This window comes from Aequorivita lipolytica (assembly GCF_007997135.1).
Lineage (GTDB): Bacteria > Bacteroidota > Bacteroidia > Flavobacteriales > Flavobacteriaceae > Aequorivita > Aequorivita lipolytica.
The window spans coordinates 1-115,343 of the sequence record NZ_VORU01000007.1 but is presented as its reverse complement, the minus strand read 5'-3'; the positions used below and the strand labels follow the sequence as shown (position 1 = coordinate 115,343).

The following is a 115,343-nucleotide window of genomic DNA, read 5'->3' as shown; positions in this document are numbered from 1 at the left end:
AAGCGAAAGTAATTCGGAATAAATTGTACACCATTTGAAGTAGAAATTTATCTGCAACCTAAAAAGAATGCTGTATTTTAGCAACATGTACCAAGCCTTAAAAAAAGTAGCGCTTTTTGTGGTACCAAAAAGATTCCTTTTTGAAAATGAGGTTTTTTTTCGGTCAATTTTTGCTCTTCACCTTCGTGGGAAAAGCTTTGAATGCACAGTTTGTGGTTGTGGTTTAAAAAAATTTATAACAATTCCGGATGGAGATCTGCTGTGCCCGTTTTGCGGCAGCCGTTCGCGTACTCGCAGACTCTATTCTTTCTTAATAGAAAACGATTTTTTTCACGGAAAAGTTCTGCATTTTTCGCCTTCACGAAGTGTTTACAGGAATTTGAAGACAAATCCAAATATAAGCTATTTCAGTACCGATTATGAAGATGAGTTTATTGCTGAATACCGTTATAATATTACCCAAATTCCGTTGGAAAACGATTTTTTCGACCTTATTATTTGCTATCATATTTTGGAACATATTGAAAACGATAAAAAGGCAATGGAGGAATTGCACCGCGTTTTGAAACCTGGTGGAACTTGCATAATCCAAACTCCTTTTAAAGAGGGAAAAATTTACGAAGATTTTGCAAAAAAGACTCCCGAAGAAAGGCTTGATGCTTTTGGGCAGGAAGACCACGTGCGTATTTATTCAGTGGTAGGATTGCAGGCACGGCTCAAAGAAAATGGCTTTCAAAATGTTGAAATCGAAACTTTTTCGGCAAACGAGCGTTTCGGGTTTATGGAAGAAACTGTACTGATCGCTAAAAAATGATTTCCATCCTCATCCCAACATATAATTACAACGTTTTTTCATTAGTAAAAAACTTGCACGAACAATGCGAAAGTGCAACGATTGTTTATGAAATTTTGGTTTTGGACGATGCTTCCACCGATAAAAAAATTGTTGAAAAAAATTTAAAAATCAATTCGTTGGGGAATTGTAGTTTTCAGGTTTTGGACAAAAACATTGGCAGAAGTAAAATCCGTAATCTTTTAGCGGAAAAAGCAAAGTATGATTGGTTGCTTTTTTTGGATGCAGATACATTTCCTTCCAATACGGAATTTATAGCAAACTATGTAGCGTCATTTTCTGAAGAATCTTCCGTGATTTTTGGAGGAATTGAATATCCTAAAAACAACGCTGAAAATTTCAGTTTGAGGCATAAATACGGAACCGAGCGCGAAAGCCTTCCACTTTCTGTACGCCTTAAAAATCCGTACCGAAGTTTTATAACTATGGGTTTCGCCATTAAAAAGAAGGCATTTGAAAAAATAAAATTCAACGAAAACCTTGCGGGTTATGGCTATGAAGACTCCGTTTTTGGTTATGAACTTCAAAAAAACAACATTCCTCTTTTACATATTGACAATCCCGTGATCCATTTAAATTTGGAAACCAATGCCGAGTTTATAAAAAAGTCGCAGCTTGCACTTCAAAATTTGTTGAATTTTTATGAAACCGGCGCGATTGATGGTGAAACCGTTAAAATTCTAAAAACATATTTAAAACTTAAAAAACGTAACCTTCTTTTTGGTGTGCGTTGGTTTTTCAATATTTCGAAAAAAAAATTGCACAAAAATCTTAATTCTCCAAAACCCTCACTATTACTTTTTGATTTGTACCGCTTGGGTTACCTTAGTTCTTTAAAAGCAAAAGATGCCTAAGTTTTCGGTAGTCATATCAGTCTTTAACAAGGAAAATTATATTGCCGACACTTTAAAAAGTGTTTTGGCACAGACGTTTACTGATTTTGAAGTCGTGATTCTAAACGACGGTTCCACAGATAATAGCGAGGCCGAAATTTTAAAATTTAAGGATCCGCGTATTCGTTATTTTTCACAAGAAAACAGTGGCGCATCGGCTGCCCGAAATTTTACAATCCAGCAAGCTGAGGCAAATTATATTGCATTGATGGATGCTGATGATTATTGGTATCCTTTCTATTTGGAAGAACAAAATCGATTGGTAACTGAGTTCCCCAACGAATCCGTTTTTGCTACTGCTACCGAAATTAAGCGCAACAGAAAAACTTTTAAAAACAGTTATTCTATTAGAACCATTGGAAAAGATGTTGTTCTTGTGGATTATTTTGAAGCGAGTCAATTAGATTCAATCTTGTTGAGTATTTCCACAGTTTTAAAAAAAGATGTTTTTGAGAATATTGGATGGTATAATCCAAAAATTAAAAGTGGTGAGGATACTGATCTTTATGTGAGAATCGGCCTCAAATACAAAGTGGTTTTTAGTCCAAAAGTCTGTGCGACATATGTGGTTCGGAAAAACAGTTTATTTCAAAGTGTAAAAAAGTTTGAAGAAAAAGCAAATTTTGAAGCTTATGAAATTTATGAAAAAGAAAATTCCGCACTAAAAAAATTTCTGGATCTAAACAGATATTCGCTCTGCGTTTTGGCTAAAATAGAAGGAAACAAAACAGCTTTTCAGAAAAATTTTCAAAAAATAAATCAGGAAAACCTCAGTAAAAAACAACAATTTCTGCTCCGTCAAAACAAAACCATTTTGAAGTATCTCTCCAAAACAAAAGATAATTTGGAGAAGTTTGGCTTGCGCTTAGGCACCTTTAAATAATTTGAACTAATTTTTAAAAATCCTATTCCTTAATCAGAGTTTCATTATCTACAATATCTCCATCACAAATCAAAAATATTTCATATATACCGGTTTGATAATTTGAAACATCCACAGTGGTTTCTGATATAGAAGGATTAATTATATAATTGTTTGATACCCCAGTATTCTGATTAACAATCGAAATGTAAGCAGAAGTCACATTTAAAGTTTGATAATCAATTGTAAGAAGGTTTGAAACTGGATTTGGAGATATGCTTTCTATGTGATGTGGAGTGATAATAACTTCAATAGAATCATAATCCTTAAAACCATCAACATCTATTATTTCAAGCTTATAAGTTGTAGAGAAAGTAGGTGATACTGTAAAATCTTCGCCTGAATATATGAGATCTCCATTAGAATCGAACCAATTATATATTACTGACTCGCTGATATAATTTGCAGTTAATGTTACTGTTTCATTTTCCATAATTTCTTGGTCGTCACCAGCATCAGCATCAAAATTTTGTTTCTCAGATTTCCTTATAACAAAAGTCTCTCCGCCAATGATTTCATTAGTTATTGAATTTCTTTGTATTAAATGATATTTAAATTCATTTTTATTTGAAAGTTCATCTACTAAGAAATTAAAGGATAAATAAACTGTTCCGATTTCATTAGCATCAAGATTTATATTTTCAAGTTGAGCATTATTGTTTATAATAGCTTTTACTTTATCATCATGAGTATTATTAATATTACTTATAGCACTACCTCCTTGAACCCATCCATCATATATTATATCATCCATTTGTATTGAAACTTCAGCTTCTTGATAAACTGCATTTCCTGTTTCATTACTATCATTTACTAACTCTAAATTAAATGAACTTTCCGCATTATACGGATTACCAATTGCAACAGCAGCACCATAAGTGGAAATAGTATTAGGAATTATGTCTATAATTGTAGTGTTTTTCCAAGCAATATTATTATTATTTCTAACATTTTCAACAATTGAACTTCCTTCAACAGTTATCATAGGATCATCAGAAGATTCTATTCTTGCAAGTAAACAAAAATGCCAAGGGTTTGGATTAATAAAAATATAATCTTGAGGGTTAGGCACATTCCATTCTATCTGCAATGTTCTATCCTCACCTGGTCTTAAACGTGGTATTTGGACTTCTCCAATTATACCACCCATTACGACATCTTGATTATTCTGGTCGTCATGCATAAACAATGTCCCATCCCAATTTTGTGGCCAACTTAAAGAAGTGTTTGCTTTAGCCCAGTACAATTTTAAGGTGTCATTTCCTGAAGAAAAATCACAACTTTTATTATTAATTTTAATGTAAACATAATTTGGATTATTTGGGTCATATTCAGGATTTTGATGTTCTTCTATTCCATCTGGCTGATTTCGAACCCAAATATCATCACTATTCCATAAATATTCAGTATTATTATCTGGCTCCTCTCCAAAATCTTCTGTACTGTTTCTTATATGTAAATCTAAACCCGGCTTATCACAAAAGACAAAATCATCCCAAAATACATTTACAAATCCATTTTGGCTATTTACATAGTTGATTAATTCGGAAGATGTATATAATTTAAAAGGGCTTATAACAGAAATACCTTCTGGGTCTGGATCATAAGGATGTCGGGTCCAGTTATGGATATCAAATAAATTAATAGGTGAATCTCCATCTGGAGTTAAGATAATTTTAAAAATACCGGAATTTATATCTCCAACTTCGTAATATACTTGAAGGGTAAGCCATTTTCCAAGAGGAACCTCAAAATCATTATTTATATCATTCCACACCAACCACCATTGATTTGTATTAATATTAAGGCGTCTAGCTGTTACAGCAAATCTAAGTTTATCCGTATTAAGGTTCTTTTTAAGATTCATTGAAATACTAAATGGGTAAGGATCATTAGTTGGTACCCAAGAAGGATTATTCCAAAATTCCATTAAATTAAACCAACCAAAATCAAATGAATTATCTTTCAATGACTCAAGAGTATTAGGCAAAAATAGCCGTACAGAGTATGTGAATTTTTGAAAATAATTGGGATCCATTACTATATCCGACTGAACTCGTCCTTTTATTGCTCCGTCTTGAAGATAGGGTTCACTTATCCAAAACTGAATTGCATTGTTTGCAGGAAAGTTAAAATCAGGATCAGTCATAATCTCCGCTAGTCTCATATTATTATCTCCCCCGCCATAATTTAAATGAAACTCCTCAATTACAGAGGATTCTAAATCATCTTCCCAATTATTATTGAACAAATAACTCTCGTCTGTACCGATAAGATCGTCAAAGTAAGAAAACAAATGAGTTCTTTCAGTATTAGGCTCAAATCCTGATCGAAAAAACAGTTTCGGATTTTGAGCAAAGGAGAAACTAGTTATAAGTAGCAAAAAAATTAAATTTTTCATATTTGCATTAATTTAACATTTTGAATGTTAAATATAAATAAAATCTGATAAAAAAAATAATTTATGAAAACTCGGGCTTCGATTAGGCACCTTTAAATAGTTTAAAATCTTCATATTCCCTAATATAATCGCTTTCCAGAAATTTTCCCGAAGAAAGCACCAAACACACCGCCCCAGAGGAAAAATTCTCGAGCTCCCTCCATATTCCGGTAGGTATCAACAATCCTTTATTTGGTTTGTTGAGCGTTATTGCTTTTTTGTTCTCCCCATCATCCAGAATCACCTCAAAACTTCCGCTTAAGGCTATTAAAAATTCCTGCTGCTCCTTGTGCGAATGACCGCCGCGATAGGCGTCGCTTGGCACATCGTACAAATAATATACCCGCTGAACGGCATAGGGCAACAAATCGCCCTCAATTACCGAAAGATTACCTCTTGGATCGGTTATTTTTGGGATGTCCCTTAAATCTATGTCGTCTATTTTAGTGTAATCCATCTTGCAATAATGAGTTCCATTTTTCAGCTAGGTTTGCCATTGAAAACCGAGCCACGGAGGGTTTTGTATTGGGTTTAATTTCGCTATAAAACTTGTCTTCAAAACAAATTTTCCGCAAAGCATTGGCAAATAAAGATAGGTTTCTTTCGGGAATGAGCAAACCGTTTTTTTCGTGCTGCACAATTTCCGAAGGTCCAGAAACAATATCCAGAGAAACCACGGGCGTTCCCAAAGAAAGTGATTCTACGAGCACCATTGGGAAACCTTCATATTTGCTGGTGAGCGTCACACAACGTGCGTTTTTTATAATATTGAACGGATTTCTTTCAAAGGGAAGAAATAAAATTTGACGTGCACAATCTTTCGATGCAGCCAACTTTTGAAGTCTTTCTTTATCCGTTCCATCGCCCAAAATAACGAGTTGAAAACCCTTTTCCCAAACTTTTGATTGCGAAAAAGCTTCGATCAAAAACGAAAAATCCTTTATGGAATCGTCCAATCTTCCGTAAGAAAGTATGTACTTTTTATTTTGAAGTATTTCAGGAAGTGCTTCGTTTTCCTCTACCCAAGCAGGATCGAAGGCATTGTGGATTGTTATGGAATTGTTTACTCCTTCCTTTTTTAAAATTTCTTCTTCAATATATTTCGATACCGCGACGTTAAAAATGTTATTTTGACAGATTTTTGAAAATGCCGACGGATTTTCAGTAAGATATTCCGTCTTTTTGGAACTGTGCACCACATAAATCTTTTTCATTTCGCGGTAGATGTATTTCGAATAAAAAAGTTCGCGATCAAAGTTATTTTTGGGGCGGTGATCTATAATTACATCAAAGGCTTCCTTTTTTAGATAATTTCGAAATTTTCTGAAACGCAGCATTCGCTTCACCATAGAATCATTTCCACTTTTCAGTTTTCCCAGATTCAGCATTTTTCCACTGAAAGGGTAATCAATTTCATCGTTCAATATTACCAAATGCACTTCATGACTGTGCGCTTCAAGCATTTGTGAAAGCATAGCGCAAGACCGCTCCAAACCGCCTTTTGCAAGCGAAATGGAAACAAGGCATACTTTGAATTTCTTTTCAGCAGGCATCATTAATTATTGTGTATTTTTGGTTGCACAAGGCAAATATAGCTTTTATGAAAATACTTTTAGTGGGCGAATACAGCAGGTTGCACAACTCTTTAAAGGAAGGATTGCTGGCATTGGGTCACGAAGTAACGCTTGTTTCAACAGGTGACGGCTTTAAGAGTTTCCCTTCAGATGTTTTGCTGCAACCAAAATATGATTCTGGTTTTTCAAAAAAAGTGAAGGTTTTGTTTTTTAAACTTTTTGGAATTAATATTACTTCAAAAGCACTAAAAAATGAATTTTTTCAAAATAAAGAAAAATTTCAGGGTTTTGATGTTGTTCAATTAATCAATGAAAGTCCGCTGGGCATTTTGCCGAAACACGAAAAAGAAATCATTTCATTTTTAAAGAAAAGTAATAAAAAACTACTTCTACTTTCCTGTGGCACAGATTATCTAAGTGTGAAATATGCTTTTGAAAAGAAATTTCGCTATTCCATTTTCACTCCCTTTTTTGAAGGTAAAATTTCTGAAAAAGAATTTTTTCCGGTGCTGAAATATTTAAAACCTGAATACAAAGATTTGCACCAATTTGTTTTTGAAAAAGTTGACGGAATAATTGCTTCCGATCTGGATTATGACATTCCACTGCAGGGAAATGAAAAGTATTTAGGGTTGATTCCAAATCCTGTAAATACTGAAAAATTAAAATTTAAACCATTTGCTTCAGAAAAAAAAATAACCATCTTCCACGGTATCAATCGCGCTAATTATTTTAAGAAAGGAAACGATTATTTTGAAGCGGCACTTGAAAAACTTCAACAAAAATATCCATCAAAAGTTGAAGTTATTACTGTTGAAAACATTGCGTATTCTGAGTATATTGAAAAATACAATGCTGCGCATATTATTTTGGACCAAGTGTTTGCTTTTGACCAAGGTTATAATGCGCTGGAAGCAATGGCAAAAGGGAAGGTTGTTTTTACAGGTGCTGAAAAAGAGTTTTTGGATAATTACAATTTAAAGGAAGACGAAGTTTGCATAAACGCCATTCCGGATGTGGATTATTTATTCCGTAAAATGGAACTTTTAATTTTAAATCCTGAAAAAATATCTTTCATTTCAATCAATGCACGGAAATTTATTGAAAGGGAGCACAATTATATTTCTATCGCCAAAAAATATCTCGCTTTTTGGGAAACGTCTTAAAACGGCAAATCAATGGATTCCGGATTAATAAAATCCTTTGAATATGGATTTTCAAGAAAACTAAGCGGTGGTTTTTGGAATTTGAGAATATCTTCTCTTTCAATACCATAGACTTGCCAATAATTTGCAAGTAGTTGGGCAAATATATTCTCATCCCAAAACCCAAATAGGGGTTTGCTGCCAATAACTTTAGCCGGAAGCGCTTCTATTTTAATGCCATCATCTTGGTTTTCAATTTTGTATTCAGCCTTATATTGATATATATAATCTGAATAATGAAATCTAGCGTATAGCTCTTCAAACTGAATGGGATGTAGCGTGTGGCTTTTAATTTTATCGAGTATATCTTTTTGTTTCTCCCCAATTACACCATTGTCCTGCAAGCACGCTATGATTCCAAAACCATTTACGCCCATGGAGAACATTAAGTTTACGGTATCATCGCGATAGCTAAAAATATCTGATGAATATTTCAGCTGAAAAATGCTGATGCTCCAAGGTTTTTTTCCAACAAAAGAAACTGGTTCTATAAGTGATTGGAGCATTAAATGAAAATTACCAAAGCGTTCCTTTAGAACTGCAGAAAGCTGAAAATCCTCACCTTTTTTTAGAAGTCTGTCTCTTTCATAAACCATCTCGTAGTATAATAGGCCATAAACTATCCTACCGGTCCATTGGAAAATAAGCTCTTCGTCTAGAGATGCCATTCCTTCAAAACCTCCTTTGTAGGCCGCTTGAATTTTTAAATCCAACTCCTCGAAAGCCTCTTTTACTTCGAGAGAACAGGGCAATTCAAGATCGGAATAAGTGTAGGATTTGGTTTTGTCCATCATCTCAATCTTTTCTTCACCGAACTTAAAATGATCCATCAGCCATCCGGGGAAAACGCTCATAGTTTCCGTTGTCAATTTGCCCGAGAGGAAGCAAAAATGTTCGTCAAAAATTAAATCTTCAAATGGATTAAAAAGTGTTAGGGACATAAAACAATTTTGAAAAAATTTCCTGCAAAGGTAATGATAAAGCCTTGCTTGTTTTGCCCTATTCAGTAGAGACTATCTTAAGAGATGATTTTTTTTGCTTAATGTGGACAGGAAACACAAATCTATAAGAGATGTAATGTAATATTTAAAGATTTAGAAAAGCTAAAGATCCTTTAAGATTTTTGCCGGAACACCTCCAATAATCACATTTTCTGGAAAGCTCTTTGTAACAATAGATCCATTGGCAACGACCGTATTTGCGCCTATTACAACTCCTTTTAGAATTGTTACATTATTACCAATAAAGACATTTTCGCTAACAATTACTTCCTGCGGAAAAGGATCTGTTTGGAGCCTATTATTTTTATTTAAATCATGAAAGTCACTATCTGCTATTTGGCAATTATATCCGATCAAAACATTATTGGCAATGGTTATTTGCTTTTCAGATATTATTGAACAAGCGTTATTTATATGAACATTGTCACCAAAAGTTATAGTTGCATTTTGGGTTCTTGCCTCAATATAAGCATAGGAACTATAGAATTTAGGAGAGTTTATAACTCCAAAATTAACATTGGAGCCAAATACCAATCTGCCCAGACCATTGCTAAGTACAGGTTGATGGGCAGTATAATTTCCTTCTTTATTCCTATTATTTGAAAGGAAGGAATACTTGAATATTCTTAAAGAGCGATATATTTTTATTAAAAAATTCTTCACGTCTTTATTAATTGATCTTTAATTTATTTTCTTGTTTCCTAAAATAGCGTATTACCAAATATAATATTACACAGAAAGTAATTAAGCACCTAATAAAATGTGCTATTACCACACCTTCTACTTCATATTTCCCAACCAAAAAGTAAGCTAAGCCATAAAATACTGAAAGTGATAAAATTTCGGTGAATATAAAATTGAGAACCAACTTTTTAGCCAAAAACTGATGTGCCAACACCAGTGAAGCCAAGCGGACAAAATCGCCCATAAGCTGCCATTTAAAAAGAGAAGCCATTTCTATTTGGCCAGGATATATCAATTCTATGATTAGATTTCTGAATAGATATATTAGAACCATTCCCACTGCAAATAGCGGTAAAAGTGTTTTATAAATTGAAAATAATTCTGATTTAAATTTGTCAAAATCATAAATTCCAGCAAATTTAGGAATTACGTAAAGCGTAAATATGGAACTTGAAAAAACCATATAATTCTGAGAAATAAAGGTCATATTGGTCCAAATACCAGCATCTCTTCCAGATAATCGTTCATCGAGCATACTCCGAATATCTATCTCCACAATGGGCAGTAATATGGACGATACGAAGGACATTATTGTAAAGGCCAATAAACTTTTTGCAATTGGAGCGCGCAGTCTCAAGTTTTTGAAAGGTATATATTCGCGTAATACTTTATAAAAAAAGAAGAGCATAACCCCTACTTGAATAACCGGAGTTACGGCAATAGCCACCAAAACACCATCCAAGTTATATTGAAACAGAAAAATTACAGTGAGCGTTATACTTACAAGATAACCTATAAGATCAATCTTGGCGTATTTTTTATACTCAGATAAACCGTTGATAACTCCATTAAAAACCCTTTGAACCGCTATAAACGGAACAACAACGGCAGTTAATTTTATCAAATACTCAAATTCTGTAGTTGAGAATAAATAGCCACTTAACTCTTCAGAAAAAATAAAAAGTAGCAATCCAGTTGTAGAAGCGCCAATAATCACGAAAACAAAGATTGTGGAAAACAATTTGTGAAGTTGCCCACCATCATTTTTATATTCCGCAATATATTTTACAACCCCGTTGAAAGTTCCCAATGATGCCACAGACATTAAAAACTGTGATAAGCTTCTAAGCTGACCTATTTTGTATTGTCCAACGGGGCCAACATATTCCGTCAATAACCGCTGTACTAATGCTGAAATAAATAGCCGCACAATAATAACTCCCGCATTCAGCGATGTCATTTTCAAAAGTAAATTACCTCGTATAAAGGATGGTATTTTCACCTAATATTTGTTTAGTACTGAAATAATCGTATCAACCTCTGCCTCGGAAAGTATCGGACTTATAGGAATACTAATAACTTCCGCATGGATTTTTTCAGTAACCGGAAACTTCAAATGTGAATATTCTAAAAGTGCTTCTTGCTTATGTGGCGCAATTGGGTAATGAATTAAATGGCCAACTCCATTTCGGTCCAAATAATCTATAAAATCATTTCTCCTTTCCACCCGAACCACAAAAAGATGAAAAATATGATCTACATCTCCACTCCAAAAAGGCAGCTGTATCTTATCATTTTTTATTTCAGAAATATACTTTTTGGCAATTTTTCTTCGGTGTTCATTGTCGCTGTCCAAACTTGGTAATTTACAGTTCAAAAAAGCAGCTTGTATTTCATCAAGTCTTGAATTGAAACCCACCAACTCGTTTACATATTTTGTGGAAGCTCCATAATTTCGAAGTTTTTTTATTGTCTCTGCAAGTTCATCATCATTGGTCGTAACCGCTCCCCCATCACCCAAAGCACCTAAATTTTTGGTAGGGTAAAAACTGAACCCAGCCGCATCGCCAATATTACCGGCAAGTTTTCCTTCGCTATTTTTAGCACCGTGAGCCTGTGCCGCATCTTCAATTACTAGCAAATTATGCTCTTTTGAAATTTTCAAAATTTCGTTCATCGGTGCAAGTTCACCATAAAGATGTACTGGCATTATAGCTTTCGTTTCTTTTGAAATGGAATTTTTAAGTGACTTGATATAGAAATTATAAGTGCGTAATTCCGCCTCCACCAAAACAGGTATTAGGCCAGCTTGTTTTATTGCTAAAATTGTGGCAATATAAGTATTGGAAGCAACCAAAACCTCATCATTGTCTTTCAGTCTTCCGAGGATTTTGTAGCCCTCTAAAATCAACCGCAGTGCATCCAAGCCATTCCCAACGCCAATACAATGCGCCGTTCCGCAATAGTTTGCAAAATTCGCCTCGAAAAGTTTTACCTGAGATCCCAAAATATAATAGCCAGAATCAAGGAATTGCTTGAAACTATTTTGAAATTGCTCTTCAAAACGATGGTTTATGGCGTGTAAGTCTAGAAATGGAATCATATAAAAACGGATGCTAATTTTTTATAGTTTGCGGTTTTCACCTCGTAAAAAGGTAGTGCAATGCTTCTGGCTCCAAAACATTCTTTCCAGTATAACAAGCCTTCGTTCACATTTCTCCCCTGGTTTTCATTTGAAGTTCCAAAGTCAAAAAACCGCTTTTCATTAAAGCGTTTGGTTATCAAAAATTCAAAAAGAAAATCCAGTGTTCCCAACTGTTGTTTGTCTTCATTTGCCGAAATATATTGAACATGGGCTACCGTCTCAGTTTCAAAAATAGTTGCGCCTCCCACAATTTCATTTTCTTTATAAACGTTGAACTGGATTATATTTTTAGGGAAATTCTCTGCAAGCTTTACAATTTCGTTCAAAGAATGCAGGGGTTTCGCTTGGTGACGCAATGTTAAATTTGGAATCAATATATTTTCCCAGAAAACTTTAAATTCATTTTCTTCCACAATACGCAGTTTATTTTTTTCGGCCTTTTTTAAACCTTCCAATCGGTTAGCTGCTATTTTTAAAGGATTTTGGTTATCAATAACACTTAAAACATCGGTGCGAACTATTTTTGCGGAAGTTGTGAAAAGCAAATAGTCCATTTCATCTGAAGGGAGCAAATTATATATTTTCGGCAACATTTTTAAATGTAGTTTCTCGATTCCCGCTTCATTTAAAAATTGAAGAATACTACTAAAAATTAAAGCGGCTTCCTTCAATTTTGTTTTTTTGTGAAACACCACACCACCGTAAGTCAATCCTTGATGTGAAAAAACCGTCTTGCTAGAAATATTTGCGGGGAGCAGTGCAACAACTTTCTCTTTTTTCAAAACCAGCAAAGAATAATCCTCAAACCTATCAGAATGGTATTCCATAAATTCCCTTTGAAACAAAAAGGTGCCATTTTTGGAAACCTGCAGAAATGCCTGCCACAAAAATTTATCTTTCGGAGTATATTTTTTTACTGAAAATGTATTGCTTTCCAATTGATTTTCTTTTTTAAAAAAGGCTTTAGGTATAAGAATGTAAAGCTAAAATTTATTTTTAGTTTTACAGTCTCACAAATAATTAAATAAAACCATCAAATTGTTCAAATATTCTCCAAGAAAATTAAAATTTTCAGCTTTTGATGGCTTGCTTTTCGTAATCTATCTGGCCGTTTTCACCTATTTTGTAATTCAGCCAGCCATATATTCACCAGACACCAACACCTATTTTAGGGTGCATTTTTACAGGTTTCCAGGCTATGGTCTTTTTTTGAGAACTTTTGACCTACTCTTCGGAAACTTTTTTGATACGGCCGTGGTTGCATTTCAGTTACTTTTAGGTCTTATAGCAATTACAGTACTATCAAAAACCTGCCAACGCCTATTAAAATTAAACGTTTGGGGATATCTCATATTGCTGATTTTACTAATATTTCCCTACTTCCCACCACTTTTGGTAGGAAACAACTTAACCTCTGAAGGACTTTCCTATCCGCTTTACCTATTTGTGATAGCTTTCGCCATCGATTTTTTGTTTAACAATCAGTCAGTGAAATTGCTTCATCTTTCGGCGGCGTTCATCTTATTGTGCCTTACGCGCGGGCAGTTTATAATTGTGGCGCCAATACTGGCCGTTTTATATATTTTAAAAGAACGAAAAAACATACTTAGCAGGCCGAAACTGTTTTATTTAATCATCCTATTCCTACTACCCATTATTTCGCAAACACTAGACAGAGGCTATCATAAAGCAGTGCATGGTTTTTTTATAACCACGCCCTTTAGTTATGTAAACGCACTTACACTGCCCTTATTTGTTTCTGAAAAAAATGATGCAGAAATGTTTAAAAATGAAGATGAAAAAATACTTTTTCTAAGAACTTATAAAACAATCGATAGTCTAGGTCTTCTAAGTTCAAAAGTTTCTGGCGATGCTTCGGAAAAGTATATGGTATTTCACAATAATTTCCCAGTTATTTGTAACCGAACCTTCCACGGTCCGGGAATGGCTTATTTTGAAAATAAATCTGACAAACTGGGAGAAAAAGTAATTTTGATTGAAAAAGCAGCCAAGGAGATGCTCCCTGTTTTGGTGAAAAACAATTTTAAAGAGTACATATCCATTTACTTTGAAGGGATATTTCACGGTTTTAAAGGCATCTTGATTTCCGTTTTTATATTGCTACTACTTGTTTATAGCGCCATAATTACGTTCAAAAAATGGACACTTTATAATGGCCTGTTGTTGTTTGCAACATTGCTAATTGTTTCCAATGCAATGATTGTTGCTTTTGCTTCCCATTCCATTATGCGATATTTGTTTTATAATTACTTTTTTGCCGTTTTGATAGGCATTATTTTATTCAGAAAAATAACTTCAAAAACATGAATGTAGAACTATCTGTTGTAATGCCCTGCCTTAATGAAGCTGAAACGCTTGCTGTTTGCATTAAAAAGGCTCAAGGTTTTTTTGAACATGAAAATATTACTGGCGAAGTAATTATTGCCGACAACGGAAGTACAGATGGTTCACAACAAATCGCGAAAGATTTAAATGCCGCGGTCGTGAACGTTCCGCAGAAAGGCTACGGCAGCGCCCTACGCGGAGGAATAGAAGCCGCCAACGGAAAGTTCATAATTATGGGCGATGCTGATGACAGTTATGACTTTAATAATTTGATGCCGTATCTTTCAAAACTTCGCGAAGGAAACGATATGGTAATGGGCAACCGTTTTAAAGGCGGAATAAAAAAAGGAGCAATGCCTTTTCTGCATAAATATCTTGGAAATCCTGTACTTTCCTTTATTGGAAGATTGTTTTTTAAAAGTAAGATTGGCGATTTTCATTGCGGCTTGCGCGGTTTTAGTAAAGAAGCATATTTCAAAATGGAGCTAAAAACCACGGGAATGGAATTTGCCAGCGAAATGATAGTAAAGGCAAGCCTTAAAAACCTGAAAATAGCAGAAGTACCAACCGTTCTTTCTCCAGACGGTCGCTCCCGCCCACCCCATTTAAACACTTGGCGTGATGGCTGGAGGCATTTAAGGTTCTTGGTTCTCTACAGTCCCAACTGGCTTTTTTTAATTCCTGGGTTGCTATTGATGGTTTTCGGCCTAATAACCTCCACTTTTTTAGTTAGTGGTCCAGTTTCCATTGGTGCTGTAAATTTTGGCGTTCACACACTTCTCTATACTTGTGGTTTTGTGCTAATTGGATTTCAGTTTATTCTTTTTTATGGTCTTACAAAAGTCTTTACCGTAGAAAACGAATTGCTTCCAAAATCAAACAAATACGACCGTCTTTTCAAATTTATAAATTTGGAAAAAGGGCTGGTCGTAGGTTTATTACTTGTTATTGGGGGTATAGTTTTGAGTATTTTGGCCTATGCAGATTGGCAGGCCATAAGTTTTGGGAATATTGAAAACACTTCTGTTTTTAGAAGGGTTATTCCTGCAGTTACTCTAATGCTTTTGGGCGTTCAGGTTATATTGTTCAGTTTGTTTTTTAGCATTTTGGGGCTGAAGAAATAGTTGACTATTAATTCTGTCTTTCTACGCAAATAATGTTTGTGAAAGCATATTCCGGGGTTAACACTGTTGATTCTATACTATCCATTCTTTTCAATGTTTCCAATGTCCTGTTCTTAAACGAAGTTAAAATATAAACTTTTCCGCGTTCCTTCAGCTCTTCGGAAATATCGGTGATGGTATCAATTTCACGAAAAGGAATTTCGTATTTCCGAAGGTATAGATCTGTGGAAGGTTGATCCCGTTGATCATACTTCACAACAGGAAAATCATTGTAGATTTTGTCCAAATAATTCAAGGTACTGTCTTGTTTAAAAAAACTTCCCAAATAATAATTTCGGTATAAATCCTGTGATTCTATATTATTATCAACCATACTTTTTGAAATAACAGCATCATTTTTATCAATTTCATTTAAAAAAACAAAAACACAATAAACCGAAACCAAAGCTTGCAAAATCCGCGTTTGGTATAATGGCAGATTGTTATCTATAAATTTTATAATGGGAACGGTCAGCAACATACAAAATATGGGTGCCAAAGGAATAAAAACTCTTGGGAAAGGCGCTTTTTGGTGAAAGAATGAAAGCACAAAAGGCACAAAGAAGAGAGCCGCCAAGAATAAAAAATAGTATCGCTCTTTTGTCGAGCTCTTTTTATAAAAAATAAATAATCCTGGAAGCAGTAACAGCAATAGAAGGAATCTACTTGAAAAAAAATCAAAAACCGCAATTCTTAAAACATGAAAGGAATAAAGCAAACCAAACGGCCCGCGGTTGGAATATTTATTAAATATTACATCCTGCAAAACTGGCAAATACAATAGAAAAGCTACAACCGCTCCGATAAAAACGGCAACCATGGCATTAAAATAAAGCTTTGAAACCACGTCTTTTTTTCTGTAATAATGCAACCAACTAAAAAAGAGAAGAAGTCCAAAAGCCAACAAAGCATAAAGGTTGGAAGGTATAGTGTACAGAAGAAGCAAGCTTGAAATTAACACCACAAGAAGCGAAAAATTTCTTTTGGCTGCCATGTAACTCCACGAATAATATACCAACATTATAATAAAGAGTGCACTCATATTATAGCCTCTTAATTGTAACGAAAAATTCATATACGGAATGGTGGTAAAAAGAATGGCATACAGAAGAAAACTACTTTTATAACCAAAAAAATGCTTCAGAATACGAACCGAAAAAAAAACTGTAAACAGGGAAATAACTAACTGAAATCCTCGAAAAATATAAGTATGCGTCTCTACCGCAAAAATTTCGCGATAACCAAAAACCCTTGAAATTAGCTGAGTGGTGAAATTGTAAAAAATATGGTTGTTGGGTGCCGGATAATAAAAGAACGTAGTTGAAAAATCCTTCAAGGCAAATTCTTCCAGTGAGTAAACTTCGTCATACCAAAGGTCATAATCAATAAAATGATAGCACCAGATAGCTAGAGGAACAAAGCCCAATACCGTTAATAGATAAATTACAGTTTTCTTTTTCATCAGAATTTGTAGCCAAAAGTAGTTATTTTAATGCATTCGTTCCCTTTTTCTCAATAGGGTTCAATTATTAAAATTTAAAAGAATAGATGCATATATTTGCCGTCAAATCTTTTTCATGGAAAAAACGCTTTCTATAATTGTTCCAGCCTATAACGAAGAGAATACAATTCTTGAAATTTTAGGCATACTGTACAAACTTGAGCTACCTAACAACCTCAAAAAAGAAATTGTAGTTGTTGACGACTGTTCTAAAGACAATACCTTAAATCTTATAAAAAACTTTATTCAGGATCACACAGATCTTGACATACGCTTCTTCTCGTTTGAAAAAAACCAGGGTAAAGGTGCTGCATTAAATAAAGGCATACAAATGGCAAAAGGTGATTTTATAATTATCCAAGATGCAGATTTGGAATATGACCCGAATGAATATTCCCTTTTGCTGAAACCAATTCTGGAAAACAAGGCAGACGTGGTTTATGGCTCTCGTTTTATGGGTGGCAACCCACATAGAATTTTGTTTTTTTGGCATACTATAGGAAACAAATTTTTAACTTTTTTGAGCAACATGTTCACCAACCTGAACTTAACAGATATGGAAACCTGCTACAAGCTTTTTAGAGCAGATATTCTGAAAAGTTTGGATTTAAAAGAAAAAAGATTTGGCTTTGAGCCTGAGGTAACGGCAAAAATTTCGCGCGTAAAAAAAATACGCATCTACGAAGTTGGAATATCCTATTACGGCAGAACTTACGAAGAAGGAAAAAAAATAAACTGGAAAGACGGGCTGTGGGCGCTTTGGTGCATTCTTAAATACAATGTGTTTTCCAGATAAAGCTCCCAACCTTTAATTATCTTTCTTAGGTTCCATTTTTTCAAAAACATAATTCCCCGAACTGTCTATATATTTATAGACTCCAGGTTCTGTTCCTTCAGTTAAACAAATATAACTTTCATCCGCTTGCAGGTTTTTAAGATATTTTTTGTTTTCAGATAAATAAGAAAATAGTATTCTAAAAACATTCACTGGCGTTTTCAATTTAGTGTCATATTCAGGCACGTCATTATTGGGCCAGTGAATCGTAAGGTTGGTACTAAAAATAGAATTTATTATAGCTTTATCCTCTGTTTTGGCATCTCCTTCGCCCGTGTAATTAAGTCCAACGAAGCCACCATGGTCCGCCAGTATCATAATTAGAGCTTCTGGGTCTTTTTTTAATATTTCATCAATTAGTTTGCGCATCAGTTTGTTCGACTCCTTTAGTCTTTCAATCCACTGTCTGCGTTCTGCGGCAGCACCTTGTGAGCTTCCGGCAGTTGTATTTATGTGGGCGGGTTTTAATACTTGTATAAAAAAGAATTTGGGATTTCTTATGGTGTCCGAAAGATATTGCTTCAAAGGTTCTAAAACTGGCTCCTGTTCGCCCAAACCCTTATTTAGGAAAGGAATTATATTATAGGGAATACTGCTGTGATCATAGCCCAGTTTAGGTCTATTATTCAAAAAATAATAAGTTTCCGATAAAAAATAGGTTTCATATCCATTACTTTTGAAAGCATTGAGCACTGGGTTTTCAGATATTATCATTTTTCTGGCGTTCTCAACTTCCTGAACATCCAGATTAAAGTCATAATAATGGTGTTTCATCATAAAAGTACCACTGTTGGATGCTAAAGTGGACTTATAGTTAGTTCGAAAATCAGGATAGGTTTTAAAATTGTTCGCTTCTAAAAAACCTTCAAATTCACTATTTTCGACCTTGTAAAGTTCATCCTTCAAAGTAGAGAAACTTACATAACCATCGGGCTGTATAAAATACACATTGGGTTTCTTTTTAAACATAACATTTTCAATATCGTCTGGCTGCAGCTTCCAAGCATCGGAATATGTGAGTTTCTGAAATATTACTTGTGAAACAGCTAAAAAACCCATAACCGCCAAAAGTAATTCCAGCACAATTACCTTTTTTAAATGGCTGTGTAAAAACCTTGCGAATAAAAAGGAAATCACGAAAATCCCGACGATTATTTTTCGCTCGATAGGCACGAACAGAAAAGTTTTCAGAATAAATAAAAAGGTAAATAGGTTCAAAAAAGGCAAGACATATTTATTATACGGCCTTAATGCTGGTAATTTGAAAAGTCTGTGTAACATCAAAAAAACCAAAACGGGTAACATTATAAAAACACCTCCAAAATAAAGGAGGTGTTCCCAAGACCTTGCCATATCAAAATTTCTGGAATAATAAAATAATACGGGGTAGAGACCCGCGGCAACAGCTGCCAACGCTGGATACTCCTTATTGCTATTGAGAAATTTTTTCAACACCCTTTTTGGACCTTAATTTACTATTAACGCTTCTTAAAAACCACATTCCCTTCAGTATCCAAGTACTTATAAACACCTTGGGGTGCACCAGAGCTTATAACTATGTAACTCTCATCTGGCTGCAGATTTGCAAGATACAAATCATTCTCACTTAAATAAGAAGTCAAAATTCTGAACAAGTTTACCGATGTCTTCAGTTTATCATCAAATTCCGGCACCTCCCCATGGGGCCAATGAATGGAAAGAATTGTGCTGAAAATTGAGTTTACAAAGTCGCTGTCCGCATTTTTTGTGTAAGATTCGCCTGTGTTAGTCATTCCCACAAAGCCACCGTGATCTGCCATTATTATAATCAGCGCTTCCGGGTCGTTGGCAAGAATTGTTTTGGTGAGTTCAGTCAACTTTTTATTGGACTCTTGCAAGCTTTCAATATAGTGGTCTCGTTCACCTTCCACTCCTTTGGAATCGTCTATGGTATTAGTTATGTGTCCTGGATTGAAAATTTCCACAAAAAAGAAATTAGCGCCATCGGGATAAGTTGCCATATAATTTTTAACCGGCGCAATTACATCCCGTGGATCGTCTATTCCTGTTGTGATAAAACTGATTTCCTTGGTTGAAAAATTACAGAAATCATAGCCCAACTTCGGCTTGTTAGTCAAAAAATATGGCTGTTCAGTAATAAAAAATGTGCGATACCCGTTGTTTTTAAGAATGCGGAGCACACTGTTGTCTGAAACAACAACGTTACGAGCATCAATAGTTTCGGTAAAATCTGAACCATTGTTATAATAATGGTGCTTCATCATAAACAACGAACTGTTTGTGGGCAAAGTTGCCGCATAATTACTTCGGAAATTTGGATAACTTTTGAAGTCGTTTTCTGCCAAATATGTTTCAAATTCGGCATTTTCAATATTGTAGTTCCCTTTTTTCAGTTCCGAAAAATTCACATAACCATCTGGCTGGATATAATAGATATTCGGTTTCTTTTTGAAAACCGCTGTTTCAATATTATCGGGCTGGGTCATCCATTCCTTTGAATAGTTCAGTTGTTTAATAACCACGGGGGCTAAGGTGAAAACACCGATAACGGCCAATATAAACTGAAAGCCAATTATCATTTTAAAAAACTTACGAATCACCAAAGCGAGCAGCACAGCTATACCAAATATAATTAAAGTACGCAACCAACTAAAACCAGCATATAATGCTACATTAACGTAAGAAAAGAAGAAAAAAAAGTTTAAAAAAGGAAGTATGAAAGGTTGTAACTTTTTAGGAAATCTAATTTCAGAAATTCTATACGCAATAAAAAAAACAACTATTGGAACCAAAAGAAACAGCGTTACAAAATACCCCAGGTGGCCCCAAGAGTTTATCATTTTGTAGTTATTTGTAAAATAAAATAAAAGCGGATATAACCCTGCCGCAATCGCAGCAATTATTGGAAGCAAATTACCATTTTCAAAAAAAACCGAGAAAAATCCCTGCTTTTTTTTAGACCCCATAATTTTTGCTTTTCAAAAGATACAGCAAGCGTTTGGTGCCTTTTACGGTTTCCTTTTTTTCAAGGGTGAAATAATGTAGATATCCTTTTTCGAATTCCGTTTCATTATAAAAATCGAAATGATCTATAAATTCCCGCTTTCGGACCAACAATGATTGCGCCCAAGAATCTTCCCGAGTTGGGAATTCGATGATAAGATTTTTAGAAAATGAAGCGAAGAATTCAGCGGACTTTTCAAAAGGAACATTTCCAGAAAGTGTAATGTGATGGATCAATGCCAAAGCCATGGTTACATCCGGTGCATATTCCGCCAAACGTTCTATTAAGGAGTTGCGTTCCGTATTGTTGAAACCGATGCCCGGTGCGGGTTGCAGCACATCGCACACAAAAGGTAGCATATTGGTCTCTTTATTCTGCTGAAGTTGCTTGTAGTTATAATCTACAGCGTTACTATCAATATCAGTAACTATTATATGTGGCACACTGTCAATAACGGTACGCGCAAAAGTGCCGTCATTGCCACCTACGTCAATCAACTTTTGTGGAGACAATGGTTTTATCCATTGTTTTATTAGTTCTTTTTTCGCTTCAAAAGCGGCCTCGTCATAATTGGTTTTGCTGTAGTAATCGCCCCATTCGCTGGCTTCTTTTAACGTCAATCCTTTTATAAAGTCATAAAGACTTTCTATAATATTTTCTTGCGATTTTTTAGAAAGAGTTGCGATTTTGGTTTCGGCTTTATAATCTTCGCTATGCTTGCTCTCCATTTTTGCGAGCAAGTGAATGTTCGGGTAAATTACCGAGCTCAATTTGGTGCGCGAGGGCAGCAGGGAGGAAATCAATTTCACCGGAATTCCATCAATGTGCGTTTGCATCATTTTGAAAATTTCGGTTCCGTGATATTTTGCTAGCACCAAAGGCCCAAAAAAGTGCGTGATAAATTGTTTGTAAGCGCGCCACGGCGTTCCTTCTTCATAAAAGTCGAAAGAAAGCGTGTCTATAAAAATAGGTTTTCCCTTATGAAAAGTAATGTTGTAGGCAGATGCGTCCTTTAAAATAAACCCTTTTGAAAGTGCGTATTTCTGAATTTTTAGGGTGTGGAGCGCGGCGTGTTTATATTGCTCAAAACTCCATTCGTAAGGATTTGTAATAAACGGAATTTCTTCCGGAGTGATGATTATTTCTTCCGAAGAAACCGAAGTTTCCTCATGCGGAATCAGCAAACCATTCGAAATTAGGTTTTTGAAAAAACCGCTGTCCTTCAGTTTATTATATTGCGGAAAATAGATAGGCTTGATGGCTCTTCGTAGAATTTTTCCATCGTAAAACATATAACCCGAAGGGTCGCGAAATGAGGCTTGGTGTGCGTCAGTTTTTTTTGTCATCTGTATCGGTGTCTTGCTCTTCAACGTCAATTGAATCGTAAGTATCTTCCTCTTCTTTTACCAATCCGAAAAAAGATTTCACCTTATACATAATTGCTTTTGAGAAAAGCAAAACTGCTGCTACCCCCGCCACTAAGACCTGTGCCAACATTGCTCCAATCCCTGGATCGAAATAAAGAAAATTCATACCTATTATATTATACTGCGTTTGCTTTTAAGCGACAACAAATAAACTAAAAAACGCCGAGTTTATTGAATTGCTCGGCGATTTTCTTTTTCTACAATTTATTTCGTTTGCGATCAGTTTCTTTTAAATATATTTTTCGAAGTCGTAAATGGTGTGGTGTAACCTCAACATATTCGTCTTTTTGAATGTATTCCAAAGCTTCTTCCAAAGAAAATTTGACAGCCGGAATAATGCGCGCCTTATCGTCAGCGCCCGAAGAACGTACGTTTGAAAGTTTTTTGGTTTTAGTGATGTTCACAGCCATATCATCTTGGCGAGTGTTTTCACCTATAACTTGACCTTCATAAATTTCTTCATTAGGATTCACGAAGAAACGACCTCTATCTTGTAATTTATCGATTGAATATGGAATTGCGGAACCTAGTTCCATAGAAACCAAACTTCCGTTTTGTCTTTCAGGAATACCACCTTTTAATGGTTGGTACTCAAGAAAACGGTGAGTCATAATGGCTTCCCCAGCAGTTGCAGTAAGCAATTGGTTACGCATACCAATAATTCCACGAGATGGTATAAGGAATTTACAAATCATTCTGTCTCCTTTTCCTTCCATGCTAAGCATTTCACCTTTACGGATTGTAACCATATTGATGGCTGTTCCGCTCACGGTTTCTGGTAAGTCGATGGTCATTTCCTCAACTGGCTCACATTTAACGCCGTCAATTTCCTTGATGATTACTTGTGGCTGCCCAATCTGTAGTTCATAACCCTCGCGGCGCATCGTTTCAATTAAAACTGAAAGGTGCAAAACCCCACGGCCGAAAACCATAAATTTATCGGCACTATCAGTCGGCTCCATTCGCAAAGCAAGGTTTTTCTCTAATTCTTTTTCAAGTCTTTCTCTAATATGGCGAGAAGTAACAAACTTTCCGTCCTTTCCAAAGAAAGGTGAATCGTTGATTGTGAAAAGCATACTCATTGTAGGCTCATCAATTGCAATGGTTTTCAAGGCTTCTGGGTTTTCAGCATCGGCAACAGTATCACCAATTTCAAAACCTTCTAATCCTACCAATGCACAAATATCACCTGCCTTTACTTCAGTAACTTTTTTACGGCCCAAGCCTTCAAAAATGTGAAGTTCCTTTATTTTCGATTTTACTTTAGTGCCATCGCGCTTCACCAAAGCAATTTGCATTCCTTCTTTCAAAGTTCCTCTTTGCAAACGACCTATAGCGATACGCCCAGTAAAAGATGAAAAATCTAAAGAAGTAATCAACATTTGTACGGTTCCTTCTTCAATTTTTGGCGATGGAATGTGTTCCAAAACCATATCAAGCAAAGGCTCAATATTGTCAGTTTGGTTTTTCCAGTCATCGCTCATCCAGTTGTGTTTGGCAGATCCATACACAGTTGGAAAATCAAGCTGCCATTCTTCGGCACCCAATTCAAACATCAAATCAAAAACAGATTCGTGAACTTCCTCTGGGGTACAGTTTTCTTTATCTACTTTATTGATGACAACGCAAGGTTTCAAGCCGAGGTCGAGTGCTTTTTGCAGCACAAATCGTGTTTGTGGCATTGGGCCTTCAAATGCATCAACTAACAATAGAACACCATCAGCCATGTTTAATACACGTTCTACTTCTCCACCAAAATCGGCGTGACCAGGGGTATCTATAATATTTATTTTTGTGTCCTTATATATAACGGAAACATTTTTTGAGGTAATGGTAATACCGCGTTCGCGCTCCAAATCGTTATTATCCAGTATAAGATCTCCGGTATTCTCGTTTTCACGAAATATACTACAGTGGTGCATAATTTTATCAACCAGCGTGGTTTTACCGTGGTCAACGTGGGCAATAATGGCGATGTTTTTGACTTTCATAAACTTACTCCTTTTTTTAAGAGGGTGCAAAAGTAGTGTTTCTAAGTGGATTAGAAATAAAAGTTGTGATTTTATTTCGACAGAATAATATCAGACCATAAAACATAAATGAGGTATATTTATGTTAAATTTTTAAGATATGAAAACAAAGCTACTACTCACCTTATCAATATTCTGGGCTATTTCAGGGTTTGCCCAATTTGGCTCGCAGCAAATAATTTCTACAGCTACGTTGAAACCATATCTATCTATTCCTTTTGATATAGACAACGATGGGTTTATTGATGTTCTAACTGCTTCTGGCGAAACCTATAAAATGAGTTGGTATAAAAATCTGGATGGACAGGGTAATTTTGGACCTGAAATTATTATCAACGAAACTCCAGTTTATTATCTTTCAGTTAAAATTGTTGATATTGATAGTGATGGCGATAATGATATTTTATATCTCAGCAATAATGCAAGCTATATTGCTTGGTTGGAAAACCTTGATGGAGCGGGAAATTTTGGGCTTGAGCAAATTATAAATCAACAGGATTTCATGATGACAGTTACACCCACAGATATAGACAACGATGGGGATCAGGATTTGGTTGCGATAGTTAGCAATACCTTTACCAGCAAGATTGTTTGGTATGAAAATGAGGACGGACAAGGTACTTTCAGTGAAGAAAATTTATTGATTCAAAATACAAATGAATTTACAAAAATATTGCTGGAAGATATTGACAATGATGGCTTGCTGGATATTTTAGCAACCGATAACGTTCTACATAGCGGCTCAATTTTCTGGTACAAAAATTTGGGCAATGAAATCTTTGGCACACAGCAAATTATTTATCAATTCCTATATGTTCAATCCGGAGGAACAAATATTATTGAATTTCAATACGTAGATTTGAATACCGATGGGAAGATGGATATTGTTATGACCTCAGTAGATGAAAATTCATTTATAGATACATATTGGCTTGAAAACTTAGATAATCAAGGAAACTTTGGAGAGCTTCAATTCTTGATCGATACTGGCGACCAATACCTTTTTTATGATCTTGACAATGATAGCGACAATGACATGTTATTATGGAATAGATTTTCAGATAAGATATCTTGGAAAGAAAATGAAAACGGACAAGGAACATTCGGAGCGCCTAATATTATAAATGCAGCAGCTGATTTTGCAAGTGACGCGAAAGCGGCTGATTTTAACGGCGACGGTTGGCTCGATATTGCTTCGGCATCTGCAGGTAATAACAAATTATCTTGGTATAAAAACAACACTTTGGGCATTTCAGAATACGAATTTGGCAATCACCAGATTTATCCAAATCCAACAGATGGAATTCTTTATTTAGAATCAAAGCAACCCATTTGGCAAATTTCTCTTTTTAATATTTTGGGACAACGGATTGAAACAGATCAAAACACCAATCAAATTGACCTTTCAAAAGCAGAAGCGGGTGTTTATCTTTTAAAGATTGAAGGTGAAAATGGAAACTTCCAAACCCATAAAATATTAAAAGAATAATTTTTGGTAAACTTCCATTGATGTTTCAAAGTTGGGCGAAAGAAGCTTTTAACTACCTTTGTTTTAAAATAAGGACACAAAATGCAACTGAATAAAATCCCAAAAATAAAACATACAAACTCAAACAATTTTTTCCTGCTTGCAGGCCCCTGCGCCATTGAAAGCGAAGAAATGGCAATGCAGATTGCAGAAAAGATTGTGAAAATTACCGACACCCTTGAAATCCCTTTCATTTTCAAAGGAAGTTTCAAAAAAGCAAACCGAAGCCGGATTGATAGTTTTACAGGAATTGGTGATGAAAAAGCCTTAAAAATACTTCGAAAAGTTTCCGAAACTTTTGATGTTGCCACCGTTACCGATATTCACGAAGTGAGCGATGCCGCAACGGCTGCGGAATATGTAGATGTGTTACAAATACCAGCTTTTTTAGTGCGTCAAACCGATTTAGTAGTTGCCGCAGCAGAAACAGGGAAAGTGGTGAACTTGAAAAAGGGACAATTTATGAGTCCCGAAAGTATGAAACACGCTGTTACCAAAGTAACAGATTGCAACAACGAGCAAGTACTAATTACAGATCGCGGAACCATGTTTGGCTATCAGGATATGATAGTAGATTTTAGAGGAATTCCAACAATGAAACAATATGCTCCCGTGGTTTTAGACGTAACACACAGTTTGCAACAGCCCAACCAAAGCGCAGGAGTTACCGGCGGCAGACCAGAAATGATTTCTACAATTGCACGCGCAGGAATTGCCACAGGAGCGGACGGAATTTTTATAGAGACCCACTTCGATCCCGCAAATGCAAAAAGCGATGGCGCCAATATGCTGAATTTAAACCTGCTTGAAAAACTGCTGACCGATCTGGTAGCTATCCGAAAAACTATTAATCATTTATAAGCTAAAAATAGCATTTAAAAAAAGAGCCCTGCCAGCGTTTGCTGGCAGGGCTCTTCGGCTAAAAACAAGTCTTTATAAAAAAAAGAAATGTTGATTTTTAACTAAAAAAGGCTGTTGCTTTTTGAGGAACAGCCTTAGGAAACAAAACCTAAAAAACTCCCCAGTTAAATAAGTATTCAAATATCGGGTAAAAAATACATACCAATCAAGAGGGAAACCCCCCATTTTTGTACAGGGTTTTCCCTGTTTCAAATGTTAAATCTTGATACAAAAAAGCAAAAGCTGCTTCTAAAAAGAAACAGCTTTTATCCTCATAACTAAATTAACTCCCCAATTAATTTGATGTTGTAAAGATGCGAAGAACACCAATACCAGTCAAGAGGAAAAACCCTGAATTTGTAGGGGGATTTCCCCCTTTTTTCCTGTAAGTATTTTCTTATATATAAGAATTTAAATAAATAGCATTCAGAAAAATATTATGATTTAATTTGGCTGTGAAACATTTTTATATTTACTTTGTTTTTCAAAGTACTTTATTATGAGCGAAAATGATTATCTAAAAGACATCAGCGAGATTAAAAATTTAATGAACCGCTCTTCCCGTTTTATATCGCTTAGTGGGCTTTCGGGGATTTTTGCGGGAATCTATGCCATTATTGGTGCAGTGATTGCATATCTGTATCTTTTTCCGAAACCGGGCGAATTTCTAACCCTTCACAGTTTGAATTTCAAACTATTGTTGGCCCTATTGGCTTCAGTGGCAGTTCTAAGTGTAGTTACTGCCTATCTTTTGACTACCCAAAGAGCAAAAAGAAACAACGAAAAAATCTGGGACACCACTACCCGTCGTTTACTCATAAACTTTTTAGTGCCGCTGGTTACCGGTGGTATATACATCCTCATAAAACTGAACAGTCAGCATTATGGGCTAAGCGCTTCTTTAATGCTGATCTTTTATGGACTGGCGCTGGTGAATGCTTCTAAATATACCATTGGCAACGTAAAATATTTGGGCTATGCTGAAATTATTGTAGGACTTATCTGCGCTGCACTGCCCGGCTACGGCCTCTGGTTTTGGCTCTTGGGCTTTGGCCTTTTCCATATAATTTACGGAAGTATTATGTATTTAAAAGAGCGAAAAAGCTAAACGTGGGCATTATAGACAACATAAACAAACTTTTTGATCATCGTATTCGCCTGGGAATTATGAGCATTCTTGTGGTGAACGAGGATGCCGATTTCAACCGCCTTAAAGAACTGCTTGAAGTTACCGATGGCAATCTTGCCAGCCATATAAAAGCTTTGGAACAAGCTGAATATATTTTGGTAGCAAAAAGCTTTGTGGGAAGAAAACCAAACACTAATTACACAGCAACAAAACTTGGAAAAGCCGAATTCAAAAAGCACATTGACGCACTTGAAAAATTAATTCAAAAACCAAAATAGTAACAAATATATTTTTTTATTAATTCACTTTGAAAAACAAAGTACTTTATAATAACAATTAACTATAAACCTTTAACAACAAACAATAAACACACAAATTATGGAACAGAAAAAAAGTAAATTCAGCAACTGGATGCGTAACTCCATCACCGCAAGAATGCTTGTGGTCGGGTTTTTATTATTGGTATTGCTGATTCCTTTGGAATTTGTAAAATCATTAATAAACGAAAGAGCATACAGGCAAGAGGAAGTTGTTCGGGAAATTAACGAGAAATGGGGAAACGAGGTGCTTCTCTCCGGGCCAATTGTGAAAATTCCCTACAAAGTTATTTCCGAAGAAAAGATTTTCAACGAGAAAAGCAATTCCTATTACACAAAAGCAAAGGAAACTGTGGAAAACGCCTATTTCTTTCCAGACAAATTAAATATTACCTCCCAAGTTGACACAAAACCGTTGAACCGCAGCATCTACGAATCTGTTGTTTATTCCGCAGCCATCGATATAAAGGGAAATTTCCCGAAAATTGATTTTACAAATACCGATATTGCCGAGGAAAACATAATTTGGGAAAAGGCAACTGTTCTTTTAAAAACATCGAATTTAAAGGGAATAAAAACCACCCCTATTGTGAACTTAGCTTCGGAAGCACTTTCGATGACACCACAATATTCCAAGGAATATCTTAACACCATTCAAAGCAATTACATTGCAAATGCCAAGGAAATTTTTACTGAGTCACTTACCTTTTCTTTCAATCTAAAAATTAACGGCAGCGAAAGTCTGAAGTTTTTGCCCATAGGAAAAGAAACCGACGCCACGATGAAGTCAAACTGGCACTCCCCTAGTTTTGACGGCAACTTTTTACCGGAAGACACCAACAAAGAAATCAGCAAAGATGGTTTCACTGCCAATTGGCGCATACTGCAAATAAACCGACAGTTTGAGCAATCGTTTTTTGGGTATCTTCCGGATCTTTCGGCATCTGCTTTTGGAACCAAACTTATTATTCCCGTGGACGAATACCAAAAGAGCGAACGCACAGCCAAATATGGTTTTATGGTTATCGGGCTAACGCTGTTGGTTTTTTTGTTGATTCAATTGGTAAGCAAAATCTATATCCATCCGTTTCAATATGTAATGATCGGCCTGGCACTTGTAATGTTTTATACGCTGCTCATTTCAATTTCAGAGCACAGCAACTTCTTTAAGGCATACTCTATTGCCGCTTTTGCTGTACTCGCGCTAATAACGGTTTATTCCCGTGCAATTTTGAAAGGTTTCAAATTTCCATTGCTCATTTGCGCTTCACTGGCCTCGCTGTATGGTTTTATTTATGTAATTATCCAATTGGAAAATTATGCGCTTTTAGTGGGCAGTATTGGGCTGTTCGTGATTTTAGCGATTATTATGTTTGCTTCAAGACGAATTGATTGGAACAATGAATAGGTAATATTCCGATTGGGCGCAGTTAGAAAACTATGGCTACTAAGCACAAGTTCTCGACTGCGCTCGAACGGACATAAAAGCATTTTTAATTTTATCTAAAAAATGAATAACTATTTAATTTCATTTATAATCCTCTTTGTCATAGAATGTGCAATTGCATATTTCCATTTCAATCCCTTTATTAGAGGATTTTTAGGAGACGTCCTCGTAATATTGCTGCTGTATTCTTTCCTAAAAATTATTATAAAAAACAACGTTTTAAAAACTGCCGTTTCCGTCTTGGTATTTGCCTGTGTCGTTGAACTATTGCAGTTTTTTAACCTCGCGGAAAAAATCAATATCCAGTCAGAATTACTGTTGACCATTCTAGGTTCGGTATTCGACTTATGGGACTTGTTTGCATATTTTCTCGGCTTTCTACTTATTCTATTAATCGAAAAAATTCTCATAAAAAATGAAGACCTTAAAAACATTTCTCTTTAATCGTTTCCATATACTGTTTCCACTTTTTTCACTTACAGTTTTAAGCATTTTACTGCTTTCAGTTCGCTTAAAAATAACACATTCCTTTTTCTATCTTTTTTTGGTGTGGAATTTATTCTTGGCGATGATTCCCTTTTTCATTTCCACTTTAATGAAAACCATCAAACAGCTTAAGAAACCTATGCTTACTTTCTTATTGCTCGCTTGGTTGTTGTTTCTTCCCAACGCGCCCTATTTATTGACAGATTTTATACACCTGCGCTTAAGCCCTTTGGAATGGCTTGGCTTTGACAGTTTTATGATTGCAATTTTTGCAATTACAGGCCTTGCATTTTATGTGATTTCAGTTAAAGATGTGAAGCCAGTGCTTCTTAAGCATTTTAACCAAAGAATAGTTTTAAAATGCATGGCAATCCTTCCCTTTTTAGTGAGCTTTGGAATGTATCTTGGGCGTATTTTACGCTGGAACACGTGGGATATTCTTCATAAACCTTTCGGTCTTTTTACTGACGTTTTCGCAATAATTACAAATCCCATTGAAAACAGTGAAGCTTGGTTTTTTACGCTTTTTTTCGGACTGTTTTTAAAATTGGCATATTGGTGTTTTGAAAAATATCTTTTCGGCTATCTGAAAGCTTGATCATTTTGTAATTGCAATATTTATTCTATTTTGCGGCTATAATTAAGTTTCATCTCCAAAATATGCTTTTTAAAAAAATTGCGTTCCTACTTTTAGTCTCAACTTTCTATTTATCCTATTCTCAGTCGGAACGTATTGACGAATTTGGAAAACCCACCCAAAACGAGTTTGAACTTAAAAGTTACGAATCTGAACCGGACGCTACTGGTATAATACTCTATGAATCTGGAAATTATTATGCGGTTTCAATTGTTAAAAGAACGGCGGTAAGGCTTGTTAAGGAAATACATAGAAAAATAAAAGTTATTGATGCCAAAAAATTTGATTATACAACTGTAGAAATCCCCTATTATGAAGGATACGGATATTATGCAGAGGAAATATTGGACTACAAAGCCATAACCCACAACGGATCTGTGCAAAATTTTGTGCCGGAGAATGCGTTTTATAAAACCAAAAAATCCGGGGCAAGAAACGTACTAACTTTTACTTTCCCAAATGTACAGGACGGCAGTATTTTAGAATATAGATATACTATTGTGAGCCCTTATTTCTATGATTTGGAAGGTTGGGAGTTTCAGCATGAGCTTCCGACTATTTATAGCTTATTTCAAACCGTTCTGCCTCCAAACTTTAAGTATAACAGAATTCTATACGGCAACAAAAAATTGACCGCGCAAAAGACTGCGATTAAAAAAAATGACTTTTTAGTACCTTCAAATTCTGGGCGTATAGATACTGAAGTAAGTTTGTACGCAATGAAGAACGTTCCCTCTTTTACTGAAGAAAAATATATGCTTTCAAAGAAAAATTATATTTCTCGTATTGTCTATGAACCATTGGCTTTCAAAGCATTTTATGGCTTTGACCAAGTTTTTACTCGCTCTTGGGAAGATGTGGACAAACGTTTTGAAAATGATGAAGACTTTGGTGAACAATTGACCAAAAAAAATTATTTCAGAAGAAAACTTCCAAATGAAATCCTAAAAATTCCAGATGACTTGGAACGTGCAAAAGCAGTTTATGGATTTATCCAAGACCGCTACACCTGGAATGGTCGCTATTTTAATTATGAATTTAAGGTGAAAGATGCCTTTGACGAAAAACTAGGAAGCGTTTCTGCCATTAACCTTTCTTTGATCAATGCACTAAAAGCTGCTGGGTTGTACGCCAAACCAATGCTATTATCTACCCGTCAAAATGGTTTGCCCACAGAATTATATCCTGTACTTTCTAATTTTAATTATGTTCTGGCAGTGCTAATGATTAATAATGAAAGAATCATACTCGACGCCACCAACAAACAAGCCCCTTTCGGAGTAATCCCTTTTCCGGCGCTAAATATACAGGGCCGTGTCATGGATTTTAAAAATGGAAGTTATTGGATGCCTATTGAACCTTTTGACAAAAACATACGCTATGTAAATGCACAAATAGCTGCAGAAGCGGATGGTAATTTTTCAGGAAAACTTAGTCAAGCAAGTTATGGCTACATAGGTTTGGAAAAAAGAAATACTATTGCAGAAGAGACCCCTGAAGAATATATAAAAACCCAAGGAAACGATAAAGCGGGAATAGAAATTGACGACTATCAAATAGAAGCATTAAGCGACATCGAAAATCCGCTGAAAGAAAACTATAACATTTCCGTAGCGCCAGAAACGGTGGGCGATAAAGTTATTCTCTATCCGTTCTTCAATAAAACTTATATTTCTGAAAACCCTTTCAAGATGAAGGAGCGCAGCTACCCAATGAATTTCGGCTTTCCTTTTACAAATACCTATTTAATATCCATAGATTTGGGCGATGTATATGAAGTTGAACAACTGCCCAAAAGTAGAACAATCAAACTTCCGAATGATGATGGTGAATGTTTGGTAACCTATATTGCCGAGGGAAGCAAAATAAACATCCGTTTCAATATGAAACTTAATGCATACCGTTTTCCACCCGATGCCTATGAGTCTTTAAAGGAATTTTTCGGTACAATGGTTACGATGCTAAAAGACGAGCCCATTACTCTAAAAAAGATATAAAATGCAATTAAAAAACCTACTCCTCCCTAGCTGCCTTATTTTTGTTACTTCACTATTTTCCCAAATTAGTAATATCCAAACATTTGGCGAGCCACTTACAGAGGAAATTGCAATGACGAAATTTCCCGCAGATCCCGAAGCAAATGGAGTAGTGCTCTATAAGCGCGGAAATTATTCCGTAGATGAAGTGGGCGGCTACATTATGCTCATAAAGGAAATTCACGGAAAGATAAAAGTGATTGACGCTAAAAACTTTAAACATAGCACGATTGAAATTCCGTACTATCGTGAAAAAAATGTAAGGGAAAAAGTAACCAATTTAAAGGGTATTACCCACAATGGCGCTGTAAAAGAATACGTGGGTGAAAATGCAATCTTTGATACGGATGAAACTGTAAACTGGTCCAATATAAAATTCACTTTTCCCAATGTGCAAAATGGAAGTATTCTGGAATATACCTACCGAATAGAAACTCCTTATTTCTTCAATTTTGGAAGTTGGGAGTTTCAAGATGAACTGCCAGTGCTGTATTCAGAACTTCATACCGAAATACCTGGAAACTTCAGCTATAACCGAACGCTCTTTGGAAATTTCCCGCTAGCCGTAAATTATGCCGAAATTAAAAAGGCCTGCTTTGTATTAAATGGTTTTGACGTACCCGGAGACTGTGAATCTGCAACCTATGTAATGCAAAACCTTCCAGCTTTTAAAGAAGAAGAATACATGCTCTCCAAAAAAAACTACATCCCCAGAATGAAGTATGAAGTTATTGAAATTGTTGATCTAACCGGAAGCAAAAGCACCTATACCAATACTTGGGAAGATGTAGATAAAAAGTTTAGATATGATAAAGATTTGGGTCGCCAACTTAAATATTCCGATTTCTTCAAAGAGCAACTTCCCGCTGCTATCTTTACAATTCCAGATGCTTTGGAACGGGCAAAGGCCATTTACTATTATTTTCAAGAAACTATGTTCTGGAATAAGGAATATCGTATCCTTTCAGACATACGCGTAAAAGATGCTTTTGAAAGTAAAACGGGAAATAGTTCCGAAATAAATCTTGGTCTCATCAACGCATTGGAAGCGGCAGGTTTAGATGCAAAAATAATGCTCATAGCTTCCAGAAGTCAACCGCTGCCAACCAAACAATATCCTGTACTTACAGATTTCAACTATGCCCTTGTTTATCTAAATATCAATAACACAGAATATTTATTGGATGCTACAGATAAATACAATCCTTTTGGAGTATTGCCGTTGCGCGATTTAAATATGGAAGGACGCGTTATGGATTTTAAAAATGGGAGCTATTGGCTGCCAATAGAGCCTTTCAAAAAAAATATGCACTATGTAAATATGCAGCTCACGGCAGATGAGTCCGGCCAATTCTCAGGAAAGGTCAATGAAGTTTCTACCGGTTACATTTCTGTTGAAAAGCGCAAAAAATACAATCAATACAACCTAGAAGAAATCATTAAAACGAAGCAGGGGAAAAACGAAAGCCTAAACATAACAAATCTAGAAATCCAAAACGAAAAAGACCTAGAGCAGCCCTATACGGAAAACTTTGACATTTCACTGCATGAACAGCCTGTAGGCGACAACCTTTTTATATACCCATTTTTAATGCAGCCCTATTTTTCTGAAAATCCGTTTAAAAAAGAAACACGGCAATACCCAATCGATTTTGGATTTCCGGTTACGAATAACTATTTAATCTCCTTCAATCTGGGCAATCAGTACAAAATGGTACAAATGCCCTCCAGCCGCATTTTAAAACTTCCCCATAACGATGGCGAAGTATCAATAGTTTACAATCAAACAGCTAATAAAATAAATATTAGACTCAGTGTAAAACTATCTAATCACGTATTTGCTCCCGAAGCATATAAAAGCCTGCGCGAGTTTTTTACAGAGTTAATAAAAATACAATCGGAAGAGCCAATTCAGTTAAAGAAGATTTAAGGAAAAACGTGTCAAGCGTCCCTATTTTTCTCCTGTATTCTACGTATCACAGCAGTTGCCGTGCGTCTGGAAACAAACCGTGGAAGCTTGGAGAGTAGCTTATTTATATTTCCGGGAATAGCGACAATTTTTCCTTTTTGCATGGCTTCATAACCATATTTTGCAACTGCTTTGGGACAAGCAACGTTGAAATTAATTTTATTTTCAGAAGAAGTTTTTCCAACACCATTAGAAACCACTTCCTGAAAACAAGTTTTGGTTTGCCCAGGACAAAGAACAGTAACCGTAACTCCCGTGCCTTTAAGCTCATTCGCAATTGCTTCGGAAAAGGAAAGAATGTAAGCCTTTGAAGCATAATACAATGACATTAATGGTCCTGGCTGAAAAGCAGCAAGCGAAGACATATTGAGTATTCTTCCATGGCCGCGCGCTACCATTCCTTTCAATACGAGTTTGGTTAAGTGCGTAGTTGTAATAACATGTAGATTTAGCATTTCTGCCTCGCGTTTCCAGTCGGTATCGTTAAAGCTTCCAAAAACACCAAAACCTGCGTTATTGATAAGCACATCTATAGATCTACCTTCAACAGCTTCAAAAATCTCTCTGGCTACATTGCAAGTGCTTAGATCCTTATTAATTAATTGAATTTTGCAGCTCTTGTTTTTTAAAATCTCTTCTTTCGCCTTCGCTAGTTTTTCAGCATCAACATCTACCATGATTAGGTCGTGATCATCTTTCGCTAATAGCAACGCCAGCTCAAACCCGAGACCCGAAGCAGCTCCCGTAATTAGTGCTGTTTTACTTTTTTGTTCCTTTTTCACAAATTGCAAGCTTGTTAACAAAAAGTTAAATTGTTAATCGGCAATTAACACATAATCCTGTAGATATGCAAATCTGAGAGTTAGTTTTCCTGAGGCTGTAGTCATTTTGGCACGTTCTAAAACACCATCTCTGTCGCCATTAAAGAAGGCGGGAATTACATTTTCCAAAAACATGTCACCAAAACCTTCACTGGCATCCTTAGGCAACTCGCAAGGCAAATTGTCTACCGCCATTACTGTTATTGAATCTTTAGCGTCAAAGGCAGTTTCACTTTCCGTCTTTGGATTGTATCCGTAAAAAGGATCGGCAATAGTGGAGGCCCGCAGTGTACAGGCAATAGGTCCATCTACATCGCAGGAAACATCGGCCACTAAGTTTATTTTAAAGTCGGATCTTTTAGCATCCTCGCGAGTGAATAAATAAGGTGCGCCGTTTCCGAAGAAATGGCCTGTAATAAACATATCGCTCACTTTGGCATACTTCATAAAATCACTCTCGTAATTGGAAGGATCTGCGTAAAACTCTTGCTTATTAAATTCGCCTCCATCCTTGCGCGTGTTATATTCTGAAACATCTATAAGGCAGTAAACGGGTTGGTTATAATCTTTGGAAAGATAATCGGCGTCAGTGACTTCACGAATCTTTAAATGATCTAATATCTCCTTTGATCCTCTTGTAACTTTGCCCGTTCCAGATAGAATGATTTTTATATTTGGGATGGTTATTTTGTCGAGTGCTGCCTTTAAAGCTTGCAAATCATGGAGGTGTTCTACTTTCGGCAATTCAAACAACTTGTCGCGCAAGCCTAGGCCTCTAAAACCATTATAAGCTCCAACCAAGCCAGCGTAATACCCAAAACCAATTAATCTTTGGTTATCAGGATTCACGATAGTTTCGTGGTCAAACATTTCAATATTCTTATTGAGCATCGCCTTTAGCAGTTTGCGGTTGTAAGGTTGCTTTTTGATGGTGTGACTAAAGTAAAAGTATTTTTTATTCGGAATTAGTGCCGCTACAGGAACTTCTTTTACGCCCAGCAATACATCTGCCGCTGAAATATCATCCATCACTTCAAAACCTGCATTGCGATAAGCTTCATCAGGAAAGATGCGAACGTTAGACGTTTCTACGATTATCTTGGCATCGGGAAACTGTTTTATGACTTCTTGGCACTTTTCTGGCGATAGAACTACCCGACGGTCTGGCGGGTTTTTGCGTTCTTTGATGATGGCAAAGGTTATTGACATTTGGTATGTTTTTTGAATAAACTAAAGCGGTGGCAAAGATAGGGATTTTCATGTATCTTTGCGGACTTTAGACGTGAGACGTGAGACGTGAGACGTGAGACGTGAGACGTGAGACGTGAGACGTGAGACTGAATACTGATCACTGAATACTAAAAAAGAGGGGCCGACTGGTTTTGACAGCGGGTCTAATTGTATTGTAAGCATGCCGAGCGCTGGGATATAGCTCGTTAATATCATATTTCACACTTTTTAAACGGCGAGAATAACTACGCCCTAGCTGCATAATCCGAATTACAGTAGGATGTGCCTCGGCCCACAAGGTGGGCAAGCAGGAAGTCACTCAACGGCCTTGGTTTGCGGCGGTTGATTTAGTGGCTTCGTAAAAGTAAACCTAGCGATGCTAGTGCTTTGATGGCATCGTGAAGCTCAAGTAAAGATAAGGGGTGCGTTGGTAGTTTTCGACCGGCAATCCCACGAAAACCTAAATGAAAACTAAGCATGTAGAAGGCATTATAATTGCGCGTTTGGACGAGGGTTCGAATCCCTCCGGCTCCACCTTCGCCCTCCGAAGTTCCGTTTTTTCTACGGAGCGAAGGAGGGCTTTTTAATGCAGTTACTTTTTATTAAAATCAGGATAGGGCTATGGTGGATGCCGATCCACTTAGTATTGAGATAAATTAATATTGACCTTCGCCCTCCGAAGCTTGTTTTTTCTAAGGAGCGATGGAGGTCTTTTTAATGCAGTTTTTTTTGTAAAAAACAGGAGGGCTTCGGTGGATGCCGATCCAATTAGTATTGAAATAAATTAATATTGGGCCTTCGCCCTCCGAAGCTTCGAGTTTACGAGAAGCGAAGGAGGGCTTTTCCTTCGCTCTCCATAGCTTCAGCGTAGGAGAGTTTTATTTATCAATAATAATTTCTTAACTTTATACAGCTCCCCATAATTATAAAACCATTAATTATGGAATTACCTTACGCTGTGTATATTCTTAAATGCGCCAATGGTAAATATTATACAGGATATACCACCAATATAAATAATAGACTTATTGCACACAGTAAAGGAGAAGTTTCGTTTACAAAAGATAAACTTCCCGTAACTCTTGTACATCTCTCTCTTTTTAGCAACAAACTAAAGGCTTACGATTTTGAAAGGTATTTAAAATCTGGTTCTGGAATTGCTTTTAAAAATAAAAGATTGTTCTAAAACACACGCGTCCTCCTACCTAGTATCCCATAGCTTCAGCGAAGGGATAAGCTCCGAATTTATGAAGATAGAAGGAGGGCACATTTCAACAAAGCGAAAAAAAAATATTTCAAACCCACTCAATCTTCATTGCCTCAACCATCCACGGCAACTTTATAACCGATAGATTCCACGGAATGCTCTCCATCAATACATCCACCCCTCTCTTTTCTACAACTAGAAGGTTGTATTCTGGATGTACTGTTATCAATCCATCTCTCTGCAAAAACGTTTCTTGAATGGCTTCTGGAGAAGAATCTTGCACTTTTGACCAATTGTGGATAAGCCCTCCCAGAAGGCTCTTAGACAATTCTTCCTCGTACGGGGTGATTTCTTCAATTTCTTCCACAGAATGATCTATTGGCATTCCGACCAATATTTTATTAAACGGCAAATACTCTTCAGGAAAATTAATGGCGTTATACGCTAAGTAATGTAATAGATACAACGCTCTATTCCTGCTCTCATCATTTACAAACTGCCCGTCATTCACAAAACCCAAATGCTCAAAATATTTCGGCAAGAATGGCCATAGAATACTAATACCAGCATTGGAAATAAGTATTTGATTTTCTTCTTCCATATTATTTATTACGCTTAATTTCTTCTCAAAATAGATTTAAAAAAACCTACTCTGTATATAACTTTACAAAGGCTCTTTTTTAAAGCTGCTGTACTTTAGTACAAGGGCCTCAATAGCCAACTCGTTTGAAGCTCTATCTAATACTGCTAATTCCCACGATACGGGATATGCTCCTTTAATATTCCAAGAGGCAAGGGTTACTCCATCTGCTCCCATTAGTGATAAATGGATATCCTTTGGATCAAATACAAAGTTTTCAAAAGCATTTTTACACCACTTATTCAGATTTTGATTAGGCAGTAAAGAGCGTTTTAAAATTAAATCTGAAAAGGTTGGTGGTTTTGGTACATAGTGTATAAATTGATTATCGCCACCTTCACGACTCTCGGTGCCTAAGGCTACTTTTAGACCAGACACTTCTTGGAAACTGCTGTCCATATCTGGTGTATCCAGAAATTTGACAGCAAAATAAAAAGCGCTAGGTGGCAAAAAGTTAGGGTTAATAGAATTAGAATCTTGCATCTATTTTATGCGTTTGCTATTGTTAAACCTTCGTGAGAGATTTCAATACTTTCTATTGCTACTTCGCTTCCGTCTGCCCCCAAGTCTGTACTCGATATTTTTGTAGGCCACGCATTACTCAGTGTCCAAGTCATTGCAGGATTACCATCTTGGTCCATAAGTTTTATCACTACATTCTGCCGTTCAATGGTATTCATCTTTACCTTTGTATACCAGTCCCAAAAATTATTGTCTTTTGCAAAAACAGCTTTTTTCATTGTTACATTACTGTTTTTTGCTAATCCAGGCATACTGATTTCAGAAAACACAGGACTATTGCCGCGTCTATATTCTATGGGTTGGGCTTCAATATCCAGACCGCTTACTTCCTGAAAAGGAATATCTTTTGTTTCGCCCCAGTCTACCATAAAGTAAAATTTAGGCACTGGCCAGCTTTCATTGTTGTTTGCTTCTGTTTCCATAAGGGAAATTTAATGATAAAATAAAAACTAACTCCCAAATAGCTGATTTTTATACGATTATTCTATGTTTTTTTGCAATTCGAAGGCGTGCCAGAGGGTCTGCAATAAAGTGAGCCACGATGCCCACCATTCCAAAAGTGCCAAAGGCTATTGGCATGGGTGCACTGCAATTGTGTGAAGTTCGTTTATCAAGTTATCGTTTTCCATAATAAAAGTTATTGGCTATAAAGTTACATTGAGAGAATTTTGAAATGTGAGCAATAAAAAAAGCCCGTAGCCTCACATCTACGAGCTTTTTAAGCTGCATGAACCTAAAGAATTTTAGGGTTCCAGCGCGAACGCCACTGTCCTGCCATAATCTTTGGCAACGCGCGATATACCGTCTGTAGCCGTAGAAATTACGTGCAATGATTCAGCGAAGGCCGCTTTTCCAGTCCCGTTTTCATAGCATTCACCCAACAATTCGGAAGGATTAAAACTCTTGCTATATATACCGGTACTGGTGTTTAGGGTATAACCAGAAGCACTGTCTATAACCATTCCTCTTGCATTGGCTATAGGCACTCCCCCACAGGTTCCTTTAACCACACCAAAGCTAAACTCAGCAAAATTGGTGGGATGGACTGCTCTAAAGGTGAGTTCAAGTTCTGCTTCTTCTCCATCGGGTTTGTACTTCACAAAGCCACAGCAGTTGGAGGATGCAGGCTCGCCATTCACGTTTACGGTGTAAATATCGCCTTCGCACTGCCCGTTGTCTATTCGCATAATAATATTGAAAGCATCCGCATTGGAGAAATTTGGATTTTCCAATAGAATATCGGGTGCGTTTTCGCTAAAACTCGCGTTGTCGTGTGTCGGCGTTTTGAAGGTCGCCCTGGGAAGATTTTGTAGAAGACTGCCCGCTTTGTCGAACAGTTCCAACTTAAACTGGTATAAACCGTCTCCCTCAAGCTCCGTAGAATTAAACGTCATGGTATTCATATTATATGTTTGCTGATGCCAATGTGGGTGGGAATCCTCAGCTATATTAAATGGCTCCGTCTCGGGCAGTTCCGGTGGTATGATATATAAGTTGTCATTCGGGCCCTCGGTAAAAGGACCAAGTTTCACACTGTCTGCACCCCATTGTTCATCGCCGTTGGAATCCACATAGATATAGTCATATCCCTTACTAAACGAAGCACCCAAAGGCTCCAAAGGCTCATAGGAAGTTAGGGGAGACAAATCGGTAATTGCTATTTTCCTATAACTCCAACGGTAATAATACATATTGGAGTTTGGCAAATCATTACCGAAGCCCATTCTGAAAGTGGGGCTTCCGCCGAAGGGTCTCTTATAATCATTTACTGTGGTAAGTAAGAAACTATCTCCAGCTGCACCTGCATCCGTTAAGCCAACCCGATCATAAACTACAGATTGCCCTGGTGGTGGCAGCAATTGATGCGCCTGTTGAATATGGGAAACGCTGGCATAGCCAACAGATCTCAACCAAACATTTTGCCCCGGTAAATGGCAATCGCAGCAGCAATTGCCCGCAACCATTTCGTGGGTAAGGTGGATGTTAATATCTGTGCCACAGGCGTAGTTCCAATGGGTGTTACAAGGGATGGGTGGTTTGTAAACTGTGGTCCATACCCCATTGATCATATATTCCACCCAAATATAAATATCGGGCTTATCGCCAAAGCAATTATAGTAAACGCTCTTTTCAAACCTGCCGCTGGCATTGGTTTCTACCACTGCCAATTCCTTGCAACGGTAAAAATAAGGCCACCACCAAGGCCAAAAGCAGAACCACGGATGCAACAACATATAGTTTTTCGCTATGGCTTCCCGAATAACATTCAGGTTGCCAGAGGTAAATTGCTGTTTTATTTCAGAACCCAATTCGGGTAATTTGGAAATTGTTTCTCTATGAATTTCTTTAAGCGATTGGGTCTTGAAAATATTTTCTTGATTTCCCCCTGCCATCATAGGAAAGCGTTCAATCCGTTGAAAAGGTTCAGGGTCTGGAATCGGAATCGGGAATTTAAATACGGGTTTCAATATGGCATCCGGCACCTTGGCGATAATGTGGTCCGGTATTCTATTGATCCAATACAGAATAGGGTCAATCTCACAAATGTGGACGCGCGCTCTACAAACAGCGCGATCTTCCCAACTGTTGCCCGCGTGGAACCATTTTGAAACTTTTCCGCTTACGCGGCATTTGCACCAAAGCCAATAGCGGGATAGCACTTCAGGAATGGGCAAAATAGTTAAGCCTTGGTTGGCATCCATTGTTATTATAGGCTCGTACGCCTTATAGCTTTGCAACTGTTCGGTAGTGTTTATGCGGGTGATTTTTTTGTCGGAAGCAGGAGCGATAAATAGTCTGAGCTGCTCAGGGTCTATTTTCCGCTGCCTGTTTTCAGAAGGCATTTTGTCTAGATTGAATTCCAGGATATTGTCTTTCACATATTGCCACTGCAGCAATTTTCCCCTGCAATGAAAAAGAAAACCGATAAGCGGGAAATCTCTTTCTGGGGGTTGTTCAAAATCTACATTGACCTTGAAATTTCTGTTAAAGTCTTCAGGATTTTGTACCATGATTACTTGGTTTAGGTTAGTGCCTACTCTCTTTCAATTTGGATTTTGGGCATACTCCATTATTTAACGCTGCTATCAATACAGCTGATAAGCATCACATTCATTAAATGGGATGTCTTTTTAGGCTTATATACAACACTACAAACGAAGTAATCCGTTTAGAAGAGAGAGATTGTTGCTTTTCAAATACCTAAAAATGAGCAAATTAAATTACGAAGCTTTTCTTATTCACAATAGTACAAAAGCGACATCTTATTTTAGGAAATTTACAGGACGTAGATAAAACCGTTATTGAGATTTTATATTTAAGAAGCAATTTTCAATGCTTGCCAACCGGATAGTTTTAGTTAAATTCTCTTTTTATATTTTCAAGATGAAGGATGGGCAGAGCGCTATTTTCAAAGAGCTGGGTGGGGCTGCTGCCTGCAAATTTCTTAAAATCCCTTATCATGTGCATTTGGTCATAATAATCACACTCTAGCGCGATGCTGGTCCAGCATTTGTCTGGGATTGTTAGCTTGTTGTGTATTGCGCGGTTGAAGCGTAACAAACGACAGAATATTTTAGGGGAAGTACCTACCTGCTGCCTAAATTTTCGTTCAAAATTGCGTAGGCTCATATTTGCCAAAGATGCGTGTTGCTCTATTGGCACCGAGCCATTGGCATCCAGCATAGTATGGGAAGCTTTGGCTATTGCGTTATTGGCAGCAGTTGCTTTTTTTGGAATTAGATAAGTTGTTAAAAATTCATCGGTAAGGGCCGCCATATTAGCAATAGTCTGTGCTTGTTGCAAATCTTCGGCATAGCACGATATTTCATTGCCAAAAACGGTTTGTGCAGCTACTATCTTATTTGTGAACTCCCTTAATGAAAGCTGGAAGAGACTGTGGAAGCCAGTGGGGGTAAAATGTATTCTGAAGATAGTATATTCCCCCTTAAATTTCCAATTTCCGCAGAAGTCAGTAAAGAGCCCTTTCAGCCAGATGCGTTGTAATTTATGTTCGTAGAACGCAGCTTGAGGAAAGGGCATACCCGTAGGCAGCGCCTTGATAAAACAGAGCAAGCACATCTCCGGGCCCGAATAACAGGGCCAAGAGCGCTCTAATTGGTTTGTATTGAAACTTAAGATACTGTAGTTTAGCACAAACGGTTTTAGGGCATTACAGGGCGCTATGTTTGCGTAAATCGCTTTCAAATTACTATAAACCATCAAGTTACGAAAAATTTATAGTCAATCTATTTGCAGCCGTAGCTATTTATTCAAAAGAATGTAAATCGCATTGTTTCCTTTTAGTTGCAGCTAACTGAAAGCTCCTATATTCCTAAGAATACAACTTTGATATATTTTAATTCAAGAATAAAGACAATCTTTAATCTGCATTTTCCCTCGCCCATTGTTGGTACTGTTCAAATTGCTGATCATTTAGAAGATCCCTGAAAATTCTATCCTGTAGTTCGGTACGCTCAAAGGTGTTCATGGTTTTGTTGCGGTTGTTCCTTTTCCAAGTAATCTCAGAACTATTCCATTCGCTTTCAAAACGGTTTATTTGGTCGTCGTCCATATTCAGATCTGTGTACATTTTCTGCATCTTGGCTTTATTTGCAACCTCTGCATTTGCTGCTGCAGTAGCAGTTGCTGTATTTTGTCTTGTTGTTTGGCGGGCACCTGTTGTTGAGTTGGTGGTAGAATTAGTGGTGGCATTAATTTCAGTATTAGACCTGCCTCTATTATTGGTTGTCTGGGTGTCTGCAGTTGCAGTGGGTTTTGTGGTGCCACAAGCGGTTAGCAGTGTTAAAAAGCCTACTGCCAGTAATGTTTTTAGATTTTTCATAGTGTTTGTTTTTTGTTGTTAGCACTAATTTACACATCCATTTATTTATGGCTAGTGGCTTTAAGAAAAGATTGTATGTCTAGGGATTAGGCATGAGGAATTAGGAATTCGGGATTCGGGATTCGGGATTCGGGATTCGGGATTCGGGATTCGGGATTCGTAAATAATATTTCTCAATACTCAATTCACAATACTCAATACTCAATTCATTCAAATCCATTACATTTATAATTAAATTAATCCCTAAACCTTTCAGTATGAAAAAGAAACTACTCCTCATCACATCCCTTTTTTCAATAGGCCTGTGCTTTTCCCAAACCTATGGCAGCTATGAAATTGATACAAATGGCAAGATTTTCTATCAGCTTCCAAACGCTATTCCTTCGGTTCCGCAGGAAAATAATATAGGCCCAATGGCGCTTGCGCTGGACTGGAGCAATCCGGATTTTGATGTTTCAAACAACCCTACCAAAGATTCGTGGGATTCTCGCATGGCGGTTGGCAACACGGGCAATGTTTATGTTGTTTATAGCGATAACTATACTAACGGACTGCAAAAAATTATGTTTCGTAAAAAAGTGGTAGGCGAAAATTGGTCCACTCCTATTTTTGTGGATAAGGGCGGTGAGATTGGCGGAAAGAACAATCACTTCGGCGCCATTACAAGCTCCCCTAATGGCGATCTTCATGTAATCTACAACGTTTGGGCCAATGAAAACGTGCGTAACTATATAGGTTATTCCTATTACAATGCAGCCACTGATATTTGGAGCGATGGTCTAAAGATTTCCGATCTGGGCGGCACTGTTAACCATTCCATCAGCCACCACGACCTTTACAGTACTGAAGATAACCTGCCTGTAGTGGTGTGGGGTTACGACAATCGTGAAAATCAAGTGGACGAGGAAGTCTATATGAAATATTTTGACGGCACCAATTGGAGCAGCGATATTGCGGTTTCTGATCTTACCGATAATCTGGGAGCTGGTTTTCCCTATATAAAAAGCATAGGCAACAACAAGGCTATGCTGGTTTATGCCGAAGGCACGGGCGGAAGTATGGAAATACATTATAAAATTTACGATGAAACAACCCATACGCTTAGTGCGGCAAAGGTTGTTACTACAGCGAATGTTTTAAGCAGTAGCTATGTGCTAACCACCAGTCCCACTGGCGAGGTAATGGTGCTTACCATCCGAAAAGCTGTAGGCCCAAGCCGCGATGTGCTGAATGTTTATGATTACGACAGCGGTTCTGATTCTTTTAGCCTTTCTTCAAACGTTTTTGAGGTAGCCGCCAATGCAGGTGGCTTGTTGAAAAGGATTGATTGGGACTGTAATGCTGAAGGCGATTGTGCAGTAATCTACACCGATTTTCTGGCGCAGACCAATTCCTTTTTGGAATACAATCCAACAACCGGATTTGGCAGCCCGCTTGTAATAAATGAGGAAAACCCCGGGCTTGATGCGCCGAATGCAAGATTTGACCCCAATGGCAATTTACATGTAGTGTGGAGCGATTTCCGCTTTAACGACGGCCAAGGTTTTGACGAAAGAGAGATAATCTACGAAAAAGGCGTCAATACAAACCTTGGCATAAATGCGCCTTCCCCCACAAGCATTTCAGTGTTTCCTAACCCATCCAATGGCACTTTTACTATTGATACAAATGAAACTTTCACACTGGAAATATTTGATGTGTTGGGTAAAAAGCTGGACACAAAAATCATAACTAGCACCACGCAAATAAATAGCAACCTCGCATCAGGCACTTATTTTTTGCGGTTTACAAATGCACAGGCTACACAGGTTAGGAAATTATTGGTGGAGTAGTAATTAAAATCCTATTGATAAAACAAGAGGCTGAATAAAAAGCACCATGATGCCAGTTTGAGCGGAGTAAAGAACTATTGCGCGGTCAAGAACTATATTGTTCTTACTATAAAGCAGGTCTCCACTTCGCTCAACCGCACAAACCAATGTGTTGTGACTTTTTTAAACAGCCTCTTGATATTTAATATATAAAAATGGTAGATTTTATACTTTGCTATTGCAAATTGGTCCTCATTTCCAAAAACAATAGAGCGCAACCTGCCATTCTTTTAAGCCAACCATTTTTAGCTAGCTACTATTTAGACCAAATACCTTCGTAATTTGCCTTGTTGCCATCTTCATAGCCCACTACACAGCGGGTGAGGTAGCCTTTGGAAAGCATACTGGTATATTCAGTCTGGTATTGCGTACCTGAGAGATGGTGCTTTTCCCACCACGAATTATAATCGGGTGCATTTTTGTACCATATTCCACTCAATCTGGGCTTGCCACCTTTTAGATAGGCATCCAAGTAAACGAGTTTAAACTTTTTCTTATCAGTGTAATCCTTGAACGCATCTTTAAAAGCTTGCAGATCCATATCTGGGCGTAGGTAAAAACCGCCTGTATTTTTCTTTTCCCAAAGGGCGGCAACATAGGTTTTAGAACCCACATTTACACAAGAAACGTTGGTTGGCACCCATCCAGCCTTATGATGCTTTTCAAAATTAGCCTCGTGCCAAGCAAGGGTCTGGCCATGATAGGCCATCCACTTTACCGAACTGTCCTTTTTCCAAACCGCTGTGTAGCGCAACTTGCCACTTAAAAGATAGGAATTTATATTGATGAGCCTATAGCCAGCCTTGTGCCAAGTATCAAATTCAGCTTGATACTTTTTGCCGTCCATATTATGACGGGCTACCCAAGCCACATTTTTTGAGGGGCGGAAAATAACGTTGAAATAGGTCTTTCCATTTACATCAAAACCGTCCACCCAAACAGGGTAATAGCCACAGGTCCATATCTTGTTGAATTCGTCCTGATAGTTTGCCTGATCTATTCCGTGTCTTGCTATTTCCCCCCTATTGGTTGGATTTTCACAGTACGGGTGTTCCATAGCTACAAAGCAAGCTTTGTCTTTCTTCCCCGGAATGCCTTGGGCATGTAATGGGGACCAATTAATATTCGACTTAGGGGTTTTATAGTGCTCCTTCCCTATTACATAACCTGTATTGAACAGTAGCGGTCTAAAAACGCCTTTGTCGGGTTCGCTATCGTTCTCATATGTTTTTATGTGTATATGCAAGTGCGGCGCTGTTGAGTTGCCAGCGTTGCCTGCCTTCCCAAGAATGGTGCCTTTCTTAACGGTTGCTCCCTTTTTCATCAATGAATTAGTAAGTGAACCTTTCTGCAGATGTGCATAAAGGGCAACTACGTTCCCATGCCGAATATAGAAATGGTTTCCGGAACCCCCAAAATCGAATGAGCCCCAAAGTTCATCTTTTTGTTTCTTCATTCCCTCGTCAGAGCCATCTGGTTTCCAGTTGTTGGGAATGTTATTTTCAAAATGCAGCACGATCCCGTCTGCCATCGCCCTCACAGGTTTACCCCAAATGCGATAGTTTTCATTTTTGCTGTTGTCCTTGTTGGGTAACAAACCCCTCCATGCTTTGTCTTCATAAGCTTCCACTCCCAAATCGTAGGCAAACACCTGGCTTCCGCCACCGTGCATAGAGTAGCCGGACACATACTCATCCTTTTCAAAATCGGTCTTATCAAAAGGAAGGGCTAGCGCATGCGTATAGGGTTTGAGATTTTTTGTAACGGAAAGGGAACCCCCGTAATTCTTGAAGTGGAAACTCAGTTTTACCTTGGTAGGGTATGGCGTATCCAGAAAAATCACATCGCCGTTTTCGTGATAGTCTCGACTGTTCTGCCAGTTTGCGGAAAAGCCAGGTTTAATTACCAATTTATTTGATGGTAAAAACACATCTTTTTTTACGGTAGTATTACCATTTTTATATTCCAGCACCACCTCATCAAGATCCACCGCTTCGGTGCCCTTGTTATAAATAGTTGCCCTAATGGAAAGTTGTGCCAGTGAAGTCTCTTCACTCGTAAAGCCCGGGGTGGGGTGAAAAACCACATAGTCGCCATCGGTGGGCTGCATCACAAACTCAATGTTTGAAGGTGCATTCGCTCCCCTTTGGAACACTTCGGCGTCCACCTGTCTGGGGTCGAACTTAACTGGAGCAGTTTCCGCAAATTTAAAGTGCCGCACTTGGGCAATGGTTCCTACCTTTTTGAGAGTGGTGGCCGAAACTTTTCCAGGTTTCATTGCTGAGGTTCTTTTAATTCGTGTTCCCAAGCCAGAGACGGTCTTGGTTTTTGTAGCGACCTTTCTAGAGGCTACAGGCTTTGTAGTGGGCTCCTTTTTTATAGGGGCCTTGGGTCTAAGGATTTTTTTTGCAGTCATTTTACTTAAATTTTGAAGTTGGACAATCAGTAAGAAAACAATCAGAAAATTATTTGCTAGAAAACGCAAACTGCTTAAAAATGAGGAGAGTTTTTGGTTTATATACCACAATGGATATCAACCAATGTAAATGTAGTAAATTATTGAATGCCAGATACTTTTGAAGAAATATATTTTTTAAATGAAAGCATCCTTTTCTCAAATGCTTTTTAATATGGTTAAATTCTAAAACCTCTTTTTTTGAGTAGAAGGAAGTTTTATAAAGTTAATTGTCTTCAAAGTTTCTAAGGATCTGTAGGTGGTATTGATCGATTATTAGATATCAAGATAAATCGGTAATTAAAATCGGCTTTTGAATATTTCGGCATTACCTTCATTTAATGTTTGGTGAATAAAGACATCTACATTTCTTCATACAAATAGAAGACTATTTTTTTCTGAATCATTTAACACCAAGTTGTTAAATATAGTTATAACACTGTATAATGATCTTCTATAGATATAAATTTATGGGGTTCGATTATTGGATTATTGGATTATTGGATTGTTGGATTGTTGGATTGTTGGATTGTTGGATGATCAGATGATTAGATGATTAGATGATTAGATGATTGGACGATTGGACGATTAGGAGTAAGAACATAATTTAAAACACTATGAGCAAAGAAGATAACAACAAAGGGAAAAGCAGAACTATTCCAAATTCGAGTACTAAGACCGCACGCGGAAGTAGAAGCGTACATAGCGAAAAGGATCAGTCAAAAGAGGACGGGTTTAAACCAAACTATCCAGATAAAGAAAAAGAAGAGGAATAGATTTTATCTTTTTTAAGCTTTGGAAAACAGCGTATTTTTTCGGATAGAAACATTTCAAAAGAAAGATTAATATATAAAACATTTTATTATAAAAAAGAATCCAAATTACGAAAATACGTAGGTAAACACCCAATTCCAAGCGCAAAAGGAATCGCAAAAGACGAGGACAGGGATCTGGACAAGTCAAAGAGAGGTAATGCAACCAAAGCGAACAAAGAAGAAGAATAACTCACTTTCTACAAATGCAGTTGTACCCATTTCAATTTTATGGATTTTTAATTCCATATTATTGAGATGGGTTTTTTATTTGGGGGCTGTAGGCTTTAGGCTTTAGGCTGTAAGCTTTAGGCTGTAAGCTTTAGGGTTTTTGAGTTGTGAGATAATCCTTTTCAGATTACTTATGTTTTACGTGCTTAGAATATTAAAATAGGTATTTATATTTTCGTTATGTTTGTACATCAACACCTTATGTGTACCAACATTGCTGTTGTGCTCATTATTGCATTTGTAAGGAACTAACACAAATAGACAAGTTGCTAGCTGTCTTATACTAATAAACAGCAGCTTTTTAGTGATTGCTGATAGTGAATTATAAATAAAACAAATTAAAAACTAAAAACAGATGAAAAATCAATTCCCTTTTTTAATTCTTTTAGTGTGCACGATAACCTTGGTTTCTTGTAAAGAAGGTGCAGAAAAAAATACCGAGTCCGTTGAGGAAAAAGTTGAACAGTTTGAGGAAAAAGACAAAGACCTAGGCACTTGGCTTCAAGATTTGGCGGGTACAACCCCCAATACCGGTGAAGAACTAATAGCCAAATTGCCCAAGGAGCTGATTGGAATGTCTTTGAGAAGCACAGGCAACCCTAGTTCGCAAACCATAGCAGGCACATACAGTTTAGATGAAGACCCAAATAATAAAAGTACGTCAATATCAATAACCGTTGTAGATGGAGCCGGCACTAATGGTTTTCAGCATGTGAATGCGGTTTATAAATTAATTAATCAAAAAGTAGATTTCAAGAGCGAAGAAGGTTGGTCCAAAACCTATGAATATAAAGGAAACCAACTGCTCATTAAAGAACAAGTTAATAAGGATATACAGCGTTCTGAATTGGAATACATCAAAGATAATCGCTACCACATCACGCTTTCTGGGCTCAGATTAAAGAGCGATACATTACTTGAGGCTATGGATGATTTAGAGAAGACAAAGTTTTAATTAAAATAAAAATTAAACTGCAATGAAAGTTAATTTTTAAAAAGCATTCTTTCGGTTTCGGTTTTCGGTTAAAGCTCTATCAACGTCCAAGCACATTCAACTTCAGAAACCCACAAAATGTTCTAAAAATTCAAATTATTGATGACCTATTCTTTCCTGCTTTTCACCAGAGGAACGTAAATCTAACCAATGCTCAAGTCACTTTATTAGAACGCTCCACGTAAACGGTGAAAGACCTTTCTAATCTAATTGACACCTACAGCGATTTTTCTGAGAAAAGCTGATCAAAGAACTTTGTTTTTTCAAGTTCAATAGGACCTAAAAAGTCCTTTTTCTCCTTTTTTATAAAGCCCATAAAATAAAAGTAGCGATCGAAGGTGCGAGTTGCATAACACCTAAAATCCACATTATCTTCTGATTTAAGTTGAGGAAAGGCGTTGAAATATTTTTCTGCATAGAAATTTACGGATCTTTTATCGACCCCATATTTTTTGAGTAAGAAAAGGCTGAACGCAGGATTTATCTGCCCTATAGTTTCAGATTCGTAGCCGTCATAATACGCCCAATTGAATTTAGTGAACAACACGGTTAAGATTTCTTTCAAAATAACATTTCCGTCAGCCGCATACTTTTCTCCTTTTTTGGTCAGGCTTAATGTGCCATTTTTTTTCTTCGCCAAATTTGATATTTGCAGTAAGATGCGGGTTATACTTATCTCTTGGGCATCATCTTCTTTATACAGTTTACCAATCCCCTTTTCTATCATTTCGTTTTTTAGATACCCAAGATCATAAATTTCTTTAACCAATTTGGTAGGCAAAGCTCCGGTTTTTGTGAGTTTTAATTCCTTCCCTCCTTTCATCTTATCGATGAGGAAGCGCAACTGCATAAGCAACGGGCAGTCTTTAAGTTGCTCTTCCGAAAGTTTGTTTATAACTAGCGGACTTTCGCCTGTTGGGAAGTGATAGTGCAATTGCTGCATCTCCGTGGGCGAAAGACCTTCAAAATAATCCACCCCATTCTCATTATAAATGTTTGCTCTTCTTTGCAATTCCTTATTGAGGTCGTTCAAATTGTCAAAATTTTCTAAGTTGTCTAGATTAATCATTTATCGTTATTTTAATTAAGTTTATCAAAACTCATTTTTAATGATGAAATAAAACTTGCTTCCTAAAAAGCGGTTATAAGCTTCTCGCCTATTCTTTTATCTAAACCTCCGCCATCATCTAAAACATTCATATTTAAAATTCTACAAGATTGCATTTATGTTCCGGCTGCACAAGCGGGTTCGACTGCGCTCACCCTGACATTTGGACTTGCATTTATTAAGGGGTTCGACTTCAGTTTATCCTGAGCCTGCCGAAGGGCTCACCCTGACATTTTTGATTTCGGTTTCGATTTCGTTTTCAAAAGGGGTTCGACTTCAGTTTATCCTGTGCCTGTCGAAGGGTCCAAGCTGACATTTGGACTTGCGTTTATATTTCGGCTGCACAAGGGGTTCGACTGCGCTCACCCTGACATCCTGCTTTTCAAATTGACATCCTACTGTCACACTGAGCATTTCGACAGGCTCAATATGAACTCCGTCGAAGTGCTTTAACTAGCTGCTTTCAAAAGTGATTGACACACTCAAATTTAGCTTTTATTAATTGAAGTATGAAAGCTTGGTGGGTTTGGGTTTTTGTTTCTTTGGGTGTTAAATGAGCTAAGGGGCAGACAGATTGCCATAAAAAAAACCGCAAGCAATATTATAAATGCTTTACGGTTTTTATTTGTGGGAAACATATAACAATTAGTTTTTCCTCTTGGATTTGGTGAAAAGAAAAAGCCTGAACTGTTTTAGGATTGCGAGGAGCTTCTTTAATATAAGTGTCATCACAAAACTTACCGTAGCACCCACTAAGGCCAAAATGCAGGTGGTAATTAGATGCTCGGTGCCTATATTGGGCAATGTGGAGGCCAGCGTACCGCCAGCCGTACCTGCCAAGATGGGAGCTTCTTTAAAGTTCATTGTCTTCTTTTTTTAACGGTCCTTCTAAATGGCCTGTGTCCGCTACTACTGCCTGACTTATGGATGAAATTACCGTACCAATAACGGTAATGTAGGTGGCAATAGTAACCAGAATCCCTGGCATTACCACTGGCGCTGCCAGTATTGCCCCACCTGAAGCAACTAGGGCCAAGCCAATATTTCGCAAGATTCTAAAGAACTTAGGAGTGGGTTTCTTGTACCTGTCTAAGATATTCATACCGGTTTGAGTTAATAGTTAATACTAGTTTTTCATTTCTTTCCTTGGCTTGGTGAAAAATGGAAAGAAATTTTTCCATAGCCAATCTGGAATAGATCCCCTTCCCTATGCCCGTGAGTTGTTTTACTGGGGCTATACATCCGTGGAGTTCGGTAAGGGCATTATTTGCAGGATGGATAAGAATAAGATTCCTGCCATACACATCCGGTACTTCCAGATGATTTTGAAACTTTGGCGAGTAGCGTGCCTTTAGCTCGTATGTGCCTTCCGGGATACAGGAAATATTTCTTTGGTTTTCCTTCCACGGAAGCTCTATGGTAAAACAGACGAAGTGTCCGTTTAAGGTGAGGGTACCATTGGTACCCCCACTCTTATAAACCCTTGTTAATACAAGTTCCATTGCTAGACGCCGTCTACGTTTACGATACCCAAGGCATTGAAGGCACCATTCTTCAAGGAGTAGAACTGGCCATTCACCTCTTGGTAGAATTCGATCCCTAGCACGGTTAATACCGGATAAGGTGAATTGGGATTTACCGATGCGGTAAGGGTGGAAGCCAATACCTGCGTATTGTTATAAGGTAGGACACCCATATCCATTTCGCTGTAAACAAAGGTTTTGTTTACAAAGTCCAATTCAGTCGTTCCCATCGCCAATTTGTAATGGGTGGTTCCCGATGGGGCTGCAATACGCTCGGTGGCGCTAAAGGCATCAACCGCGATTGTAGCGTCGCCGCTCACACGGTCGAAGGCCGGGGTAAAAAGCCCAAAGAAGGTAGTACCCAACTTGCCATTGATGTTGAAATCAAAGCCTTCCAACAGGTCAATGTTACCCTCATCAATGGTACGCTTTCCTCGACTATTTACCGGGTCGGTTTTGATAATTGCCAGCAATAGGGTTGTTAGCCTACTTACTACCCGTCTGTCCTTTGCATTCTGCATTAGGGATCGCAACGCACTCCGGATGAGCTTCCCTCCCTGGCCGGCGCGGCCAAATTCGGAGTTGTTTTCACGCGTTCTTGCGAAGGCAGCACTGTGAAGGATCTTGTCTCGGTCTATCCCTCCTTTTGCGCGAGCAAGGTGACCGTCTGCGGTTTTGTAAAAGGAAATATCCTCGATAGTTCCCTTTAACTTGATAATTCCAGCTTGTTTAGCCATAATAAAAAGATTTAAAGTGAGCTGCAAAGATGGGATGTGGGAAAGACCATTGTTCACAAGTTGGGTGCATCTTGGGTACGATTATTTTATAGGAAATAATACAAAGGCAGTAAGGGCGAAGGATACCCAGTTTGATTTTCTAAAGGATTTAAAATGATATGAGGAGCTCTTTCAAATTTGGATGGTAAAAGCAGCGTTTTTGTAAAGGTAATTTTGAAGTTATTGGGTTTTGATAGGGATTGGGTTTTAGTACTAGCCCCGTAAAACAAGATGATGCAAGTATAATTATTGACTGAAAGTGTCGCCTTTTTTATACAAGATGGACACAAGTTGTGAAAGGGCTGAAATAATTTTGTAGGAAAAAAGGGGTGTTTTCTTACATTCTAATGACTTATCTATGGCTTATCCGTGGCTTATCTATGGAGTATCCGTGGATGGGTTTTTTAGGACAAGACAAGTTGATATGATAAAGGGGGTAATGGAAAAAAATTAAAACATTAGGCTTATAATCGTTCCTTCCCCCTCACGGCTTTTTATTTGTATTCTACCTTTGTGAAGTAGCATAATCTGTTTACTCAAACTCAACCCAATACCACTTCCGGTTTTTTTGGTGCTGAAAAATGGCACAAAAACGCTATCCTTAATTTCTTCAGGGATGCCTTTGCCATTGTCTGATACCCTTATAATAACATTGCCGTTCGTCTTTTTGTGGGCCGCTAATTGAATTTTTGCATTTTCAACTTGGTGGCAGGCCTCAATTGAATTAAGCAACAGATTGATTAAAACCTGTTCAATTAAATAACTGTCGATGTTTATCTGCAAATCCGGATTTTCAAGGAGAAACTCAATCTTAATATTGTTATTTTCTATGGAAGGCTGCATCAAGGTCTGGATGTTATTGAAGAGCTCCTCAATCCTAACATTAGCAAGATTCAGTTGGGTTACTTTATTAAGGCTTCTGTATGTTTTGGCAAATTTCAACAAGCCTTCACTTCGTCTTTTTATTGATTTAATACCCGAATTAAGGTCTTCAATATTCAGCAAATTCGCTTCGGGATCATTCAAGTTATTTTGGATTTCATTTTCCAAAGTTTCTGCGAGGGAAGAAATGGGCGCTATGCTGTTCATAATTTCGTGGGTCATCACGCTTAGCAGTTTTTTCCAGGCTTCCGATTCGTTTTGGCTCAGGGTTTCCTCAATGTTCTGAAGGACGATTAGTTTGAAGGAATTGGTTTCCATTTCAAATACTGTGTCAGAGATCAACACATTCAGTGTTTCCTGTTTCATTTCGAGGGGCACAGAGGCTGTTGTGGAATGGTAGGTTTCAAAAAGTTCGTCGTAAAGTTGTGGATGTCTTTTTTCTACAAAACTGATGTTTTTGAAGGAGGGGAAATCCAATGTTTTTAAAATTGAATCGTTCGCCCAAAGCACTTCCCCACTTTCCACATTATAAGCGATGATGCCGATATTGACCATTTCAAGTATTTTCTGAAGGTATAAAAACTGTGCTTCCCGTTCGTTATCGATGCTCTTAATGGTCCTGTTTACCAAATTAAATCCTTTGTGCAATTCCGTCATATCAGTAGGTCCGTGCTCTTCAGAAAACCATCTGGAAAAATCACGGTATTTTACCGATTCAAAAAAATCGTCCATCGCCACAAAACGTTTTATTGCAAAATTGTACAAGTGGTAAACCGCAAATATTGAAAGAAAAATGCCTGTAATTATCGCATAGGTATTAGGCAAAACTATTCCAAAGGCAAGAACGGTAAGGGAGATGAGCAATCCCAATACGCGAAGTGATAGCGAGAACCTGTAGCCTTTATAGTTCATATTTGTTGAGCCTGCGGTAGAGTGCGGCACGGGTGATGCCTAGTTCCTTCGCAGATTTAGAGATATTCCCTTTATTTTTTTCTATTACCGCAAGTATTGCGCTTTTCTCGATTGCATCAAGATTTGTTTCTTTCTGTACGGCAAGTATTTGCGGACTTTCGATAGCCGAAAAAATTAAATCAGCTGCCGTCAAAGTTTGATTTTCGGCCATAATTACGGTGCGTTCCAAAGTATATTGTAGTTCGCGTACGTTTCCAGAAAAGTGATGTTTCTTTAATTTCTGAATAAAATCAGGGTCTAAACTAAAGCTTCCTTTGCTATATTTTTCTGAATAAAAGTTTATGAAATAGTGCGCAAGCAATGTAATATCTGTACTTCTATCGCGTAAAGGCGGGATTGTTATATCAACTGTGTTAATACGATAGATAAGGTCTTTTCTGAATTTCTCCTCATCGGCTAGATCGCCGATGAATAAATTTGTGGCGCAAACTAAGCGGATGTCAATGGAGATTGGCTGGTTGGAACCTAATGGGGTTACCTGTCTATTTTGTAAAACCGTAAGCAATCTGGCTTGCTGGCGTAGGGAAATATTTCCTATTTCGTCTAAAAAAAGTGTCCCACCATTTGCGGCTTCAAAACGTCCTTTTCGGTCTTCCCTAGCATCAGTAAAAGCACCCTTTTTATAACCAAAAAGTTCACTTTCAAAAAGTGTTTCGGTGAGTGCACCCACATCTACTTTTACAAAAGGCATGTTTTTGCGAAGAGAATGCTCATGAATGGCTTTGGCAATCAAATCCTTCCCCGTTCCATTTTCACCCAAGACTAATATGTTGGCATCTGTGGGCGCTACTTTTTTGAGTTTTACAAACACATCTTGCATGGGTTCGCTCTCCCCTAATATCTTGGTTTCTGAATTTAAATTCAGTTTCTGAGTTTGAGGGTTTTTCTTTTTTTCTACCAGCTCACGAACGGTTTCAAGAATTTTTTCGTTTTTCCAGGGTTTTACAATAAAATCTGAAGCGCCTTGCTTTAAAGAACGAATCGCAAGATCGATATCGCCGTAGGCGGTTATCAAAATAACATCCACAGTTGGATTTTGCTTTTTAATTTTATTCAGCCAAAATATCCCTTCATTGCCCGTATTTACGAGGCCATTAAAATTCATATCCAATATTACCAAATCAAATTGATGGCTTTGCATCAGGTTTTGGATGGTATTGGGATTTTTATTGACCACTACTTGTTTCACTTTAGATTTAAGCAAAAGCCGAAGTGCAACGAGAACATCCTCATCGTCGTCTATAACCAAGATGTTGGCATTGTGGAGTAACATATCTACATATTAGTATTATCCAAAAAAAGAAACAAGACCGCTTTGTTCTTGGAATCAAGAGCCAAGAATCAAGAATCAAGACTTAACCTTAATGAAAAGTTAATTTTACAAGGGAACCTAATTTTTTAATTGGACAATTATCATTTACAATATTAACAAATTTGCTTCTTTTAATTCATAATTCTGAATTCATTATTCTGAATTAAGGAAAGTGTCTCGGCAGCGAACAGGGAATGTATCAAAAGCGGACACTCATTATTTTAAAAAATAGGTTAAAACTCTGTTATCCAATAGATTAATATTTTGGCATCATATTGACAGACTATACTATGAAAACTAATCACAATATGGATATTCCTTTAGAAAAGAAACGATTCACCACCAAAAAAATCCTGCTCCTTGCGGGCATAGGTCTTTTAATTACTTTAATCGTTTTTGTAATGATTTCTTCCATGGGCGGCTCTAAGCTGAACGTTGAAAAGGAACGCATCAGCATAAGCGTTGTGGAAAAAGGTGTATTTCAGGAAAATATTCCAGTAAATGGCATTGTGCTTCCCATCACCACAATTTATTTGGACGCCCTTGAAGGTGGCCGGGTGGAGGAAAAATTTGTGGAAGACGGATCTATTCTAAAAAAGGGCGATCCCATTTTAAGACTTTCGAATACCGATCTTGAATTGAGTCTTGTAAACCAGGAAACACAGGTTTATAATTTGTTGACCCAGATGCAAATTTCACAAAACGCGGCGCGACAAAATACCATCAATAAATTAAACCAATACACCGATGTGGAAAGCGGGTTGATAGAATCTAAACGGATGTATGACCTCAATAAAAAATTGTATGATAAAGACGCTATTGGCCGTCAGGATTTGGTAAAGGCAGAAAACGAATACAATTATCAAAAGGAGCGTATGAAATTATCCAAACAAATTCTAAAACAGGATTCCTCGGCTGTGAAACAGGAAAAGGGGCAAGTGCAAAGTAGCTATGCACGTACGCAAAACGCATTAGAACTTATGCGCAGAAAAGTTGCAGATCTTGTTGTAAAAGCTCCCGTTGATGGGCAGCTAACTTCCTTAGATGCGGAAATAGGACAATCCAAAAACAAAGGAGAGCGATTGGGACAGATTGATGTTTTGAGCGGGTTTAAAGTGCGGGCAGATATTGACGAACATTATATTTCCAGAATATACAATGGGCAAACGGGAAGTTTCAGTTTTAATGGCAAAAGCTATAAACTAACCATCAAAAAAGTATACACTCAAGTTGCAAACGGACGTTTTCAGGTTGATATGCAATTTGAGGAAGCAGTGCCGGAAGGAATTCGAAGGGGACAGACTTTACAAATACGGTTGGCTTTGAGTGATGAAAAACAAGCTGTAATGATTCCGAAAGGAGGTTTCTTTCAGCAAACCGGCGGCAACTGGATTTTTAAAGTTAGCGAGGATGGCAATACCGCCTATAAAACCGAAATAACCTTAGGCAGCCAGAATACTGAAAACTATGAAGTTTTGAGCGGCTTGGAACCTGGCGATAAAGTGATAACCAGCAGTTACGACAATTATGGCGATGTACAGGAATTGGTTTTGAAAAATTAAAATTAGCATGTCATCTTGGGCGTTTGGAAAATTAAAAAACCTTCCCATTGCTATCGGGAACGCCCATTGTGACATTTATAAAAGGATAGGATAGGATGTCCCCCTCAATCCCCAAAGGGGGACCATTTGCGGAGAGATTACTTCAATTCGATAGGAATAACAATAAACAATAGCAATAAATACTAACAGATGATAACAATTACAGACTTAGAAAAATACTACGCCACAGAAGAAGTGCGAACCATTGCATTAAATAAATTATCCTTTAAAGTAAACGAGGGCGAATTTGTAGCGATTATGGGACCCTCAGGTTGCGGTAAATCTACCTTATTAAATATTCTTGGACTTTTGGACGACCCAGATGGCGGCAGTTTTGTATTCAACGGGATAGAAGTGGCCGGTTTTAATGAACGCAAACGCGCCGATCTTCGAAAGCATAATATTGGGTTTGTATTCCAAAGCTTTAATCTTATTGACGAGCTTACCGTTCTTGAAAACGTGGAGCTGCCGTTGATATACACAGGAGTTAAACCTGCGGAGCGTAAAGCAAGGGTAGATGCAGTACTTGAAAAAATGCAGATTATGCACCGCAGGAAACACTTTCCACAACAATTGTCTGGAGGGCAGCAACAGCGTGTTGCAGTTGCTCGTGCTGTGGTAAACAATCCAAAACTTATACTAGCCGATGAGCCTACGGGAAATTTGGATAGTAGTAATGGAAACGAGGTTATGGATTTATTGACAGAATTGAATGAAGCTGGTACAACTATCATTATGGTAACACACAGCGAGCACGACGCCAAATATAGTCACCGAATTATACGGATGCTTGATGGGCAGAAGGTTACGGAGAATGTGCTTTCTGAGTATGTGAGTAGTAAGTAGTGTGTAGTGTGTAGTGTGTAGTGTGTAGTGTGTAGTGTGTAGTGTGTACAAATAACATTTAACTATTAACCTTTTCAAGATGTTTAGGAATTATTTTAAAATTGCTTGGCGGAATTTGCTTAAAAATAAATTCTATGCAACCATCAGCATTATTGGATTAACAATAGGTTTTACTGTGGGAGTTCTTATCCTGATTTGGATTCAGGATGAGTTGAGTTATGATAACTTTATTGAGGATTCCGGTCAGATCTACAGAGTGAATATTAACGGAAAAATGGGTGATAACACCTTTTACGCGGGATATACGCCACCACCTGCCGGAGCAGCTTTGGTAGATAATTTTCCAGAAGTGGAAAGCTACACCCGCATCTACCGTCCCAATGCTGGCGTAATTGAATCAAAAACGGCCGAAGGACAGCATCTTTTTAACGAAACCGATATTTACGCTGTTGACCCCAATTTTTTAGAACTTCTCACCTATCCCCTGGCAAAAGGCGATCCAAAAACCTGCTTGCAAAGCGCAAATAGTATTGTAATCACACCTCAAATTGCAAAAAAATATTTCGGCAATACGGATCCTATGGGGCAAATACTCTATTACGGAAAAGACAAACAACCGCTTAAAGTGACTGGTTTATTAAAAGACCTTACCAATCTGCCAGCCACAGTAAAATTCGATATGCTTATGCCGGTTCAAAACTTTGGTGATGTAACTTATTTTAACTGGAGTTGGGTGTGGCTTAATATGGCTACGTATGTAAAACTGACTTCTCAGACAACAGAAGACCCGAAGACACTTACCAATTTGGAATCCAAATTTCCAGATATGCTCAAAACTCAAGCCGCCAGTGCATTTGAGCGTATCGGACAACCTTATAAACAGTTTCTTAAAAATGGTAATTATTGGAATATCCATTTACAGCCGTTGACTGATATACATTTGCACTCTGGGGAAATTGTATCGGCAATTTCAGACCAGGGTGATATACAGAACATTTATATTTTTGGATTGATCGCCTTTTCCATAATTGTTTTGGCGTGTGTTAATTTTACCAATTTGGCCACAGCCCAAGCCAGTAGAAGGAGTAAAGAAATCGGAATCCGGAAAGTTTTGGGTTCACCTAGGAGCCAGCTTATCAAACAGTTTTTGACTGAAGCTTTTTTATACACCATCATTTCTGCTGTTTTTGCCGTTTTGTTGGTGGCTTTGATTCTTCCATTATTTAATTCCCTTTCTGGGAAAACAATCCCTTTCCATTCTATTTTCAGCAACGGAATTTGGTTAATCCTTCTCGGCCTAACACTACTTACCGCTTTCTTGGCCGGTATTTACCCTGCATTTTATCTTACCTCATTTAAGCCTGTTAATATTCTTAAAAATTCCATTACCTCTAAAAAAAATGGGTTGTTGCGAAATGGGCTAGTCGTCTTTCAATTTGTCATCGCTATTGTATTGGTCATTTCCACAATTATTGTATTTACCCAATTAAGGTACACCCAACAGCGAGATTTGGGTTATGACAAAGAAAACATTCTGGTTATAAATAATGGCGAAAAGTTGGATGCAGGAGTCGAAAGTTTCAGAGAAGAAATTGCAGCAATTCCTCAGGTAGAAGATGCCACCAGCTCTACGGGGATATTCACGAAGGGTTCTTTTGGTGATTTTTATGTGCCACAGACCACCGAAACAGATAATATGGTTGCCAAGGACATAAGTTTAGGCTCCTATTTGGTTGATGACCATTTTATTTCCACACTAAACTTGAAAATAGAACAAGGCCGTGAATTTGATGCTCGTTTTAACGATTCACTTTCGGTAATAATCAATGAAGCTGCGGCCAAACAGATAGGGTGGGAAAATCCTATTGGTCAAAAAATACGCTATCCAGGTGGAAATATGGAATATTACACAGTAATAGGTGTTGTAAAGGATTTTAATTTGGAATCCTTGCACAGTTCCATATTACCCTTTGCTTTATTTTCAAAAAGTTCGCAGAGCTATGATACTGGAGTTTCCTTTATCACGCTCAAGTATAAGACCGACAATCCGAAAGAACTTATCGCCACCATTGAAAAGGAATGGAAAAATTATCAACAAGACGTTCCTTTTGAATACTCCTTTCTGGACGACGACCTCAACGCCGCATATAAAACAGACCTACAACAGGCATCGTTATTTGGCATTTTCACAGCATTATCCATTTTTGTGGCGTGTCTTGGGCTTTTTGGTCTCGTGGCTTTTACCGCTCAACAGCGCACCAAGGAAATTGGTATTCGGAAAATACTGGGAGCAAGAGTGACCGAAATTATAAAACTGCTTTCCATGGATTTTCTACGCTTGGTCATCTTAGCCATGTTGGTTGCATCACCCATCGCTTGGCTTGCAATGAACCAGTGGTTACAAGATTTTGCATATAGAATTAATATCCCTTGGTGGGCCTTTTTGGTTGCCGGAATTGCTGCGTTAGGTATCGCATTGATAACAGTGAGCTTTCAGGCCATTAAAGCGGCAATCGCAAACCCAGTAAAAAGTTTACGAACGGAGTGAAAAAAATAAACTGTATTCAATTGGCAATTAGAACACATATAACAATTAACTCTTTATAAAATGATAAGGAACTACATCAAAATAGCCTGGAGAAGCCTTCAGAAGAATAAGTTGCAGACCGTTATAAATCTGTTGGGATTAACGGTGGGTACGGTTTGCTGTTTGAGCATCCTGATCCACGTGATTGCACAGTTTGGGTATGACAAACAGTTTGCAGACTCCTCTTCAATATACAGATTAAACACGATTATAAATGAGAACGAAGACGGCGCACCCTCTGCTGGAGTTTCACCACCAATTGCTTTTGCAATGAAGGAAGATTTTCCAGAAGTTAAGGAAGTCTGCCGTGTTGTTTATTTTGGGGAAGGAAATGACGGACTATTAAGAAATCCGGAGAGTGATGAAGCGTATTATGAAACCCGAGGATATTTAGCGGATTCCACCTTTTTCAAAATGTTCAATTATCCATTTGTCGAAGGAAATCCTGAAGGTTCTTTAAGCGCACCCAATTCTATCGTGCTTTCAGAAACACTGGCTAAGAAACTCTTCGGAAGTAAAAAAGCGCTAAACAAAACATTGGTGCTAGGCAGTGGGGCAGAGGAACAGACCCTTACTATTAAAGGTGTTTTTAAGGAAGATTTTGGGAAGTCGCACTTAAACCCAAATTATATTTTGACTATGGATTCGGGTGGATTCGGCCGCCGTGTGATGGAAATCCAGAATTTTGCCACACAGAATTTTACGATGAGCTACCTAAGATTAAAATCCGGCGCAAATACAAGCCATTTAGAAGCCAAGTTTCCAGAATTTTTACAAAGGCACGGTGCCAAGGATTTGGCAGCGGTAGGATTTAGTAAATCGCTATCATTGCAAAAAGTGACCGACATTCATCTCTTTTCAAAAGGCATCCGAAACCAGATAGGTACCGTTTCAGACATCAACTACCTTTATATGTTGCTTATTTTGGCACTTTTTATTCAATTGGTGGCTTGTATTAATTTTATAAACTTGAGTACGGCGAGAGCCAATAAACGTGCAAAGGAAATTGGTGTGCGTAAAGCAATAGGCGCAGAAAAGGGCGATTTGGTTCGTCAATTTTTAGGAGAATCTATTTTGCTTTCGCTATTCGCTTCTATTTTAAGCATTCCGTTTACTGCAATTGCATTACCCTTTGTCAATACTTTAACGCAAGGTGATATTGGGTATTCTAATCTATTGGACTGGCGAATTTTAGTTGCGCTTTTGATTTTAGGAATCTTAACCGGACTCATAGCAGGACTATATCCCGCGCTGATACTGTCATCTATCAAGCCCGTTAAAGTTTTGAAAAGTTCAGTAAACTTGAATTTAGGCAACGGCTATTTGCGAAAAGCCCTAGTAGTATTTCAGTTCGTGGTTTCCATTGGTTTGATTTCCGTAGTAATCATCATCACCCAACAGGTGAAATTTTCACAGAAAATGGATATGGGTTTTGATAAGGAAAACCTGATTGCGGTACGATTGGGAACACAAAACGTTTCAGAGAAATTCAGCACGATACAATCAAACTTCCGAACAATCAAAGGCATAAAACAAGTTGCGGGCACCAACTATTATCCCTCTGAAAAGATTCTGGGAGATATGGGAATGACGCTACCCGGGGGAAATCCGGCAGACCAAACCTTGGTAATTTACAATGGCGTTAGTCCTAATTACCTTGAAACGGTTGGTACTTCCCTTTTGGCAGGCCGCACGTTAAGAGATAATGATGAAAATCAAATTTTGGTAAATAAGGCAGCTTTGGATGCTTTTCAAATTCCGCTGGACAAAGCTGTTGGATTAAAAATTATACAAACCTATGAAGGTGAAGTTGATGAGTTTGAAATTGTAGGTGTAACCGCTGATTATAATTTTGCCTCTTTAAAAGAAGAAGTCAAACCTATTTTGCTTTACAATGAAAATACACCAGATTGGATAATCCTAAAGGCTGAAACACAAAATTATGAAGCCCTTCTCAATACTTTGGAAAGCTCTTGGAAAACTATAAATCCCAATACGCCTTTTGTTTTCAATTTTGTGGATAAGGAAGTGGAAAAGTTATATGCAGAAGAGAAGCGATTGGGTAAAATTTCCGTCTTATTTACATCCTTGGCAATTTTAATCAGCTGTTTAGGGCTTTTCGGCCTGGTTTCATTCGTGGCGGAACAAAAGAAAAAGGAAATAGGAATCCGTAAAGTTTTGGGTGCAAGCGTTCAAAATATGGTACGGCTTTTAACTAAGGATTTTGTACGATTGGTAGGCATTGCATTTATAATCGCGGCACCACTCGCCTATTTCATAATGCAAAATTGGTTGCAGGATTTCCCATATCGAATCAATATCGAGTGGTGGGTTTTTCTGATTGCTGGAGGAGCTGCGCTTATTATAACGCTTTTAACAGTGAGTTTTCAAGCGATTAAAGCGGCGATTGCTAATCCCGTTAAGAGTCTGAGGACGGAATAATCCCCCTAACCCCCAAAGGGGGGAATGGTTACTCAGAAATAGCTCCCTCCCCTTCGGGGAGGGTTGGGGAGGGAATAAAAAATATAAATGATGATTAGAAATTATTTTAAAATCGCGTGGCGGAATCTTTGGAAAAACAAAGGCTATTCATTCATCAATATTTTTGGTCTGGCTATTGGGATTACCTGTGCCAGCCTAATTCTTCTCTGGGTTGAAGATGAGGTGAATTTTGACCAAGCAATACCCGATAAGGAATTGGTTTTTGCAGTTCCTACAAATCAAAAATACGATGGCGAATGGCGCACTTTCTTTCAAGCTACTCCTGGACCTTTAGCTGCTGTTTTAAAAGCTGAAATACCTGAAATTACGAAATCGGCACGAAAGCGCGATATTGGCTATTTATTTAATGTTGGTGAAAAATCTGTAAATAGCGCTGGTAGCTTTGCAGATAAAGATTTAATAGACATTTTCGGACTCAATTTTATTGCGGGAAATCCTAAAGATGCTTTTAAGGAGAAAAAATCGGTTATCATAACGCAAAAAATAGCATCTATTTTTTTCGATAAAAGTGACGATGCAATTGGCAAAAATATTCAGTTTGATAAGAAAGAAACGTTTGTTATAACTGCAGTTGTTAAAGATTTTCCAGAAAATACAAGCTTTACTTTTGATTGGTTGGCACCCTTTGAAAACTTTACCGATGGTAAAGAATGGACACAGGGTTACGGCGCTAATTTTACAGATACCTTCGTTAAATTGGCCGCAGGTTCCGATGTTGAAAAAGTTAATGAGAAAGTAAAAGCAATTTTACCTGCAAAAACGGGTGATGCAGAAACCGAAGCAATTTTATTTTCGGCAAACGATTGGCACTTACGAAGCAAATTTGAGAATGGTAAAATTGATGGCGGTCGGATTGAATATGTTCGATTATTCAGCTTTATAGCACTGATTATTCTAATAATCGCTTGCATCAATTTTATGAATCTTTCTACCGCGCGAAGTGAAAAACGTGCCAATGAGGTTGGAATGCGCAAAGCGTTGGGTTCGGGCAGAAAACAGTTGATTTTTCAGTTTTTAACTGAAGCCGTACTTACAGCTTTCATCAGCGGAATTGTTAGTTTATTGCTTTTAATAGCCTTAATTCCGCAGTTTAATTTGCTAATAGACAAAAATCTAAGCTTGGCAATTACAGCCCCGATACATTTTCTACCGATAGTAATTATCACGCTGTTCTGTGGAATTATTTCTGGACTATATCCCGCATTTTATCTTTCATCCTTCAAACCAATTGAAGTATTAAAAGGAAGCCGGAGACAATCTGGAAGTGCCTCTTTTACCAGAAAGACATTGGTGGTAATCCAATTTTCGATATCTATAATTTTTATCATTAGCACCCTATTGGTGTATCAACAAGTGCAGCATATTAAAAACCGCAATTTGGGGATGGTAAAGGAAAACCTAATTGAAATGCCCGCCGCAAATGGCGATATTATTAAAAACTTTAAATCTATAGAACAAGAATTAACGTCTTCTGGCTTGGTTGAAAGTGTGGCTTTGATGAATTCACAGATTTTGTCTGGTGGAAATAATACCTCAGGCATTGATTGGCAAGGAAAAACAACCGATGCAGATATCTTGATTTCCATTAGAACGGTGACGCCTCAATTTTTCAATACTGCCGGAATGGTACTAAAGGAAGGCAAAGGTTTTACATCTTCCGAAGCTGTAGATAGTACGAAGGTTTTAATATCCGAATCTTTCGCAAAGCTTATGGCTACTGATAATGTTGTTGGAAATACGATAGATTATAACGGCCAACTATTAACAATTAACGGCGTTGTCAAAGATTTTTTATATGGCGATATGTATGGCACAAGCGATCCTGTTATGTTTTATCACCAAGCTGAAGAAGCAGATTATATGTATATAAAACCTGCAGTTGGAGTTGAAATAAATAAAACGCTTGCAGCAATAGAAAGTGTGCTAAAAACGCAGAATCCAGGATTTCCATTTGAATATAGATTTGTAGATGAAGCCTTTAACGAGCGTTTTAAAAGCGAACAACTGGTGGAGAATCTTTCTCAGATTTTTGCCGTGTTGGCAATCATAATCTCCTGTTTGGGACTTTTTGGATTATCGGCCTTTACAGCAGAACAGCGCCGCAAGGAAATTGGGGTACGGAAAGTTTTAGGTTCTAGCGTACTAGGGATTGTAAAACTTTTATCAAAGGACTTTTTGGTGTTGGTGTTATTGTCAATACTAATATCCGTTCCCATTTCGTGGTATGTTATGCAAAATTGGTTGCAGGGATTTGCTTACCGGATTGATATAAAACTATGGGTTTTTGCAATTGCCGGGTTCTCAGCGGTTTTGATTGCTTTAATAACCGTAAGCTTTCAAGCAATAAAAGCAGCCATTGCAAATCCTGTAAAAAGTTTACGAACGGAATGAAATAAAGTATAAACCAGCAGTATTGAATTGAGTCCTGAAATAAATTTTTTAAAACTAACACATTCTAATGATACAGAACCATATAAAAATATCTCTTCGCAATTTGTGGAAAAACAAACTGCTATCAACACTTAACCTTTTGGGGTTGAGTATCGGGATTGGGAGCGTATTGACTTTGGCTTTTTCAGTTTATGCCTATTACAATGCGGATTCCAATATTGAGGGTCAAGAAAACATCTTCTACTTAAAAACGGTAACCACTGGCGGCGACACCTATAAGTCAACCCCATATCCACTTCTAAATGAAATCGTTAAAGCATCACCAGAAGTTATTGCCGCAACACATATGCAAGGTTGGGGCCAACCGTGGCTAAAATATGGCGAAACTGAGTTTCAAGAAAGTTCAAATTATGTAGATCCCGATTTTTTTAAAATTTTCTCCCTACCGTTTAAGTATGGCAATCCTGAAACGGCATTGGAAAAAAAGTATTCCATTGTACTTTTTCACAAAATCAGCCAAAAAATATTTGGTGAAAAAAATCCTTTGGGAGAAACCATTAAGCTTAATGACAGTATAAATCTTACAGTAACAGGAGTTATAGGTGATTTAAGCCCCTATTCTGCATTTCGTTTAGGTGTTTTGATGCCCACCAAACTCTTAGAGGATTATCCCACTTTTATAGCCCGTGCCGATTGGAGTGATAGTTTTACCGTTAATTTTTTCAAATTAAAACCAACAACAGATATTGCACGGTTTGAAAGCCAGGTTACTGCATTGGCCAAAAAAAATTATTCAGATCCTTCAACACTTTCAGAAATAAAGCTAATGCCTTTTTCAGGTATGAGATCAGACAGTCTTCCAGTAATTGATACTATTATCAGTGGCTCTATTGCAGCATCGGTATTTGTATTGCTCATTGTGCTTATTAATTTACTCAATTTAAATACCTCCACAATGTATCGCCGCACGAAAGATATCGCAGTGCGAAAAATATTAGGGGGCAATAAAAAAAGTATCATTATTCAGTTTTGTATCGAGAATGGTATTTTGGTATTTGCGTCAATCTCAATTTCCGCACTACTTTTTCTTGGATTTTTATTGCCCAAATTAAATGGTATTTACGGTGCCGATTTTGGTAGTATCTCTTTTACGGTAACAAATGATTATCCCGTTATTTTATTTGCAATTGGTTTGGGATTATTTGTTACGCTGGTGGTTGGAATACTGCCTACACTTCGGTTTATCTCGGCACCCATTTCAACAGGAATAAAGGGAAGGATAGATACTATAAAAAGCAATTTCTTGGTTCGCAATTCATTTATCGTCCTACAGTTTACCATCGCGATTCTATTTATCTGTGTGGCAATTATTTTGAATAGCCAAATTGGTTATATGAAAAATGCCCCATTGGGTTTCAACAAAGAGAATGTTATAGTTGGGAATATCGATTTGGAGTATAAAAATAAAGAAACAGCAACCTTAAAATTTAACGATTTATTGAATAAACTCAATGCAGATCCATACGTAAAAGATTTTGCTGTTAGTGATGCGATTCCGTCTAATTATGATTTTAATTATAATCAGGTTTATGATCCTGAAACAGATAGGGAAGTTCGCACCCGCTTTGCAAATACGGATGAAGGCTACCTAAAAACACTTAGAATTCCATTGGTGATGGGAAGGGATTTTGATGAGAAGCTGGATTCAGCCGACGATCATCCAGTTATAATCAATAGAACAACTATGAAAGCGCTTGGATGGAATTCCATCGAGGGTAAACGATTAAAGGGGAAAGGGAGTGTTACTTCTGGAAATCCTGTGGTTGGCGTAATGGAAGATTTTCATTATCAAGATATGCAAAACGCTGTGGAACCTTTAGTCCACTTTTATAGTAACAAAAATTCCTTAGCATCTAATCGATTTCTTTCGGTTCGGTTCGCAGAGGGTCATCAAAAGAGTATAGAAAAACTTATTGCCAATGGATTTAGCAATATTGATTCCAGAAGAAAATATCGACAAGAAAATTTAACAGATAAAGTAAGTGCCCAATACAGGTTGATTGAAGGAATGCTAAAAACGGTAAATGTGGTAGCGCTATTGACTATTTTCATTTCGTGTTTGGGCATGTTTGGGCTAATATCTTTTATGGCCAAAAGACGGGTAAAGGAAATAGGCATCCGGAAAGTTTTGGGTGCTGGGGTTCTAAAATTGATCGTGATGCTTTCTAAAGATTATATCATCCTCGTGGGAATTGCTGCGCTTATAGCTTTCCCGATCGCTTGGTATATAATGGACGCTTGGTTGAGAGATTTTGCATATCGAATCTCCCTTCAATGGTGGATGTTTGTTCTTAGTGGATTTTTCGCATTACTCATAACGGCCTTCACGGTGGGAATTCAGGCCGTAAAATCTGCGAGGGCAAATCCAGTGAAGAGCTTAAAAACTGAGTAAAAAAAATTTTCAGTATTTGCCATAGGCATATCTTCGGGGCGGTTGCAGTTGGCAGAAAAAAAATGATAAATAACAATTAATGTTTTCAAGATGATTAGGAATTATTTTAAAATAGCATTGCGGAATCTTTCGAAGAACAAAGGTTTTAGCTTCATCAATATATTCGGTCTAGCCGTTGGAATTACTTGTGCAAGCATGATCTTTCTTTGGGTAGAGGATGAGATACGTTTTGATGATTATTTCGCCAATAAAGATAGTTTGTATAAGGTAAAAACATTCCTTCCCAATGATAGTGGCACAAAGACGTATGATGCAACACCTGGTCTTTTAGCTGCCAGTATGCAGACAGATATACCGGGTGTGGTAAATACTGCACGTTCTTCCGTGAGTAATCAAGAGCTTTTTTCGGTTAATGAAAAAAACTTTTATGTAAAGGGAAACTTTGTTGATCCCTCTTTTTTAGATATGTTTCAATTGAATTTTTTGGAAGGTTCGGCTTCTTCCGCTTTTAATCAATTGAACTCCGTAGTTCTTACTCAAAAATTAGCTTATAAAATTTTTGGATCTACAAAAAATATTATCGGCAAAACAATACAAGTAGATACTGATCGGCAATATGTTGTTCAAGGAATTATAGAAGATTTACCCGATAATACATCTTTCGACTTTGAATGGGTAGCGCCGTTTAAACTATATGAAAACGACAATGAATGGCTAAAATACTGGGCAAGTCTCGGAGTGAATACTTTTGTGCAAATTAAAGCCAACACCGATGTTTCTGTCATCAACAAAAAACTCTATGATTACATAAGCACAAAACAGGATGGTGCCATAGCAAAAATAGAGCTCTACCCTATGACCCGTTGGAGACTTTACGACACTTTTGAAAACGGCAAGGAAATTCCGGGCAGAATTAAATACGTAAAACTCTTCAGTCTTATTGCTTGGATTATTTTGATTATCGCCTGCATCAACTTTATGAACCTTAGCACTGCTCGTTCTCAAAAAAGGGCTGGAGAGGTTGGCGTTCGCAAGGTATTAGGTGCTGGTAAAAGTGGATTAATTTTTCAATTTATAGGAGAATCCCTAATTACCGCCTTGCTATCTGCGTTATTGGCTGTTGGGTTATTGTTTCTCTTGTTACCATTTTTTAACCTTCTAATTGAAAAAGAACTTTCCGTTAATATTTTTGATCCTCTCCATTTGGGCATATTACTGGGTATTACACTTCTCTGCGGACTTATCTCGGGAATATTTCCAGCCTTTTATCTTTCTTCATTTAAACCAGTCAAAGTTTTAAAAGGATTGAAAATAAAAGAGGGAAGTGCCGTATGGGTTAGAAAGGGATTAGTAGTTGCCCAATTTTCAATTTCGGTAATTTTGATTATCAGTACTATATTGATTTATCAACAGATACAGCATGTAAAGGACAGAAATCTGGGCTTTGACAAGCAGCATTTGGTTTATATAGATGTTAATGAAAATATTCAAAAAAATGTTGAACCTATAAAAAATAGTCTTTTACAGAGTGGTTTTGTGGAAAATGTTTCCTTAAGTACAAATACACCACTGTTCAAAGGCAGTACCACAAGTAATTTTAATTGGCAAGGTAAAGACCCTGAAAAACAAGTTTTGATAACCTTTGAAGGTGTTTCTCCAGATTACATAAAATCAATGGGAATCAAACTCAAAGAGGGTCGCGATTTTTATCCCAATATAGAAACCGACAGTAGCAGCATTCTCATTAATAAATCATTTGCAAAACTTACTGGCCTGAACGATGTTGTAGGTTCCACTATTCAATTTCAGGATCAGCCGCTTACCGTTATTGGGGTTGTCGACGACTTTGTTTACAATAATCTCTATGAGAAAAGTACGCCCTTAATGTTCTACGCAAGTGAGTATGGAAATTATCTCAACATACGCTTTAAAAGAAATGCCGACCTGTCAAAAGCTTTACCCGCACTAAAAAATATTATGGAGGAGAACAATCCCAGCTATCCATTTGAATACAAATTTGTGGACGAACAATTTGAAAAATCGTTTAAAACAGAAACGCTAATTGGAGAGCTGGCAGGTATTTTTGCCGCAATAGCCATTCTTATATCCTGTCTTGGACTATTTGGCCTTGCAGCCTATACAGCCGAGCAACGAAAAAAAGAGATTGGCGTACGAAAAGTGCTTGGAGCAAGTGTACGGAATCTTGTGGGCTTATTATCTAAGGATTTTCTAAAACTGGTAGTCATTTCCTGTATAATCTCGTTTCCATTGGCATGGTGGATAATGAAAGATTGGCTTCAGGATTATGAATATAGAATAGACATTGGGTGGTGGGTATTTGCTGTGGCTGGAATATTAGCCGTATTGATTGCCTTAATTACGGTTAGTTTTCAGGCAATAAAAGCTGCAATCGCAAATCCAGTTAAGAGTTTACGGACGGAGTGAAAAAAAAGTGTTCAGTGTTCAGTTATCAGTCTTGGCTCTTTAATCTTGAATCTTTATTCAACAATTAATCTTTTAAAATATGTTTAGAAACTATATAAAAATAGCATTGCGTAATCTTTGGAAGGATAGAACCTTCACAGCGCTAAATATTATTGGATTGACGGCTGCCTTTGGGGTCGCATTTTTATTGAGCATGTATGCTTTATTTGAATTGTCTGTTGATAAATTTCATGAAAACGTTGGTTCGATCTATCAAGTGTATACAACTTCACAAATACCTGAAGGTTCAGAATCCAGTGATGCAAATCCAATTCCCTTTGCTCCAACATTAAAATCAGAGATTCCAGGCGTTGAAAAAATAACACGTTATGCTACAGGAGGCCCGCTTATTACCTATAAAGAAAAAACCTTGAGCATTGGTTCAGCGTGGGCAGATCCTGATTTTTTTGACATTTTTACTTTTCCAGTTTTGGAAGGAAATAAAATCAATCCTATTGAACGATCTACCGTCGCACTTACCGAGGAAACCGCCAAGATTATATTTGGTTCTGAAAATGCTTTTGGAAAAACAATTACCCTTCAACGAAATAATGAAGCCGCACCTTATACAGTCTCTGCCATTTTAAAAGATTTTCCCGAGGCAAGCTCTTTGCGGTTTGGCGCAATTTTCAATTTTCAAGATTTGCCAGATTCGTTTTATAAAGATAACAAAGATCGTTGGGATGCTCATAATCATCCAGTTTACCTTAAACTGGCTGCCAACATAACTCCTGAAAAATTCGAAAAATCAACTCGTCCGTTTTCAAATCTGCACTTTGCCGATGATATTACAACTGCCAAACGCGACGGCGCCAAACCAAATGCCGATGGGCAATTTCAGCAAATTCATCTTTTGCCTTTTACAGATGTGAGTTTTGCAGACTTACAGGTTGCCAATGTAAAAGTTAGCAAAACGCTGCAATATCTTATACTATCTATTGCGCTGCTTATTTTGTTCATTGCAAGCGTTAATTTTATAAATATGAGTATCGCTAAAGGTGCACAACGCCTTCGCGAAATTGGGATGCGCAAAACGCTCGGAGCTAGCAAAAGTCAACTCTTTTTTCAGTTTTGGGGCGAAAGTATTCTTGTCTTCATTGTTTCAGTAATGTTCGCTACGCTACTTTCCTTTTTATTGCTTGATACTTTTCAAACTTTGTTCCGTACAAAAGCATCTTTTAATTTAATTGCAACTCCGACTATAATTTTTGGGTTTATTATTTCACTATTAATGATTACGCTTATTGCCGGTGGTTATCCTGCCTACTTAATGAGCAAGCTCGGCACACTTCAATCCTTAAAAGGCAAGTTGGAAGTTACTGGTAGAAATAGGGTGCGCAATGCACTAATTGTTGTGCAATTTGGTATCGCCATTTTGCTAATAAGTGGTACGCTAGTATTGCAAGAACAACTTGATTATATGCGGAACAAAGATCTGGGTTTTAATAAAGAACAGGTAATCGCATTTCCTTTAAAAACTAAAAAAGATCGTAAACAACTAATGCAATTAATTCGTGATGAACTTTCAGATAAGCCAAATATTGTAAGTGTAACTGCAGCAGACAATATTTTGGGGCTTGGTAAAGATGGAACTAATTCCACAAGTGCCATGGGATTTGAATATAAAGGGCGTGAGGTAGAAACCAACCTCCTTTTTGTGGATTATGATTATCCGCAGACGCTGGATATTCCGATTATAAAGGGACGTTCGTTTAATAGAGAATATGCTACAGACAGTCTTTCAGTGGTTATAAACGAATCTATGGTTAAAGAATTTGGCGAAAAAGATCCATTAAACATCAAGTTTGTATTAGACGATTCTATTCAATATTCCGTGATTGGGGTGGTTAAGGATTTCAATTTTCAGGGAATGGATAAATCTATACAGCCGCTAAGCTTTTTTATGAATTCAAAAAAGCCACTATATCAAGCTTATGTTAAGGTTGCGCCAGTCAATTTGGTAAAATCGTACGATGTAGTAAAAGCAGCTTGGAATAAGTTAGAACCCGACACCGAATTTTTAGGATCATTTCTAGATGCAAATATAGACCGCACATTACAAAAAGAACGAATGATGACAACTATGATTTCCAGTGCTTCCATACTTGCAATACTTTTAAGTTGTATCGGTCTTTTTGCTATTTCATTATTGGTGGTATCGCAACGTAAAAAGGAAATTGGTATCCGAAAAGTGGTTGGAGCTAGTGTATCTACAATCACCGTTTTGTTGACGAAAAATTTTTTGAAATTGGTAGGAATCGCTTTTTTAATTGCAACTCCCATTGCTTGGTATGCAACCTCGCAATGGCTTCAAAATTACGTGTATCGCATAGATTTGAATATTTGGATTTTTTTGGCTGCAGGCGCCATAGCCTTGGTAATTGCTGTATTGACCATAAGTTTCCGCACCATACAGGCGGCCTTGAAAAATCCGGTGGAGAGTTTGAAGACGGAATAAAAAAAGTGTTCGGATGATAGTTGATGGTTGATGGTTGATGGTTGATAGTTGATAGTTGATAGTTGATAGTTGATAGTTGATAGTTGATAGAAAAAAAATAACAATTGACAATTAACCTTTTCGAGATGATTGGGAGTTATTTAAAATCGCTTTGCGCAGCTTAAACATAATAGAAATAAAAATACTAATAGAAAATAAACAATATGTTACTAGAACTTAACAACATTTTTAAATGGGTAACCCAAGGGGGAAGTAGAATTTTTCTTCTGAAAGACATTAACCTACAAGTGGAAGAAGGCGAGTTTATTTCGATAATGGGCCCATCCGGTTCGGGGAAATCCACTTTGCTCAACGTAATAGGAATGCTTGACAACTTTCAGGAAGGCGAATATAAATTTCTGGATGAGTCCGTCCATTCCATGAAGGAAAAAAACCGTTCCAAGCTATACAAGGAATACATTGGTTTTGTATTTCAGGCTTATCATTTAATAGATGAGTTGACGGTTTATGAAAATATAGAAACGCCCTTACTTTACAAAAATGTAAAGTCCTCTGAACGCAAAGCTTTGGTTGCCGATATGCTTGACCGCTTTAATATTGTGGGCAAAAAAGATCTTTTCCCAAGCCAGTTGAGTGGTGGCCAACAGCAATTAGTGGGTGTTGCGCGTGCATTAATAGCAAAGCCAAAACTAATTCTTGCAGACGAGCCAACAGGCAACCTCAATTCCAAACAAAGTGAGGAAATTATGCAACTTTTTAAGGAACTTAACCAAGCAGGTGTAACCATAATTCAGGCAACTCATTCAGAAACAAACGCAGCTTATGGCTCACGCACTTTGCATCTTCTGGATGGCGGCCGCAATCATATTTAAGTCAATTCATCAAACAAAAATCATGAAATATAAAATCATTTGTTTTTTCCTATTAAGTCTTCCCCTAACAATTTTTGCGCAAACAGAAGAAAGAACTGTGCGAACCCTTGAGGAGTGTATTGATTTAGCGCTGAAAAATAACCTGGATTTAAAGCAATCACATTTAAACGAAAAAACGAGTGATATAAATTTTAGGCAAAACAAAAATGCGCTGTTACCCACAATAAATGGCAATTATAATTTGGGTATTTCAAATGGGCGGAGCATTGACCCTTTTACAAATTCTTTTGTAAACGAGCAGCTCACCTTCTCGAATGCTGGGTTGGGACTAGATGCCACGGTTTTTAATGGTTTTAGACTTATCAATAGTTGGAAGCAAGCGAAACTGAACCTGAAAGCCGCCGAGATGGAGACGGAAGCCGCCAAACAAGCATTGATACTAAACGTTACCTTAACTTATTTACAAGTACTCAATGCCCAGGATTTGGTTAAACTAGCCAAAGCCAGAGTAGGTACAATACAAGGACAGCTAGACCGGCTTAGAAGTTTGTATGAAGAAGAAACAGGAAATCCCGCTGAATATAGAGATCTTCAAGGTCAGATAGCAGCGGATGCTTCCAATTTAGTGGAAAGTGAGAACACTCTTGAAACTGAAATTATCAATCTCAACACATTGATAAATGCAAATGAAGAAATTACGGTAGCCGCTTTGGATCAAAAGTTAGAGATTGAAAAATATACATATACTCCTAACGAAGTCTATACGCAGGCTTTGGATGTATTTCCATCAGTTAAGGCAAGCGATTTAAGCTTAGAAGCGGCAAGCAAGGGAGTTGCTGTAGCAAGATCACAGTACACTCCTGAAATAAGTTTTTTCGCCAATTTGAATACAAACTATTCAAGTGCGGCGCGTCTTTTTACTGAATCTGGAACCAGTATCATTGAAAATGGCGATTTTGTGACTATAAACAACCAAAATTTTGCGGTGTTAACTGAGCAATCGAATTTTAAGAGTGAGGAAATTCCTTATAATGACCAGTTTGCCAATAATTTGAATTCCTCGGTAGGTTTTGCGGTTACAGTACCTTTATTCAACGGGTTTCGAGCCAAAAATAATGTAGCCCTTGAAAAAATTAAAAAAGAAGAAGCACAAACAACTCTAGAAATGACGAAGCTCAATCTTCAGCAATCCGTTAAGCAGTCCTACAATACAATGCAGGCTGCTTTTGAACGCTATAGTTTATTACAGGATCAAGTGGAAGCCTATAAAGAATCCTTTCGTATTAATGAGATTCGTTTTAATAATGGTGTATCCAATAGTGTGGACTATATTATTAGTAAAAATAATCTTGATAATGCGCAAATCAATTTGGCGAATGTTGGTTATGAATATTTGTTACGAGTTAGGGTTTTGGAATATTATAGAGTAGGATTGTGAGACAGGACGCGTGAGACTTGGGAGTTGTCGGGACTCAGTTGTCTGTTGTGGTGAGGCGGGTTAGTGTTTTAGGCGTCAATTTCGATTATTCTTTGGAGCAAGCTTCTTTTTAATAAGTCTAATAATTTTGATTGATTGCTTTTTCGATTCCTGATTTCGAGGAAGACTCTGTAGAAATCGGTCATATCTTTTTGAAAGAGGGTTTCAAAGGCTGTTGCCAAATCGGCTAGGTTGGCCTGTCCGTTGTTTATCATGCCGCTAGCCTGGAGGGCATACACCAATTCTACAAGGTCCACCTTGGTGCCGGTCCATTTTAATGGGGACTTTTTTTGCTTAATGACAAAGGGTTTCCTTTTCTTTCGGGATACTTTCTTTTTTAGGTAATTAATGGTTAGTGTATTGCCTATTATTTGGGCGAATATCATGTCCTTCGCAGTAGAGAATGTGATATCAATCATTGAAACCTACAGAGGCAGCAGAACCATAAAAACCACTATAATAATAGCTTGAATATAGAGCATTTGTTCGCTCCACATCTTCCCAATAATTAAGCTTAACAGTATTATCTATATAAGAAGATTTTCTCCAATCTATATAAATGGGCGTATCCAGCTTATTGTAAATTTCAAATTGCATTAAGCCTCTTTCTCTCCAAAGATTATAGGTTATTTTAAGAGAATCGTTTTCAAATAAATAGGTTTCATCAACAATTTTTACGTTGTTGGCTTTGGTTTCAAAAACCTGAACGTAAGTTGTGGTTTTGCATCCAAATAGAGAAAGTGTAAAGAAAAATAGAAGTAAGTTTTTTATCATAAGTTGTGGTTTATTAAATAATAAAAGTTGTTTTTTCAAATTTAAATCAAACACAATTCATCCCATTACGGAATCCCGCAATTGGAATAAATAAAAATACAGTTCCAAATATAGCATTTATATTAAGAGTATTTTAACAGAATAGCAATGCTGTGCGAACGAGAAGCTGGCTCTTTTAGAAAAATAAGGTGATAAAATCTTTTTAATCTTCGCTCAAATTTTTGTGTACTTCTTAAACAAACTGTTAAACAATGTTAGCGGGTGTTTACGCAATTTTAATTTTAAGTAATTTTCCTATTCAAATAAATAAAACAGTTATGAAAGACGCTAAAAAGAAAACCCCGATGCTGGACCCAAAAAAGAAGAACGAGCAAAAGATTGAAGAGCAAGATTATCCTGGAGAACCAAATTCAAAACCAGATATTACTGAAAAGCCTTCAAAGGAAGATCCAGAAAAAATACCAGAATCTAATGATCCGGCTGGCTATGGGGAGGTAGGGAATGTTAAGAAGTCGCCTTATGAGAAGAAGGATTGATTAGTGATTAGTGTTCAGTGAGCAGCTTTCAGTTCTCAGTTCTCAGTTCACAGTTCGCAGTTCGCAGTTCGCAGTTGAAAATAATTTTATGTTAAATACTGTTAGCGACTTTGCCATTGGAAATTATTTTTAATAGCTTGTTGAAAAATTGTAAACAAAGTATAATAAACTTAAAAAAAGAAAAATTATGAAAACACCAAACTTCGAGGACAAACAAGGAAAACATCCAATCCCCCACGCAAAGGGAATTGCAAAAGACGATAACCTAAATCCGAAATCTCAGACGGATGGGAAAAACATAAAAAAAGCAAAGAACGAAGAAGAGTAATATTCTTTTGAATTCATAAAAAGCTTTCAAATCGTAGCATTGGTTCTACGGGTTTGAAGGCTTTTTTTCTGTAAATTTTTTTGAGGATTTTAATCGGGAGCCTGCAGAGGGTAGCATTCAGCCAACAAAAAATCTTTTCAAACTTCGTAAATACAAAGGCAATAGCAGCAATTAAAATTATGAAAGACACCGCAGAACCAAAAGCTTTGGTATGGTTTAAGAATGATCTACGCCTTCACGATAATGAGGTGCTTTGCCACGCAATCGCTTCGGGCTTACCAGTAATCTATTTGTTTTGTGTGGACGAAAGATTATTTGAAACGTTGCCACTCGGGTTTAGAAAAGCTGATGCAAATCGTGTTATTTTCTTAAAGCAAACAGTTTTGGATCTTCAAAAACGACTGGAAAATATAGGAGGCCATCTACATATTGAATTAGGGCTGCCGGAAGAGATCGTTGATGCCTATGTAAACAAATATTCCATTTCTAAAATATACGCTGAAAAAGAATACGCTTGGGAGGAATTGCAAATGATGGCCGAAGTAAAAAAACGTATCGCAGAAAAAGCAGCATTAATTACTTTTTGGGGCAAGACCTTGTATCATATTGATGATATTCCTTTTACTATTTCGAAAATTCCACTCACCAGCAAAGCCTACCGAATTCCCACAGGAAAAGAAACTGAAGTCCGTGAACCATATAACGAACCTATCCAAGCGAATGCTGCAAGTGCTATTAAATCTACAGCCTTCCCGTCTTTCGAAAAACTTGGTTTTTCTGAAGAGGAGATTGCTGCAGTAGAACCTTTTATAGCTGGTGGCGAAACAGCTGCACTCAATAGATTGCATAACTACACCTTTGAAACCAAACTTTTAACTGGGTATCGCTGGTCCAGAAATAAATCGTTGGGGATGGACTACAGCTCTAAATTTTCGCCCTATTTGGCTTTGGGAAGTCTGAGTGTGCGCACTATTTATCAGAAAGTAAAACAATATGAGCAATTAGTCAAAAAAAATCAGAGTACTTGGTGGTTGATTTTTGAGCTAGTATGGCGTGATTACTTTACGTTTAAAGGAATGCGAATGGGCAATGCTATCTTTAAGACTGAGGGATTTAGAAATAAAAGAATCGATTTTGAAAATAACACAGCTCTTTTCAAAAGATGGTGCGATGGAAAAACAGGCTTACCCTTTGTTGATGCGCATATGCGACAGCTTAATAAAAGTGGATATATGAGCAATCGCGGTCGTGTTAATTGCTCTAGCTTTCTAGTTCACGATTATAGAATAGATTGGACTTGGGGCGCGGCTTATTTTGAAAGTAGGCTTATTGATTATGATGTAAGCGCCAACTGGATGAACTGGCATATGCAAGCCTATGAAATTTGGTATACCAACCCTATTCATCAAAGTTTAAAATATAAAGCCAAAGACTATATCCAACAATGGATTCCCGAGCTTGCCAAAATAAACGATGCGCATATTTACATTCCATGGCACGAAAAAAGCGCCCATCTTGGCATTCAAGATTATCCAAAACCAGTGGAGATTTTTTCGAAATGGGGACGGTCTATTCAGAAGATATTGACGGAGATTGGGGGTTGAGTTTTTAGTTTTCAGTTGTTGGTTTTCAGGTGTCGGTTGTCAGTTTTCAGTTGAAGTTGAATTGAAACCCCTTCCGTCCGCCTGATGTGGATGTTAACAATTAATGGAGATTTAGGCGGCGGCTTCTTCTTCGCTGTAAAGCTATGAAGGACAAAGCACCTTGCCCTTGATTGACAATCATTTATTTGATTTATGAGTATTTCAAGGGGAAGGAGCGTTTTTTAATATAAAGTTGAATTTTGAGATACTCTATTTCCGTTTGCTGAGTGGGAATATGAGTTAGACAATTGATAATTTGTTTCTATTTTTGAGGAATGATTAATGATAATATATTTTATTACCAACAACTAAACGACGTCTACTTTTTGACCGATAAAGCACTGGTTAAACCGTTATATTATTTGAACTAATAATCTTTATGAAAGTAAAATTTCTACTACTATTCTTTTTTATCCCTGCTGCGCTCTTTAGTCAAGATTACATCCGTCAAGGGAAAGGCGATTACAATGAGGTGCTATATACTTGGGATGGAAACTATTTAAGGCAAGGAAAAGGAAGTTACAATACGGTACTTTATACCATAGATGAAGAATACATCCGCTTGGGAAAGGGAGATTACAATACAGTTTTATATTCGTGGGATGGGCAATATCTTCGCCAGGGAAAAGGATCTTATAATACGGTTCTTCTTACTTGGGATGGAAAATATATTCGAGAAGGAAAAGGAGATTATAATACCGTTCTATACACTTGGGATGGCACTTATTTAAGACAGGGCAAGGGGGATTACAATACGGTTATATATACTATTACAGAATCGGTTCCTATTGTTGTTTTGATGTTGTTGGGTATTTAATTGAAGTTAGAATTAAATATATTGTGCAATGATTCCTACATTGATGGCTCTAAATATTCTTGCTATCTTTTTATGATAGTACAGCACTCAGGCAGCTACTCAAAAACCTCATCTCCAATGCCGTAAAATTTTTGGCACAAGAAAATAATCACATCGTCCAAATTGCAAACACTTGGGGAATGGGTCTTACTTTGTCCCAATTGGTTGCAGAGGTCGATGATGGCCGTATCAAGCTAAAAAGCAACGAGTAAACCGACATTATTTACCGAAACTTCCTTAAACATTTCAACAAACTGGGCAAAAGACATCCGAAACTGACTATTGCCAAAGTGAATAATGAAAACTAAATTACAGTATAGGAAAAAAAGCTGTAGAAAACCGTACACCACTAAAAAGTACTAATTTCGTTGTTTAAAAATTATATTTAATTTTATACACGATGCAACTATCAGAACAGGTTACCTATCTTTTTTTACTGGCATTGCCCATAGCTTGCATTGCCTGGACAGTAACGCATGAAGAATTATTTAAGGAACCCAGGGATTTCTGTTTGCAAAAATCTAAATCCTGTAAAACATTATTCCAACGCAAATTCTATTATGTGTTTACCTGCGAATATTGTTTCAGCCATTATGTTACCCTCGCCTTTTTAATTATTACTCGGTACCATTTGTTGTATGCAGACTGGCGCGGCTACCTAATTGGAGGTTTTGCGCTGGTATGGATCGCGAATGTTTATATGAGTATATTTGACTTTATAAGGGTTGGAAAAAAGAAAGAAAAAATAGAGGCAGATATTGAGGAATTGAAGTTGAAGAAAGTAAAGAAAAAGGTGGACTGAAAATTTAAGAAGACACCAACTTTGTAAACAGAGTAGCTCGGATGCAAAGCGCCTACCGGTGAAACACTTAGGAACCTTTTTGAAGTATGAATTACGAGCGACGAGCGAAGTGCGAAATACGAAATACAAACGACGAGCGACGAAATGTGAAATGTGAATTACGAGCGACGAGCGAAGTGCGAAGTGCGAAGAAAAATCTATTAGGGCATAAAATGAAGGTGTCCGAGTGAATTTTAGCAAGCGAAGCGCAGCTAAAATTTGTATCGAGGTCACCGGGTGGAGCAGCAGGAGCCGTTAAAGTGTGAATGCGTTAATTCGTTAATTCGTTAATTCGTTAATTCGTTAATTCGTTAATTCGGGAATATGAAAATTCTTAATTATTCAAAGTCAAACAAACAACAGACAACAGATAACTGATAACTGATAACAGACAACAGACACCGCAATCATAAACAAAAAAAGACACACCATAACTTCAAAAATTTGTTCCTATTTTTGAGTTATGAAAAAGCCCCAATTTTCACTCCTCATTTTTTATCGTTTTAGGAATTTTGCAAAAAAAAAATGATTGGCCAGTACCAAATTGATAGCACTAACTATCATTACAATCACATTTTGAATCCGCAGTACAGCTCAGATATTCCCTTGGCTATTAATTATTATACCCGTTCAAAGGAAAACCACCTTAAGGCCAAGAATACTTATGGGGCTATCAAAGATTTGCGCATGATTGCCATTGGGCAATTTGAGATTGGCAACAGCTTTGACAGTGAAACCGCTACGGTTGAAGCATTGCGATTAATAGACAATGCCTCGCATACCGATACGTTGGTAGAGGCCAGAAAAGGACTTTATAATCAACTGGGTAGAATTTATAGGGCTACCCAAAGATATGATGAGGCTATTAAGGCCTATGGCAATGCCCTGCAATTCTCCGCAAACCAAAACGACAGCCTCACTATACTAAACAATATTGGCAACCTGTATAAAGATATGGGACGTTATGAAAAAGCTTTGGAACGCTTTGAGCTTGCTTTGGCGAAAAAGGATGTTCAAAAAAACCCCATTTCCTACGCCAGGTTATTGGACAATAAGGGTGATATACAAGCTAAACTTGACCATCCCGAAGCATTGCCAAATCTGGAGCTTGCTTTGAAGTTAAGGGAGCGGGAAAACGATATGCCGGGCAAGTATTCCAGTTACCGCAGTTTGGCGCTATATTACTTTGATAAAAACGATACCACAATGGCCTTGGATTTTGCGAACCAAGCCTATGAAGTAGCCAAGACCATGAATAGCCTAACTTATTTAGAAAATGCCTTGTGGCTTTTTGTAAGTATGAGTCCCGACCCCAAAATTGTGCGCTTTGAAAAAATAAGCGATAGCATTGAAAAGGAGAAGCAACTTGCAGAAAATAAAAATGCATTTATGAAGTACAATGTGGAAAAAGAGCGCAAAAATACTGTCGCTGCACAATTGGAGAAGGAAAGGCAGAAAACCTGGACGATATTTATTTTGGCGATTGCTTTATTGGGGCTTGTATTAACAATACTTTTCTATTTCATTATAAGAGCCAAACACAAGCAAGAGAACATTACGCAAGTATATACTACCGAAAAACGAATTTCAAAAAAGGTACACGATGAAGTTGCCAATGACGTATATAAGTTGATGGCAAAACTACAAAGTAAACCCGCAGGGAAAGATGAGATTCTGGACGATCTGGAGTCTATTTACAATAAGAGCCGCGATATTTCTAAGGAGAACAGCGCCGTTGACGTTGAAAACTTTAATGAGGTTTTGTCTGATTTGCTGATGGGGTACCAAAATGAAGATGTATCTGTAATTCGCCGTAATGCCGCAACTATTGATTGGGATGTAGTGCCAGATATTAAAAAGACCAATATCTATAGGGTAATACAGGAATTGATGACGAATATGGCAAAGCACAGTAACGCCACTGCGGTAGTGTTAAACTTTGACCAAAAAGGCAAGGCTATTACTATTAAATATGCCGATAATGGCAAGGGATGTGTGTTAAAAAATAAAAATGGACTCCAAAATGCGGAATCCCGCATAGCAGCAATAAAAGGAACTATTACTTTTGAATCTGAACCAAATAAAGGTTTTAAAGCAACTATAATTATTTGAGTATGTTTAAAAAAGCTCTTATTTCAGATGATCTTGATTGTATTAACCAAGGGGTAGTATCCATACTGCAAGCTTTAGCAATTGAAGATATTACGGAAGTAGCCTATTGTGATGATGCTTTCCTAAAAGTAGAAAAAGCTTCTATGGACAACACGCCCTTTTGATTTGGTTATAACAGATCTTTCTTATGTTCCCGACCATAGGGAACAGAAATTTTCCTCTGGCGAGCAGCTTATAGCGGCGCTAAAAATTAAACATCCGCAGCTTCCCATAATTGCCTATTCTGTGGAAGACAGATTGCAACGGGTGCGCTCCCTCGTTCTTGACCACAATCTAAACGCTTATGTTTGCAAGGGCAGAAAGGGGCTTGATCAACTAAACACTGCCATTTTAAAAGTTTATGAGGGGGAAATCTATCTTTCACCTCAGGTTGAAAATGCCCTCTCCGGAAAGACTACACCTGTATTAGAAGATTACGATATTATTTTAATGGAGCAGCTGGCAAATGGGCTGTCGCAAAAAGAAATTAGCGATTATTTTCGGGATCATTCCATACAACCCTATAGCTTGAGTTCCATTGAAAAGAAAGTTGGTAAACTCTGCACCCACTTTAGAGCCAAGAATGCGATTCATTTGGTGGCATTGGCAAAAGATTTGGCATTAATTTAAACTGCTATCTCCCATAAAGTGATGAAGATAGCAATGCGAAATAAAAAATTAAAGTTGCTTTACGGAATCCCGCAAAGAAATGTTTGCTGCTAGTCTTTTCTTTGTAATGGGATTAAACAATTCATTCTGGGGAGAATTGTTTTGTATTTTCCTATTGCCGTCTTATCGTTAAGGTAGGACGGTTTTTTTGCTTAGTAAAAAGCACGATGGATCGTGATTAGTGATTAGTGATTAGCAATGTGCTATGTGCAATGAATAATTATTAATGAATAATGTGTAATAAGAATTTGGGTTGAGAGACTAGGTTCAGATAATTAAATTTTTATTAAAGACGGGTAAAAGGTGACCGAGTGAATTTGAAAGAACGACGAGGGACGAACTACGAGGGATTGGTGATTAGTGATTAGTGATTAGCAATGTGCAATGTGCAATGAATAATTATTAATGAATAATGTGTAATAAGGATTTGGGTTGAGAGATTAGTTGCCAATATCAAGTTTCCATAAAGACGGGTAAAAGGTGACCGAGTGAATTTGAAAAAGCGAATGCGACTTCAAATTTGTATCGAGGCCACCGTTCTATTAATGAATAACGAGCGACGAGTGATTAGTGATTAGTGATTAGCAATGTGCTATGTGCAATGAATAATTATTAATGAATAATGTGTAATAAGAATTTGGGTTGAGAGACTAGGTTCAGATAATTAAATTTTTATTAAAAACGGGTAAAAGGTGACCGAGTGAATTTGAAAGAGCGACAGCGAATTCAAATTTATATTTAGCCCACAGGAAAAACCCTGTACAAATTTGGGGGATTTAACCCTAACTTTTTCATTATTAATTATTTACATTTGTTATTTATAACTAAAAACTTAATTATGAAAAACCTAATTGTTCAAAAAATGAAACTGGCTGGTTTGGTTTTAGGAATGGGAATGGCATTCATTTCCTGCGAAAAAAATCCAATTACCTTAGTTTTGCACAGCCCAATTTATCCTTCGGGAAGCCAAGCTGTTACCTACACTGCCGAAAGGGTAACGGACGGCAGTATTAACACAGCAAAACTATATGAAACGGTGAATACTATAAACAGTAGTGGCACCATTACTTCCGCTGGAACGGAAACCTTATTACAGACTTGGAACAACCCCGGTGGCGATTTAAGTTTTGTCAAACCCAATGGTCACGGAGACAATAAATTGGTAACATACCGATGGGTTTTTACCACACCGGACCAAACCAAGTCTTTTAAAGTTACTTATGCTACTAGACCATATGCTGTTTCGGGTATGCCTGCACCTGTTTATGCCCAGGGAGACCCCGATGATGTTTTTGACCTAGTACTTATCCCAGATACCGATATAACAAACCTCAATACTTTTTACAATCATTGTAGCGGTGTTATTAGGGAATCTTTCTTTGATGAACCCCATACACGGTATTGGAGGCGCCAATATAACTTTTACATAAATACGGAACGGGGCCATGCCACAGATTATGACTCTAGGGATGTTGATGGACCACATCAACTGCCTTCAAATAATGCTAATTTAAGTTTTGCTGAGGGAAGGGCGCTGATGCACCAAAACGACTTGCGCGACTGGGCAAGCGGAGGTGTTTTTTCTAGCGAAATGCAAAATAGAGGGACCGTTATGCACGAAGCTGGCCACGCGCTTTATGACCTAGCAGATGAATATGGTTCCGGAAGCCATTGGCAAGAAGATGAAGTTCCAAACAATTGGTCTAGTCTAGCAAATGCCCAAGCAGCGGCCTCGGGTTACGGAAATTGCAAAGAAACTTCAGATGCCGTGGAAATGGGCAGCAGTGGTTGGTATCATTTATGTGTATCAAATTGCCAAATGGTAACCACAGGTCTCAACCATACGGAATATGATTGCCCCTGCAAAAGCAGAATAACCTATGTAGTTTTTGATAACGCTTCAAATTAAGAAAATCATGAAAACATTAAATAAAGTATTATTTATCGTGGCTTGCCTGTTGTTGACAATAACTGCAAATGCCCAAGAAGAAAATGACGAACAAAAGCGCGATCGTGTTGAAAAGAGCACCAAGCCTTTTAACCCAAGCTATTTTTCACTCTCTGAAAATTCCTTTTATGTTTTGGAAGCAATGGTAGTGGACAATAAAATAGTAATTGACAGTTCTGCTACCATTGCATTAGTGCCCGGAAAAATGCCCTATCCCAGTGGCAATTTTAAAGTATCGATTATGGACAAACAAGGAAAACAAATTTCGGAATACTTCATGCAGGATCCATTGATTGCCCGCTCCTGTGAAGGGGAAAATAACAATCTTACCCCCTTGGAAAAAGGACGTGTTTACATATCCCTTCCAAAAAATAACAACATTGGCACACTTATTTTTAGCCGAGGAAAAGAACGGGTGGGCACTGTAGATGTAGGCGATCTAATTATAAGAACGCAACGCGATCCCAATAAAGGAGGTCAGTAAATAACAATACTTCTTGCTTAATAATAAAGGAGGTGTGTATAAAAGGTTAGAAAGAAAATCGTTCACTTAATATAGGTTGACCACTTTAAAAAATTAAAACTACGAAAGCAATATCAAAGGTGACCCAGTGAATTTGAAAAAGCGACGAGGGACGAGCTACGAGGGACGAGCGATTTGTGATTTGTGATTTGTGATTTGTGATTTGTGATTTGTGATTTGTGATTTGTGATTTGTGATTTGTAATTAATGAAGAAAAAATAATATAAGTCCCTGATATAGGTTGACCACTTTAAAAAATTAAAACTACGAAAGCAATCTCAAAGGTGACCGAATGAATTCAAAAGCGTGCAGCGATTTGGAATTTGTATCGAGGCCACGGTCATCCCCGATGAAAAATAACCTTTCTTTAACGGCATAGCAAATAAGAACTTTTTAATTTTATGGGTAAAAGATAAATAATAGTTCAAAAGGCTTTAGCCTAAAACCTTAAATTCTAATACTGTAAAAACACTATCTAATTAATCTTTTATTTGCTGTGTAGCCAACAATATGATTTCTAGTTATTCTTTTGATAAATAGATAAAGAAGCACCATTATGAGTAGAGGGTTTGTAAAAGAAGGAGACCAAGAGGAAACACCTATAATCCCACCACGGGCAGCACTGCCTGCCGGAGCGACAAATTATGTTACCCCTACAGGAATGAAACTGCTGAGAAAAGAACGGGAGCAATTGGAAAACGAACGCGCTAATCTCGCCACTACCCACGAACAGCAGCGGCGCATAGAACTGGCCGTATTAAATGGTAAATTAGATTTGCTAAACGAACGCATAGTCTTAGCTAGAATATTAGATCCTACCACACAACCGAAAGACGAAGTGCGTTTTGGCGCTACAGTTACCTATAAAATTTCTACCGCCCCCACTCCCCAAAAATTTCAAATTGTAGGTGTTGATGAAGCCGATGTAGCCAAACGGAAAATTGCCTTTGTAGCTCCCATCGCCGTAGCACTCACAGGGCACAAAGTAGGCGATGTGGCGCCATTTAATATGGGTGGAAAAGCTACGGTACTGAAAGTTATAAGTATAGAATATTAATGATTGTCCCAAAGACTCTTGTAAGCTTTCAATATTCGAAAAATTCACTGTAAGGTATATGGTTGGTCACAGTTTCTTTAACGTTCCCTTATTAAACATCTTTTCTGCAAAACGGTATCTTCCCACAAAAAACAAAATGCGCTTCATCATTACCCTTCTGCTCAGCTTTCTCACAATTCTCCTATCAGGCTGCGCCGCAAAAAAATATAAGGATATTTCCTATATTGAAAAAGCCAATCCGAAAATAGCAGTAACTCCCAAACTAAATATTTTCACCCCAAGAAATGCTTCGGAAGAAAAACTGCCCGTTTTAATTTTTGTACACGGCGGTAATTGGAATAGTGGCAGTAAGAACACTTATGGTTTCTTCGGAAGAAATTTCGCTAAAAAAGGTGTTATAACCGTTATTCCAGGTTATACTCTAAGCCCAGAGGCGAGCTATGATGAAATGACCGAGCAAACCGCCCAAGCAATAAAATGGACCCAAGAGCACATTGCCGAATATAACGGAGATCCAGAGCTTATTTACTTAACGGGCCATTCCGCTGGTGGTCATTTGGTGGCCTTGGCAACAATGAATCCAACATACGGCATAGACCCCAATGATATTTCAGGTATTATTTTGAATGATGCCGCAGGCTTGGATATGTATAATTATCTACAAAAAAAGCCGCCCGAAGCTGAAAATAATTATTTAAGCACGTGGACGAACAATCCGCAAACTTGGAAAGAGGCTTCGCCAATAAATTATATCAACCAAAAAACACCTCCCATAATGATGTATTTGGGGAGTAAAACCTATGCTTCCATAAAAGAAGGAAGCCGCAGGTTTATAGATGCACTGAAACCATACCAACCAACGGTGGAACCCATCGTGCTTCCAAAAAAACACATTCCGATGATCCTTCAATATTTTTGGCCTTGGAACAAGCGTTTTGATGAGATTAAAAAATTTATGGAGTTCCATACTCGAAATTAATATTCGCAAAATTCCCCCTATATTGTTATCTTGCAAGCATTATTTTAAAAAAAACTATGAAATTACTACGCCTTCTCTTTATCTTTTTATCAGTCCCACTTTTCGCCCAACAAGGGGGCATGTGGATTCCTTCACTTTTGGAAGGAATGAATGAATCTGAAATGACCAACCTCGGCATGAAAATGACCGCGAAGGACATTTATGACGTTAACAATGCCAGCCTTAAGGATGCCGTGCCCCACTTTAACGGTGGCTGTACCAGTGAAGTAATAAGCAACCAAGGGTTGTTGCTTACCAATCACCACTGTGGTTATTCGCAAATACAAAGTCATTCCTCTTTGGAAAATGATTATTTGCAGGACGGCTTTTGGGCGATGAGCCTAAAGGAAGAACTGCCCAATCCTGGAGTTACCGCCAGCTTTATGGTGCGCATAGAAGATGTAACAACGCAAGTAATGAACGGCCTGACTGCAGCAATGAGCGAAACCGAAAAACAAAAAAAGATTGAAGAAAATATTGCTAAAGTAGTGCAAACCTCTCCCAAAGAAGCATGGCAAGAAAATAGGGTGCGTACTTTTTACGAAGGCAATCAGTATATGCTTTTTGTGGTGGAAACCTATAAAGACGTTCGCTTAGTGGGTGCGCCACCTTCTTCCATAGGAAAGTTCGGTAGCGATACCGACAACTGGATCTGGCCAAGACATACTGGCGATTTCTCCCTTTTCAGAATCTATGCCGATAAAAATAATCGTCCCGCGGAATATTCCGAAGACAACGTGCCTTATACTCCTAAACACTTTCTTCCTATCTCTTTGGATGGTGTGGCAGAGAATGATTTCACTTTGGTATTTGGCTATCCTGGAGCTACAGATGAGTATTTACCTTCAATTGCGATTGAGCAAGTAATAAACACTGTAAACCCTGCCCGAATTGCTATTCGCGATGCTGCATTGGCTATTCAGGATAAGTATATGCGTGCAGACCCTCAGATAAAAATTCAATATGCTTCCAAGTTTGCGCGTATCGCTAATTACTGGAAAAAGTGGAAAGGTGAAACACTTGGCTTAACAAAATCAAACGCCATAGGTATTAAAAAGCAACAGGAAAAAGAGCTAATTTCACAGATAAATAAAAAAGGAAAGCAGCAGGAATACGGACAACTTCTACCAAAATTTGAACAATACTATACCGAAATAGAGCCATATATATTAGCTCGAGAATATTACCTGGAAACTGTAATGCGAAATGTAGAATTGCTGCGCACTGCTTACCAAGCCTATCAATTGAAACAAGTTTATGAAAACCGCGGCGCACAATCTTTTCAGGATAGAAGAAACAATATGGTAGAAAGACTTGAAGGTCAATACAAAGATTACAGCAGCCAGGTTGATAAAGAAGTTTTTGAGGCACTGATTGCGCTTTATGCAGAAGGAGTTCCGGAACAGTTTTTACCTGCTTCCTTTAAAAGTTTCAATCCCCAACAGTTAACTAACGATGTTTATAATAACTCTGCTTTTGTAGATTATGCCTCCGTAAAGAATTTATTGGAAGGCGATGCTGAAACTGTGATAGCAAAATTAAACAATGATCCAGGTTTTAAGGTTGTACAGCAAATGGCCGATACTTATTTTGATAAAGTAGCGCCAAAATATGAAGAACTGGAACTGAATATTTCAGGCTTGCAGCGCGACTATATGAAAGCCTTATTGGAATTGAGCCCCAAGGACGCTCGTATTTTTCCAAATGCCAATAGCACCCTTCGTGTAACCTACGGAAAAGTAGCTGGCTACTCACCTGCAGATGCAATTTATTACGAACCAGTAACCCATCTTGAAGGCGTAATGCAGAAATACGTTCCGGGTGATTATGAATTTGACGTACCACAAAAATTAATAGACCTTTACGAAGCGAAAGATTATGGCCAATACGGCGAAAACGGTAAGATGCCAATCAACTTTATCGGTACTAACCACACCACGGGCGGAAACTCTGGCAGCCCTGCAATTGACGCCCACGGAAATTTAATAGGCTTAAACTTCGACCGCGTTTGGGAAGGCACGATGAGCGATTACTATTACGACCCTGCTCTATCGCGCAATATTATGGTAGATATCCGTTACGTGCTTTTTATAATGGACAAATATGCAGGTGCGAAAAACTTGATTGACGAGTTGAAATTGGTACACCCGAAAAAGGAAAAGGTGAAATCTAAAAAGAAGAAGTAAAGAAAGTAATAAGCCACGAATTCACGAATGATTATTTAAAATTATTCGTGAATTCGTGGCTTTTAATAGGTACGCTTTTTGAATAAACTAAGAATACCTATTGAAATTCCTAGTGTCACCCTGAGCTTGTCGAAGGGTTGAAAGATTTAAACCACTAAACATTTAAACACCTCAACTCATCGACTTCTAAACTCTAAACTTAAAGTCCAACTACCCTTCGTATCTTTGCACAATGAATAAAAAAGTACTATTAATGATTCTCGATGGTTGGGGAGTTACGCAAGATCCAGCCGTTTCCGCCGTCGCCCAAGCAAATACACCTTTTATAGATTCACTTTATAAAGATTATCCACACGCGCAATTGCTTACGCACGGTATGAATGTTGGTCTGCCAGAGGGACAAATGGGCAACAGCGAAGTGGGCCACATGAATTTGGGAGCAGGTAGAATCGTTTATCAAGATCTAGCCAAAATAAATATGGCAGTGAAAAACGGAACTTTAAGTGATGAACCCGAACTTCAAAAGGCATTTAATCACGCAATTTTTCATAATAAAAAGGTTCACCTTTTGGGTCTTGTTTCCAACGGTGGTGTGCATTCACACATTGATCATTTAAAAGGATTGCTAACCGCTGCGAATAATAGTGGTTTAAAAAATGTGTTTGTTCACGCTTTTACTGACGGTCGCGATGTAGATCCACATTCCGGAAAAGGATTTATTGCAGATTTACAAAATCACTTGGAAAAAACGGGCGGAAAACTCGCTTCAATTATTGGCCGCTATTACGCCATGGATCGTGACAAACGTTGGGAACGTGTAAAAAAAGCATACGATTTATTGGTCTTCGGAAAAGGGAAACCATCACACAATGCGGTAAAAAGCATCGGGGAAAGTTATGCCGATGGAATTTCCGATGAATTCATAGAACCAATTGTGATGACCACTGCTGACGGAAAACCAGTTGCCAACATTGAAAAAGATGACGTAGTTATTTTCTTCAACTTTAGAACGGATCGCGGCAGACAAATCACTGAGGTTTTGACACAAAAGGATCACGAAATTTTTGGGATGAAAACGCTTCCGCTTTATTTCGTAACGCTTACCAATTATGATGCTTCCTTCGGAAATATCCACGTTGTTTACAATAAAGAAAATCTTCACGATACCTTGGGCGAAGTGTTGGAAAAAAACGGAAATAAACAAATTCGCATCGCAGAAACAGAGAAATATCCACACGTTACGTTCTTCTTCTCCGGTGGAAGGGAAATTGCTTTCGAGGGTGAAAAACGAATTCTTTGCCCATCACCCACAGTCGCCACTTACGATTTAAAACCCGAAATGAGCGCTTACGAACTTCGGGATATGATACTACCAGAAATTGAAAATGAAACTGCAGATTTTATTTGCTTGAATTTTGCAAACGCTGATATGGTAGGTCACACCGGTGTATTTGAAGCTGCCATAAAAGCTTGCGAAACTGTAGATAATTGTGCACGGGCAATTGTGGAGCAAGCCATGGAAAGCCATTATGTAACAATAATAATTGCAGACCACGGGAACAGTGAAACAATGCGCAACCCAGATGGCTCGCCAAACACCGCACATACTATCAATCCTGTTCCAATTATAATTGTGGACAACGAAATAAAAGCTGTTAAAAACGGAGTTTTGGGTGATATTGCGCCAACAATTCTAGCTGTAATGGGGATTGAGAAACCAGAAATAATGACACAACATTCCTTAATTTAAAAGCTCTATGAAAAAACTATTTATCATTTTCGCCGCAATACTTTTTGTTGCTTGCAATTCTTCAAAAGAAAAAACTAAAATGGATGAAAATACTTCCACCGAAATGATTTCAGAAAAATCAAAAGAAAAAATAAACGACACCGTTCCCTACGAAGATTCTGTGATGCTTTTGGGAAAGGCCAACCGTAAAGGTTTTGAAATGGAAGCGTTTAAAGATTGGTTCAATACAGGCTACGAAACTTACACTGTAGATTCTGAAATATTGGATAAACTAAAACCGCTTTTAAAAGAGGTAACCATCACTCTTTTTATGGGAACTTGGTGTGAAGATAGCCAGCGTGAAACTCCCCATTTCTATAAAATTTTGGATGAAACAAATTTTGACGAATCCAAACTCACATTAATTACCGTTTCCGAAGAAAAAACGACGCCACAAGGCTTGGAAGAAGGTAAAAATATCACCAATGTGCCGACACTTATTTTTTACAAAGATGGCAAAGAGTTGGGCAGAATCGTGGAATATCCTATTGAAAGTCTTGAAAAAGATATGCTCGCAATTTTAAGCGGAAAAGAATACAAACATGCTTACGCTGAATAAAACTTTAGCAACGGCATAATTCTTTGTAAATTTGCGGCTTGAAAAATGACGATGATTAGAGAAACAAAGACCATAGCCGTAGATTTTGACGGAACCATTGTTGAAGATGAATATCCGCGCATTGGCCGCCCGATTATTTTTGCTTTTGATACACTTAAAAAATTGCAAGATGAGGGACATAGGCTTATCCTTTGGACCTATAGAAAAGGACGTCCTTTGGAAGAAGCGGTAAAATTCTGTGAAGAAAACGGCATTGTTTTTTACGCCGTAAACCAAAGTTTCCCCGAAGAAGAATTCGATAGTTCCTTCAGCAGAAAAATTCATGCCGACGTTTTTATAGACGATCGCAATATTGGAGGACTTAAAAGTTGGGGCGAGATATACCAGCAACTTATTGGCGAACCCGCACCTGCAAAACCTAAAACCAAAAAGAAAGGATTGTTCTCCTTTTTAAAATAGCACTATGATCATTCCGAAGACAACAGAAGAGATTGAATTGATGCGCGAAAGCGCTCTGGTAGTATCACGCACTTTGGGTATGCTCGCAAGAGAAGTAAAACCTGGCGTCACCACTAATAAACTCAATAAAATGGCGGAAGATTACATTCGCAGTCAGGACGCTATTCCAGGATTTTTGGGATTGTATGATTGCCCTTCCACGCTACTTACCAGCGTGAATGAAGCGGTGGTTCACGGATTGCCGACAGATATTCCGCTAAAAGAAGGCGATATTGTTGCTATAGATTGCGGCGCTATAAAGAGCGGATTTTATGGAGATCACGCCTATACTTTTGAAGTGGGCGAAGTTGCTCCAGAAATAAAACAACTACTGAAAATAACTAAAGAATCACTCTACATCGGTATCCGCGAATTTAAAGCTGGCAACCGCGTAGGCGATGTTGGGTTTGCAATTCAGGAATATTGTGAAGCTCATGGCTATGGTGTAGTTCGTGAGTTAGTAGGCCATGGTCTGGGAAGAAAAATGCACGAAGACCCCGAAATGCCGAACTACGGCCGCCGTGGTCGCGGAAAGAAATTTATTGAAGGAATGACCATTGCATTGGAGCCAATGATAAATATTGGGACGCACAAAGTAAAACAACTGAAAGATGGTTGGACGATTGTAACGCAAGATGGCCAGCCAAGCGCGCATTTTGAGCACAACATTGCGTTGGTAAACGGAAAACCGGAACTGCTTTCTACTTTTGCTTACGTTTACGAAGCTTTGGGGATTGTTAGTGATGAAGAAAAGGAGTTTAGGCAAAAAGAATTCGTTTTATAGCTATCTTCCAACTTTGTTCAAAAAAATCCTAAATACCATCCCTCGGCCATTGCTCATTAAACTTAGTTTAATTGGTCGCCCGATTCTTGCTTTTTTTCTGAAGGGAAATAAATATACAGACCCAATTGGTGGCAACTCTTACAGAAAGTTTCTTCCGTATGGGTATGAAATTGTGCGTGAAAATGTACTTTCGCCCGGAACGCTCTCTTTGGAAAGGCACAGATTGTTTTGGCTTTATCTTCAAAATAAAACAGGTTTTTTTACTGAAAATTTGAAGGTGCTTCACTTCGCGCCAGAGCAGGCGTTTTATAAAAAATTTCGGAAAATGAAAAATCTGGATTATACTACAACAGATCTCAATTCGCCCATTGCAGATGTAAAAGCAGATATTTGCGATTTACCATTTAAGAATAATGAATTCGACTTTATAATCTGCAACCACGTTTTGGAACATATTCCAAATGACACTAAAGCGATGCAGGAAATTTACCGTGTTTTAGCACCCGGTGGAACTGCAATTCTGCAAGTTCCATATAAAGCTAATTTGGAAAAAACTTTTGAAGACAATAGCATTACCGACCCAAAGGAGCGCGCAAAAATATTTGGACAATACGATCACGTTCGCGTTTATGGAATGGATTATTTCAGCAAACTTGAAGATGTTGGTTTCAAAGTAGAAGCTGTGGATTATACAAATACAATTTCTTCTTCTGAAATTGAAAAATATAGACTTCCGTTGGGCGAATTAATTCCCGTATGTAAGAAATAATACGTTCTTTTGTTCGAAACTTCACCTAAATGAAATTGAAATTACTATTCCTATTTCTTGGATTAACCCTTAGTGCCATAGCTCAAAATCCGAACGATTGCGTGAACGCAATAATTATTTGTGGCGATTCCAGTTTAGGTATTGATCCCAGCGGAATAGGTTTTGATGAGTTTTCACTACCTGACAATGAAGTTCCGCCCTGTTATTATTTCGATCAACATAATATTTGGTTTAAATTTATCATCATTGGATCGGGCACATTCACCTTCGATCTTATTCCCGACAATGGTGAAGATGATTATGATTTTGCTATTTATGGTCCGGTAGTAACTTGTACTACTTTAGGTAGTTCTATTAGATGTTCCAGTACCAACCCGCTGGCTGCGGGCGTTCCGGTTGCAACGGGTCTAAACATGGACGAACTTGATGTAAATGAAGGCCCAGGAGAAGATGGCAATGGCTACTTAAAATATATAGATGCCACAGCGGGCGATGTATATTATCTTTTGGTGGATCGTGCCGTGGGTTCGGGACCTCTAAGCTTGTATTACACAGGAACTGCAAAACTTCCAGACAGTGTTGTTGCCTATCAACCCGAGAATCTTACAAATTGTGATACTGATGGTATTCCAGATGGTTTAACAGACTTCGATCTCGAGTTACAAACTAGCGAAATAATTGGTTCACAAACAGATGTTATTGTAACGTATCACGAAACTCTAAACGATGCCAGTATTGGCGTAAACCCATTGGCAAGCCCATATCGCAGTACCTCAAACCCTCAGGTTATTCATGCCCGTATAAAAAGAACAAATGGTTGCACAGATTTAACCACATTTACAATTGAAGTGGGTAGCCCAGAATTAATGAATCCCGAAGATGTTGTTTTTTGCGATTATAATTCAAGTGCGCCCTATTTTTTGGATGCTATAATTCCAGAGGTGATTATGGATCCGCAAGGCTACGAGTTTAGTTATCACGAAACTGAAGATGACGCTAATAATAATGTAAACCCATTAGGCCGCACTGTAAATTTTACTGAAACGCCTACAACTGTATTTGTTCGAGTTACTGATGAAAGCGATCCTTTATGCTATGCTGTAACTTCCTTTCAAGGATATATAAATAGAATTTCACGCGCAACACAACCCGAAGGTTTTATTGTATGTGATGAAGATTTTGATGGTCTGATTACAGTAAATCTTTCCGAAAAGGATGCGGAAATCCTGAATGGTCTTCCCCCTAGTGATTTTCAGGTATTTTATTACATCTCTCTGGATGACCGATTAAATGGTACAAATCCTATTTCTGGAAGTTTTCAAAATACCGAAAATCCTCAGACTATTTATGTGACTCTACTGGAAATTGCTACTGGATGTTTTGATTATACCCAATTCAATATTGTTGTAAATCCCATGCCTGAGCCCTTATTCGATGAGGAGTTATATTACTACTGCTTAAACGCTACAGAACCCTTAAAAATTTCTGTACAAGCAGGATTTCAATATTATGTGTGGAATACAGGTGAAGAAGGCGCTAATCTGAATAAAATTTTTATTGATGCTCCTGGAACTTATACTGTTACCGTTACAAATTATTTTGGTTGTGAAGATAGCGTAAGCGTCGAGGTTTTTCCTTCAGACGTTGCTACAATAACCGATATCAAAATTATTGATTTCAACGGTTCAAACAACTCGATAGAAATAATTGTAGAAGGACCGGGGCTCTATGATTATGCGCTGGATACTAATCTTATTTACCAACAAAGCAACATTTTCTCTGGGCTGCTAAATGGTTATTATACCGTATTTGTTCGCGATAGACGCGGTTGTGGTATCGTTTCACAACAGGTTTTAATATTGGACTATCCGCGCTATTTTACGCCCAACAATGATGGCATTCACGATTACTGGCAAATTATAGGAATGGATGAATTTCCGCAGGCGAAAATCTATATTTTCAATCGTTATGGAAAGTTTTTAAAGGCAATTCCACCACGTTCCAAAGGTTGGGATGGTGCCAATGAAAAAGGAACTCCACTACCACCGAGTGATTATTGGTTTACAATTGAAATGGAAAATAGACCCAAGTACCGCGGCCATTTCACATTAAAGAGATAATTTATTGTGGCATTCTTCTTTTAAACCCATCCGTCATAAAGACTTGATGATTATTTAGAGAATCATTAAAGGTTAAATATGCATCGATGTTTGGAAGATTCCTTAGCAATTCTTTTGATTTCTCCATTCCTAAAGCCATAAAGGAAGTTGCGTAAGCATCGGCCACACCACAAGTAGGTGCTATTACGGTTGAGCTGGTTACATCGCTTTTTTCCGCAGAACCTGTTAATGGATTTAAGGTGTGAACATATTTTTTTCCGGTAGCAGAATCTAGCCTGAATTTACGGTAGTTGCCTGACGAAGCCATTCCTTCATTTTTAAGTTTTACAGCTGCCTCAAAAGTGCGGTCGTCCAATTTAGAATCTACAGCTTCAATACCCACTACCCAATCCTGATTTTTTTCAAGGTTTTCACCTTTAGTAAGAATTTCGCCGCCCAATTCAATTAAATAATCCGTTACGCCCTTGGATTCAAGATAACGTCCTAGACAATCAATACCGAAGCCCTTTGCCACAGCATTAAAATCGAAATAGATTTGAGGATATTCTTTTGAAATGGTTCCATCGCTATTGATTTTAACTTTATGAAATCCCACATATTTCATCAAAGAATCTAATGTTTTGCTGTTAATATTCTTCAATGGCTTAACGTCACCAAAGCCGTAAGCATTTCGCAAAACGCCTATGGTTGGGTCAAAATAACCATTGGTTTTTTTGTTTACTTCTTCTGAAATTTCAAAGACTTCCCTAAAAATTGAATCTACTACAATCGTAGTATCACCTTGGTTTACTTTGGAAATATCGCTTTTGGGAATATAGGTACTCACCGAATGATTTACAGCATCTATTACTGAGTCCAACCCTTCCTTAAAATCCACTTCTTTCTCGGAATAAAACTGAATATTATAAATAGTTCCAAATGCATCGCCTTGTAAAAAAAGGATTTCTGATTCATTCTTTTCACAGAAAACAAAAAGCAAGAATAAGGGTATAAATAGTAGCTTCTTCATAGTATTTCTTGTAATCCTTTATAAACCAGAGTGTAATCTTCGTCTGCAATAACTGGTTTGCCATAATCGCTTCCGTGGCCCAAACCAACCCCTGCGTAATAGGTTTTTGCTTCAAATTTTTCGGCGTGCTCTTTTATGGTTTGCATTAAAAGCGGATCGTATGCATTTGCGTCTTGTGGATATGAAATGGCGCGAACAATTACAAAATGAAGCACTTTATCCTTTAATGCCACAAACTGTGGGTCTCGTTTCAATTTTGAATTGACACCCAAAAATTCATATCCATCTTCTTCAAGCTGTTTCCCTACAATATTCATCGCGAGATTGTGGAGTTCTTGTTTGCTTAGTTTTTCGCCCATATGTAACTTCAAAATTACAAATAAATGGCTTCATTATATCTACTTTCAAAACATAAAAAAACCGCTTCAACGAAAATTGAAGCGGTTTTTTTATAATTTGAAACTTATGTTATCCCCCGAAATCATCAAAACGAATATTTTCGTCCGGGATTCCAAAATCTTCACCCATCTTTTGAACGGCTTGGTTCATCAACGGTGGGCCACAGAAATAAAGTTCTATATCTTCAGGTGTATCGTGATGATTTAAATAATTATCAATTACCACTTGGTGAATGAAGCCAACAAAGCCATCACCAGCTTCATCGTGAATGTCTTTTTTCACTTTCCAGTTGTCTTCTTCTGCAGGTTCACTTAAGGCCAAGTAGAACTTAAAGTTTGGAAATTCGTTTTCCAATTCCTTAAAGTGATCTAAGTAGAAGAGTTCTCTCTTAGAACGCCCACCGTACCAATAGGTTACTTTTCTTCCGGTTTTTAGTGTTTTGAAAAGATGGTACAAGTGCGAACGCATAGGCGCCATTCCAGCTCCACCACCTACGTAAAGCATTTCTGAATCTGACGGGTTGATGAAGAATTCGCCATAAGGGCCTGAAATTACTACTTTATCTCCTTTTTTACAGTTGAAGATATAAGACGAAGCTATACCTGGATTAACTTCCATCCATCCGCCTTTTGCACGGTCAAAGGGTGGCGTTGCAATACGTACGTTGAGCATTATTTCACGTCCTTCTGCTGGGTATGAAGCCATAGAATAGGCTCTCTCAACGGTTTCATTGTTTTTCATTACCAATGGCCATAGTTTAAACTTGTCCCACTCGTCCTGAAACTTGTCTGGTCTATCGTGCTCTTCAGGGTGTGCAGTGATATCCATATCTTCGAACTTAACCTCGCATTGTGGAATTTCAATCTGTATATAACCACCAGCCTTATAGTTCATATCCTCAGGAATTTCAACCACAAACTCTTTGATAAAGGAAGCGACGTTATAGTTTCTTACAACTGTAGCATCCCATTTTTTTATTCCGAAGACTTCCTCAGGAATATGGATATTCATATCCTGCTTTACCTTTACCTGGCAAGAGAGACGTGCACCTTCTTTTAACTCTTTTCTGCTGAAGTGAGGCGTTTCGGTAGGCAAGGCTTCTCCTCCGCCTTCCAATACGTGGCACTCACACTGAATACACGTTCCACCACCACCACAGGCAGATGGCAAGAAAATCTTGTTACTACTTAAGGTTGAAAGTAGGGTTCCGCCACTTTCCACTTCTATTTTCTTCTCGTCGTTAATGGTAATGGTTACCGGTCCTGACGGAGAAAGTTTCTGCTTTGTGAATAACAAAAGCGCCACCAATAAAAGCGTCAATATCAAAAAGGCAATGACGGTGGCTGCTACAACTCCAATTATACTTGCTAAAAACATATTACTGCTGTGTTAGTTCAGAAACTTCAATAAGAGCGGTTTCGTTGTCAATATTTTTTATAGTGTTCTTTTCTACTTGAATTCCTATGTTCGCTGGATTTCCATCCAATGAAGGTGTTTCCTCGTCACCGCCTGTAAGCATACCTCCAAAGCTCATAAAACCAATAGCCATTAAACCTGTAATTATAAACGTAATTCCTAATCCTCTTAACGGAGCTGGAACGTTGCTGTATCTAATTTTTTCACGAATTGCTGCAATAGCAATAATTGCAAGGAACCATCCAATTCCGGAACTGAAACCGTAATTTAATGCTAAATCCAACGAGGCGATATCTCGAGACTGCATAAAAAGTGATCCCCCTAAAATAGCACAGTTTACTGCTATTAATGGTAGAAATATTCCAAGTGAATTATATAGCGATGGTGAAAACTTTTCAACAATAATTTCTACCAACTGAACCATGGTTGCAATGGTAGCGATGAATAGAATGAATGATAAAAAGCTTAGATCATAATCTGCAAACTCTTCTCCTAGCCAAACCAAGGCTCCTTCTCTTAGAATATACTGATCTAAAAGCCAGTTTAAGGGAACTGTTACAGTCAATACAAAAATTACAGCCGCACCCAAGCCCACTGCAGTACTCACTTTCTTAGATACCGCCAAGTATGAACACATACCCAAGAAGTATGCAAACACCATGTTATCTACGAAAATCGATTTGAAAAATAATTCTATGTGTTCCATGTTTCAGTAATTCAGTAATTCAGTACGCAGTATTCAGTTATATATTTACAACTCCAAATTTTTGTGGGTTGTGAATCATATAGTTTAATAACTTACCTACTTCTTCACTATTTTCTTTTAATTCAATTTCTAATTCTTTCGTTATATATTCACAGGCTTGGGCAAATTAAATCCAAGTTTGTGTTTCAAGGTTTTCTGAATCAGCATCTGTCAATTTATTTTGAAAGTGCTTCGGATATTTCCTTTTCCCATATGCTTCAGCAATTGCAGCAGATACTGCTCTTGATGATCTTCTGACTTGGCTGGTTAACGAAAACTGTTCCTCTATCGGAAATCCTTTAGAAATTTCGAATATATTCATAACCAAACTAAATGATTTCTTGTAGGCAAGCAATTCTTGAAATTTCATAATCAATATGTCAAAATATTTATGCAATCATTTACTGATTACTGCGTACTGCAAACTGCGCACTTAACTTAGTTTTCTTCTATTAATGCTTTATTTCGGCTACGTTGTACCCAAATTATTAATCCTACAACAATCAATGCCATAGGTGGAAGTACCATAAATCCGTTATTTTCGTAACCCATTGCATACAAGCCTGTTTTTGTAACAGGATCTCCCAATACTTTAAAACCGAACAAGGTTCCGCTACCCAATAACTCTCGGAAGAAACCTACAATAATTAAAATAAGTCCGTATCCTGCGGCATTTCCAATACCATCCAAAAACGATCTCCAAGGTCCATTAGCTAAAGCGAATGCTTCAAAACGTCCCATAATAATACAGTTTGTAATAATAAGACCAATGAAAACTGAAAGCTCCTTGCTTAACTCATACGCAAAGGCCTTCAGCACTTGATCTACAATAATTACGAGGGCAGCAACAACGATTAATTGAACGATAATCCTAATTTTGGACGGAATGATGTTTCGCATCAAAGAGATAACAACGTTGCCTGCTCCCAATACAAAAATAACCGATACGGCCATTACGATGGAAGGTTTTAATTGTGCGGTAATTGCCAATGCAGAACAAATACCCAGAACCTGAATAGTAATAGGGTTGTTGTCTGCCAGCGGATCTAAGATTAGCTTGCTATCTTTTTTTGAAAGTAATCCCATAATATTTATATTTAAAATGCTTGTGCACTTTTATTTTAGTTTTTTCTTAAAGCTTTAAAATAGGGTACGTATAACTTAATGTCCTTCCTCAACATTGCTGAAACACCATCACCTGTAATTGTGGCACCGGCAAGTGCATCTACTTCATTGTCTTCAGTGTCTTTGTTCAATGGATCGTTGTTTCCTTTTGCTACTTTGATGCCTTCAAAAACTTCTCCGTGTAAAAACTTTTCGCCCGTAAAGTCATCCATAAAATAGCGTTGTTTTATTTCGGCTCCTAAACCAGGAGTTTCACCCTTATGGTCATAATAAACACCTACAACAGTCATTGTTTTATCAACAGCTACGAAGCCCCAAATTGCATCCCACAGTCCTTTTCCTCTTACGGGAATAACGTAAAGTTCTTTTCCATCTTTTTCACCTACAAATAATGGTAGTTTTCGCTTGTAAGAAGCATCTTTCGCCTTGGTTTCCTCTTTCTTCAAATCTATTAAATAAGCTTCATCATTTTCAGTTACATCATCGCCTTGTATAACCAACTGCTTTTTAATGTATTTATTGAATTCTGCCTCAACCTCATCTGTGGGAATAAAGACTACATCGCCTTCTCCTTCATTATCGTTTACGTTCATCGCATACAGAATGTTCTGTTGCTTCTCGTACTTTTCATTCGCCTTTATCATTGGTTTTAGGCCGCTGGCAAAACCAGCCAATAACGAACCTACCACCACTACCATGATTACGGAAAAAATGACGGTATAACTATTTTTATCTGTGTTAATTGCCATGTTTAAGCTGTTTTAACTTTTAAACGTTTTGCTCTTTTCTTGATGTTCCCTTGTATTACGTAATGATCAATGGTTGGTGCAAATACGTTCATTAATAAGATTGCCAAGAAAACTCCTTCTGGATAGGCTGGGTTGAATACACGTATCAATATAGAAATAAGACCTATTAAAAATCCGTAGATCCATTTACCTTTATTGGTCTGGCTGGCTGAAACTGGATCTGTAGCCATATACACAGCGCCAAACAAAATACTACCAATAATTAGGTGTTGCCAGAAAGGCACATTCATAAGACCATAAAATTTTGAACTCTCACCAATCCATCCCGCATCTACTATTCCGTTGAAAATAAGCCCCATTGTTAGAGCGCCTATCAGGGTACTGAAAATAATACGCCAACTTCCTATTTTGGTGAAGATTAATATGAAAGCCCCCACAAGAATCAACAGTTTTGACGTTTCCCCGACGGAGCCAGGTATAAAGCCCCAGAACATGTCCCAATAATCGTAAACCACATTATGGTTTTGTGCATAACTACCCAGTATTGTTTCTCCAGATATAGCGTCTATATTGGCACCCGCCATAATTTCTTTTTGTCTTTCTACAGCTCCGTGTACCCAAACCTTATCACCACTCATCCAGGTAGGATAAGCGAAAAATAAGAAGGCACGAATGGTTAGGGCTGGGTTTAAGATATTCATTCCGGTACCTCCAAATACTTCTTTACCAATTATAACTCCAAAGATTACAGCAACGGCAAGCATCCATAATGGAATATCGATGGGCACAATTAGAGGCACTAACATTCCTGTTACCAAATAGCCTTCTTCTACTTCGTGACCTTTTATAATAGCAAATAAGAACTCTATACCAAGGCCTACACCGTAAGATACCAATACCAACGGCAGCACTGTCCAGCAGCCCATAATAAAGTTATCCATTGTAAGGAAGTTTGCCAATGGCGCTAAGCGTAAGGTTTCGTCCAAAGCTGCATAATGTTGATAGCCAGCATTAAAAATTCCGAAGAGCAAACACGGCACCAATGCCAAAATCACAGTATTCATAGTACGCTTCAAATCGTCTGCAGCTTTAATATGCGTGCCGCCGTGAGTGGTTTCGTTAGGCAAATACAAGAAAGTGTGCAATGCATTAAATGCAGGCGCCATCTTTGTACCCTTGTACTTTTCCTTAAGCGTATGTAATTTTAATTTCAATCCCATAGCGATTATCCTATTTCTTTATACATTAAATCAAGACCGTTCCTGATGATCTGTTGATGCGGCTGCTTGCTAACGCAAACAAATTCAGTAAGTGCAAAATCTTCTGGAGCCACCTCATACATTCCCAAGGCTTCCATTTCATCCAAATCCTGCACCATACAGGCTTTTAGCATTTGCAACGGATACATATCCAAAGGAAAAACCTCTTCGTAAATTCCGGTTACCACAAAAGCTCGGTGCTCACCATTGGTATTGGTATCTAAATCGAATTTTTTATTTGGCGTTAACCAAGAAAAGGTAAGCGCTCTGGAAGTTGATATTTTATTGAAAACGGGTTTGTTCCACCCAAAGAATTCGTAATCGTCACCTTCCGGGATTACGCTAACGGTATTGCTATAGTAGCCTAAATGCCCTTTAGGGGATATCTGTTTCCCTGTAAGTACGTCGCCACTAACAACGCGAACGTTTTCTTCTTTCAATCCAGAATCGTACAAAAAGGTAGATGCCTCTGCTCCAATTCTAGTTCTGTAATATTTTGGTGTTTTTACCTCAGAACCTGCAAGCGCAATTATCCTTTCGGCATTAAACTTACCGGTAAGTAACAATTCGCCAATAATAACAAGGTCTTGTGGCGCAATAGTCCAAACAATTTCACCTTTATTAACAGGGCTAAGCTTGTTTATTTGCGTACCTACATTTCCTGAAGGGTGCGGTCCTGAAACATTGTGAAGTGTAATATCTTTCAAGCCTTTAAAAGGAGAACTTCCGCTTTTACCCACACCAACGTGTACTTGTCCTGTGGTCAATTTGCTAAGTGCTGTTAAAGCTGCCTGTAGTTCCTTTTCCTTTCCGTGAAGTGAAAAATCATAGTCGTTTGCTAATGGGGCTGTGCTATGTGCTGAAATAAATATATCTCTCGGTTCTTGTTCTGTGCCAGCAATTACAGCATAGGGACGCTGTAAAATAAAAGGCCAACAACCAGATTGTAGCAAGCGTGTTTTAATTTCTTCAGCGCTCGAAGCTTCTGGACTTAAAACACCAAAATCTTTATACGAATCCTGCGGATCTGCCTCAATAGTAATTTCTTTAATTACACGTTTGGCGCCGCGCTCTATTTTGGTAAGCGTTCCACTCACCGGCGAGGCGAACTTAATAAGCTCATTGCTTTTTGAGTAGAAAATTGTTTCACCAGCCTGAACTTTTCCACCCTCCCTAACAACCAGTTTTGGAGTAATAAGATGAAAGTCGGAAGGTCTTAATACGAAAGTTCTTGATCTTGGGGCGCTTGAAAGTGTCTTTTCGGCTTCGCCCTTTAAATTGATAGTCAGACCTTTTTTAATCTTAATGTCTTTGGACATAAATTATAGATATTAATAATGCCTTTTTAATACCCTATCGCTCCTCAAAACAAAGTGCGGGGAATAAGGGCGTGCAAATTTATAAATTAAATATACCATTGCACAATAAAAGGGTATAATTTTCTGTGTTAAAAAGCGATGGATTGCTTCTTTAAAACGTTTTTAAATGAAGGTATGATTATTCGTAAATAATTTTAAAACAATTCGGATAAATATTATTATTGATATATTTAGTTATTAATTCAGGATAAGTCCAAGGATCATCCAAATTTACGGATACACGACGAGCACTTTAAAAGTGACTTATTAATGCTCTATTTTTATTTCAGATAAAATCATCTATTCTATAGATTATAGCTAAAAGGGGAATCATCACTGCATTCCCAAATCCATTAACACAAGAGGCACAAAATTTGTTATCTTAGCATTTTAAACTACTGATATGTCAAAAACACTTGCTACCTCCCTTCTTTTATTTCTTACGGTTCTCCCTACTTTCTCCCAAATCGTGGAAAAAGTAGAACCCCCATACATCAGCACAATTCAGTTTCGTGGTGCCACAAACCAGAGCCAACTACCCATTATCCGTCTTGGCGATCGGCTCCTGCTTTCCTTCGATGCCCTCAATGGCGAGGAAGAAGATTACTACTATACCATTACCCATTATAATTTTGACTGGACGCCCAGCGATCTTGCTAAAAGTGAATACTTGGACGGTTTTGACGATGTACGCATCCAGAATTACCAAAACTCGCTAAATACGCTTCAAATATTTTCTCACTACGAACTCACCATCCCCAACCGCGACACCCGCGCAATTGAAAAAAGCGGCAACTATCTGCTCAGCATCTTCAATGGAGATGGCGAACTTGTATTTACCAGAAAGTTTTTGGTAATGGAAAACATTGTAAACGTTAATGTAGAAATAAAGCGAGCCCGCGACCTGAAAGTTATTGAAAAGAAACAAGTGGTTCAGTTCAGTATAAACTCCCCGGATCTGTTATTGATAAACCCAAAGCAAACTGTAAAAGTACTTGTGCTTCAAAACAGCAACCTGAAAACCGCAATTACAGATTTGGTGCCACAGTACACAATAGGTAGCGAGCTGATTTATAAATACGACAAGGAAGCTTCTTTTGGCGGGGGCAATGAATTTTTTTCTTTCGATAATAAAGACGAACGCTCTGCCACCAACGGCGTGCGCTCCATAGAACTTACCGATGTTTACGAAAATTATCTTTACACAAACATCCCGAGATATGACAGGCTCTACACTTACAACCCAGATATAAATGGAAATTTTGTAGTGCGCAATGTAGACGCCCGCAATCAAGACCTTGAGGCGGAATATGTGCGGATGCACTTCAACCTACAGTATTACGACGATTTGGGCGATAAGGAACTTCACATATATGGCAATTTCAACAATTGGACAATTGACGGTAGCACCTATATGAAATACGATCCAAAAACCGACAGCTATAGGAACGACCGTCTTTTTAAACAAGGATATTACGACTATAAATATGTAGTTGTGAACCGTGACGGAAGCATTGATGAAGGTGCCGTAAGCGGCAATTTTTGGCAGACTGAAAACGACTATACCGTTATTGTTTATTTCCGCGATTTGGGTGCGAGGTATGATCGAATCATCGGCACAGGATATGCAAATTCCACAAATATCAATAACAATTGATTTTCTAAAATTTAATTGAAGTAACAATTTCTTTTTTCAGAAGGCAATGAAACGCAAAAAAGATAGAAATTCCGGCAGTAGAAAATCGTTCCAATACCGCGGAACAAAATGCCTAAACTGTCAACAACCACTTGATATAAGTGATGTTTATTGCCCGTATTGCTCCCAATTGAACAGCAATAAGCAACTTTCAGCAAAAGATTTTTTTGGTGAATTTCTGAATAGCATTGTTGTTTTCGACTCCCGATTACGAAACACGCTAAAAGATCTTCTTTTCAGGCCTGGCATCATTACTCGCAATTATGTGAAGGGGCAGCGCTTAAAGTATGCAAACCCGTTTCGGTTCTTTTTGAGCGTATCCATTATTTACTTTCTATTGAATAGTTTGATTCAAGTTTTCCAACCAAATACAGAGATTGACCAGTTGAATTTAAATGGCTCGAGTTCTGACATAATCACCTTGGATTCCTTGAGACAGAATTTTCCAGCAAATCCTTCAAAAAACATAATAGTTGCTGATTCCTTAAAAAATGAAGAATCCAAAAAAAACTTTGAATCTATTTCCGAAGAGGCATTAGATACCATGTCATTTACTGAAAGCTACATTGAAAGATTTTCACTCTACAATAAATATTACGAAAAAACTAAAATCAAATCTCCTGCTGTGGCCTTCGACAGCCTACATCACCAAAATACCGCCTTTAACAGATGGGTTTATTCAAAAAACGCTACCCTTGAGAAGATACAGGAAAAGCCTTCGGAGTTTATAAATTATGTCATTTCCAAAATACCTTTCTTCCTATTTTTCTTCACTCCCTTTTTTGCGTTGTTTTTCTGGCTCATTTATTCCCGTAAAAAATATACCTATATCGAGCATACGATTTTCATATTCCATATATTCAGTTTTATCTTTTTAGCGATGCTTCTTTTCTTAATTCCCGACCTCATAATTGGAAAAAATTTTTTGGTTGGATGTCTATTCATTTTTATTGGCCCAATTTATTTTTACAAAGCATTGCGAAATTTTTACGGGCAGAGTAGGCCGCTAACTTTAATAAAATTTGTATTTTTAAACACTGTGTTTGTAATAGGATTAACTTTAGCAGCAACAATTTTTGTAGTCGCCAGCGCAGCAATCTATTAAAAATGGTACAACAGGTAACACAAGGGATTAAGATTTCGGTAAAAACCGAATTTGACGGCACGTTTTACAAAAACCGTAAAATGCAATATGCCTTTGCCTATACCGTAACCATTGAAAACCAAAGTAAAGATACCGTGCAGCTAACTGCCCGTTGCTGGAAAATAAAAGATTCACTGAACAACACCGAAATGGTGGAAGGCGAAGGGGTTATAGGCCAAAAACCTATTCTAAAGCCGGGCGAAAAACACGCCTATACCAGCGGATGCCTGCTCCTTTCTCCTTTTGGCGCTATGCAGGGACATTATAATATGGTGAATTTTGCAACCACGCGAAAATTTAGGGTTTCAATTCCACTTTTCAATTTGAGCGCGCCTTTTTCCATGAATTGATACTATTTTTTGTGAAAAGTAAATACCGATTCATATATTTCTTCTCGCTGTAAATCTTCATAACGCATTTCAAGAGTCTCTTCCTTTTTAGAAATTTGGGTAATGCTTTTTGTTTTTATGAAACCGCGATCCATTATCAGATTACTATTAAAATCACCTTCGCCCGCTGTTTTATGAAATTGGAGAATTTCTTCTTCGGAAGGATTTACCGTTTTCATTAAAAAACCTGAAAACCAATTTTCGCGCTTATGCTTTAAATTTTTAGGATATAATGGCGAAGAAGACCAAATTTGTGGCGCAAGCGTTTCTTCTGAAAAATGATGATTTATTCCGTCCCAAACCAATTGAAACAATTGCAATACTCTTTGCCATTCAACCAAAACAGCTGTGAAAGGTTCTATTCCATTGAAATCATAATTTTCTATTTCACTTTTTAAATTTTCACATTTCAATAAATCCTTCACCACCAAACCCCTGCTCTTTCTGTAAAAAGGCTTTCGCTGATGGGCAATAAAACCGCCGTTCATCAAACAGACCAAACGCTTTTTTTCGCTAATGCCAATCCATGTTCCGCCCGCAACAGCATCCTTTGGGTAAAGTAATTGCACGCCTTGTTCCTCATAAATTTTCGGCGGAAAAGTTTCTCGTCCGGGAGCTTCATCGCGGTTTGATGTTACTATAAAATCATAATTGGATTTCGGAATAAAAGTAATTGTACACATATCTGGATGTTATTAATCGAAACTACAAAAGGAAAATTAAAAATTCCAAATAACAAATGCTAAATTCCAAATTAAAAAAAAATGTATTACACTATTTGGAATTTGGAATTTCAAGGTTTGGTGCTTTCATTTTTGTACCTTTGCAATCTTCATAAACAGAAAAAACAAAACAGTTATGGGAAATGGATTTTTTGAAGTGCCAATCGCCGTAAATGAGCCTATAAAAAGCTACGCGCCAGGTTCTGCAGAACGCGAAGAAGTACTTGAAACTTACAGAAAAATGTACAAGGCAAAAATAGAAGTGCCTTTATTTATTAACGGCGAAGAGGTAAAGACCAAAGAAACCGCTACTATGTCTCCACCGCATGACCACAAGCACGTGCTGGGAACTTACTATAAAGCTACCAAGAAAAATGTAGAGGATGCAATTTCCACTTCATTGGAGGCTAGAAAAAAATGGGCCGTAATGCCTTGGGAACAACGTGCCGGAATTTTTCTTCGCGCTGCAGAATTGATTGCAGGCCCATACAGAGCAAAGATTAATGCCGCAACAATGCTTGCTCAATCTAAAAATATATATCAGGCTGAGATTGATGCCGCTTGTGAGCTTATAGATTTTCTACGTTACAATGTTCAATACATGACTGAAATCTACGCTGAGCAACCAGAATCTACTTCCGCAGCTTGGAACCGAATTGAATACCGTCCTTTAGAAGGTTTTGTGTATGCAATAACTCCTTTTAACTTTACTGCTATTGCGGGAAATCTTCCAGCAAGTGCCGCTTTAATGGGAAATGTAGTGCTATGGAAGCCTAGCGACAGCCAAGTTTATTCTGCAAAAGTAGTTTTGGACGTATTTAGAGAAGCTGGCGTTCCTGCTGGTGTAATAAATATGGTAATGGGCGATCCTGTTATGATTACTGATACCGTACTTGCAAGTCCAGATTTCAGCGGAATTCACTTTACTGGTTCAACAGATGTTTTCAAGGATATTTGGCAAAAAGTTGGAACCAATATCCACAACTACAAAACCTATCCACGAATCGTGGGTGAGACAGGTGGAAAAGATTTTATAGTGGCTCACAAAACTTCAGACCCTAAACAAGTTGCAACGGCTATGGCCCGAGGTGCTTTTGAATTCCAAGGTCAAAAATGTAGCGCCGCCAGCCGATGCTATATTTCAAAGACTATTTGGGAGGACGTTAAAAAGTATTTGATTGACGATATCCGTTCTTTTAAAATGGGAACACCGGAAGATATGGGCAATTTCATTACGGCAGTAATCCACGAAGGTTCTTTTGATAAGCTTGCAAAATATATTGATGCTGCCAAAAAAGACAAAAACGCTGAAATAATTGCTGGTGGAAATTATGACAAAAGCAAAGGTTACTTTATTGAACCTACCGTAATTGTGGTAAAAGACCCAAAATACACTACAATGTGTACTGAGCTTTTTGGACCTGTACTTACAGTATATGTCTATGACGATAAGAAATGGGAAGAAACACTTCACTTGGTTGATGAAACCAGTGAATACGCTTTAACCGGAGCTGTTTTCAGCGAAGACAGATATGCTTTGGAAGAAGCCGTAAAAATTCTTGAAAATGCTGCTGGTAATTTTTACATAAACGACAAACCTACGGGAGCCGTTGTTGGCCAGCAGCCTTTTGGTGGCGCGCGCGCCAGTGGAACGAACGATAAAGCAGGAAGTAAGCAGAATCTTTACAGATGGATTTCACCACGAATGGTGAAGGAAACCTTTGTTTCACCTACCGATTACAGATATCCTTTTTTAGGATAAAAACTAGATTGAGCTCATTAAAAAACCCATCCTGAAATATTCGGGATGGGTTTTTTGATTTTATAAAAAATGGTTTGTTCTTACTCGTAATTTTTGTTTTCGTTGATTTTAGAGAACTGTGAGTTCTTGGCACTATTATCTGCTCTAACAACCATAACCACGAAACTTAAATTGTCGCCAACATAGTTAGATGGCACTACAAAGGAATAACTCTTTTTAAATTCTTGAAAAGCGGGTGTTTGGGGAATAGCATCGCCAAAAAGATCTGAAAGTGAATTTCGTAAACCGTGATTGTGAACATAGTCTACTATTGGGTTGCCAAGTCCTTCATATGGATGCCCAGGAGTCTCATTGAAATAGTTGGCTTGAGGTGCAACTACACCATTTTCCAATAAATAAACAACTAATTTATCCCCTGCTTCAGAGCCATTTTCATAAATAACTTTTACTTGAACGGTTAGATTCGCACCCGTTAATTGAGAGTTAATGGCCATTGATAAATCTGTGTCGTTTCCAGCCATTGCCGTTACTTCGCCAATATTGTAAGGCTCTGCCCAAGAAACAGTCCTATTAAGTTGTGCTTTAGGAAATCCATTGCTTACTCCAAACATTTGCTGCAAATCTTCAATTCTATCAAAATCTAATGGATCTGGGTAGCTAGAGGCAGTTTTATGAATAGCCACAACCGACACATGTTCAGTAACAGCTTCAACATTTTCAATTGCCAATGCAACTGCAGGACAAAATCCACACCACGTGCCTGTATAATCTTCTATTACAACTTTGCGCTTCGGAATAAATACTTCAAAAGGTTTTGTGACAGAAGTTTGTTGTTCGTTATTTACTTCATACTTCGCATAAACATCAAAATTACCAGGTGTTGCGGAAGAATAGGTAAAGCCAGAAATTTCATCGTTGTTTACATAAAAAATTGCTTCAGAAGCCGTATTGTTTCCATCGGAATCTAAAAGACCGAAAGTGATTGTCTGGTCACGTAATGCTTTTGTAACATCTATTGTTAATGCACGCTCTGTTGGTGCCAGCACTTCAAAGTTTAGAATATTACTGTTTACATCATTATAGACTGCCTTTACTGCATAAGTACCTGTTTGCCGAAAAAAGTAAGCCCTTGCAGATATTGCCGTTTCATTCACATAATATGTAGCTATGTCTGAGTAATCTTCTCCATTGTTCCCATTCACCGTAAAGTAAACAGAATCGTTTACAGATAGAACCTCAAGTTCTCCGGTTCCGGCACTACTTTTAAGCTCCAAAGTTAACATAGGGTCTGCCTCCACGAATGGATCTTCTTTTTTACTACAGGACACGATGGCAACAAAGGCGAATAGAAATAGAAGTTGGAAATAGGGATGGGTTTTCATAACATTATATTTTAAAAAAATAATAAGTGTGCTAATATAGCCTAAATCTTAAAAATGTTTTGGATTTATTTGTTAAATGAAGATTTTTCAAACAAACTGATACAGTTTTTATTAAAAAAACTTAATATTGCTAGTCTAAAATTAATTACAAATCTTTTTACCTATGAAAAAAATTCTCTCCCTTCTTCTTTTATTCGTTTCAACTGTAGGATTTTCCCAAAGTGAAATGCCAAGAATTGATTTAACCACAGTAGACGGAAACACAATTAACTCTAAAAATCTTTCTAAAGAAGATAAGGTAATTGTAGTTTCACTATGGGCCACATGGTGCGTTCCTTGTTTAAAAGAACTTGATGCAATTAGTGAAATTTACGCAGATTGGCAAGAGGAAACCGGAGTGGAACTATTCGCAGTTTCTGTAGACGACAGCCGTACTGTAAACAGAGTAAAACCTTTAATAAACGGAAAAGGCTGGGATTATACCGTTCTTTTGGATACTAATAACGATTTTCAACGTGCTTTGGGAGCTGCCACCGTACCTTTGACGCTTTTGGTAAAAAACAATGAAATTGTTTACCGCCATTCTGGTTATAGCCCAGGTGCAGAATATGAACTTTATGAAAAAATAAAGGAATATTCCAACTAACCCCAATACCAATCAACCAAAAACTTACAATGAAAAAACTTATACTCGGCACCTTTATGCTTATGGGCGCCATCGGCTATTCGCAAGACAACGGCTACTTTTTCGGTGGTCTCGAGTCTAACTCCCAATGGCTTCTGGATGATGAAGATTTTAATTTTATTGCCCCAGAAGATCAGTTTAGGGCAAATAATTATTTACAGATGAACTACACGCTCGGAAAATTCACTGCAGGCGTCCAATATGAATCCTATTTGCCTTCTGCCCTCTTGGGTTATTCTGACACTTGGAATGGCCAAAATGGAATTGGGACCTATTATCTTAATTTTAGGAATGAAACCCTAGATATAACTGGAGGTTATTTTTATGAGCAATTTGGAAGTGGTTTAATTCTTCGTACTTGGGAGAATAGACAATTGGGTATCAACAATGCTTTAAAAGGTGTTCGTGTTAAATTCAGTCCATCTGCTACTTTCGATCTTACCGGTGTTTATGGACAAACTCGAAATGGATTTGATGTTTCAGAAGGAGTGATACAAGGCCTTGATGCCAATTTAAACTTAAGTGATTTAATGAAAATAGACGCAGTAGATTTAAAATTGGGCGCCAGCTACGTCGGCCGTTATCAGGATAACGGTGCAAATGATACCATTCCTGCAAATATAAACGCTTACGGAGGAAGACTCGATTTTGTAGTTTCAAATTTCTATGGCGGAATTGAAGCAATTGCTAAAGACCCGGACGTACTTATTAATGAGGAAGTGGTAACTTCTCCACAGCTCTTTGATGGCACGGCACTACAGCTTAATTTAGGATATGCCCAAAAAGGTTTGGGAATAAATTCTACATTTAGAAGGCTGGAAAATTTCACTTTTTATTCAGATAGGTATGCCGAAGGAAATCAGTTTAATGAGCAATTAGTAAACTATGTTCCCGCCATTACCAAACAACACGATTATTTGCTATCAAACATATACGTTTACAATGCACAGCCAAGACTTCTTTTTAGTGAAAACGAAAAAAGAGCTGGGGAAGTAGGCACACAGCTAGATGTTTATTTTTCGTTTGACAAAGAATCTGCACTTGGTAAGGTTGGAACAAAATTGGCCGGAAACTTTTCTTATTGGGCGGGCTTGGAAACAACTTTTAATGCGGGCGATTTAACCTATGACGCTAAATTTATTGGAGATGGAGATCGCTATTTCCGCGATTTGAACATAGAGATAAAAAATCGTTGGACCTCAAAATGGAGCACGGTTGTATCATACCAAGATGTTATTATTGACAAAGCCGTTTCCAAAGGCGGTATTCTTGGATCTGAAGGCGATATTAGAGCACAAATAGCAGTTATAGAAGGCACGCGCCGTTTTGAAAAAGGAAAAGCTTTGCGAATGGAGCTACAGCATTTATGGACTCCCGATGATGATAAAAACTGGGCTGCAGGAGTTTTAGAATATAATTTTAACTCAACAATTACAATATATGCTGCTGATTCTTGGAATTATGGTGGTGAAAAAGAATTTCACTATTACAGTGTTGGAGGTAGTTATACTAAAGGTAGAGCACGTTTTGCAATGAACTATGGCCGACAAAGAGGAGGCTTGATTTGTGTAGGTGGTGTTTGTCGGGAAGTACCGCCAAGCAATGGAGTAACTGCAAATTTGGTAGTTACATTCTAGTCTGAAAAATTAAAAAAAAGAGGCTGTCTAAAAAGGGCAGCCTTTTTTATGTTTTATAATTTTGACAACAGCGTGAAATTTTGTACTTTCATGCTATGAAAAGCAACGTAGTTTGGAAGACCAATAGCCAGAACCAACTGAGTCTTCTCCCTCCAAGTTATGATGATCTTGTTCCAGAGAATCATCCGGTTCGCAT

99 protein-coding genes and 1 other RNA gene are annotated in these 115,343 nt (G+C 37.6%); 57 read left to right on the top strand and 43 right to left on the bottom strand.

All coding sequences use genetic code 11. The annotated features are described in order from the left end of the window. Positions 1–67: 67 nt before the first annotated feature. Genes ESV24_RS09690 through ESV24_RS09680 form a run of 3 tightly spaced genes read left to right on the top strand, consistent with a single transcriptional unit; the run spans position 68 to position 2,629 of the window. Positions 68–814 (top strand): class I SAM-dependent methyltransferase, encoded by a 747-nt coding sequence (locus tag ESV24_RS09690; RefSeq protein ID WP_235004037.1) that lies wholly within the window; start codon positions 68–70, stop codon positions 812–814. Then, complete coding sequence (locus ESV24_RS09685; RefSeq protein WP_111816339.1) at positions 811–1,707, top strand: glycosyltransferase family 2 protein; 897 nt, start codon at positions 811–813, stop codon at positions 1,705–1,707. The genes ESV24_RS09690 and ESV24_RS09685 overlap by 4 nt, the downstream gene beginning before the upstream one ends. Then, positions 1,700–2,629 (top strand): glycosyltransferase family 2 protein, encoded by a 930-nt coding sequence (locus ESV24_RS09680; protein WP_111816340.1) that lies wholly within the window; start codon positions 1,700–1,702, stop codon positions 2,627–2,629. Before ESV24_RS09685 ends, ESV24_RS09680 begins: the two co-directional genes overlap by 8 nt. 22 nt (positions 2,630–2,651) lie before the next feature. On the opposite strand, the gene ESV24_RS09675 is transcribed toward ESV24_RS09680, so the two are convergent. From ESV24_RS09675 to ESV24_RS09665, 3 genes are all read right to left on the bottom strand, one after another. After that, positions 2,652–5,069: a T9SS type A sorting domain-containing protein gene (locus ESV24_RS09675; protein WP_111816341.1), complete on the bottom strand. Its 2,418-nt coding sequence runs from the start codon at positions 5,067–5,069 to the stop codon at positions 2,652–2,654. Positions 5,070–5,151: 82 nt separating this feature from the next. Continuing rightward, positions 5,152–5,565: a sugar 3,4-ketoisomerase gene (locus ESV24_RS09670; RefSeq protein ID WP_111816342.1), complete on the bottom strand. Its 414-nt coding sequence runs from the start codon at positions 5,563–5,565 to the stop codon at positions 5,152–5,154. Further along, positions 5,552–6,664, bottom strand: a complete 1,113-nt coding sequence (locus ESV24_RS09665; RefSeq protein ID WP_111816343.1) for a glycosyltransferase — start codon at positions 6,662–6,664, stop codon at positions 5,552–5,554. Before ESV24_RS09665 ends, ESV24_RS09670 begins: the two co-directional genes overlap by 14 nt. Positions 6,665–6,708: 44 nt before the next feature. Here ESV24_RS09665 and ESV24_RS09660 point away from each other — a divergent pair, with 44 nt between their 5' ends. Then, positions 6,709–7,848: a glycosyltransferase family protein gene (locus tag ESV24_RS09660; protein ID WP_111816429.1), complete on the top strand. Its 1,140-nt coding sequence runs from the start codon at positions 6,709–6,711 to the stop codon at positions 7,846–7,848. Here the strand turns inward: ESV24_RS09660 and ESV24_RS09655 are convergent. From ESV24_RS09655 to ESV24_RS09635, 5 genes are all read right to left on the bottom strand, one after another. Beyond that, a complete protein-coding gene (locus tag ESV24_RS09655) occupies positions 7,845–8,828 on the bottom strand; it encodes a hypothetical protein (protein ID WP_111816344.1) in 984 nt (327 codons plus the stop codon). The two genes, ESV24_RS09660 and ESV24_RS09655, sit on opposite strands and share 4 nt — an antisense overlap. A 162-nt stretch (positions 8,829–8,990) precedes the next feature. Then, positions 8,991–9,551, bottom strand: a complete 561-nt coding sequence (locus ESV24_RS09650) for an acyltransferase (RefSeq protein WP_160110618.1) — start codon at positions 9,549–9,551, stop codon at positions 8,991–8,993. Between the two features lie 7 nt (positions 9,552–9,558). After that, entirely contained in the window at positions 9,559–10,854 is a 1,296-nt protein-coding gene (locus ESV24_RS09645) for an O-antigen translocase (protein WP_111816346.1), read from the bottom strand. After that, positions 10,855–11,955 carry a DegT/DnrJ/EryC1/StrS family aminotransferase gene (locus ESV24_RS09640; RefSeq protein WP_111816347.1) on the bottom strand — a complete coding sequence of 367 codons (1,101 nt, stop codon included), beginning with the start codon at positions 11,953–11,955 and terminating at the stop codon, positions 10,855–10,857. Further along, on the bottom strand, positions 11,952–12,935 hold the full coding sequence (locus tag ESV24_RS09635; protein ID WP_111816348.1) for a GNAT family N-acetyltransferase: 984 nt from the start codon (positions 12,933–12,935) through the stop codon (positions 11,952–11,954). The genes ESV24_RS09640 and ESV24_RS09635 overlap by 4 nt, the downstream gene beginning before the upstream one ends. Before the next feature lie 100 nt (positions 12,936–13,035). Between ESV24_RS09635 and ESV24_RS09630 the strand changes: the two genes are divergently transcribed. Together ESV24_RS09630 and ESV24_RS09625 are read left to right on the top strand one after the other, a co-directional pair. Next, positions 13,036–14,325 carry a hypothetical protein gene (locus ESV24_RS09630; RefSeq protein ID WP_111816349.1) on the top strand — a complete coding sequence of 430 codons (1,290 nt, stop codon included), beginning with the start codon at positions 13,036–13,038 and terminating at the stop codon, positions 14,323–14,325. Further along, a complete protein-coding gene (locus ESV24_RS09625) occupies positions 14,322–15,467 on the top strand; it encodes a glycosyltransferase family 2 protein (protein ID WP_111816350.1) in 1,146 nt (381 codons plus the stop codon). The genes ESV24_RS09630 and ESV24_RS09625 overlap by 4 nt, the downstream gene beginning before the upstream one ends. 7 nt (positions 15,468–15,474) lie before the next feature. Here ESV24_RS09625 and ESV24_RS09620 read toward each other — a convergent pair whose 3' ends face one another. Beyond that, positions 15,475–16,968: a hypothetical protein gene (locus tag ESV24_RS09620; RefSeq protein ID WP_111816351.1), complete on the bottom strand. Its 1,494-nt coding sequence runs from the start codon at positions 16,966–16,968 to the stop codon at positions 15,475–15,477. Between the two features lie 115 nt (positions 16,969–17,083). On the opposite strand from ESV24_RS09620, the gene ESV24_RS09615 reads away from it, so the two are divergent. Then, positions 17,084–17,803, top strand: a complete 720-nt coding sequence (locus ESV24_RS09615) for a glycosyltransferase family 2 protein (protein ID WP_111816352.1) — start codon at positions 17,084–17,086, stop codon at positions 17,801–17,803. A gap of 12 nt (positions 17,804–17,815) precedes the next feature. On the opposite strand, the gene ESV24_RS09610 is transcribed toward ESV24_RS09615, so the two are convergent. The 5 genes from ESV24_RS09610 to typA all read right to left on the bottom strand — a co-directional run bounded on the left by ESV24_RS09610 (position 17,816) and on the right by typA (position 24,264). Further along, positions 17,816–19,294 carry a sulfatase-like hydrolase/transferase gene (locus ESV24_RS09610; protein WP_146743166.1) on the bottom strand — a complete coding sequence of 493 codons (1,479 nt, stop codon included), beginning with the start codon at positions 19,292–19,294 and terminating at the stop codon, positions 17,816–17,818. 26 nt (positions 19,295–19,320) lie between these two features. Then, positions 19,321–20,808: a sulfatase-like hydrolase/transferase gene (locus ESV24_RS09605; protein ID WP_111816354.1), complete on the bottom strand. Its 1,488-nt coding sequence runs from the start codon at positions 20,806–20,808 to the stop codon at positions 19,321–19,323. Then, positions 20,798–22,192 (bottom strand): class I SAM-dependent methyltransferase, encoded by a 1,395-nt coding sequence (locus ESV24_RS09600; protein WP_111816355.1) that lies wholly within the window; start codon positions 22,190–22,192, stop codon positions 20,798–20,800. Before ESV24_RS09600 ends, ESV24_RS09605 begins: the two co-directional genes overlap by 11 nt. Continuing rightward, positions 22,176–22,379, bottom strand: a complete 204-nt coding sequence (locus ESV24_RS09595) for a hypothetical protein (protein WP_111816356.1) — start codon at positions 22,377–22,379, stop codon at positions 22,176–22,178. Before ESV24_RS09595 ends, ESV24_RS09600 begins: the two co-directional genes overlap by 17 nt. A 91-nt stretch (positions 22,380–22,470) precedes the next feature. Beyond that, positions 22,471–24,264 carry a translational GTPase TypA gene (gene typA, locus ESV24_RS09590; protein ID WP_111816357.1) on the bottom strand — a complete coding sequence of 598 codons (1,794 nt, stop codon included), beginning with the start codon at positions 24,262–24,264 and terminating at the stop codon, positions 22,471–22,473. Positions 24,265–24,403: 139 nt separating this feature from the next. Here typA and ESV24_RS09585 point away from each other — a divergent pair, with 139 nt between their 5' ends. The 9 genes from ESV24_RS09585 to ESV24_RS09545 all read left to right on the top strand — a co-directional run bounded on the left by ESV24_RS09585 (position 24,404) and on the right by ESV24_RS09545 (position 34,713). Next, positions 24,404–25,792 carry a T9SS type A sorting domain-containing protein gene (locus tag ESV24_RS09585; protein ID WP_111816358.1) on the top strand — a complete coding sequence of 463 codons (1,389 nt, stop codon included), beginning with the start codon at positions 24,404–24,406 and terminating at the stop codon, positions 25,790–25,792. A gap of 81 nt (positions 25,793–25,873) precedes the next feature. Beyond that, entirely contained in the window at positions 25,874–26,692 is an 819-nt protein-coding gene (kdsA, locus tag ESV24_RS09580) for a 3-deoxy-8-phosphooctulonate synthase (protein ID WP_111816359.1), read from the top strand. 538 nt (positions 26,693–27,230) lie between these two features. Continuing rightward, the gene (locus tag ESV24_RS09575) at positions 27,231–27,839 is read left to right on the top strand and encodes a hypothetical protein (RefSeq protein WP_111816360.1); all 609 of its coding nucleotides are present in this window, start codon (positions 27,231–27,233) and stop codon (positions 27,837–27,839) included. A 2-nt stretch (positions 27,840–27,841) separates the two neighbouring features. Then, a complete protein-coding gene (locus ESV24_RS09570; protein ID WP_111816361.1) occupies positions 27,842–28,138 on the top strand; it encodes a winged helix-turn-helix domain-containing protein in 297 nt (98 codons plus the stop codon). A gap of 100 nt (positions 28,139–28,238) precedes the next feature. Beyond that, a complete protein-coding gene (gene creD / locus ESV24_RS09565) occupies positions 28,239–29,585 on the top strand; it encodes a cell envelope integrity protein CreD (protein ID WP_111816362.1) in 1,347 nt (448 codons plus the stop codon). A 102-nt stretch (positions 29,586–29,687) separates the two neighbouring features. Continuing rightward, positions 29,688–30,068 (top strand): ribosomal maturation YjgA family protein, encoded by a 381-nt coding sequence (locus ESV24_RS15670; RefSeq protein WP_111816363.1) that lies wholly within the window; start codon positions 29,688–29,690, stop codon positions 30,066–30,068. Continuing rightward, the gene (locus tag ESV24_RS09555; protein ID WP_111816364.1) at positions 30,040–30,708 is read left to right on the top strand and encodes a DUF1361 domain-containing protein; all 669 of its coding nucleotides are present in this window, start codon (positions 30,040–30,042) and stop codon (positions 30,706–30,708) included. Before ESV24_RS15670 ends, ESV24_RS09555 begins: the two co-directional genes overlap by 29 nt. A gap of 62 nt (positions 30,709–30,770) precedes the next feature. Next, positions 30,771–32,744: a hypothetical protein gene (locus ESV24_RS09550; protein WP_111816365.1), complete on the top strand. Its 1,974-nt coding sequence runs from the start codon at positions 30,771–30,773 to the stop codon at positions 32,742–32,744. A 1-nt stretch (position 32,745) separates the two neighbouring features. Next, positions 32,746–34,713, top strand: a complete 1,968-nt coding sequence (locus ESV24_RS09545; RefSeq protein WP_111816366.1) for a DUF3858 domain-containing protein — start codon at positions 32,746–32,748, stop codon at positions 34,711–34,713. Between the two features lie 11 nt (positions 34,714–34,724). Here ESV24_RS09545 and ESV24_RS09540 read toward each other — a convergent pair whose 3' ends face one another. Next, positions 34,725–35,534, bottom strand: coding sequence for an SDR family NAD(P)-dependent oxidoreductase (locus tag ESV24_RS09540; protein WP_111816430.1), 810 nt, complete (start codon positions 35,532–35,534; stop codon positions 34,725–34,727). Positions 35,535–35,567: 33 nt separating this feature from the next. Continuing rightward, a complete protein-coding gene (locus tag ESV24_RS09535) occupies positions 35,568–36,776 on the bottom strand; it encodes an NAD(P)-dependent oxidoreductase (protein ID WP_111816431.1) in 1,209 nt (402 codons plus the stop codon). 165 nt (positions 36,777–36,941) lie between these two features. Between ESV24_RS09535 and ssrA the strand changes: the two genes are divergently transcribed. Both ssrA and ESV24_RS09525 read left to right on the top strand, forming a co-directional pair. Next, positions 36,942–37,340, top strand: a transfer-messenger RNA (tmRNA) gene (gene ssrA / locus ESV24_RS09530). Between the two features lie 403 nt (positions 37,341–37,743). Further along, on the top strand, positions 37,744–37,989 hold the full coding sequence (locus ESV24_RS09525) for a GIY-YIG nuclease family protein (protein WP_111816367.1): 246 nt from the start codon (positions 37,744–37,746) through the stop codon (positions 37,987–37,989). 109 nt (positions 37,990–38,098) lie between these two features. On the opposite strand, the gene ESV24_RS09520 is transcribed toward ESV24_RS09525, so the two are convergent. The 6 genes from ESV24_RS09520 to ESV24_RS09495 all read right to left on the bottom strand — a co-directional run bounded on the left by ESV24_RS09520 (position 38,099) and on the right by ESV24_RS09495 (position 44,015). Beyond that, the gene (locus tag ESV24_RS09520) at positions 38,099–38,611 is read right to left on the bottom strand and encodes a contractile injection system tape measure protein (RefSeq protein WP_111816368.1); all 513 of its coding nucleotides are present in this window, start codon (positions 38,609–38,611) and stop codon (positions 38,099–38,101) included. A 63-nt stretch (positions 38,612–38,674) separates the two neighbouring features. Further along, complete coding sequence (locus tag ESV24_RS09515) at positions 38,675–39,133, bottom strand: phage tail protein (RefSeq protein ID WP_111816369.1); 459 nt, start codon at positions 39,131–39,133, stop codon at positions 38,675–38,677. Positions 39,134–39,138: 5 nt separating this feature from the next. Beyond that, the gene (locus ESV24_RS09510) at positions 39,139–39,594 is read right to left on the bottom strand and encodes a phage tail protein (protein ID WP_111816370.1); all 456 of its coding nucleotides are present in this window, start codon (positions 39,592–39,594) and stop codon (positions 39,139–39,141) included. 321 nt (positions 39,595–39,915) lie between these two features. Continuing rightward, on the bottom strand, positions 39,916–42,183 hold the full coding sequence (locus ESV24_RS09505; protein WP_111816371.1) for a hypothetical protein: 2,268 nt from the start codon (positions 42,181–42,183) through the stop codon (positions 39,916–39,918). A 343-nt stretch (positions 42,184–42,526) separates the two neighbouring features. Next, the gene (locus ESV24_RS09500) at positions 42,527–43,393 is read right to left on the bottom strand and encodes a helix-turn-helix domain-containing protein (protein ID WP_111816372.1); all 867 of its coding nucleotides are present in this window, start codon (positions 43,391–43,393) and stop codon (positions 42,527–42,529) included. 160 nt (positions 43,394–43,553) lie between these two features. Further along, entirely contained in the window at positions 43,554–44,015 is a 462-nt protein-coding gene (locus tag ESV24_RS09495) for a hypothetical protein (RefSeq protein WP_111816373.1), read from the bottom strand. A gap of 257 nt (positions 44,016–44,272) precedes the next feature. Between ESV24_RS09495 and ESV24_RS09490 the strand changes: the two genes are divergently transcribed. Then, complete coding sequence (locus ESV24_RS09490) at positions 44,273–45,847, top strand: T9SS type A sorting domain-containing protein (protein ID WP_111816374.1); 1,575 nt, start codon at positions 44,273–44,275, stop codon at positions 45,845–45,847. 295 nt (positions 45,848–46,142) lie between these two features. Here the strand turns inward: ESV24_RS09490 and ESV24_RS09485 are convergent, their stop codons facing one another. Next, positions 46,143–48,302, bottom strand: a complete 2,160-nt coding sequence (locus ESV24_RS09485; protein ID WP_146743167.1) for a peptidoglycan DD-metalloendopeptidase family protein — start codon at positions 48,300–48,302, stop codon at positions 46,143–46,145. A gap of 656 nt (positions 48,303–48,958) precedes the next feature. Between ESV24_RS09485 and ESV24_RS15315 the strand changes: the two genes are divergently transcribed. After that, positions 48,959–49,117: a hypothetical protein gene (locus tag ESV24_RS15315; RefSeq protein ID WP_160110620.1), complete on the top strand. Its 159-nt coding sequence runs from the start codon at positions 48,959–48,961 to the stop codon at positions 49,115–49,117. Positions 49,118–49,739: 622 nt separating this feature from the next. Beyond that, positions 49,740–50,339 (top strand): hypothetical protein, encoded by a 600-nt coding sequence (locus ESV24_RS09480; protein ID WP_146743168.1) that lies wholly within the window; start codon positions 49,740–49,742, stop codon positions 50,337–50,339. A gap of 256 nt (positions 50,340–50,595) precedes the next feature. Here the strand turns inward: ESV24_RS09480 and ESV24_RS09475 are convergent, their stop codons facing one another. The 5 genes from ESV24_RS09475 to ESV24_RS09455 form a co-directional block, all read right to left on the bottom strand. Beyond that, on the bottom strand, positions 50,596–51,447 hold the full coding sequence (locus tag ESV24_RS09475; protein ID WP_111816377.1) for a hypothetical protein: 852 nt from the start codon (positions 51,445–51,447) through the stop codon (positions 50,596–50,598). Between the two features lie 684 nt (positions 51,448–52,131). After that, positions 52,132–52,350, bottom strand: coding sequence for a hypothetical protein (locus ESV24_RS09470; RefSeq protein ID WP_111816378.1), 219 nt, complete (start codon positions 52,348–52,350; stop codon positions 52,132–52,134). Further along, positions 52,340–52,588, bottom strand: coding sequence for a hypothetical protein (locus ESV24_RS09465; RefSeq protein ID WP_111816379.1), 249 nt, complete (start codon positions 52,586–52,588; stop codon positions 52,340–52,342). The genes ESV24_RS09470 and ESV24_RS09465 overlap by 11 nt, the downstream gene beginning before the upstream one ends. After that, on the bottom strand, positions 52,551–52,988 hold the full coding sequence (locus ESV24_RS09460; RefSeq protein WP_111816380.1) for a DUF5675 family protein: 438 nt from the start codon (positions 52,986–52,988) through the stop codon (positions 52,551–52,553). The genes ESV24_RS09465 and ESV24_RS09460 overlap by 38 nt, the downstream gene beginning before the upstream one ends. A 2-nt stretch (positions 52,989–52,990) precedes the next feature. Then, on the bottom strand, positions 52,991–53,542 hold the full coding sequence (locus ESV24_RS09455) for a hypothetical protein (protein WP_317046805.1): 552 nt from the start codon (positions 53,540–53,542) through the stop codon (positions 52,991–52,993). 220 nt (positions 53,543–53,762) lie between these two features. Between ESV24_RS09455 and ESV24_RS15310 the strand changes: the two genes are divergently transcribed. After that, entirely contained in the window at positions 53,763–53,903 is a 141-nt protein-coding gene (locus ESV24_RS15310) for a hypothetical protein (protein WP_160110621.1), read from the top strand. A gap of 332 nt (positions 53,904–54,235) precedes the next feature. Here ESV24_RS15310 and ESV24_RS09450 read toward each other — a convergent pair whose 3' ends face one another. Both ESV24_RS09450 and ESV24_RS09445 read right to left on the bottom strand, forming a co-directional pair. Continuing rightward, positions 54,236–55,579, bottom strand: coding sequence for a sensor histidine kinase (locus ESV24_RS09450; protein ID WP_111816383.1), 1,344 nt, complete (start codon positions 55,577–55,579; stop codon positions 54,236–54,238). Next, the gene (locus tag ESV24_RS09445; protein WP_111816384.1) at positions 55,569–56,912 is read right to left on the bottom strand and encodes a sigma-54-dependent transcriptional regulator; all 1,344 of its coding nucleotides are present in this window, start codon (positions 56,910–56,912) and stop codon (positions 55,569–55,571) included. The genes ESV24_RS09450 and ESV24_RS09445 overlap by 11 nt, the downstream gene beginning before the upstream one ends. Before the next feature lie 347 nt (positions 56,913–57,259). Here ESV24_RS09445 and ESV24_RS09440 point away from each other — a divergent pair, with 347 nt between their 5' ends. From ESV24_RS09440 to ESV24_RS09390, 10 genes are all read left to right on the top strand, one after another. Then, a complete protein-coding gene (locus tag ESV24_RS09440) occupies positions 57,260–58,513 on the top strand; it encodes an efflux RND transporter periplasmic adaptor subunit (protein ID WP_111816432.1) in 1,254 nt (417 codons plus the stop codon). Positions 58,514–58,702: 189 nt separating this feature from the next. Then, positions 58,703–59,398 (top strand): ABC transporter ATP-binding protein, encoded by a 696-nt coding sequence (locus tag ESV24_RS09435; protein WP_111816385.1) that lies wholly within the window; start codon positions 58,703–58,705, stop codon positions 59,396–59,398. A gap of 115 nt (positions 59,399–59,513) precedes the next feature. Continuing rightward, entirely contained in the window at positions 59,514–61,946 is a 2,433-nt protein-coding gene (locus tag ESV24_RS09430) for an ABC transporter permease (protein ID WP_235004038.1), read from the top strand. Positions 61,947–62,006: 60 nt separating this feature from the next. Beyond that, a complete protein-coding gene (locus ESV24_RS09425; RefSeq protein WP_111816387.1) occupies positions 62,007–64,427 on the top strand; it encodes an ABC transporter permease in 2,421 nt (806 codons plus the stop codon). An 87-nt stretch (positions 64,428–64,514) separates the two neighbouring features. Continuing rightward, positions 64,515–66,878, top strand: coding sequence for an ABC transporter permease (locus tag ESV24_RS09420; protein ID WP_317046806.1), 2,364 nt, complete (start codon positions 64,515–64,517; stop codon positions 66,876–66,878). A 67-nt stretch (positions 66,879–66,945) separates the two neighbouring features. Further along, positions 66,946–69,330, top strand: coding sequence for an ABC transporter permease (locus ESV24_RS09415; protein ID WP_111816388.1), 2,385 nt, complete (start codon positions 66,946–66,948; stop codon positions 69,328–69,330). A 90-nt stretch (positions 69,331–69,420) separates the two neighbouring features. After that, a complete protein-coding gene (locus tag ESV24_RS09410) occupies positions 69,421–71,775 on the top strand; it encodes an ABC transporter permease (protein ID WP_111816389.1) in 2,355 nt (784 codons plus the stop codon). A 79-nt stretch (positions 71,776–71,854) separates the two neighbouring features. Next, positions 71,855–74,272 (top strand): ABC transporter permease, encoded by a 2,418-nt coding sequence (locus tag ESV24_RS09405; protein WP_111816390.1) that lies wholly within the window; start codon positions 71,855–71,857, stop codon positions 74,270–74,272. Positions 74,273–74,475: 203 nt separating this feature from the next. Further along, positions 74,476–75,144, top strand: a complete 669-nt coding sequence (locus tag ESV24_RS09395) for an ABC transporter ATP-binding protein (protein ID WP_111816391.1) — start codon at positions 74,476–74,478, stop codon at positions 75,142–75,144. Between the two features lie 22 nt (positions 75,145–75,166). Further along, positions 75,167–76,582, top strand: coding sequence for a TolC family protein (locus tag ESV24_RS09390; RefSeq protein WP_111816434.1), 1,416 nt, complete (start codon positions 75,167–75,169; stop codon positions 76,580–76,582). A gap of 68 nt (positions 76,583–76,650) precedes the next feature. Here the strand turns inward: ESV24_RS09390 and ESV24_RS09385 are convergent, their stop codons facing one another. Continuing rightward, a complete protein-coding gene (locus ESV24_RS09385) occupies positions 76,651–77,040 on the bottom strand; it encodes an RteC domain-containing protein (protein ID WP_111816392.1) in 390 nt (129 codons plus the stop codon). Continuing rightward, complete coding sequence (locus ESV24_RS09380) at positions 77,033–77,395, bottom strand: hypothetical protein (RefSeq protein ID WP_146743169.1); 363 nt, start codon at positions 77,393–77,395, stop codon at positions 77,033–77,035. The genes ESV24_RS09385 and ESV24_RS09380 overlap by 8 nt, the downstream gene beginning before the upstream one ends. A 317-nt stretch (positions 77,396–77,712) precedes the next feature. On the opposite strand from ESV24_RS09380, the gene ESV24_RS09375 reads away from it, so the two are divergent. The 19 genes from ESV24_RS09375 (at position 77,713) to ESV24_RS09295 (ending at position 97,670) form a co-directional block, all read left to right on the top strand. Then, entirely contained in the window at positions 77,713–77,931 is a 219-nt protein-coding gene (locus ESV24_RS09375) for a hypothetical protein (protein WP_146743170.1), read from the top strand. 187 nt (positions 77,932–78,118) lie between these two features. Then, positions 78,119–78,259, top strand: a complete 141-nt coding sequence (locus ESV24_RS15305) for a hypothetical protein (protein ID WP_160110622.1) — start codon at positions 78,119–78,121, stop codon at positions 78,257–78,259. Between the two features lie 179 nt (positions 78,260–78,438). Continuing rightward, on the top strand, positions 78,439–79,863 hold the full coding sequence (locus ESV24_RS09370; RefSeq protein ID WP_111816435.1) for a DASH family cryptochrome: 1,425 nt from the start codon (positions 78,439–78,441) through the stop codon (positions 79,861–79,863). A gap of 418 nt (positions 79,864–80,281) precedes the next feature. Beyond that, entirely contained in the window at positions 80,282–80,719 is a 438-nt protein-coding gene (locus tag ESV24_RS09365) for a hypothetical protein (protein ID WP_111816395.1), read from the top strand. A 439-nt stretch (positions 80,720–81,158) separates the two neighbouring features. Then, positions 81,159–81,560 (top strand): hypothetical protein, encoded by a 402-nt coding sequence (locus tag ESV24_RS09360; RefSeq protein ID WP_111816397.1) that lies wholly within the window; start codon positions 81,159–81,161, stop codon positions 81,558–81,560. 564 nt (positions 81,561–82,124) lie between these two features. Continuing rightward, on the top strand, positions 82,125–83,711 hold the full coding sequence (locus tag ESV24_RS09355; protein ID WP_111816398.1) for a sensor histidine kinase: 1,587 nt from the start codon (positions 82,125–82,127) through the stop codon (positions 83,709–83,711). 2 nt (positions 83,712–83,713) lie between these two features. Beyond that, a complete protein-coding gene (locus ESV24_RS15535; protein ID WP_235004039.1) occupies positions 83,714–83,875 on the top strand; it encodes a hypothetical protein in 162 nt (53 codons plus the stop codon). 1 nt (position 83,876) lies between these two features. After that, positions 83,877–84,380, top strand: a complete 504-nt coding sequence (locus tag ESV24_RS09350; RefSeq protein WP_235004040.1) for a response regulator — start codon at positions 83,877–83,879, stop codon at positions 84,378–84,380. 877 nt (positions 84,381–85,257) lie between these two features. Further along, a complete protein-coding gene (locus ESV24_RS09345; protein WP_111816399.1) occupies positions 85,258–86,328 on the top strand; it encodes a hypothetical protein in 1,071 nt (356 codons plus the stop codon). Positions 86,329–86,335: 7 nt separating this feature from the next. Continuing rightward, entirely contained in the window at positions 86,336–86,851 is a 516-nt protein-coding gene (locus ESV24_RS09340) for a hypothetical protein (protein ID WP_111816400.1), read from the top strand. A gap of 595 nt (positions 86,852–87,446) precedes the next feature. Then, the gene (locus ESV24_RS09335; RefSeq protein WP_111816401.1) at positions 87,447–87,947 is read left to right on the top strand and encodes a GreA/GreB family elongation factor; all 501 of its coding nucleotides are present in this window, start codon (positions 87,447–87,449) and stop codon (positions 87,945–87,947) included. 136 nt (positions 87,948–88,083) lie between these two features. Next, positions 88,084–88,926, top strand: coding sequence for an alpha/beta hydrolase (locus ESV24_RS09330; RefSeq protein WP_111816436.1), 843 nt, complete (start codon positions 88,084–88,086; stop codon positions 88,924–88,926). 56 nt (positions 88,927–88,982) lie between these two features. Beyond that, entirely contained in the window at positions 88,983–91,151 is a 2,169-nt protein-coding gene (locus ESV24_RS09325) for a S46 family peptidase (RefSeq protein ID WP_111816402.1), read from the top strand. A 232-nt stretch (positions 91,152–91,383) separates the two neighbouring features. Next, entirely contained in the window at positions 91,384–92,901 is a 1,518-nt protein-coding gene (gene gpmI / locus ESV24_RS09320) for a 2,3-bisphosphoglycerate-independent phosphoglycerate mutase (protein WP_111816403.1), read from the top strand. A 7-nt stretch (positions 92,902–92,908) separates the two neighbouring features. Then, positions 92,909–93,499, top strand: a complete 591-nt coding sequence (locus ESV24_RS09315) for a thioredoxin family protein (RefSeq protein WP_111816404.1) — start codon at positions 92,909–92,911, stop codon at positions 93,497–93,499. A 51-nt stretch (positions 93,500–93,550) separates the two neighbouring features. Further along, positions 93,551–93,958 carry a BT0820 family HAD-type phosphatase gene (locus tag ESV24_RS09310; protein ID WP_111816405.1) on the top strand — a complete coding sequence of 136 codons (408 nt, stop codon included), beginning with the start codon at positions 93,551–93,553 and terminating at the stop codon, positions 93,956–93,958. Positions 93,959–93,962: 4 nt separating this feature from the next. Beyond that, entirely contained in the window at positions 93,963–94,781 is an 819-nt protein-coding gene (map, locus tag ESV24_RS09305) for a type I methionyl aminopeptidase (protein ID WP_111816406.1), read from the top strand. Continuing rightward, entirely contained in the window at positions 94,741–95,550 is an 810-nt protein-coding gene (locus tag ESV24_RS09300; RefSeq protein ID WP_111816407.1) for a class I SAM-dependent methyltransferase, read from the top strand. Before map ends, ESV24_RS09300 begins: the two co-directional genes overlap by 41 nt. A gap of 29 nt (positions 95,551–95,579) precedes the next feature. Then, positions 95,580–97,670 (top strand): T9SS type B sorting domain-containing protein, encoded by a 2,091-nt coding sequence (locus tag ESV24_RS09295; RefSeq protein WP_111816408.1) that lies wholly within the window; start codon positions 95,580–95,582, stop codon positions 97,668–97,670. 1 nt (position 97,671) lies between these two features. Here ESV24_RS09295 and ESV24_RS09290 read toward each other — a convergent pair whose 3' ends face one another. The 9 genes from ESV24_RS09290 to ESV24_RS09250 all read right to left on the bottom strand — a co-directional run bounded on the left by ESV24_RS09290 (position 97,672) and on the right by ESV24_RS09250 (position 105,691). Beyond that, positions 97,672–98,679 carry an FAD:protein FMN transferase gene (locus ESV24_RS09290; protein ID WP_111816409.1) on the bottom strand — a complete coding sequence of 336 codons (1,008 nt, stop codon included), beginning with the start codon at positions 98,677–98,679 and terminating at the stop codon, positions 97,672–97,674. Beyond that, positions 98,676–99,038: a Na(+)-translocating NADH-quinone reductase subunit F gene (locus ESV24_RS09285; RefSeq protein WP_111816410.1), complete on the bottom strand. Its 363-nt coding sequence runs from the start codon at positions 99,036–99,038 to the stop codon at positions 98,676–98,678. Before ESV24_RS09285 ends, ESV24_RS09290 begins: the two co-directional genes overlap by 4 nt. Before the next feature lie 109 nt (positions 99,039–99,147). Next, on the bottom strand, positions 99,148–100,455 hold the full coding sequence (gene nqrF / locus ESV24_RS09280) for an NADH:ubiquinone reductase (Na(+)-transporting) subunit F (protein ID WP_111816411.1): 1,308 nt from the start codon (positions 100,453–100,455) through the stop codon (positions 99,148–99,150). A 1-nt stretch (position 100,456) separates the two neighbouring features. Further along, positions 100,457–101,200 carry an NADH:ubiquinone reductase (Na(+)-transporting) subunit E gene (gene nqrE, locus ESV24_RS09275; protein ID WP_111816412.1) on the bottom strand — a complete coding sequence of 248 codons (744 nt, stop codon included), beginning with the start codon at positions 101,198–101,200 and terminating at the stop codon, positions 100,457–100,459. 166 nt (positions 101,201–101,366) lie between these two features. Continuing rightward, the gene (locus tag ESV24_RS09270) at positions 101,367–101,609 is read right to left on the bottom strand and encodes a four helix bundle protein (protein ID WP_317046807.1); all 243 of its coding nucleotides are present in this window, start codon (positions 101,607–101,609) and stop codon (positions 101,367–101,369) included. A 68-nt stretch (positions 101,610–101,677) separates the two neighbouring features. Next, complete coding sequence (locus ESV24_RS09265) at positions 101,678–102,325, bottom strand: NADH:ubiquinone reductase (Na(+)-transporting) subunit D (RefSeq protein ID WP_111816413.1); 648 nt, start codon at positions 102,323–102,325, stop codon at positions 101,678–101,680. Between the two features lie 35 nt (positions 102,326–102,360). Then, positions 102,361–103,113 (bottom strand): Na(+)-translocating NADH-quinone reductase subunit C, encoded by a 753-nt coding sequence (locus tag ESV24_RS09260; protein WP_111816414.1) that lies wholly within the window; start codon positions 103,111–103,113, stop codon positions 102,361–102,363. A 2-nt stretch (positions 103,114–103,115) separates the two neighbouring features. Then, positions 103,116–104,333: an NADH:ubiquinone reductase (Na(+)-transporting) subunit B gene (locus tag ESV24_RS09255; protein ID WP_111816415.1), complete on the bottom strand. Its 1,218-nt coding sequence runs from the start codon at positions 104,331–104,333 to the stop codon at positions 103,116–103,118. Between the two features lie 5 nt (positions 104,334–104,338). Next, the gene (locus ESV24_RS09250; RefSeq protein ID WP_111816416.1) at positions 104,339–105,691 is read right to left on the bottom strand and encodes a Na(+)-translocating NADH-quinone reductase subunit A; all 1,353 of its coding nucleotides are present in this window, start codon (positions 105,689–105,691) and stop codon (positions 104,339–104,341) included. Positions 105,692–106,133: 442 nt separating this feature from the next. Between ESV24_RS09250 and ESV24_RS09245 the strand changes: the two genes are divergently transcribed. From ESV24_RS09245 to apaG, 3 genes are read left to right on the top strand one after another with little or no spacing between them, the layout of a single operon-like run. Beyond that, positions 106,134–107,387 (top strand): type IX secretion system plug protein, encoded by a 1,254-nt coding sequence (locus tag ESV24_RS09245; protein ID WP_111816417.1) that lies wholly within the window; start codon positions 106,134–106,136, stop codon positions 107,385–107,387. Between the two features lie 46 nt (positions 107,388–107,433). Then, positions 107,434–108,531, top strand: coding sequence for a DUF3667 domain-containing protein (locus tag ESV24_RS09240; protein ID WP_111816418.1), 1,098 nt, complete (start codon positions 107,434–107,436; stop codon positions 108,529–108,531). Positions 108,532–108,533: 2 nt separating this feature from the next. Further along, complete coding sequence (gene apaG, locus ESV24_RS09235; protein WP_111816419.1) at positions 108,534–108,920, top strand: Co2+/Mg2+ efflux protein ApaG; 387 nt, start codon at positions 108,534–108,536, stop codon at positions 108,918–108,920. 2 nt (positions 108,921–108,922) lie between these two features. On the opposite strand, the gene ESV24_RS09230 is transcribed toward apaG, so the two are convergent. After that, the gene (locus tag ESV24_RS09230; RefSeq protein ID WP_111816420.1) at positions 108,923–109,642 is read right to left on the bottom strand and encodes an NRDE family protein; all 720 of its coding nucleotides are present in this window, start codon (positions 109,640–109,642) and stop codon (positions 108,923–108,925) included. A gap of 175 nt (positions 109,643–109,817) precedes the next feature. Here ESV24_RS09230 and pruA point away from each other — a divergent pair, with 175 nt between their 5' ends. Next, positions 109,818–111,443 carry an L-glutamate gamma-semialdehyde dehydrogenase gene (pruA, locus tag ESV24_RS09225; protein WP_111816421.1) on the top strand — a complete coding sequence of 542 codons (1,626 nt, stop codon included), beginning with the start codon at positions 109,818–109,820 and terminating at the stop codon, positions 111,441–111,443. 80 nt (positions 111,444–111,523) lie between these two features. On the opposite strand, the gene ESV24_RS09220 is transcribed toward pruA, so the two are convergent. Beyond that, positions 111,524–112,825, bottom strand: coding sequence for an Omp28-related outer membrane protein (locus ESV24_RS09220; RefSeq protein WP_111816422.1), 1,302 nt, complete (start codon positions 112,823–112,825; stop codon positions 111,524–111,526). Positions 112,826–112,988: 163 nt separating this feature from the next. Here ESV24_RS09220 and ESV24_RS09215 point away from each other — a divergent pair, with 163 nt between their 5' ends. Together ESV24_RS09215 and ESV24_RS09210 are read left to right on the top strand one after the other, a co-directional pair. Continuing rightward, on the top strand, positions 112,989–113,471 hold the full coding sequence (locus tag ESV24_RS09215; protein ID WP_111816423.1) for a TlpA family protein disulfide reductase: 483 nt from the start codon (positions 112,989–112,991) through the stop codon (positions 113,469–113,471). A 29-nt stretch (positions 113,472–113,500) separates the two neighbouring features. Continuing rightward, a complete protein-coding gene (locus tag ESV24_RS09210) occupies positions 113,501–115,147 on the top strand; it encodes a DUF6029 family protein (RefSeq protein WP_111816424.1) in 1,647 nt (548 codons plus the stop codon). Positions 115,148–115,343 lie beyond the last annotated feature (196 nt).

Coding starts and splice junctions, on each gene's coding strand:
- ESV24_RS09690 (WP_235004037.1), top strand. CDS start 68: ATGCTGTATTTTAGCAACATGTACCAAGCCTTAAAAAAAGTAGCGCTT.
- ESV24_RS09685 (WP_111816339.1), top strand. CDS start 811: ATGATTTCCATCCTCATCCCAACATATAATTACAACGTTTTTTCATTA.
- ESV24_RS09680 (WP_111816340.1), top strand. CDS start 1,700: ATGCCTAAGTTTTCGGTAGTCATATCAGTCTTTAACAAGGAAAATTAT.
- ESV24_RS09675 (WP_111816341.1), bottom strand. CDS start 5,069: ATGAAAAATTTAATTTTTTTGCTACTTATAACTAGTTTCTCCTTTGCT.
- ESV24_RS09670 (WP_111816342.1), bottom strand. CDS start 5,565: ATGGATTACACTAAAATAGACGACATAGATTTAAGGGACATCCCAAAA.
- ESV24_RS09665 (WP_111816343.1), bottom strand. CDS start 6,664: ATGATGCCTGCTGAAAAGAAATTCAAAGTATGCCTTGTTTCCATTTCG.
- ESV24_RS09660 (WP_111816429.1), top strand. CDS start 6,709: ATGAAAATACTTTTAGTGGGCGAATACAGCAGGTTGCACAACTCTTTA.
- ESV24_RS09655 (WP_111816344.1), bottom strand. CDS start 8,828: ATGTCCCTAACACTTTTTAATCCATTTGAAGATTTAATTTTTGACGAA.
- ESV24_RS09640 (WP_111816347.1), bottom strand. CDS start 11,955: ATGATTCCATTTCTAGACTTACACGCCATAAACCATCGTTTTGAAGAG.
- ESV24_RS09625 (WP_111816350.1), top strand. CDS start 14,322: ATGAATGTAGAACTATCTGTTGTAATGCCCTGCCTTAATGAAGCTGAA.
- ESV24_RS09620 (WP_111816351.1), bottom strand. CDS start 16,968: ATGAAAAAGAAAACTGTAATTTATCTATTAACGGTATTGGGCTTTGTT.
- ESV24_RS09615 (WP_111816352.1), top strand. CDS start 17,084: ATGGAAAAAACGCTTTCTATAATTGTTCCAGCCTATAACGAAGAGAAT.
- ESV24_RS09605 (WP_111816354.1), bottom strand. CDS start 20,808: ATGGGGTCTAAAAAAAAGCAGGGATTTTTCTCGGTTTTTTTTGAAAAT.
- ESV24_RS09600 (WP_111816355.1), bottom strand. CDS start 22,192: ATGACAAAAAAAACTGACGCACACCAAGCCTCATTTCGCGACCCTTCG.
- ESV24_RS09595 (WP_111816356.1), bottom strand. CDS start 22,379: ATGAATTTTCTTTATTTCGATCCAGGGATTGGAGCAATGTTGGCACAG.
- typA (WP_111816357.1), bottom strand. CDS start 24,264: ATGAAAGTCAAAAACATCGCCATTATTGCCCACGTTGACCACGGTAAA.
- ESV24_RS09585 (WP_111816358.1), top strand. CDS start 24,404: ATGAAAACAAAGCTACTACTCACCTTATCAATATTCTGGGCTATTTCA.
- kdsA (WP_111816359.1), top strand. CDS start 25,874: ATGCAACTGAATAAAATCCCAAAAATAAAACATACAAACTCAAACAAT.
- ESV24_RS09575 (WP_111816360.1), top strand. CDS start 27,231: ATGAGCGAAAATGATTATCTAAAAGACATCAGCGAGATTAAAAATTTA.
- creD (WP_111816362.1), top strand. CDS start 28,239: ATGGAACAGAAAAAAAGTAAATTCAGCAACTGGATGCGTAACTCCATC.
- ESV24_RS15670 (WP_111816363.1), top strand. CDS start 29,688: ATGAATAACTATTTAATTTCATTTATAATCCTCTTTGTCATAGAATGT.
- ESV24_RS09555 (WP_111816364.1), top strand. CDS start 30,040: ATGAAGACCTTAAAAACATTTCTCTTTAATCGTTTCCATATACTGTTT.
- ESV24_RS09550 (WP_111816365.1), top strand. CDS start 30,771: ATGCTTTTTAAAAAAATTGCGTTCCTACTTTTAGTCTCAACTTTCTAT.
- ESV24_RS09545 (WP_111816366.1), top strand. CDS start 32,746: ATGCAATTAAAAAACCTACTCCTCCCTAGCTGCCTTATTTTTGTTACT.
- ESV24_RS09525 (WP_111816367.1), top strand. CDS start 37,744: ATGGAATTACCTTACGCTGTGTATATTCTTAAATGCGCCAATGGTAAA.
- ESV24_RS09520 (WP_111816368.1), bottom strand. CDS start 38,611: ATGGAAGAAGAAAATCAAATACTTATTTCCAATGCTGGTATTAGTATT.
- ESV24_RS09515 (WP_111816369.1), bottom strand. CDS start 39,133: ATGCAAGATTCTAATTCTATTAACCCTAACTTTTTGCCACCTAGCGCT.
- ESV24_RS09510 (WP_111816370.1), bottom strand. CDS start 39,594: ATGGAAACAGAAGCAAACAACAATGAAAGCTGGCCAGTGCCTAAATTT.
- ESV24_RS09505 (WP_111816371.1), bottom strand. CDS start 42,183: ATGGTACAAAATCCTGAAGACTTTAACAGAAATTTCAAGGTCAATGTA.
- ESV24_RS09500 (WP_111816372.1), bottom strand. CDS start 43,393: ATGGTTTATAGTAATTTGAAAGCGATTTACGCAAACATAGCGCCCTGT.
- ESV24_RS09495 (WP_111816373.1), bottom strand. CDS start 44,015: ATGAAAAATCTAAAAACATTACTGGCAGTAGGCTTTTTAACACTGCTA.
- ESV24_RS09490 (WP_111816374.1), top strand. CDS start 44,273: ATGAAAAAGAAACTACTCCTCATCACATCCCTTTTTTCAATAGGCCTG.
- ESV24_RS09485 (WP_146743167.1), bottom strand. CDS start 48,302: ATGACTGCAAAAAAAATCCTTAGACCCAAGGCCCCTATAAAAAAGGAG.
- ESV24_RS15315 (WP_160110620.1), top strand. CDS start 48,959: ATGAGCAAAGAAGATAACAACAAAGGGAAAAGCAGAACTATTCCAAAT.
- ESV24_RS09480 (WP_146743168.1), top strand. CDS start 49,740: ATGAAAAATCAATTCCCTTTTTTAATTCTTTTAGTGTGCACGATAACC.
- ESV24_RS09475 (WP_111816377.1), bottom strand. CDS start 51,447: ATGATTAATCTAGACAACTTAGAAAATTTTGACAATTTGAACGACCTC.
- ESV24_RS09470 (WP_111816378.1), bottom strand. CDS start 52,350: ATGAACTTTAAAGAAGCTCCCATCTTGGCAGGTACGGCTGGCGGTACG.
- ESV24_RS09465 (WP_111816379.1), bottom strand. CDS start 52,588: ATGAATATCTTAGACAGGTACAAGAAACCCACTCCTAAGTTCTTTAGA.
- ESV24_RS09460 (WP_111816380.1), bottom strand. CDS start 52,988: ATGGAACTTGTATTAACAAGGGTTTATAAGAGTGGGGGTACCAATGGT.
- ESV24_RS09450 (WP_111816383.1), bottom strand. CDS start 55,579: ATGAACTATAAAGGCTACAGGTTCTCGCTATCACTTCGCGTATTGGGA.
- ESV24_RS09445 (WP_111816384.1), bottom strand. CDS start 56,912: ATGTTACTCCACAATGCCAACATCTTGGTTATAGACGACGATGAGGAT.
- ESV24_RS09440 (WP_111816432.1), top strand. CDS start 57,260: ATGGATATTCCTTTAGAAAAGAAACGATTCACCACCAAAAAAATCCTG.
- ESV24_RS09435 (WP_111816385.1), top strand. CDS start 58,703: ATGATAACAATTACAGACTTAGAAAAATACTACGCCACAGAAGAAGTG.
- ESV24_RS09425 (WP_111816387.1), top strand. CDS start 62,007: ATGATAAGGAACTACATCAAAATAGCCTGGAGAAGCCTTCAGAAGAAT.
- ESV24_RS09420 (WP_317046806.1), top strand. CDS start 64,515: ATGATGATTAGAAATTATTTTAAAATCGCGTGGCGGAATCTTTGGAAA.
- ESV24_RS09415 (WP_111816388.1), top strand. CDS start 66,946: ATGATACAGAACCATATAAAAATATCTCTTCGCAATTTGTGGAAAAAC.
- ESV24_RS09410 (WP_111816389.1), top strand. CDS start 69,421: ATGATTAGGAATTATTTTAAAATAGCATTGCGGAATCTTTCGAAGAAC.
- ESV24_RS09405 (WP_111816390.1), top strand. CDS start 71,855: ATGTTTAGAAACTATATAAAAATAGCATTGCGTAATCTTTGGAAGGAT.
- ESV24_RS09395 (WP_111816391.1), top strand. CDS start 74,476: ATGTTACTAGAACTTAACAACATTTTTAAATGGGTAACCCAAGGGGGA.
- ESV24_RS09390 (WP_111816434.1), top strand. CDS start 75,167: ATGAAATATAAAATCATTTGTTTTTTCCTATTAAGTCTTCCCCTAACA.
- ESV24_RS09385 (WP_111816392.1), bottom strand. CDS start 77,040: ATGATTGATATCACATTCTCTACTGCGAAGGACATGATATTCGCCCAA.
- ESV24_RS09380 (WP_146743169.1), bottom strand. CDS start 77,395: ATGATAAAAAACTTACTTCTATTTTTCTTTACACTTTCTCTATTTGGA.
- ESV24_RS09375 (WP_146743170.1), top strand. CDS start 77,713: ATGAAAGACGCTAAAAAGAAAACCCCGATGCTGGACCCAAAAAAGAAG.
- ESV24_RS15305 (WP_160110622.1), top strand. CDS start 78,119: ATGAAAACACCAAACTTCGAGGACAAACAAGGAAAACATCCAATCCCC.
- ESV24_RS09370 (WP_111816435.1), top strand. CDS start 78,439: ATGAAAGACACCGCAGAACCAAAAGCTTTGGTATGGTTTAAGAATGAT.
- ESV24_RS09365 (WP_111816395.1), top strand. CDS start 80,282: ATGAAAGTAAAATTTCTACTACTATTCTTTTTTATCCCTGCTGCGCTC.
- ESV24_RS09360 (WP_111816397.1), top strand. CDS start 81,159: ATGCAACTATCAGAACAGGTTACCTATCTTTTTTTACTGGCATTGCCC.
- ESV24_RS09355 (WP_111816398.1), top strand. CDS start 82,125: ATGATTGGCCAGTACCAAATTGATAGCACTAACTATCATTACAATCAC.
- ESV24_RS15535 (WP_235004039.1), top strand. CDS start 83,714: ATGTTTAAAAAAGCTCTTATTTCAGATGATCTTGATTGTATTAACCAA.
- ESV24_RS09345 (WP_111816399.1), top strand. CDS start 85,258: ATGAAAAACCTAATTGTTCAAAAAATGAAACTGGCTGGTTTGGTTTTA.
- ESV24_RS09340 (WP_111816400.1), top strand. CDS start 86,336: ATGAAAACATTAAATAAAGTATTATTTATCGTGGCTTGCCTGTTGTTG.
- ESV24_RS09335 (WP_111816401.1), top strand. CDS start 87,447: ATGAGTAGAGGGTTTGTAAAAGAAGGAGACCAAGAGGAAACACCTATA.
- ESV24_RS09330 (WP_111816436.1), top strand. CDS start 88,084: ATGCGCTTCATCATTACCCTTCTGCTCAGCTTTCTCACAATTCTCCTA.
- ESV24_RS09325 (WP_111816402.1), top strand. CDS start 88,983: ATGAAATTACTACGCCTTCTCTTTATCTTTTTATCAGTCCCACTTTTC.
- gpmI (WP_111816403.1), top strand. CDS start 91,384: ATGAATAAAAAAGTACTATTAATGATTCTCGATGGTTGGGGAGTTACG.
- ESV24_RS09315 (WP_111816404.1), top strand. CDS start 92,909: ATGAAAAAACTATTTATCATTTTCGCCGCAATACTTTTTGTTGCTTGC.
- ESV24_RS09310 (WP_111816405.1), top strand. CDS start 93,551: ATGATTAGAGAAACAAAGACCATAGCCGTAGATTTTGACGGAACCATT.
- map (WP_111816406.1), top strand. CDS start 93,963: ATGATCATTCCGAAGACAACAGAAGAGATTGAATTGATGCGCGAAAGC.
- ESV24_RS09300 (WP_111816407.1), top strand. CDS start 94,741: ATGAAGAAAAGGAGTTTAGGCAAAAAGAATTCGTTTTATAGCTATCTT.
- ESV24_RS09295 (WP_111816408.1), top strand. CDS start 95,580: ATGAAATTGAAATTACTATTCCTATTTCTTGGATTAACCCTTAGTGCC.
- ESV24_RS09290 (WP_111816409.1), bottom strand. CDS start 98,679: ATGAAGAAGCTACTATTTATACCCTTATTCTTGCTTTTTGTTTTCTGT.
- ESV24_RS09285 (WP_111816410.1), bottom strand. CDS start 99,038: ATGGGCGAAAAACTAAGCAAACAAGAACTCCACAATCTCGCGATGAAT.
- nqrF (WP_111816411.1), bottom strand. CDS start 100,455: ATGTTTTTAGCAAGTATAATTGGAGTTGTAGCAGCCACCGTCATTGCC.
- nqrE (WP_111816412.1), bottom strand. CDS start 101,200: ATGGAACACATAGAATTATTTTTCAAATCGATTTTCGTAGATAACATG.
- ESV24_RS09270 (WP_317046807.1), bottom strand. CDS start 101,609: ATGAAATTTCAAGAATTGCTTGCCTACAAGAAATCATTTAGTTTGGTT.
- ESV24_RS09265 (WP_111816413.1), bottom strand. CDS start 102,325: ATGGGATTACTTTCAAAAAAAGATAGCAAGCTAATCTTAGATCCGCTG.
- ESV24_RS09260 (WP_111816414.1), bottom strand. CDS start 103,113: ATGGCAATTAACACAGATAAAAATAGTTATACCGTCATTTTTTCCGTA.
- ESV24_RS09255 (WP_111816415.1), bottom strand. CDS start 104,333: ATGGGATTGAAATTAAAATTACATACGCTTAAGGAAAAGTACAAGGGT.
- ESV24_RS09250 (WP_111816416.1), bottom strand. CDS start 105,691: ATGTCCAAAGACATTAAGATTAAAAAAGGTCTGACTATCAATTTAAAG.
- ESV24_RS09245 (WP_111816417.1), top strand. CDS start 106,134: ATGTCAAAAACACTTGCTACCTCCCTTCTTTTATTTCTTACGGTTCTC.
- ESV24_RS09240 (WP_111816418.1), top strand. CDS start 107,434: ATGAAACGCAAAAAAGATAGAAATTCCGGCAGTAGAAAATCGTTCCAA.
- apaG (WP_111816419.1), top strand. CDS start 108,534: ATGGTACAACAGGTAACACAAGGGATTAAGATTTCGGTAAAAACCGAA.
- ESV24_RS09230 (WP_111816420.1), bottom strand. CDS start 109,642: ATGTGTACAATTACTTTTATTCCGAAATCCAATTATGATTTTATAGTA.
- pruA (WP_111816421.1), top strand. CDS start 109,818: ATGGGAAATGGATTTTTTGAAGTGCCAATCGCCGTAAATGAGCCTATA.
- ESV24_RS09220 (WP_111816422.1), bottom strand. CDS start 112,825: ATGAAAACCCATCCCTATTTCCAACTTCTATTTCTATTCGCCTTTGTT.
- ESV24_RS09215 (WP_111816423.1), top strand. CDS start 112,989: ATGAAAAAAATTCTCTCCCTTCTTCTTTTATTCGTTTCAACTGTAGGA.
- ESV24_RS09210 (WP_111816424.1), top strand. CDS start 113,501: ATGAAAAAACTTATACTCGGCACCTTTATGCTTATGGGCGCCATCGGC.